This window comes from Caballeronia grimmiae (assembly GCF_022879615.1).
Classification (GTDB): Bacteria; Pseudomonadota; Gammaproteobacteria; order Burkholderiales; family Burkholderiaceae; genus Caballeronia; species Caballeronia grimmiae.
The window spans coordinates 518,832-632,030 of the sequence record NZ_CP084272.1 but is presented as its reverse complement, the minus strand read 5'-3'; the positions used below and the strand labels follow the sequence as shown (position 1 = coordinate 632,030).

Here is a 113,199-nt window from a genome sequence, read left to right as displayed (position 1 = left end):
ATGGGGCCGCGCTGGACCGCAACGCGCTGAACGGCAAGCGCATCGGCCTGTATGGCCCGGGCTGGCGCGCACAGCCGCTCTCCGATGAAGCGGCGGCGCTCTATGAGCGCGTCAAAGGCGAACTGATTGCGCTCGGTGCGACGCTCGTCGACGATCCGTTCGGAGGGTCGGGATTCGCCGAACTGCGCGAGCCGACTCCGCCTTTGAAGAATTTCGATGCGCGCGGTCTCGAATCCATTCCTTACGATCTCGAGAAGTACCTTCAGCGGTTGGGCAAGCACGCTGCGCTCAAGACCTTTGCCGAGTTCGCCGAGGCAACGCAGGACGAAGACGCATTCGCACCGCAAGGCGTGCTGCGCTACATGCATAGCTTGCGGGACTTCGGGGCGGCGCTTGCCAATCCGTCGCTGCCGCCGGAGATGCCCGAGTTCGTGGAACTCAAGGCGCGCTATCTGCGTATCTTCGAGCAGGTGTTCGATGAGCAGCGGCTCGATGCGTTGGTCTTTCCGCAGATGCGGTGCGAGCTTCCGCCGCTGCACGGCAACGACACGATCCAGGAGACGACGGTAGGCGAGATCAACATCGCGGGGCTGCCTGGCATCGCGGTGCCGGCGGGATATTACGAGTCGGGAGCGCCGTTCGGACTGATCTTCGTGGGCCGGCAGTGGGATGAAGCGGCCTTGCTCGGGTTAGCTTTCGCGTATGAATGTGGCGCTGGCAGGCGGAAGGCGCCGGCGCTGGATTGAATCTGGTCTGGAACTCGGGGCTCGTCTCGGAGCAAGTCGTTTGTCGACGAGCGGGGCTGACGTACGCGGGTTGCCGCACGCGATGCGCCCGGCCGCGCGCCGAGGCATTCGCCGTGTTTCGACGAAGGCACGCGTGTGCGTGAAGGATGTCGAGATGGTCGGGAAGAAGCAACTGGTGGACGTTCTCTGCGCCGCCGACGTCTAACAGGAGGCGTCGGCGCGCCGGGATGGCGCAGGCGTTGGCGCTCAATTCCCGCATTATGTTGTCGCCGGCACCTGCTCGAACATGATTTCGATGGCGGTACAAGGACAGAAGCTGGTCTCGTCGTGACGCTGGCTTGGTGCTCTGGTTTGATGTTCGGAATGACGCGGGCAAGCCACGGCAAGGCAGGCGCTATTCGGATCTCAAGCTGAGGTCGTGGGGAGGCGTTGGTCGGGGGCGCAGGTCGAGTAAGTGGTCTTGCGATCGCGTGGAGACGTCTCGTAGTTGACATAACACGGATTAGCGCAGTTTTGATTTGTAGCGGCTGTATCCTAATGTCGTGTTCTGGCTATTTACAGATGTCGGGGTTTGCGCCGGTGGCAAGCTGGCGGCTGACCGTTCAGCGGGAGCGCCGCCATGTCACCGAACCCGACAGTGAGTCTGACCATGCGCGAATGGGATCGATTGAAGGTGATCGAGGCGGTCGTCCAGACGGGTTTGAAGCCCGGACGCGCCGCCGTGCGTCTGGGCCTGACGGTGCGCCAGGTCGAGCGGCTGGTGTGGCGCTATCGTGAGCACGGAGCACTAGGCGTGGCGTCGGGCAAGCGTGGCCGACCGGGCAATCGCAAGCTGGACGACGTTCTGGCGCAGCGCGCCGTGAACATCATTCGGGAGCGCTACGCCGACTTTGGCCCGACCCTGGCCCGCGAGAAGCTCGTCGAGTGTCACGGCATTCGGCTGGCGAAGGAAACGGTGCGCCAGTTGATGATCAACGCGGCACTGTGGGTGCCCAGACGCCAGCGTCCGCCCAAGGTCCATCAGCCCCGCGCGCGCCGCTCGTGCCTGGGCGAGCTGATCCAGATTGACGGCTGCGAGCATCGCTGGTTCGAGGACCGGGCGCCACAATGCACGCTGCTGGTGTATGTGGATGACGCCACGAGCCGTCTGATGCTGCTGCATTTCACGCGCAGCGAGTCGACTTTCAGCTACTTCGAGGCGACGCGCGCGTACATCGAGCGCCATGGCAAGCCGAGTGCGTTCTACAGCGACAAGTTCACGGTGTTTCGCAACGCGACGGCGGGCAAGACCGGCCACAGCACGACACAGTTTGGCCGGGCGATGTACGAACTGAACATCGATACCTTCTGCGCCAACTCGAGCCCGGCCAAGGGTCGCGTGGAGCGCGCGCATCTGACCTTGCAGGATCGGCTCGTGAAGGAGTTGCGCCTGCGCGGCATCAATACGGTGGAGCAAGCCAACGCCTATGCGCCGGTCTTCATGGCCGACTACAACGCGCGCTTTGCCAAGCCCCCGAGAAGCGGCTATGACATGCATCGGCCGCTGCGCGCCGACGAGCGTCTGGAACGGGTGCTGACCTGGCGTGAGGCGCGCCGGGTCACCAAGGCGCTCACGGTGCAGTACGACCGCGTGCTGTATTTGCTGGAGGACACCGACGCGAACCGCGCGCTGATTCATCGGGATATCGAGGTGTGGGAGTACCCAGACGGACGCACGGAGTTGCGGGCCGGTGATCGCGTGCTGGTGTGCCGGCAGTACGACCGGCTCACCGAGGTCGATCAAGGCGCGATCGTCGAGTGCAAGCGTCTGGCGCACGTTCTCGAGTTGGCGCAGGAGGTGCAGGCCGAGCGCGACAACCGCAGTATCGGCACGGCGCCCTCGCGCGCGCATCGGGGCGCGGCGGTACGCACGCCACGACGCGCATTCGGCACGAAGAAACCGCGCGAGCTCACGCAACGGGATCTGGAGGCGACGATGCTGGCGCTGCACGAACGCAAACGCGGCGCAAGGTCAGTAAAGAGCAGTCCGGCGGTCAGCAAGCGGTGACGTCCATGCACCCGCGCCCTGCCCGTTCACGCCTCATGCTGCAACGCTGCGTGAGCGTGAAACCCGAGAACAGAGACGACATCTGTATTTAGCCGGCGCTACGACATTTCTATCTGGCCATGACATTTGTTGTAGGTCCCAAGTTCAAATATCGTGTTTCTGCCAAGTAGAGATGTCGCGCTCGCCGAACCGAATCGTATCTCCCAGGCCGGCGAACGCATCGCCGGCCCGATGCCTCGAACTAAGCCTTCCTCCACGGCCCAGCCGGCGCACGCACCGTGATAACCGGCTGCGGCGCTGGCGCATACGTCTCCTTGCAGACGCTCTCGCACAACGCAATCACTCGCGCAGAACTCGCTGGATTGAACAGCGAATGATCGATATCGCCGAAGGTCATCACACGCACGCTCTTGTAACGCGCGAGCCGCGTGCCGAGCTTGCCGCAATGTGCCGCAAGCACATCCAGACCCGCGTCATAGCTCCCATAGACAAGCACCGTCTTCACCCCTTTAGCGTCCAGCGTTCGGGCGATGCTCTGAGGCGTCGTCGCCTGTTCCGGCGGCGTATGACTCAGACTGTCGAGCCTGAATGCATCAGCGATGCGCGAACGCGCACGCGTCGTCACATAGTTGCCGATAAAGCCAAGCACCCGCAAAAGGTTCTTGTCGCCGCGCAGGATCGCTTTCCATTTATCCAGTTCGAACATCGACGCTGCGTAACCGGCCATTGAGTTGCGCGTCGATTCACGCATCGCTTCAGCCGTCTTGTTTTCTGGCTGCTTGAACGTGGGGATATTCACTGCGACCACACCGGTGATAGCCGTTTCGATCACCGCGGCCTTGAGCGCGTGATATCCGCCCGAGCAGATGCCGAACGAAACGATCGACTTATAGCCCTGACGCGATAACCATCGTGCCGCAGCAGCCGTGTCTTGTGTCGCTACCGAGTTATATATGCGGTGATACGGCGTGTCTGATTGCGCGATGCCCGGCACAGCGGGACTGTCGCCACGGCCGCGCGCATCGAAACGCAACGAAGCGATGCCGCGTCTCGCCAGATCCCGCGCAATACGCACGGACAATCTACTGTCGCCGACTCGCGAGCTCGACGAAGTATTCGCAAGCAAGTACACCGCGTTGCGCGACGCTGCCAGGCGCGGCTCACACAGAATGCCAAAGATGCCCTCCTCGCCGATGCAAACCGGCCGCTCGATCGCTTCGGGCGTTTCAATGCACAAGTCTTCTTCAGGCCACGGCGAAAATGCCTTGACCGGTTGGCGAGGCTGATCTTCCGCGATCCATTCGACGACTTTGGCGAACGCTGCATGCGGCGTAACCGTGAACGCCGATTCCTGAATGAAGCCCGTCACGTCATCGAAGACTTGCGACTGTGCATCGACGCCCGCTTGGACGAGCGCATCGCGCAGCGGATCTTTCGAGCCGATTCGTCCGTGCATCAGCAACGCGCGGCGCGCAGGTGCAACGCGCGCGTATTTGACGCTCGCCGCCAGATCGATGGATTCGAGCGAACGTTTGAGATCGTCGCCGTACGCCTGACCGAGCACATTGAGCGGTCCGTCCTGCGGTTGTATTTCACGAAGCGGCGCCGCGAGCTGGTCGAGCCACGTCTTGCGCGTCACGCTCAACTCGCGCATGTAAGTGCGTCCGCTGACGACAGGCGCAAGCAGCACGAGATCATCGACGGGACGCTTTAGCGCCGCCTCCACCGCGAACGCCGTGCCGACGCGGAAGCCGCATAGCGTGACGTGCTCGATGCCCGTTTGCGCCCTGAGAAAATCGACGGCGGCGCCGATATCTTCGATTGAAGATTCATACTGTCCCGGCTCTGCATCTTCACCGCACGAGTCCCCGGTGCCGCGATAGTCGAAACGCAACACCCAAACGCCACGCGCTGCGAGCGCTTCCGCAAGCACACGCATGCCGCTATAGGTCCATACATATTCGTGGCCGTATGTATTGCACAGCACCACGCCGCGCTTGCTGGCCCCCGCATGCAGCCATCCGAAACGACTGCCGAATACCACCGGTTTCATTGTTATGTCCTCGTCTCTGGCGGCGTACAAAGTAAGGGATGCCCCCGCTCCCTCTGCCTTGACTTTGCGCGCAATCGGGAATGACGCGATGCATTCCCGACGCCTAACCCGCCTTCCGAAATGAAAGCGATCGGCGGGCTATTCCGTGCAATGATAGGAATCGAGACGGCCTTTCAAAGTCGCCTTGCCAACATAGCGGCATAAACGACGATTGAATCGTTAACGAAGCGACTCGTTTTTTCTGGTTGATTCGAGCAAGACCGATACGCAGGCGCGTACTTGCAAGCGCGTATGTGCGCTTGCTAACGCGCCGCGCAGTGAAGCATAAGCGCAATCGTCTCAGGCGAATGCACAGTTCTGATTGAGCAGGACGGAAGTGGCTTCCGCAACGCCGCCGAGGCCCGTCCCAGTCACGCGGCGATGCTTACCGTCGCAGGTTGCTCGTCCGCTGCGCGGGCGTGGGCGTACACACGCGCCCGCTCACTCGCCACGAGCGCCTTCTTTCGGGCGAGCGTCTGTGGTTGATATTTGGGATCGCCCATCGTCTGAACGTATTCGCTGTGACGATAACGAAGATAACGCTGGAAAAACTCTGTGCCGGGTAGTCCGCTATCGAGCGCGAGAAGCACGCCATAATCAATATTGCGCAAATCGCCGAGCGTTTGCACGGCGGTTTCAAGTGCGGCATACCTTTGTACCAGTGGCACGCCTTTGTCACATAATGAATGAAAACGCTGATAGGTCAGCAATTGCCGATGAGACGCACAGCGTCGCAATGCTTTCGCAAGCCGTTGGCTCAGTTCCGTTTGCACGTTTCCTCCGCAAGGTCTCGGATTACAAGCGCAAAGCTTCCTCACGTCATTCGCCGTTCGAATGACGTCACTGTATATGTATGACACCTGCAAGAAGCCAGGAATAACGGCGACCCTGACCGTGCCCGTCGCCTGTGAAGAACCAAGCACGAGGTCAGGATCAGTGGGCGTGTTGTACACAATGCACGCCAGGCGCATTGCATCGGAAAGCGGTTGTTTCGCGCGAAAAGCGAGGTTCGAAACCGTTTGCGCGCCGCTCTTATGAGTACATGCTAGCAAACATACAGCATCAAACCAAGAAATGTTTGCTGTCTGACACTGCCATAGCTTTCAGGCACTTGAACAAGCGGAAGTTATTTCCAGCGGGCAGATCAGTCAAATCAGACGAGCGAGACCGGCGCTGGGAAAGAGAAGAGTAACGTGCCGACGCAGCGTGCTGAAGACGGCTAGACGAAATGGGCGGATATGAATTCCGCATCAATGAATGCGCCGCTTAAGCCTGGTTTAAGTGACAGCATCTAAAACTATACGGAAGGTTATTTCCATTTTGAATGCGTCCACGCGGATGATCAGACCGGGCAACGCCTTTAGCGCACGCAACGGCGTTTGAGGCGCAGGCGACGATCATCCACTTTGGCCCGGCAGTCCTGCCGGGCCTTTTTTCTTTAACGCTAAGCACTGAGAGCCGTCGATGCGCAGGAACTCAGTGCCCAAAATAGACAGATTGATTGCGGTCGTTCATCGGGCGCAATGCACGCATGCCGGCTGCCGAGGTCCCGCCGTTCGCGCCGCCGTATGCGCTTTCGTCGCCTTTCATTGCCCCGTTCTGCTGAGAAGCGCGGCGCTCGGCCGCTTGTACATCGTTCGGGTAAGTGGTGCGGTCTGACTGTGCAGGGTTATAGCCCGCGGCTTCCACCTGCCGCAGGTCCTGCTGCACTTGCGCACGCGTTACCGACGAATTGTCCTGAGCGAAACTCATTGCCGGCGCGAGCAGAATGGCAGCGGCGGCCACAGCTTTCACGAATGACTTCATGGCGAACCTCCGGTTTGCAAGGCAGCACGTCTTAAATACGTGCTTGCCCCAAACTTTCAGCATCGCTCGTGCCCACGCTTAGCATTTCTCGCGTTCGGCTTCCAGTAGCTTAACGAGCACATGCAGCATGCGATTAGCCGGCGTCGGGACGCCTAGCGCCTCTCCGCGACGTACGATCAATCCATTCAAGTGATCAATCTCACTGCGCTTGCCGCGCGCCATGTCCTGTGCAGTCGACGAATACTGATTGGGCATCGTCTGTGCGATCCCGCGCACTGCTGCATCCACGTCGCCGGGAATAATGACGCCATCGGCGTTCGCCACGGCGAGGCATTCGTCGACGACGTCGCGCATCACCCGAGTGACGCCCTCGCCCTGAACCAGGCGTCCATACGGCGTCTGTGCAATCGCTGATAGCGCGTTGTAAGCGCAGTTGAGGACGAGCTTCGCCCAAAGCGCGCCGCGCACATTGCCGGAGATTTCAGTGGGAACCGAGGCGGCCGACAGCGTGCGAGCCACGTCCTCGCTCATGCTCGAAGGCTCGATCACCAGTTCGCCCCTGCCGTGATGCCGGACATGCCCCGGCCCCGCCAGTTCCGTCGCTACATAAACGACGGCCGCGGCGACTTCCTGCGGCAACAGTTCACGCAAGCGTTCCGCGTTCTCGACGCCGTTTTGCAGCGACACCACGAGCGTCCGTTCATTCAGATACGGTTTGAGCGCAAGCGCCGCGCTGTCGGTATCCGTCGACTTCACGCAAAACAGCACGACATGCGCGCCTTCTGCAGCCGAAGGTTCGGTGCTTGCGGACAGACGCACGTGCTCGTCGAATGACTTGGTGTCGAGCCTCAGACCATCACGCTGAATGGCTTCTACATGTTGCGGCCGTGCAATCAGCACGACATCGTGACCCGCGCGAGCCAGCATGCCGCCGTAATAGCAGCCCACCGCGCCCGCACCCATTACCGCGAATTTCATAGCCTGTTCCTCGTAGCATCGTGACTGCATCGGCGGCATCAACAAGCGATGCCTTCATCCATGCGACGAGAAAATAACATAACGCTTGCCTCTGCACGCGTTGCGACGCCTGTCAGGCGCAAACGCTTGCGCAACGGACGATGCCCTTGCTTTGTGGGCGGACGCACGATAGTCAGTCGAATTCGCCGTGAACCATATTGTTAAACCTTAGCGCGGGACGATACGCTTGCTTCAGCGGATCGACGGGTGGTTTCCAACAATGGCCGACCGCTATGGGGCATGTGCTGCGCCGGTCCGATATTGGCAACGATTGTCGAACGGCGATCGCGGCACAGGAGACCAACTCACGACGCACCGAGGCGTCACATCAGGAAAAACAAAATGCGGCGCGGCCTGTCGACGGGCAACGCGCAGCCGAAGCGTGGGCGTTTTCACGAGAACAAAAAATGAACCATGGATATGAAGCATCGCTCGTCAAGCGCGTGGTCAATCAGCTTGTCGCGAGCATCGTCAACGGAGAATACAAAGACAATGTCCTGCCCCCACAAGTAATTCTCTCGAAGAAGCATGGCGTGTCCCGCACCATCATGCGCGAAGCATTGAGCGTCCTCATCTCGCGACGCATGCTCGATGTACGACCCAAGACAGGCACACGAATCAGGCCGGCAAGCGAGTGGCTGATCATCGATGCCGAAGTCGCCGAGTGGCGCCTGCGCGCCCTGCCCGAACCCGACTGCATGCGCCGGCTCATCCACTTCCGTTCACTTGTCGATCCTCCCGCCGCCGAGCTTGCCGCGACGCGTGCGAACCGGCATCAGCGCATCGGCATCAATGCAGCTTTTCAGCGGCTCGTGCATGCCTCGCCGTCCGAGGACTTGCAGTCTCAGGCAGAGGATGCATTGCTGATGACCATCATCGATGCAAGCGGCGATGAGATCTTGCGGCAGATGGGAAGCGTCGTGCGCGTGGGCCTCAGAGCGATGAAAGCGTCTTTGCGCGTGCAGCCGCATGCACTTGCGCGCGTCTCCGAATCGCAACTGAGCGACTATGGCCGCGTCGTGCGTGCAATCGATACAGCCGATGGCGGCGGCGCTCGTCTCGCGATGTCGCAAGTGCTCGGGCGTGCGTCGATGTGGGTGGAAGAACCGGTTTGAGCGCGTCGAGCACGCCAATTAAAATCAATGACTACAATGTTCGAGTGTCCTGACTGGCCGTAACGCGCTTTGCAACGCAATGACGGAGGCAACGATGGCGGAACTCGACAAGGAAGAGGTCGTTGGCGTATTGAACCGGATTCTCGAATCCGAACTCGCTGGCGTCGTGCGCTATACGCATTATTCGTTTCTCGTGTTCGGCTTCGGCCGCATTCCGATCGTGTCATGGCTGCGCGCGCAGGCGGACGAATCGCTGACGCATGCGCATCAGGCGGGCGAATGGATCACGACGCTAGGCGCTTATCCGTCGCTGGAAATCGGCCCGCTTCTCGACAATCACACATTCGACATCGCGACGATTCTGCGCGAATCACTGCAAGCGGAAAACGTTGCGCTCGACCTGTATCGCCAATTGCTCAAGCTCGTTGAGGATCGTTCGGTGGCGCTGGAGGAATACGCGCGGCAAATGATTCAGACCGAAGAAATGCATGCCGGCGAGGTCGACAAGATGCTGCGGCGCCCCGGCGAAGTCGAAACGTCGCCCGAGAGACGAAACGGGCATGTGTAAAAGAAAGCGCGCAGCCCTAGGACGGACAGCGCGCTTTCAGAAACACAACGAGCTTACTTGGGCTGCGCCACCGTGCGCAGATAAGGCTTGAGCGTCTTGAAGCCTTCCGGATACTTCTTCTTTGCGTCTTCGTCGGATACGGACGTCGGAATGATCACGTCTTCGCCCGGCTTCCAGTTCACAGGCGTCGCAACCGTATGCTTCGCGTTCAGTTGCATCGCATCGAGCAGGCGCAGCACTTCGTCGAAATTGCGGCCCGCGCTCATCGGATAAGTGAAGGTCGCCTTGATCTTCTTGTCCGGGCCGATGATGAACACCGCGCGAATGGTTGCATTGTCGACAGCAGTACGCGGGCCGCCGCCGCTCGCGTTCGGATGGATCATGTCGTAAAGCTTGGCCACGTTGAGGTCCGCATCGCCGATCATCGGATAGTTCACGGCTGCGCCCTGCGTTTCCTCGATGTCCTTCGCCCACTTCGAATGGTTATCCACGGGATCGATGGACAGCCCGATGATCTTCGTATTGCGCTTGTCGAACTCCGGCTTCAGCTTCGCCATGTAACCGAGTTCCGTAGTGCAGACCGGCGTGAAGTCCTTCGGGTGCGAGAAAAGAATCGCCCATTGGTCGCCAATCCATTCATGAAACCGGATCTGGCCTTGCGTGGTCTCTGCGGTGAAATCGGGGGCTTCGTCACCAATACGGATGGACATATTTGATCTCCACGTTGAAATGTAATCGGAGAGCGTTCCGCGCCGTTGCGAAACGGATTCCGGCTGTGAGAGCGCAACAGACAAGCCGATTATAGTGCGCCGCGACCGCCCGGCGGACCGGCTTGCGAATTTCCCCGCTGGCGAGAGGGTCAGGGGCATAAGAAATGCTGGCGCGAACGGGCGTTCAGCGCAGACGCCTCGTGTAAGCTCGTATTCCTCGGGGAAATCTGCTATCACGGAACAGCGTTTATCTCGACAGCCAGCGGCTGTCACCTAGGAGGCGATCGTGAGCGTCATGCGAAAAAAATCCGTTGCTGCGCTGCAAAGCGAGGCGGCAGAAACCGATGAGGTGCTTCAGGAAACGCATGGCGGACATGCACTGAAACGTTCGCTGTCTTCGCTCGATGTCACCTTGCTCGGCATCGGATGCATCATCGGCGCGGGGATTTTCGTGCTGACGGGTCACGCGGCGGCGACGAATGCGGGCCCCGCGATCAGCATTTCGTTCGTCCTCGGCGCAATCGTATGCGCGCTCGCCGGGCTCTGCTACGCGGAGATGGCATCGACGGTGCCGGTGTCCGGCAGCGCCTATACCTATGCATATGCCACGATGGGCGAACTGATCGCCTGGCTCATCGGCTGGGATCTGATACTCGAATATGCGGTTGGCGCAACGACGGTCGCGATCGGCTGGTCAGGGTATGTGGTGAGCTTTCTACATTCTTTGCATATCGATATACCCCCGCAATTGTCTCAGGCTCCCTTCGCTTACGAACCGGGCAAGGGATGGAGTCACGCGGGCGCGATTCTCAACGTGCCCGCAATGGTGATCGTCGGGCTCATCACGATGTTGCTTGTCGTCGGCATTCGCGAATCGGCGCGCGTGAACAGCATCATCGTGGTGATCAAAGTGCTGATCGTGCTCGCGTTCATCGCGGCGGGCATCGGATATGTCGATACAAGTCACTGGGTGACGGCGAGCAATCCGACTGGCGCATTCATTCCACCGAATACGGGCGAATCCGGTGTGTTCGGCATGAGCGGCGTCTTGCGCGGCGCGGCGGTGGTTTTCTTCGCGTACATCGGTTTCGATTCCGTTTCTTGCGTGGCGCAGGAAACACGCAATCCAAGACGCGACATGCCTATCGGCCTGCTCGGTTCGCTTACGATCTGCACGATCCTGTATGTGCTCGTCTCGTACGTACTGACCGGCATCGTGTCCTATGACAAGCTGAACGTCGCCGACCCCATCGCTGTTGGTGTCGATGCAATCGGCATGCGCTGGCTTTCGCCCATCGTCAAGCTCGGCGCCATTTTCGGCCTGACTTCGGTGATTCTCGTACTGCTGCTCAGCCAGCCGCGCATCTTTTATTCGATGGCGAGAGACGGCTTGCTCCCGCCGTTCGCTTCCAAGATTCATCCGCGTTTTCATACGCCGTACATCACCACCATCGTGACTGGATTCATCGTAATGATTCTGGCCGGCTTGCTGCCGATCGGTCTCGTCGGTGAACTCGTCAGCATCGGCACGTTGTTCGCATTCGCGGTCGTCTGCATCGGCGTGCTCGTCTTGCGCATCACACAGCCGGAACTCAAGCGCGCATTCAAGACGCCTGCCGTATTCATCGTCGCTCCGCTCGGCGCGCTTTCATCGGTCTTTCTGATGACGGGATTGCCTGCCGATACGTGGATACGTCTTATCGTATGGATGGCCATCGGCATCGTCATTTACTTCGTCTACGGCATCCGCCACAGCAGACTGCGGGACGCGCGACAGACGCCGCGGGGCCACACTGCGAGAAATTGACGATAGCGTTAGCCGGAGCGTCGCGTGCTGTGCTCGCGCGCTTCTTGCGCGCTTTCATAGATGTAGGGCGCGACGCCCCGTTGCTTGAGCGCATCGCCGAGTTTCATGCGCAGAAAACTGCTGGTGGTATAGCGCGTAACACCGTCGTATAGGCCGCTGACGAGTCCCGTGACCATTTCCGAGTAAGCATCGAGCATCTCGGGGCGAATCGAAAAGTTGTCGTAGTTGACGATGACATGCGGCTTCGTCTTCACGTCCGCCAGTTGCTTCTCCACTTCGCGGCGTATGTCTTCCACGTCTTGCAGCGTGGCGACTTCATGCCCTTCGAAGTTGATGAAGAATAGGTTCTTCTCCGCGTCATAACTGAAGCGTTCGGCCAGTCCGAGGCCGAGCAGCACGTCTCGCAGGCCCATCGGCGTATCGTGGAAAATGCGCTCGTTCATCAGGCGCGGCGCCGACTTGATAACGGGCCTGAAGCCCATCTGCGCGACGATATCCCGCTCGATATCGATGCCCGGCGCGACTTCCGTCAACACGAGCCCTTCTCCAGTCAGCTCGAACACACAGCGTTCGGTGACATACAGCACCGTCTGCCCGCGCTCGACAGCATAGCGGCCGCTAAAGGTGCGATGCTCGACGGCATCGACGAACTTGCGGCAATCGCCGTCGCGACGAATGTTCAGCTTGCCGGCGTCGATCGCTATATCGAGCTTGCCCGCGTTGAACGTGCCGACGAATACGACCTTCTTCGCGGACTGACTGATATTGATGAAGCCGCCGGCGCCCGCGAGCTTTGGCCCGAACTTACTGACGTTCAGGTTGCCTTCTCGATCCGCTTGCGCAAGCCCGAGAAAAGCGATGTCGAGGCCGCCGCCATCGTAGAAGTCGAACTGATACGGCTGATCGATGATGGCCTGCGTATTCGTCGCCGCACCGAAATTGAGTCCGCCCGCGGGAATGCCGCCGATCACGCCGGGCTCGGTCGTCATCGTGAACAGGTCGATCACCTGTTCCTCGTTCGCCACACTCGCAATTCCTTCGGGCATGCCGATGCCGAGATTCACGACGCTATTCGCCATCAATTCAAACGCGGCGCGGCGTGCGATCACCTTGCGTTCATTGAGCGGCATCGGCTGCACGGAACTCGCGGCGACACGCAACTCACTGGAAAACGCCGCACTGTATTGTTCGCCGAACGTCTGCCAGTGATTCTCCGGACGCGCGACAACAACGCAATCGACCATCACGCCGGGAACCTTCACTTGTCTTGCACTAAGTGTGTTGGATTCCGCAAGCCGTTCCACTTGCGCAATGACGATGCCGCCTGAATTGCGCGCGGCCATCGCGATGGAAAGTGCTTCGAGCGTAAGCGCCTCCTTTTCCATCGTGACGTTTCCATTGAGGTCGGCGGTCGTGCCTCTCACGATCGCGACATCGATGGGAAAAGCCTTGTAATACAGGTACTCAACGCCGTCGATCTGCATGAGCCGCACGATATCCTCGGTTGTGCGCGCATTGAGTTTGCCGCCGCCATTGCGCGGATCGACGAACGTGCCGAGGCCCACGCTCGATAGTTGTCCGGGCCGATGCGCGGCGATATCGCGAAAGAGTTGCGAAATGACGCCTTGAGGCAGGTTATACGCCTCGATGCGGTTCTCCATCGCGAGCTTTTGTAAGCCCGGCACGAGTCCCCAATGTCCGCCAACGACGCGCTTGACCAGTCCTTCATGCGCGAAGTGGTTCAGCCCTTTGGTGCGGCCGTCGCCCTGCCCTGCGGCATAAACGATCGTGAGATTCTCGACTGGCTCGTGAGAATCGGATGACGCCTTGTCTGTGCTTTCGAGGAACCGTGCTTCGAGCGCAATGGCCACTTCTTCAGCGAAACCGACACCGACGAAGCCGCTCGTCGCGATGGTGTCGCCTGAACGAATCAACCGGACGGCCTCACTCGCGGAAACGATCTTGCCGCGTTCCACGAGGCGCGCCGACGATGGAAACGGATGACGAGGCGTGGCGGTCATGGTGTCTCCTTTATTCGATGCTCGTGATCATCGCGCTCACGATGCTTCGCATCACGGTATCACCAAATTGCAATCAATGGCTCGCGCCGAGATACGCCGCCTTGACTGAAGGATCGTTGCGCAACTGCTCCGCTGGACCATGCGTCGCGACGCGACCGTTTTCGAGCACATAGCCGTAATCGGCGACATTCAGCGCAGCAGCGGCGAACTGTTCGACGAGCAGCATCGTCACGCCGTCCTGCTTGAGGCGCTCGATGATACGAAAGACTTCTTCGACGAGGATCGGCGCAAGACCCATGGATGGCTCATCCAGCAGCACGAGATCGGGATTAAGCATGATGGCGCGCGCCATCGCGAGCATTTGCTGTTCGCCGCCGCTAAGCGTCCCGGCGAGCTGGTGCCGGCGCTCCTTGAGCCGCGGAAACAGCTCGATCGCCCGTTCGAGATCGGCAGCCACGTCGCCTTTGGGACGCGCCCACGTCAGGCGCGGAAATGCGCCCAGCAGCAGATTGTCCGTGACGGACATCGTCGCGAATACGCGTCGTCCTTCCGGCGAATGCGCCAAACCCAGACGCGCGATCTTGTGAGAGTCCAGTGCGTCGATACGCTTCGCCGCATCGCCGACGCCCATGGTTATTTCGCCGTCAGTCGGCTTGATCATGCCGGAGATCGCGCGCATGGTCGTCGTCTTTCCCGCGCCGTTCGAGCCGATCAGCGTGACGACTTTCGCCTTCGGCACGTTGAGCGATATGCCGTGCAGCACTTTGACCTTGCCATAGCCCGCGTGGAGGTTATTGATCGTTAGCATCGGTGATCCTTCTCGTGGCGTTGCTCTGCGATTGTCTGAGCGTATTCATCAAGCCGTTTCCGCGGCCTTGCCGCCCAGATACGCTTCAATCACTTTCTCGTTAGCCTGAATGTCCGCAGGCTTGCCTTCCGCGATCTTTTGTCCGAAGTCGAGCACCGACACGGTATCGCACACGCTCATCACCACATCCATATGATGCTCGATCAGCACCAGCGTAATGCCGTGATTGCGCACCTTGTGAATGATCGCGACGAGCTCGCGAATATCCGGCGCAGTGAGTCCGGCGGCAGGCTCATCGAGCAGAAGCAATTGCGGATCGAGCGCGAGCGCCCGCGCGATCTCGAGCAGACGCTGCTTGCCATAAGGAAGATTGCGCGCCTCTTCGCCCGCGACGTGCTCCAGCCCCACGAAACGCAGCATGTTGAATGCGCGCTCGCGTGCGGCCTGCTCTTCCCGCCGATAACGCGGGCTCATCGCGCCGACATCCGCGAAATTCGAGCGAAACGTATGATGCAGACCCACGAGCACGTTCTCGAGTGCGGTCATCTCGCCGAATAGCTGTACGTTCTGGAAAGTGCGCGCGATGCCCGACAGCGCGATCTTCGATGAAGTACGCCCGCCCAGCGACTCGCCCTGATATTCAATGACGCCCGAGGTCGGCACATAGATGCCCGTCAGGACGTTCATCATCGTGCTCTTGCCCGATCCGTTCGGTCCGATCAGGCCGTGAATCGTGCCGCGCTTCACCGTCAGGCTGACGTTGTTCAGCGCTTTGAGGCCGCTGAACTGCATCAGTACGCCGCGGACATCGAGAATGGCATCCGCGCCTTCGCGTGCGACGGCGGCGACTGCATCGTCTTCGCGTGTATCGTTTGCAAGGGCGCTGGTATCGACCTTGGTGACGCGCACGCGCCCGAGATGCAGTGACTTTCGCACGAAGCCGACGATGCCGTCCTGCAAGTAATAGACGACGAGCAGAATCATCAGGCCGAATATCGTGAGACGCCAGTCGGTCAGCGCATCGATCCAGAAAGAGAATGCGGCAAGGCCCGCCGTGCCGATCACCGGGATCGCCACGCGCTGCGGCGTCGTTGTCTTGCGTGCCAGCGCAAGCGCGGCTCCTGCAACGACGAGCACGGCCAGTGCGGTAGCGACGATCCGGAAGTTCGCTATGTCGTCGAGCAGCTTGGGCAACAACACGATGACTGTCGAACCGATGATCGCGCCCGTGCGAGTCTTGCGCCCGCCCATAATGATGGCGAGCAAGAAGAGAATCGTCAGTTCGAAGTTATAGGTATTCGGCGAAATGTATTGCTCGGAATAGGAATAGAGACAGCCAGCCAGTCCGGCAAAGCCCGCACTGATCACGAACGCATAAACTTTATAGCGATAAACCGACACGCCCATGCAATCCGACGCGATGGGGCTATCGCGCAAGGCTTCGAACGCACGCCCGAGATGCGACTTCAACACGCGATGCACTACGATCAGCGATGCCACCAAAAGCGCGGCAACAAGCCAGTAATACTCGACTTCATCGAGCTTGTGACCCGCCAGCGTAGGCTTGGGAATCTTGAGTCCCATCGGGCCGTTCGTCAGGGAGTCCATCTCGTTGATGAGAATCTGGATGATCGTGCCGAATGCGAGCGTGACCATCGCGAGATAAGGACCGGACACGCGCAGCGCGGGCAACGCGAGTATCGCGCCGAACGCGGCAGTCACGGCGATTGCGAGCGGCGCGGTCACATAGAACGGCAGGCCGAGCTTCGCAAACAGAACGCCCGCCGTATAAGCGCCGACGCCAAAGAGGCCCGCGTGACCGAGCGATACCTGACCGGTGTAGCCCACCACGATATCGAGCCCGAACAGCAGGATCGCGTAAATCATGATGGTTTCGACGAGATGGATGTAATACGGATTTCCCGACACGACCGGGAACGCCGCAAGCGCCGCCAGGCCGATGAGGGCCGCAATCCAGTTCTTCGCTTTGTTCATGGCCGCCTCAGACTTTCTTGATCGCTGTCTTGCCGAACAGACCCGCAGGCTTGACCGCAAGCACGATCAAAAGCAGCACGAGGCCGGGCACATCCTTGTAGCCGGTGGAGATATAAAAGCCCGTTGTAGTCTCTGCGATGCCGAGAATCATGCCGCCGACGATGATGCCCATGCCGCTCGACAAGCCGCCGATAATCGCCACGGCGAAAGCCTTGAGGCCGAGCACCGCGCCCATCGTCGCGCCTGTCAGCGTCAGCGGCGCAATCAGAACGCCTGCAAACGCCGCCGTCAGCGACGACAACGCATACGAGAACGTGATGACGAGTCCCGTATTGATGCCCATGAGCGCAGCGGCATCGCGATCGTTCGCGGTTGCCACGACGGCCTTGCCGAAGATCGTTTTGCGATTGAAGAATTCCACCGCCAGCATCATGACGAGCGCGCCCGCTACGACAAGCAGTTCCATCGGCAATACATTCGCGCCGAACACGTGAAGCGGCGATTCGGGCAGCGGCGAAGGAAAGCGCAGATCGTCACGCCCCCACACGTTTTCCGCGACGTTCTTGAAGATGATGCCAAGCGCAATCGTCGACATGATCCAGCCGAATTCCGACTTGATCTTGATCGCCGGCCGCACACCGATTCGCTCGACCAACGAGCCTTGCAGAAGCCCGAACAGGCACACGAGCGGAATCATCAGCCAGTAGTTGACGCCTGCCGATACGAGCGTCAGGCCCACGAGTGCGCCGAGCATGAGCGCATCGCCCTGACCGAAGTTCAGCGTGCCGGACGTCGCGAAGGTGAGCTGATAGCCGAATGCGATCACCGCGTAGATCATGCCAAGCGCGATGCCGCTATAAATGAGCTGAAGAAGAATCATCGTCTGGACGCCTTTGGATCGGAACACCAAGCGCATGCGTCAAGCCGCGCCCCCCATCTGCGGCGGGCGCGGCTCTTACCCTCGGAATGGAACTCGTGCGTCAGTTCGAAGCGGTCGTCGTCTGCTTGGTGCGCAGCGTGCTGCCGCCTTTCTTGTCCGCGTCGTATGCGTAGACGACCCGCCCGGCCTTCACTTCACCGATCACAGGCACGTTCGGGCTGATTGCCTCGTGGTCCGCCTTGGTGAAGGGCTTGTCGTAGGACATCACCACGCCGTCCACCTTGGTGCTCAGGTTTTCGAGCGCTTCCTTCACCTTCGGGCCATCGGTGGAACCGGCTTGCTTGATGGCCGCCGCGAGCAGATAAACCGAGTCGTAGCCTTGCGCCGCCGACACCGGCGAATCGATGCGATCGTTCTTCGGCTTGAATTCCTTCACGTACGCTTCGATAAAGGCTTTACGCTTCGGCGTATTCGCATCCTGAATGAAGGTCTGCGGCATGCGCGCGCCTTCGCCATTCGCGCCGGCGTTGTCGATATAGTTCGCCATGGAAAGCGTCCAGCTGCCGATCAAAGGCACTTTCCAGCCGAGCTTCGCCATGCCGTTGGCAATCTGCGCAAGCTCGGGTCCGATGCCATAAGTAAGGACAGCTTCCGCGCCCGCCGCCTTTGCCTTGAGCAATTGAGCGGTCATGTCGACGTCCTTGATATTGAATTTCTCGACTGCCACAGGCTTGATGCCCTTCGACGAGAGCGCCTTTTCAAGGTCTTCGCGGCCAAGCTGGCCGTAGTTCGTCGAATCGGCGAGGATCGCGACTTTCTTGAAGCCGCGCTTGGTGATGGCTTCCTCGACGATCATCGGCGCCTGAATGCGGTCGGCTGCGGCGTTGCGGAAGACGTAGTTGTCGGGCTGATCGTCGAACTGTTTGGTGACGACCGAACCCGTCGCGACATTGTTGAAGACAGGGATCTTCGCTTCCTGGAAGAAGCGTTGGGAGGCGAGCGCAACGCCGGTATTGATATAACCGACCACGGCTACGACCTTTTCCTTGTTGATCAGCTCTTGCGCGATCTGCACGCCGCGTTCGTTCTTGGCTTCGTCATCGCGCTCTACGAGCACGATCTGCCGCCCGAGCACGCCGCCCGACTTGTTGATTTCCGCAGTCGCGAGCCGCACGCCATCGCGCATGCTGACGCCCATCGACGACGAGCCTCCCGTGAACGGGCCGTCGACGCCGATCTTGATCGGATCAGCCGCATAGGCCGACGAAAAAACGCCGAACGCGAGCATGCCCGCGATGAGCTTCATCTGCATTCCCATTTCTGTCTCCGTCGCTTTAACCGCTTAGTGAAAGCCTGACCGCCCGATTCTTTTAGCTGTCGCTCTAATTAGGCGCTTGGTGACCGAGTTTAGAAAAATGTAAGGATCAGACCATATTCGGACATACCCGAACGGCACGAGCGTTAGCGCACATCGGGACGCAAAACCGCGGCATTCCGAGGCGGCCGCTTCGGGATGCAAAGGAACAGCGAAGGAAGCGATGCACTCTTTTAGCGCGGCGTGCCCTGCTCGACGGCGTGCGTGAACTGGCGCAAGACCGCGGCGGAAGCATCAGTCACGGCCCAGAACGTCATGCCGTCGCGATTCCAGCGTGCAAGCGCATAGCCATCATCGGACTGAGTGACGACGATCTGTCCATCCTTGAGCGGCGGCTTCTCGGGAAAAACATAAACGTCGATGGGATGCTTCAGATATCGATAAACAACAACAGCGACCGGCCGATGCCCGACGTAATCGAGCCGTCCGCCAACGAGCGCGAAGCCGGGTCCAGCCGGATCGACTACAGGCGGCGCATAGTCGATGCGGCCGTTGAACCACGGCTTGACCGTGTGCTTGTCGCTGGACAATACATCGATGGGCCGATCCGACATCAACGCGCGCACGTGGCTCGACACGATCTCCTGCGCGAGCGGTGCATCGCTCGCAGGACGCGGCGCGGCCTCGAACCACAGCATCGCGCCCAGCACCATCGCGGAGAGCGTCGCGCCCGTGAATGCGCCGCCAAAGAATGGCCCCGGCAAAGCAAGCCCCAGACGCCACGGACGGCGGCCTTGCTCAGGCTTTTGCGAGCGCTGACTTTCCTCGCGCACGCGCGCCAGCACTTGCGCGCGCAAATGCACCGGCGCGTGCTGATAAAGCGAGCCATCGTTGAGCCTCGTATCGAGCGAAGCAGCTTCGTTATTGTCCATTGCCCGACTCCTCGGAATGACCCGGCCCCGACTTGCGCACGAGCCTGACGCTCGGTCTGTCGCATTGCGCCGCGCGCACGGCCCCGGCCAGCATCTTGCGGCCTCGCGCAAGCCGCGACATCACCGTTCCGATCGGCACACCCGTGATGGCGGCGACTTCCTTGTAACTCATGTCTTCCAGTTCACGCAGCACCAGCACCTCGCGAAAAGCGAGCGGCAACGCCTCCAGTGCGCGATGCACGAGGTGGACTTCGTCCTTACGCACTGCAAGCGTCTCGGGGTTCACGCCGGCTGCGTCGGACCAGCCAGGCAAGGCTTCATCCCTGGCGATGTCTTCATCGTAGGGCGTCCCGTCGGCCATGTGCACGCGCTTGCGCCACTCGGTGAACCAGGTGTTGCGCACGATAGCCAGAAGCCATGCACGCGCATTCGCTTCTTCGCCGCCTTCGAAGCCGCTAAAGAAACGGAATGCGCGTAAATAGGCTTCCTGGACGACATCATCCGCGTCGCTCGCGCTGCCGGATAGCCAGCGCGCAAGGTTGTATGCGGCGTCGATATGCGGCATCACGGTCGCCTCGAAGCGCGCATGCGGGGACTTCTCTGCTCTCGACCTGCTGGGCCACATCGCGCGGGTCTCCTCAAGGCGGATCAACACACGCCCGGTGTCGCGCGTGCACATCCTCCTTTACTTGTTGCAGGACCGCTTTATTCCCTTCCCCCGAAGAAATTTTCCAGGAATATCGCGCCGCGTAAGCCGGTTCGATGGACGGATGCCCGCTGCGTCATTCATTGCCTCTTACGTCACTCGCAAAGGAACCATCATGAATACCGAACTGAGGGATTTGCCGCCCGCGTCCGAACTGGACGATCACGGCAAGCGCCGGCGCACCGCTCTGTCCTGCATGGCGTGGGCGGGCGCAGGCGTGTTGTGGACGATCAGCGGCGGCGTGCCGCGCTCGAGCTTGATTTCCGCTGCTCATGCCGAGGAAAGCGCGCATTCCTTCAGCTTCGTGCAGATTAGCGATAGCCATATCGGATTCAACAAGGACCCGAACACGGAACCGGCGAGCACGCTCGAGGCAGCCATCGGCCAGGTGCGAAAAATGCCTCAGCGCCCCGCTTTCATGATTCATACCGGCGACATTACACATCTCTCGACGCCGGCCCAGTTCGATACGGCGACGCAGATCATCGGCAATGCAGGCATGCCGGTGCATTACGTCCCCGGCGAACATGACGTGCTCGTCGATAACGGCGACCCGTTCTTTGCGCGCTTTTCCGTGCAGTATGGACGCGGCAGCACGCGTCACTGGTATAGCTTCGACGAAGGCGGTGTGCATTTCATCGGCTTGACGAATGTGATCGACCTGAAGGGCGGCGGCCTCGGCTTTCTAGGCGATGAGCAACTCCCATGGCTCAAGCAAGACTTGCAGGGAAGGACGAGCAGTACGCCTATCGTCGTATTCGCGCATATACCGTTATGGGCGCTGTATCCCGCATGGGGCTGGGGCACCGACGACAGCGCGCAAGCACTCACCTTGCTGAAGCGCTTCGGTTCGGTGACGGTCCTGAATGGACATGTGCATCAGGTCGCGCAGAAAGTAGAAGGCGACATGTGTTTTTATTCGGCTATGTCGACCGCGTTTCCGCAGCCCGCGCCGGGCGCGGCAACCGGCCCCGGACCGATGAAAGTCGGCGCAGACCGCTTGCGATCGATGCTCGGCTTGCGCGCCGTGACGCACGTTGCGGGACGCGAGCAGTTGGCTATCGTCGATACATCGCTGGCGGAGGCAGGAGCATGAACATCACGCTCATTCGACAATGCGCCCGGCAGTTTGCAATCGCACTCGCCATCAAGGGCCTCGTTGGCGCGATGCCATCCGCTTGCGCCGAAGAACCTGCACAACAAGTGGCGGCTGTGAGCGCGCCCGTCGTGTCCATCGACAATTTCGCGTTCAACAAGGACACGCTGACCGTCCCTGCCGGCACGAAGGTGACATGGACGAATCACGATGACATGTTGCATACCATCGTCGACGAAGCAAAATCATTCAAGTCCGATCCGCTCGACAGTGGCGACAGCTTCTCGCATGTATTCGAAAAGCCGGGAACCTATAAGTATTTCTGTTCGCTGCATCCGCACATGACAGGAACCATCATCGTGCAATGAACGCGCGACGCCACGGCGCGGTCTGTCAGCTTCGCGCTTTGGCGATCGCGTCGAGGTTGCCTTCGCCGAAGCCATGATGTCCGCGCCGCTCGACGATTTCGAAGAACATGTCGCCCGGCTCCCGTTCGATGAAGGTCTGCAAGAAGAGTTGCGGCGTGCCGTCGGGCAGGATCTCGCCATCGACGAGAATTCCGCGCGTGCGCAGCTTGTCGATATCGAGGCCATGACCGGGCAGCCGGGCGTCGATCTCATCGTAATAGCGTTGCGGCGGCATGAGAAAGCGCACGCCCCGCGCGCTGAGGGCATCGACGGAAGCGAAGATATCGGCGGATGCCAGTGCGATGTGCTGCACGCCCTCGCCTTCATGATCGGGCAAATATTGCTGCATCAAGTCCGTGCGATACGTGCCCTTCTCGTAGACCGTAATGCGGATTGAGCCGCATGGCGAGACCGTGACAGCGGAATCCTGCGACACGTGCCAGTCCGGATGCACTTGATGAATTTCGCGGAAATGCAGCACGTCGTCGTAGAAATCGAGCCATTCGCGGATGCGGCCAGCGCCGACCGTCTGCGTGAAGTGATCGACTTCGAGCAGGCCCGCGCCTTTGAGATCTGCATTCGCATCGGGAATCGCGCGGAAATCGATGTCGTATATCGATGTTTCGCCGCTATTCTTGCCCGGCCAGTGATCGACGAAATAGATATGCGAGTCGCCAATGCCTTGAATGGCCGGTATTGCCAGTTCGTTGGGGCCGATCTTCTCGCCTTCGAAATCCCATGCGCCGTAATCGACGGCGCGTTCATGTGCCGTTTGCGCATCCAGCACGCGAATGCCGATGGCCGCGATGCCGACGCCATGCGTTTGGGCGAACCGCGTCGCGAACGAATCCGGCTCGGCATTCAGCAAAAAATTCATGCTGCCCTGCCGATACAGCGTGACCGCCTTGCTGACGTGCTGCGCAACCGGCGTGAAGCCCAGCCGCTCGAATAATGCGGCGAGCCCTTGCGGATCGGGACTCGAAAACTCTACGAACTCCAGCCCCGCAATGCCGAGCGGATTCTCGCCGATCTGAGATTCGGCGGCCGTGCTGGCGGACGGAGAAAAGTCAGCGGAGTCAGGCTGGGTCATCGGCAATACCTCGAATTGTACGAACCGGTTCACGGATGCGAAAACTACCATGACTGCCGCATCGCGTGCCACCATCGCGTTTGCGTGGCACATCTTTGCATCTAGAGTAGCGGCAGCGTGTCGTTCGTGTCAAAGCGGGGCCCGCGCGCGCCTCAGGCGGCCAGCCGCGCGGGGCTCATCGAGAGACGCCTGACCTGCGGCGGAAATACATTCCAGGTGCCATCTTCGTGGCGGAAAAAGATGATCGCAATGGAGCCGCCTGCATGCCACGCCTCGATGCGAACGAAGCGCATGCCTGTGAGATGCGAACGGCACAGTTGCACGACGCGTGCCGGATGCGCCGGCGAAGGTGCGAGCCATTTATCGACGGCCCAGTGAAGTGAATTTTCGGGGGTGTCCATGATGGTCTCCTCACATGGCTAAAGACGTATTCAGTCCGCTATTTGCAAACGCGCTTTCACGGCGGCGCCGTTCGGCCGAAACATAGGCCTTGAGCAGTCCCTTGAGCGCATCGAGCGCGACGCCTGGATGAACGAGGCACGCGCGGACCTGACTGCTGCGCGCTTCACCGAACAGGCACCATGAAACGAAGTGCTCGCAGTTATTGGTCAACAGGCGGTAATGATCCTCGCCGAGCCTGCTGCGCGCGCGCCGCACCGCTTCCATGCCGATGAAACGTGCAGCCGCATGCTGGCGCATCGTCACGCCATAGCCGCCCGCAAACTGCGCGAGCGTCACTTCCTCGATCGGACCGCGATGCAGTGACTTGGCGAAGCCGGCATAGTGGATAACCATGCCGTTACCCGCATATATTCCGTGATGCTCATACCCGGAGCGGCGCGTGACGACTTCGGCGCCGAGGGAAAAGCCGTGCTCGGCGGCTGTTTCATCGAACGATCCGGACGTTTCGCTGCTTGACATGACTCGCTCCGTTATGAGTTCTTCGGGTGGCGCCAGGTGTTTGTGCGACGCCTGGTTGCGATGTCATTCGCAGCTTTCTTGCCAGTTTTTTAGTGCCTTGATTTGATTGAATTTATTAACTTTGTCGACTCGAAATGATGGGATGGTGTTCGCGTCGAACAAACGGCGCTTCCCCGTTTCTGTTGGGATTTGGCCATCTGTCGGTAGGTGCCCCGGGTGTCGGTAGAAAACTGACTGGCGGATCGCGAATGTCGGTGCGCGCCCAACGCCAGGCGACGCAGGCCCGCGTCGAATGGGCCGCGAGCGCCAGCCACGAAGTCGGCATACGACTTGCATTGGCTCACGCGTCCCTCAAAGCGCTTTGCGGAGAATGAATATGAGCGTCCTATCCGTCACCGATCTCGAATGCAGTCGCGAACTCGACGACGCGGCGATGTCGGCCATCAGTGGCGGCGGCGGCGCGCCGTGGGTCTTTGGCTGGATCACGCCGTACATCTCGGGGCGTCAGGAAGGCTTTGGCGGCGTCGTGAATATCTACGACATCACGAACAACTTCACTGCGGACCAGATGATCAATCAGTTCCAGTCGGTCAATGTCCATAATTCCGGCAACGGCGCGAGTCTCAACGTTAGTCCGAACGCAGCGTCGGCAAATAGCGAGGGGTAGCGGCCAGCGCGTTTAGCGCGCGCGCTTTCTGGCGCACAATCGGCGAATTGCGTGCGCGCTCAGGATCAAGGGAGGTTGTCGTGACCTTCACGGCTGAATTTCGATGGACATCGGCTGCCCGCTCCGATGTCGGATGCATTCGGCAAATCAACGAAGACGCCCTGCTCGATTCACCCGAGCGCTGTCTGTGGGCCGTCGCCGATGGCATGGGCGGACACGCTGTCGGCGATCTGGCAAGCCGTATGGTGATCGAGAGCCTGTCGGCTATCTCGTCCAATGGCGGGCTTGCCAGTGTCATCGCGGATGCGCGCGAACGTCTCATCGACGTCAACGGCAAGCTGCGCATGGAGGCCGCCAGACGGCTGGTATCGCGCATCGGCAGCACCGTGGTCGTGCTTGCCGCTCGCAATGGCGCATGCGCTTATCTCTGGGCCGGCGACAGTCGAATCTATCTTTTCAGGAACGGAAGGCTCGTGCAATTGACGCGCGATCATAGCCACGTCGAAGAACTCAAAGCACGCGGGCAGTTGACCGCGGAAGAAGCGCTGCATCATCCCGCGCAGCATCTGATCACACGCGCAGTGGGCGCGCTCGACGTTCTCGATCTCGACGAAAGCACCGTGGCGCTGAACGACGGCGATACCTTTCTCTTGTGCAGCGATGGCCTGTCGAACGAGATCAGCGAAGCGGAAATGGCAAGCGAACTCACAGCGGGCAACTGCGAGCTCGCCGCGCAAAGACTGCTTGAAAAGGCGCTGGAACGCGGCGGGCGAGACAATATCTCATTGGTCGTCGCGCATGCGGAAGACGTGATGGCGATGGACAGGACTCAAGTCAATCCGTCGATCTAGCGTCTCTCGCCTTTTGCGCTGCAAGCCGGAAATCCTTTGAATGAAGCCCATGTTTTTTCAATAGCATTTGCAGGTGTGACCGGTTCATCTCGTAGCGCCGCGCGAGTTCCGCTACCGTGCCGCCCACTTCCTGCAAGCCGCGTTCGAGAAAGGCACGCTCGGCTTCGTCGCTTGCGACGCGCTTGGCTTCGCTCAGGGAACTCGCCGTGGCAATCCCGTCGCCGCTTGCCGATGCTCCGCCAATGGCGAGTGACAGCGACGACTTCGGCCTGATATCCAGCGGAAGATGCTCGATATCCGCCATCTCCCCGGCCAGACATGCAAGCCGGTACACCACGTTGCGCAGCTCGCGGATGTTGCCGGGATAATCGTAGTGGCGCAGAAAATCGCGCAGCCTGGGCGACATCTTCACGGGCCGGCGTTTGAGCGTGGCCGCAGCTTCATCGCCGAAATACGCAAGCAGAAGCGGTATCTCGTCGCGACGCTCACGCAGTGCCGGCAAGGTCACGTGGATCACACTCAGGCGATAGTACAAGTCTTCGCGAAAGCGCCCTTCATCGCAGAAGCGCCGCAAGTTGCGGTTGGTCGCGGCGACGATGCGCGTGTCGACCGCGATGGGTTCGTCGGAACCTACGCGCTGAATCTCATGCGCTTCCAGCACACGCAGTAACTTCACCTGGCCTGAAAGCGGAAGCTCCCCAATCTCGTCGAGAAAGATCGTGCCAGTATGTGCGCTTTCGAATTTGCCTTTGCGGTCGTTCGTTGCGCCGGTGAAAGCGCCTCTGCGATGCCCGAATAACTCCGATTCGAGAAGATTGTCCGGAATCGCGCCGCAGTTGACGGAGATATAAGGCTTGTCCGCACGCGAGCCGTTGGCGTGAATGACCTTGGCCATCAGTTCCTTGCCGGTGCCGCTTTCGCCATCGATCAGAACGGGAAGGTCGGTCGGCGCAGCTTTCTCCGCAATTTCCAGTGCTTCCAGCAATTTCGGGTTGTCGCCGAACGTGCCTTCGAAAACGAAGCTGCGTTCGATCAGCGCCTGCCGCCGGGCCGCAGCCGATAGCTCGCGCTTCGGCTCCGAAGCTGCGGCTTGCACGAAGCGCTCCTTGTGCGAAAGTTGCATGACTTCGTCGCGCAATGCGCTAGCCTGACGCAACAGCTTTTCGATTTCCGGGCGCTCGAGGCGGGAAGTCCATCGCAGCGTCGAGCGCAATATCTCGATCTTCTCGATGATTCCCGCATACGAGATCGCCGATGCGGGCACGCTGTCGCTTTCAGGCTGGTCGAGTATTTTCATGCTGCGCTCAGTTGCTTCTGCACGAGTTGGTAATACATGCCCTTTCTTGCGACGAGTTCGTCATGCTTGCCTTGTTCGACGATGCCGCCTTCATAGAGCACGAGAATCTTGTCGGCGCGCATGATCGTGGAGAGTCGGTGCGCGATGATGACCGCCGTGCGTCCCTTCAATATCTCCTGCATGTTGCCGAGGATATTGCTTTCCGATTGCGTGTCGAGTGCGGACGTAGCCTCGTCGAATACGAGCAGACGCGGATCGTGATAAAGCGCGCGTGCGATGCATAGCCGCTGAATCTGTCCGCCCGACAGCCCGACGCCCCGCTCGCCCACCACCTGCTCATAGCCGAGCGGCATGCGCGTGATGAACGCGTGGGCATCGGCCATCTTGGCGACTTCCTCGATGCGCCTGCGGTCCGGCGCTTCATCGCCGCTCGCGATGTTATCTGCGATGGTTCCCGAGAACAGCAGATTGCTTTGCATCACATAGCCGATCTGCGCACGATAGAAGCCTTTGTCGATCACGTTGATGTCGTAGCCATCCACCGTCATTTTTCCTTCGCCCGGCGCATAGAAGCCGACCAGCAATTTTGCAAGCGTCGTCTTGCCCGATCCGCTTCGGCCAACCACTGCAATCAATTCACCCGGCTTGATATCGAAGCTAATGTTTTCGAGCACATAGGGCGTGTCGCCATCGCCGTAACGGAAGTACACGCCGTTGAAGCTGATATTGCCCTGAAGGTCCGGCAACATCACGCGCTGCTGCATTTCAGAAGGTTTCTGCTCTGGCTCGATGTCGAGTACATCGCCAAGCCGCTCCATTGCGACGCCCGCATCGTTGAGCAGGCTCCATAAGCCGATGAGCCCCATGAGCGGCGACAGCACGCTTCCCATGAACGCGTTGAATGCAATGAGTTGTCCAATGGTCAGTTCGCGTGAAAGCACGAGATTCGCACCGACCCATAACACCGCGATGGTCGTCGCGGCATTCAGCAACTGACTGCACAGTCCCACGACAATGTTGAATCGCTGCGACTTGTACTGCACTTCCAGGGACTTTGCATACTTCTTCTCCCATTTCAGGCGCACCGCCCGTTCGATGCCCATCCCCTTCACCGTTTCGACGCCGCCCAATGCCTCCATCAGATAGGAACGCGCGTCCGTGCTGGAAGAGAACATCTCGCGCGCATTGTGCTTGATGCGCGGCGTCGCCAGCACCGTCAGCGCCATCAGCGGAATCACGAATGCGATGAGCAAGAGCGTGAGCTTCACGTTGTAGAGAAACATGATCGTGAAGTAGATGAACACCATCAGCAGATTGAGCACCGTCGTGACCGTGGACTCGGTGAGAAACGCGCGGATCGTATGGTTTTCCTGAAAGCGCGCGAATACGTCCCCCGTCTTGCGCTTCGCAAAAAAGCTAAACGGCAGCGAGAACGTATGCTTGAAGAACTGCGACATCATCGAGAAGTCCATGTTTCGCACCATGAAGTTCGCGAGATAGGCGCGTATGGTGGACATGAGTTGAGAGAAAACATTGGATACGATGAGTCCCGCAATCAGCACATGCAGCAGCCCGACGTTCTGATGCACGATCACGCCGTCGAGAATGTTCTGGATGATGAGTGGCGGAACGACGCCCAGCATCTGAATGACGAACGTCGCAAGAAAAAGGTGCAACAGTATCTTGCGATAAGGCTTGAGATAACCGACGAAGCGTATCCACGGCGAATTGGACACCGCCTGTTGCACGAGGTCTTGCGCGGGCGTGAAGAGCAGGCACGTGCCGCTCCAGCCACGTTCGAACTCGCCCGCTGTCATCTTTCTGAAGCCGATAGCCGGGTCTGCGACCCAGACGTTCTCGCTCGATATCCCATAGACGATGATGTAGTGATAGCCCTCCCAATGCGCAATGAACGGCAGCTCGAAACCACGCAGCGATTCATAGGTGCACTGCATGCCGCGCGTCGTGAATCCGAGTGCTTCGCCGGCGCGCGCAAGGCTGTCGAGCGTCGCGCCTTGCGTCGTCACGTTTGCGAGTTCACGGAGCTTGCCGAGCGTCATGCCGATGCCGTAATGCCTGCATATCATGGCGAGGCACGCAGCGCCGCAATCCATTTCTTCGGCCTGCTCGACCCATGCAAAGCGCTTGATGACGCGCTCGCCGAATTCCGGCTTCGTCTGAAGATCGAGCATTGCGGGCAGCTTGCGCCGCTCCGCCAGCTTCCTTTGCCGCTGCAATTCACGCTCGATGTACCGGATGCGCTCTTCGAGCACCTCGCGCAGTTTGACATTGCGCTCGATGATGAAATGCACGGTCTTTTCAGGTATGACGAGCAGGCGCGTATCGACGCTCGCAATGGCCGACGCCATCTGCTCCTGACGCATCACGCAAGCCTTCTCGCCAAAGATCTCGCCGGGGCCGAGCGTCGCGATCACATGTTGTTGGCCGCCTTCATCGCGCACGAGGCGCACTTCTCCTTGCCGCACGACATAAAGGCGTCTGTCGTCGCGCGTGTCCTGCTTGAAGATTTCCTTGCCTTCGCCGATGCGCTTGACGCCGACGCTGCGCACGCACTCTTCGAGTTCCGCCTTGTTCAGCTTGCCGCGCAAATCGAATAGCTTCGCGACGAAACCTCCGGCGGAAGCAATGGCGACGTAGCTCGTGACAAACGCAAGCGCGGCGGGATTCCTCGCGATGACCGGCTCGATGACCTTGCGCGGAATGAACAGCAACTCTGTCTTGCCGGAGGAACGCACCGACGATTCATGCCGATACTCGCGCAACATGGCGATATCCGCGAACGTCTCGCGCTCCTTCTTGACTCCCATGCTGATTTCCTTGCCGTGCTCCTCCGTGAAGATGCGCACGGAGCCGGCCCTGACGATGAACAGGCCATCGGCCGGATCGCCCGCATTGCATATGGTCTCGCCGAAAGCATAGCGGCGCGACTCGGCGTGCGCGGCGAGTTGCTCCGTTTCCTCGCGCGAGAACGGAGAGAGTAGCTCGACTGCCGCAAGAAACTCGGCCGTCGAATCGAAGGTGGAAGGGGCGTCCATTGGCGTGGCGGCGGCTTAACGCGCTTCGATCACGTGCTCTTGCGCACGCGCAAGCAGCCATTCTTCGCGCAACAGCCGGCGTATTTCGGCCGTCACGTCCTCGTCGAGCATCGCGGGATACGTGGCTGTCACCGCGAAGATTTCATAAGCGGAGCCATCGGCGGATAGGAACGGGCCAAGAAGATCGCCGGGCGCGGCGTTGAAGACTTTGGCCTCGATATCCGGCTTGAGCTGCCCGCGCATGACACGTCCAATGACACCGCCACTCTCGCGCGTATCGGCCAACGAATGCTCGCGCGCCATGTCTGCGAAGCTATCGGGATCGTCGCTAAGATACGAAATCATCTCTTTGGCGCTGCCCTCTGTGTCGAGCACGATATGACTTACTTCGATGCTGTCGAACTTCGGCGAATTCAGTTGAAAGTACTCTTCGATGGCCAGCTGCGTGCCGACCTTCTCCAGCATCTTTTCCTGATAAAGCGTGTCTGTGATGAAGACTTCGAATTCGTCGAGACTTACATTCAGCGCATCGAGATAGTTATTCATATCCGTCGCGCGATGCAGCCCGCGTATGCGCCGGAACTGATCGGCGCGCGTCTGAATCTCATCGGCCGTCAGTTCGATCCGCGCTTTCCTGGCCGCACGTACAGTGAGCTTGTCGCGTACCAGTTGCTCGATGAGTCCGTCGAACTGACCATTGAGTTTGAGAAGCCGAATGAATTCGCCCACATCGACCAATTCGTCATCGATACGCACAATTGCTGTCATATCGTTCTCCGTTTGGTTTAGCCAGCCACGTTGCGGAATGGATCGAGGCCCATGTCGATGAGCCGCCGTTCACGCACGACGACTTCCGCCGCCGCGGTCATGCCGTAGCGCAGCGGATATCGCGTGCCGCCAATCTGGTAGTAGTCGCGATCCAGCGTGACGCGACCTTCGTACACCGGCTGTTTCGTCGCCGGGCTCGGTTTGGCAGCGGGCGAGATGAACGCGAGCGTGCCGTCGATCACGCCATAGCGCTGATAAGGGAATGCATTGAACTTGATCTTGACGCGCTGCCCTTCTCTCAGGAACGCGCGATCATGCTCTGCAATTTCGATCTTCAAGACAGGACGGGCATTGGCGGGCGCTATGCCGCCAAGCGGCGTATTCGCCTGAATCTTGTCGCCTGGCTGCGTGGAAGTCACATCCGTGACGACGCCCGACACCGGGGCCAGGATCAACAAGAAATTGTCCTTGTCGATGTTCTCGAAGCGAATGCGCGCTGCGGCGTCCGCGACGAGCCGCGCCGTCTGCAATTGAAGACGCAACTTGTCTTCCGTGCTTGCGACTTCCCGCATCGCCGCCTCGTATTGCAGCCTGAGATTCGTCGATTCCTGACCGCTCGTTTCGAGTTGCGCCTTGGCCTGAGTGAATTCATGACTCAAACGGAAGTCCAGTTCCGCGAGCTTCGCCTGCTCGACGCGAAAGGCCCCGTCCGCTTCGAGGTAGACATTGCGCTTGGCATCGACTTGCGATTCGGACACGCCGCCGCCCCCCGGCAACGTGAACAGGCGCGTGAAGCGATCGAGTTCGTTCTTCGCGGCATCCCGTGCGCGCCGGGCATTTTCGAGCGTGCTGCGCTGTTCCTGCAGTTGCGCCTTCTGCCCTTCCGCGAGCTTGCTGGTGCCCTCGGTCACGCGCTGTTGATGCTGATGCTCTTCCACTTCCATCTGATTCCTGAGCGCCACGATCCTGCGTTCCATAAGCAGCTTCTTTTCCGGGAACTGCTTCCATTCACGCTCGGCGTCGTCGAGCTTGAGTTGCGCTTCGAGCGCATTCGTGGCCGCTTCGATGGCGCCGCGCGCGTTGAGACGAGCGACGACATCGTTCTTGCGAACGGGTTGCCCTTCGGCAATGTACAAGTCGGCGAGTTCGCCATCGATCGGCGCATAAAAGCGGCGCACTTCCGACTCGGGCGCGAGCGTGCCTTGCGCCGTCACCATTACATCGGCATGACCGACGAAGGACCACACGAGCGCAGCACCCACGAGCGATACTATCGCGTAGATGAGCGCCCGCGTCAGCTTGATCGGTTCGGCCGTGAGAATGGCGACGCCCTCCGCGCCGTGATCCTCCAGCGCCTCGGAGAAAGACTTAAGGGGCGCGTCGCGCTTCATCGCCTTCTCCTTTGAGCAACGCGAGCTTGCTTTGCAGCAAAGCCGGCTCGAGCACCATACGGAGGTCCTGCAGCGAACGCCGTTGCAGGTCCACTTCGTTGTCGATATCGCCTTTCAGGGCTGTCCATTTCTCAGGATCGCCGTTGACCTGTTTCAGGATTCGCATGCCACGCGCGGCGGTGTCCTGCGCATCCAACAAGAGGCGCGCCTGGCTGCGGAACGTGTCGGATACGCCCGATTCAAGCCGCTGCGATCCGCCAATGCCGCCGTTGGTCCGATAGCGTGTCCATAGTGCTTGCGCCTGATTCATCAACGATTGCGCGCGGGACGCTGCCTTGCTTTTGAGCGCAGCAATGTCAGGCGCGACTGCTTTCGTGAAATAAGCATCGCTCTGCGAATCGAGAGTTTCGTTGAAGGCAAGCACCGAATCTTCATACTGTTTGGAGCCGCGCGCCTTTTGCAAGTCCGCGAACTGCGCGGCCACCGATTGCTTATGCGCGATTTCCTTTTGAACGATTGGCGTCCACGTTCCTTGCCGAAGCCTTTGCAAAGCATCAATGGCGCGTGCGCTATTTCCATTCGTCCATGCGGCGGACACCGCCGCGTATTGCGCAAGCACATCCGCCGGTGGCAACTGGCTTGCGCTCATTTGAGCAAAGCGCGTCTTGAACGGCGGCGTCGAGAAATTCGCTTTGCTCAAGGCCGCAACCACTGGCGCAAGGCTCGGCTCGCTCATTGCGCGCTTGAGGTTCGCGTAGGCGCTCGCATCGGCGCGAACGCGATCGAGGCCGCTGAGGCGTGGATACTTTTCCGCGTATTCCTTGAGAGTCGCGTCGATGGCATCGGGATCGTCATCAGCGAGACTCTTGACGATGCTCGCGTTCAGCCGGTCGATGGCCGCCAGATAAGCTGAATCGTCGCTTTGCAGCTTGCGCAAATGACTCAACGCGAGCGCATACGGATCGCGAAACTCGGGCACGTATCCCGCGATGCGATCGAGATCGCGTTGATGACCCGTCGCGTCCGCTTCCCAATGCTTGAGAATCTGTGCGATGCTTGCTTCATCTACGTACATGCGAATGGGCGCATCGGGTCCGCCGCGCCCAATGACGAAGCGTTCGAGCTTGCGTATCCAGCCGAGCTCATCGAGCATCGAACGCACGTCCGAGTTGTGCGCGCCCAGCGTTTGCATCTGCGCGAGGATGACATCCGCATCGGCGTATTTGCCTGCACGCAAGGCGTCCAGCCAGCGCGGCACGCCAGACTTCAGCACGGCCTCGGTGTTCATCGCAGTGAAGCGTGCGTCATCGGCATGCCCTTTCAGATATCCGTCGCTAAAGACGGCGGCTTGCGCATAGTCACCGCTTGCCATCAACGACTTCGCGCGACGTTCCGACGAACCTCCATAGAAGAGCGCGATTCCAGCCGCGATCAATGCGACGACGATGCACGCAACAACGATGCGTGTTCGTCTGGCGGCGCGCGGGTCGTCGGGGGCGAACGCCTTGCGCAATTCCGCCATGAAAAGCGCGACTTTCGTGCGTTTGCCCGAATGTTTGACTGAGTGCGCGTCTTTGGTGGCGGCGTGTGCGTCCTCGTTGACTTCGTCGTCGGCGGGAGCGGATTGGTCGATGCAGAAGATATCGAGGAACGAGTGCGCCGAGCCGACGAACGTCGTCTTGTCGTTGTCCTGCTCGGCCTCGGCTTTTGCGGCCGCGGATGGCCGGACCATTTCGGTGAGCGTCGATTCGCTCTCGTCGCCATGAAGATGAACGCGATAAGCGAAGTGCGTGCCGCCGAAAGCGACCGTGTCGCCGTTCTTCAACTCGACCGCGTGATCGGCGATTCGCTGTCCATTGACGAACGTGCCATTGGTGCTGCCGAGATCTTCGACGAAAGGCGCACCGCCTTTGACGAACAAATGCGCGTGGCGCCGCGATACGTAGTTCACCTGATGCGGATATGCATCGCGATACCGCGCGAACGTATCATCGCTCTTGCTGAACAGAAACGGAAACCGCACGACTTCGATGGGCAGCAGTCCGCGATCGTCGTGTTGCGGCACGAGCGTGATGCCGAGCGGCTTGGGAACGCGCGTGCGGTGTTTGCGCGGCACGAACTGCACGCGATACGCGAGCCGGTTCCCAAAGGCGATTTCGTCGCCATTTCGCAATTGCACGGGCACGTCGCGCACGGGCGTGCCATTTACCGACGTGCCGTTCTTGCTCGCGAGGTCCGCAATATAGGCGTCGCCGTGTTCAATGAAAATACGCGCATGCCGGCGTGATAGTTGCGCGACAGCGTCGGGCGGAATCTCATCGAAAGGCGGCTCGGCGCGGCCAATGGCGAAGAGATTTTCATCGATGCGTATTTCGCTGAGCGAATCGCCCGGATCGCCGCGCGACACGGGCTTGAGAAGGACGTCGAACGCCTCGCCCACGCTTGGCTGCTGTTCCGCTATCGGATCGCCTGGGGCCATGTTCACGTCGCAAGGTTCGTCCAGCCGCCCTCGGTGCAAAGCGCATGCGGCGGCTGTCTTGAGTTTAAGTCACGCATCGTCGTAGTCAATTAGCAGCGCTTCGCACATCGACTGCGGGCCATCCGCCGCCGAGCGCCTTGTATAACGTCACCGTGTCCGACAGCATCTGTTGATGATTGGCGAGCAACGCAAGCTGCGCGGCCAAAAGCGTACGCTCGGTCTCGAATACCTGGAGCTGTGAAATCACGCCTTCCTTGAGTTGCGCATCGATTTGCGCCGCCACGATGGTCAGATGCGCGACTTCCTGCTGCAACTCGTCGCGCTGCTTCGTGTGCGCATCCAGATTGACGAGCGCATTCTCGACTTCTTCAAAAGCGCCCATCACCGTGCTTCGATATTGCTGTTCAACGACGGTCGTTTGCGCCTGCGTTGTCTTGACGTGAGCGCGCACGCTCGGGTCGAGTATCGGAATGTTGATGCTGGGTAGAAAGCTGAACGTGAAGGACTTCAATAAGTCCGTTAGTGCAAAGCTCGCCGTTCCGCCGCGCCCGGTGAGACTGATGGTCGGCAGTTGCGCGAGCTTCGCCTGGCCGACGAGATCGTACGATTCGAGCACGCGGTATTCAGCGGCGATCAAATCAGGCCGGCGCGATAACAATTGCGACGGCAAGCCGGACGGCACCGGCGGAATCTGCACGCGCTTTTGCAGTTGACCATCGGGGACCTTGAACTCGCCTGCCGGAACGCCGGTAAGCGTTGCCAGCGCGTTGTTCGCAAGATCGCGCGAGCGGCGCAAGTCGAGCAACTCCCGCGTCAGGCGGTTGAGCTCCGCGCGCTGTGTCAGCACCTGCGTATGAGGCACGAGGCCATTCTTCTCCATCCCTTCGAAGATCGTCAGGATCTGCTGATTCGTCGCGATGGTCTGCTTCTGCTGGTCGATCTGATCATCGAACTGAAGAATCTGGAAATAGGTCGTGGATACGCTCGCCACGAGTTGCAGATAGCCCGCGCGCCAGTCGGCCTCGGTCGCGTGGAACTCGGCCTTCTGCGCCTGTACGCCTTTTTCCACCGCGCCCCAGATATCGATGTCCCAGTTGACCTGCGTGCCGAGGTTGTATTGCTTCGAGAACGGCTGACCCGTGGTCTTCTCGAAGCTCGCGCCCGCGCCGACATCCATCGTCGGCAGCGCGCCCGCTCTCGCCTCGCCGATTTGCGCGCCTGCAACTTGTATGCGCGCGGCCAGCACCTTGATATCGAAGTTGCCTTGGATCGCCTTGTCGACGAGCGCATCGAGATAGGGATCGCGAAACTGCTTCCACCAGTCGGGCTGGATAGTGTCGGCGGCGGCGACCTTCGGGGCATCGAACGTCGTAAAGGCGGTCTTTTCAGGCGTATCGGGACGCTTGTAGACCGGCACTTTCACGTCGATACACCCCGCCAGAAGCACCGACGCGCATACACTCGCGCTTCCGATGGTCCGGCACAACGATGACAACAGAGCTGGCACGATCGACTCCGGCGCTCACGTTGGTGATGGGAATTCGCGCGCCAGTGACGCAGCGCGGTCACGATGCGGATCGCTCGCCGTCTCGGGAACGACGAGCGACCCACGCCGCCGTTCAAGGCGGTTCAAGCGACGGAGTTCCCCGTACTCCGCTTACCGAGGCCGCGTCGCTGCGCGGCCTTCTTCTTCCGGCACGATCACAGCACGTACGGCCCGTAGACGTTGATGCTGCTGTCGTTGTGCGCTTTTTGCTGCGGCTCGACTTTCGACTTGATGTCATGGGCGAAAGCGTCGTTCACGCCGTTGACGTTGAACGTCTTCTGCGCCTGATCCGCAAGCTGTTGCGTGTTCGCGCTGAGGCTATAGCTCGAGCTGTAGCTCGGGAAGTACAGGCCCATTCCGCCACGCACGGCGGACATTTGGCCGCCGTTCATTTCGGCGTGATGGACGAGATCGTGGATGCTCAATGTGGACATGATTTCAGGCTCCTGGCCAGGCGTAGGCGGGTATGGAAAGCACGCGCGTCGATCAGCGGACCATGAAGCCCGAACCGATGTTGATGTTGCTGGTGTTATGCGCTTCCTGCTTCGGCTTCACATTCGACGTGATGTCCTCGCCGAACGCGACGTTCACGCCGTTATGGTTTTCAGTGCTCTGCTTCTGGTCGATGAGTTGTTGCGTGTTGAAGGTCAGGTCGTACTTCGACACATAGCCGGGAAAGTAAAACGAACTGCCGCCGCGCACGGCCGACATCGCACGGCGATCGAGTTGTTCGGTAACGGGAAGGTCCAGGATGGTCAGCGTCGTCATGGTGGTTCTCCTTGGGTGCGCATCGCGCGTTTGGGTGGATTCGAGCATCTGTCTGCTCGGGCCACTTAAACGCATGAGGTATGCCCATGTTTCGCGCTTTTGGCCGTCTCCCTTGCTGCACAAGCATGAGAGCGATTCGACAGGTGATTCGCTCGATATCTGACTGACGTCTCGCCACCAACACTTCGCAGTCCAACTGTTGCTTCCTCAGAGACAGCGTTCACTTCACGTAGATCGTGATCTTCTTCGAGTAGATCGGCGGGTTGTGCGGAATATGGCGGTCATCGCCCATGAGCAGCTGAAGCGTGTGCTTGCCCGGCGGAAGTTCGATCATCGCTTCGGTTTCTCCCGCTCCGTAATGCAGATGATTGCGGTCCGACGGAATCTCCTGATCGAGTGGCGGCAAGTCCGTATCGACCAGCAGATGGTGATGGCCTGTGTTCGGAAACTTGACGCCGCGCGGCGCGACGCCCATGAAGCGCAAGCCGAACCACACGCGAAACGGCTTTCCCGCAGGCATCGTCTCTCCGTTGTTCGGATAGCCGATATACGCATAAGCGTTTGCGGGCGCGGGCGTCGGTCCGCCTTGCGCAAAGCTCAAATCGAACGGCGCCGCGAGCAGCGCGACGAGCAGAAGCGAACGGGAGCGCGCAAGCGCGCCAGCCTTATGCAGTTTCATGTCGTTAGCCCTCGGCGTTACGCGTTACGCCCGCCTCACGTCACCGTGATCGTAATCTTCTTAGAATAAACGGGCGGGTCGTGCGGTACGTGGTTGTAATCGCCCATCAGCAATTGCAGCGTATGTTTTCCGGGCGGCAATTCGAGGCGCGCATCGGTTTCGCCTGCGCCGTAGTGCAGATGATTTCTGTCGGACGGAATCTCCTGATCGAGCGGCGGCAAGTCCGTATCGATCAGCAGATGATGATGGCCGACGTTCGGCATGTCGATGCCCTTCGGACAGACGCCCATGTTGCGCAAGCCCATGCGCACCCATAGCTTGCCGCCGCTGATTACAGCGCCGTCGGACGGCCAGATGATGTAGGCCTCCGCATTCGCCGGCGCAGGCGTGCGGCCACGCCCCGCCGAGAAAGACCTATCGGCGGCCAGGGCGGCAAGCGAAGCCAGTGCGCCCAGCACGGTTCTTCTCTGCATGTCGTGGATGCCTCTTCAGAAAGCAACAGGAGATCCGGCAGTCGCGCGTTTTCGCGATGAGACGCACGTCCGTGCTCGACATGCCGCGTGGAGTTCGCTTCCAGATTAGGACGTAACGTTTTAAAAAGATACGTGCGTCGGAAGGGATGCATATGCCGCATCCGCATACCTTCTTTTAGGGGATTAAACGCCGAAAGACAGCGTGCTATCGTTGTTGGGTAGGTCAGCGCAATATGTTGCAAGGTGTTCGCTGCGCTTGCCGCTCACTCCAGCCGGACGTAAAGAATATGAAGATGTGGCGAATTCTATTCATCGCAGGCATGTTCATGATCGGCGTGGCGTTCGCCCGGTCTCCGTCGCCGCCCTCTCCGCCTGCCGTGCATAACGTCGCGATTGTCATCGGTAATGCAGATTATGCGGAACGTGCGTTGCCGGGTGCGCAACATGATGCCGGGGATGTGAGCGCCGCACTCTCGTCGCTGGGCTTTGACGTGACGCAGCTAACGAACGTCGACGCAGACGCAATGCAGCATGCGATCGATGCATTCATCGATCGTCTCGGCCCCCGCGATACCGCGCTCGTTTATTTCGCCGGCCACGGCATTCAGGCTGGCGGCGACGCAATGCTGTTGCCGATCGACGTTCACGAGGATGCGCCGCTTCAGCTGATGACCAAAGGCGTTGCGGTGCGAGATCTAATCGCGAGGCTCGCGCATAAAAGGCCGCTTGCGAACAACATCGTCGTGCTCGATACGTGCCTTAGTGATCCCTTCGGCACAGCGCCCGCACGCACACTGAATTTGCCGCCGCGTACGCTCGTTGCGTTTGCGGCATCGCCGGATACATTCGCATCCGAAGGCGAACACAACGGCGTGTTCACCGCAGCGATTCTGCGGCAACTGCGCGGACAACGGCATGTATCGCCCGCATTGTTCGATGCCGCCGCTCTCGACGTCGCTCGCCAATCGCAAGGTGGTCAGCAACCGTGGGTCGCATCGACTATACGCAACGAAACCTCGCTCGGGCGGCAAGTATCCATCATGCAAACGACGGCCGCCGACGAAACACCGGTGCGCTCGCGCGGCATTCTTCCGAAGGACAGCAACGAGCAATATGAGTTGACCTTCTGGGATTCGATCAAGGACAGCACATATCCCAGCGATTACGAGGCGTATCTGAAGGCGTATCCAAACGGGCGCTTTGCGGCGCTTGCCAAGGCGCGCATCGACCGGTTGCGTGCAAGCGCAACGGCGAAGCCCGCTGCGCCTCCGCCCGGCAAGCCTGCCTCTCCCGCAGTGACGGCAGACAAGCCACGTCAGGATGCCGCCGCCTCTGCAGCGGTCGCGACAAAGCCCGCTACCAACGCGAACACGACCGTCAAGGCCGCCGCCAGCGAAATCAAGGACTGCGCTGCGTGTCCATTGCTGATCGCGATCACGCCCGGCAGCTTCACCATGGGCAGCAACAACGACGATCCCGCCGAGAAGCCGCCGCATCACGTGACGATTGCGCGGCCCTTTGCTATCGGCAAATACGAAGTGACCGTCGAGCAATGGAACGCCTGTGCGGATGCGGGCGCATGCACGCGCATCGCACCGGACAGCAGCGCCGCCCCGCCGGTTGCCAATTCGCCGATGCGCAATGTCAGTTGGGACGACGCCCAGGTCTATGTGAAGTGGCTGAGCAAGGTGGGCGGCAAGCCGTATCGCCTGCCAACGGAAGCCGAATGGGAATACGCCACGCGCGGCGGGACGCAGAGCACTTACTGGTGGGGAGAGCAGATGAAAAAAGGCACCGCCGATTGCAAGGACTGCGGCGAGCCGTATCGCGCCGACGCGCCGACGCCCGCCGGCTCGTTCGCCGCCAATCCGTTCGGTCTATACGACACGAACGGCAGCGTATGGGAATGGGTCGCCGATTGCTGGCATAGCTCGTACAAGAACGCCCCCGCCGATGGCCGTGCATGGGACGACCCTTCCTGCTCGGTGCGCGTGATTCGCGGCGGATCGTGGCGCGAAGGAGCGGCCTATATGCAATCGGCGACGCGCTTCAAATACAGCGCAAGCGTGCGCCAGTCACAGAACGGCTTCCGCGTAGCACGGGATGCGCAGTGAGGTAACTCATCGTACGGATGGCTTAACAATGATCTGCGCTTGCGTATCGCGCTCTATTTTCTTGAAAGCGGGCAATGCGGCCTGAAAATCATCGGGCGAGCAGACCTGCTTGCCAAAGCGCGCATCGAGCGTGCGCGATACCTGAATCACGTTTGTCGACGCATCGAACACATAGCGCGAACGATACTGAAGAAATTCACTCGTCACGTCGACATCGTCGGGGACTTCTACAACTTGCATCGCCCTGGGAAGCGCAATCTGCGCGACTTCGTCGTAAGCGCCGCCGACGCACAAGTACGGCTGCGTGCGCGTGCGTTCGGCAAGCCAGTTGCGCGTTTGCGTTGCGATGCCGCCTGACAGGCTCGTCAGCGCGGGCAGCGCGGTCGTGCCGGTCGGCCATACGATTTCGTCGAGCGTGCCGCGCAGCGTCGTCGCGAACGGGCCGCTCGTGGCGTCGACATCGCTCGTGGTGAGCGCGCCCGCGCCGCGCAGATTCGTGTATCGCAAGCGATCTGCCGCAATCTGGTCGCGCCGCTGGCTACTCGCGAGCCGAAGATTCATGCGCTCGATTTCAGCGCTCCATCCCGCATCCTCGACCCAGTACGCGAAGTTCGCCACGCCCTCCGGCGCGACATCGATCTGTAGCCGCGCCGTGCGCGAAAGCGGCTGCGTCGGTGGCGTGCGCGACAGCACGCCCGATGCGACGAGCACCGTCGGCCTGTCCATATCGGCGAGCGGCAGGAAACCGAACTCGACGCTCGACGCCGTGCTGTCCGCATACATGCCGAGATCCGGCAGGTACGTGATGACGTGGTTGATCGCGCCCGCTCCGTAACCCGGCACCGATGGCAGCGCATACACCGAGCCGAGCCCGATCAGCGCGGCTTCGTTGCGCACGCCGGCGGCATCGAGCAACGCACCGTACAGCGCCACGTGGTCCTTGCAATCGCCATAACGGTTCGCGAGCACTTCCGTCACCCGATGCGGCGCCGCCGGGCTCTGCCCGATGAACATCGCCACGTAGCGGATATTGCGGCGCACCCAGTCGTACAGCGTTTTGGCCTTCGCGCGGGCATCGGCGTCGCTGGCGGTCAGCGATAAGGCGAGCGCGCGTATCGCCGGATCGGTTGCGGTGGCGTCGACGGCCGGCCCGCGATAGCTCGCCGCAAACGCTGCGTAGTCCGCGAACGTCGATACCATCAGCCGGTCGCCGTACTGCGCATAGCCGACCGAGCCGCTCTCGATACGCGCCACGCGCTCGCGGCGATAACCAAACGCATAGCGCGTGCGGCCGTTCGCGGTCACGGGCGGATCGGCGGTAAAGCCGCGAGCATCGGCGTAAAGCGGTTTGGCCGCGGGAAGATCGAACACGAGGCGCTGGTCCAGCACGGGCCGCTGCCCCGGCTCGACGAAATAGTTGAACTGTCCGGGGATGACCGGGCTGGCCTGGCTCTTTCTGAAATGCAGATGCACCGTCGAGCCGACGCCTACCGCCGGAAAAATCACCGCGCGCAGTTTCGCGTCCTGAAACGTCGGCGCGCCCGCCGAACGCGGCTCTTGAATGTCGCGGATCTGATCAGGCGATACATCGTGGCGCGCGCCGTTCGCATCGACGGAATACGCCTCGACGATCTCCACCTTCGACACGCTGCGGTCATACCAGACATATCGCTGCGCGATTTCGTCGATGCCCGCCGGCGTGTTCGCGCGCAGCACGGTTTCGTCGTCCTCAGTGACGGAGCCGTCGTCCGCGACGATGAACTCGTGAACGTCGCTCACGATGGTCGAAGGATCGTCGCCGCCTTGCGCGACGGGCGGCGCGGCGAACGCGGGCAGTGCGGCCATCAGCAACGCCAGTGCATGCGGGAAGCGCTTCATGGCGGATCGCCGAAAGGAAACGGTGCAAGCGTCCATCGTACAGGAGCGGAACCGGCCGCGACAATTTGTATCATGTTGCGATATAATTTCATGCTTTGGCGCGCACCGTCCAGGCTCGCCGTCCAAATCCGACACTTTCAATCTCACGATCAAGCAACGTGACGCGCCCCGTTTTGCTCCGCTGGCTACACGGCTTTCTTCCCGCTCCGGTCACGCTCCGATGGAGCGAGCGCCTGCGCGCCGGCGTTGGCGCACTCATCGGCATTGCGCTGACGGGCGGCATCGCGCATCTGCTGGTCGGCGATGCCTCGGCGATTCCGTTCCTCATCGCGCCGATGGGCGCTTCCGCCGTGCTGCTGTTCGCGGTGCCGGCGAGCCCGCTCGCGCAGCCGTGGTCGATCATCGGCGGCAACCTCGTCTCGGCGATCGTCGGCGTGACATGCGCCGCATTGATCCACGATCCCGTCGATGCCGCGGCCCTCGCCATCGCGCTCGCGATCTGCGCGATGTTCGCGCTGCGCTGCGTGCACCCGCCCTCGGGCGCGGTCGCGTTGACGGCGGTGCTCGGCGGGCCGTCGATCCACGCGCTCGGCTACGGTTTCGTGCTGGCGCCGGTCGCGATCCAGTCGTTTGCGCTGCTGTGCTCGGCGATCGTGTTCCATGCGCTGACGGGCCACCGCTATCCGCACGTCGCGCCGGCCGCGCCGAAATCGCCCGAAGCGGCGTCGTTCCTGCGCGCCGATCTCGAAGCCGTGCTCGCGCGCCGCAGCGAAATGCTCGACATCGCTCCTGACGATCTCGAAGCGCTGCTGCGCGAAACGCAGTTGCAGGCGTACGCGCGCCGCTTCACCGAGTTTTCCTGCGCGGACATCATGTCCCGCGCGGTCGTCGCCGTATCGCCGGACACGAGTGCGCAGGAGGCGCTTGCGCTGCTCGCCAGGCATCGCGTGAAGGCGCTTCCCGTGATCGATGCGACGCGCCGCGTGATCGGCATCGTGACGCGCGCCGATCTCGCGCCGGCGCACCGTGCGACGCCGCGCCATCCGTTCAGACGCGCCGTCGAGCGGTTGATGCGCGGCCCATCGGCGACGCCGCCGCGCATCGCCTCGCTGATGACCACCGACGTGTGCACCGTGAACGCGCGCACGGCCATCGCCGACCTGGTGCCGATGTTCGCGGACTTCGGCCATCACCACATTCCGGTCGTCGATGGCGACGAACGGCTGCTCGGCATGATCACCGAAACCGACCTTATTTCCGGGCTGTATCGCCAGAGCTTTGCGGGCGAGCGCCGGAGCGCCTGATTCAACGATGAAACCGCCCCGCACCCTCGCCAAGCCCGACTTCGAGCAGCTATCCGAATTCCGCTATCAGATGCGGCGATTCGAACGATTCTCCGAGCGCGCGGCGCAGGAGGAAGGCATCACGCCGCTGCAATATCTGCTGCTCTTGCATATCAAGGGCTATCCCGGCCGGGCCTGGGCGACGGTCGGCGAGCTGGCCGAGCGGCTGCAATCGCAGCATCACGGCGTGGTGGCGCTGGTCACGCGCTGCGAGGCGCTCGGGCTCGTGCGGCGCGAACCGGGCGCGGAAGACCGGCGGCAAGTGCTGGTGCACCTGGAGCCGCGCGGCGAGCAAGTGCTCGCGCGGCTGGCGGCGCTGCATCGCGCGGAGCTGAAGTCGCTGGAAGGCGCGTTTCGCGTGCCGCAGATCGACCTCTGAGTCATTCGCATTTTTCTGGTTCGGGAGCGAAGGCATGAATCATCACAAACGCGACTTCTCCGTCAACGACAGGCTGCTGCGCATCTGCGGACTCGCGGCGATCATCGGCGGCATCAGCACGCTCGCGGCGGTCGTGCTGCTCGCGCTCATCCACCTGTTCACCAATCTGTTCTTCTTCGGAACGTTTTCCATCGCGGACCGCTCGCCCGCGGTGAACACGCTGGGCGCGTGGGTCATCGTGATTCCGGTGATCGGCGGGCTGATCGTCGGCATGATGGCGCGCTTCGGCTCCGAGAAGATTCGCGGACACGGCATTCCCGAGGCGATCGAGGCGATTCTCTTCGGCAAGAGCCGCATGTCGCCGAAAGTGGCGGTGCTCAAGCCGCTGTCGTCGGGGATCGTCATCGGCAGCGGCGGACCGTTCGGCGCGGAAGGGCCGATCATCATGACGGGCGGCGCGCTCGGCTCGCTGATTGCGCAATGCATCGACGTGACCGCCGCCGAGCGCAAGACGCTGCTCGTCGCGGGCGCGGCGGCCGGCATGACGGCGGTGTTCGGCACGCCGGTCGCGGCGGTGCTGCTGGCCGTCGAACTGCTGCTGTTCGAATGGCGGCCACGCAGTTTTCTGCCGGTCGCGCTGGCGTGCGCGGTCGCGGGCTTCGCACGCGCGATGGTGTTTGGCGCCGGCGCCCTCTTTCCGATGCAGACCGAGCCGCCGCAGATGCTGTCGCTCTTGTCCTGTCTCGTCGCGGGATTGCTGTCGGGCGCGCTCGCGTCGGGATTGTCCGCGGCGCTCTACAAGCTCGAGGATGCATTCGGCAAACTGCCGCTGCACTGGATGTGGTGGCCGGCGATCGGCGGACTGGTCGTCGGGATTGGCGGATTCATCGAACCGCGCGCCCTCGGCGTCGGCTATGACGTGATCGGCGATCTGCTGCATCAGCACATTGCGATTCAGGTCGCGCTCGCGATTCTCGCCGTGAAAGCGGTGATCTGGGTCGTCGCGCTGGCGTCCGGCACATCGGGCGGCGTGCTCGCGCCGCTCCTGATGCTCGGCGCGGGGCTCGGCACGGTGCTCGGCGCGGTGCTGCCCGGCCACGACGCCGCGCTATGGCCGCTCGTCTGCATGGCCGCGACGCTCGGCGCCACGCTGGGCGCGCCGCTGACCGCCATCGTCTTCGCGTTCGGCCTCACGCACGACAGCAACGCGCTCCTGCCGCTGCTCACGGCGACGCTCGTCGCGCACGGTTTTGCGACGGTCGTCATGCGGCGTTCGATCATGACGGAGAAGATTGCGCGGCGCGGCTATCACATTTATCGCGAATATGGCGTCGATCCGCTGGAGCGTCATCACGTCGATGAAGTCATGACGCGCGACGTCCGCACCATCGACGCCGCCACGCGGATCGACGACGTGCTCGCGCAGTACTTCGGGCCGCAGCAGGCGCACCGGGCGTATCCGGTCGTGCGCGACGGCGCGCTCATCGGCATGCTGGATCGCGCGGCCCTGCTCGATGCGTCCAGTGCGGCGACCGCCGGCGAAGCGCTGTCGCGCCGCGCGGATGCGCCGCCGGTCGTCGCGCTTCCCGGCGAACCGTGCCGCCTCGCCGCGACGCGTCTCGCGGTGCATGAACTGGAGCGCCTGCCTGTTGTGACGGACACGGCGTCGATGCGGCTCGTGGGCATCGTGTCGCGCAGCGATCTGGTGAAGCCGGCGCGCGCGCACTTCGACGAGGAGCATCGGCGGGAACGGTTCAGGACGTTTCGACGCGCTCAGGCGCTGAAAAAGTCCTAGGCGCGCTTTGCCGCGGCGAGTTGCGCGAGTTCCGCGGACATATCGGCGAGCGGAACCGACCAGTCGCCGAGACGTTCCTGGCGATAGAGCCGCATCGACGCGTACCACGGCGTATAGCGCCGGCAGTCGTACCAGCGGTGGTCGCAGGCCTGCGACAGCAGCACCCATACCGGCCGATTCAGCGCGCCCGCGAGATGCGCGGCGCCGGTATCGATCGAAATGAAGAGATCGAGCTGCTCGTACGCGCGGCCGGTGTCGCCGAAGCTATGCAAGTACGGCCCGAGATCGACGACGTTGTGTGCCTGCATCAGCGCGCGCTCGTCATCGCTCAGGTCGCCGACTTGCAGCGAATAGAAGCGGCAATCTTGATTGGCCAGCACTCCGGCGAGTTGCGCCAGTTGCATCGAGCGATAATGGCTCGTGGCGCGCGCCGCTCGTGCTGCGCCACACCAGCCCGACTTTCAGGCGCGACGATTCCTCGGCTAGCAGCGCGCCGGCTTCCGGCGGCAAGGGCCGAACGGCGTCGAGCGAAATGAGCGCGGCGGGGTTTTCTTGCGGGAAGTACGGCGAAGACTGATAGCGCGCCCACAGGTGGAAGGGGCTGGCGACGCGGTCGCACCGCTTTACTTCGTCCGTGCGCGCCTCGGCAGTCACCCCGGCGAGGCGCAAGCCCGGACGCGGACGGATGACATCGGCCCAGAAGTCGAACGCTTCGAGCGTCACTTCTCGCGCGCCCTCGCGGAACAGGGCGTCGACGTATCGCGAGAAGAGGACCATATCGCCAAAACCGCCTTCCGCCAGGAGCAGAATGGACTTGCCGGCGACTGGTTCGTCGATGCCCAGCATCATGGGTTTCAGCAAGTCCACCCAGGGCTGACTGCCGCTAAAAAGCGTGCCGAGAAGCGCCTCGCTGCGCGGCTGATCGCGATTGATGACTTGCAGCGCATGCGCTTCGTGGTGCTTGCCCTGCGAGTACAAGGACATGAAGAGTTCTTCGGTGATCGTATAGCGCACGAAATCGCTCAACGAACCGAGCAAGCCGCGCCTGAGACACCTTTCTGCTTCGGCATGCATACCGAGGTAATTCAGATCGACGCCCAGTTGGCCCGCCCAGATGCCGCCCTGATTCGACGAATTGACGATTTCCCGTAGCATCGTTTGCGCTTCCGCTGCGCGGCCCGAGAGGCGCAAGACGCGAACATTGTCGATGGTGATGGGCAGCGTTGAATTCATGTCGAGCGTTCCGGCCGGAGGCGATGGCCGATATGTTAATTCGACGTATCGGCCCGGATGCAACAAAACGTGAAAAACCGGTTCTGCGATAGTGACTACACGGCCGGCGTTGTTGATCTGGTCGCTGCGCGGTTCAAGCGGTATTTATAAGGGCTTACTCTGCGCTGCATCACTGGAACTGTTTCGCTTTCGCGCTTAACGGCTTTCGGCTTAATCAGTTTTCCTTCAATTAGCTTAATCCGATTGCTCGAATCTCTATGCGGCCGAAAGGAAAATTACAGAGAAGCGGTTGAGAACTCGTGTCGCACTATCTCGGCACTTCGTTGTAGGTATCATCGCGATCATCGCCAGGTAAACGGAGACGCAACTTGCTCGATAACCATAAGGCCGACCGTGCTACAGTCTCGCCCCGCCAGCGACTAGTACCGCCGATTCATGATGGAATACCTGCGTCAACGCGCGCCCATTATCGCGGGCACAGCAGCCCTCTTTCTCGTCACGCTCGTCGCGAACGAACTGCTCTTTCCATCTTCGGAGTATGTGCGAGGCGCAAACTGGATTTATCTGCCCGCAGGCATGCGGCTCTTGTGCACACTGCTTTTCGGTGAAGCGGGTGCACTCGGCATGTTATGCGCCGCGTGGATCAGTTGCATCTTTCTTTATTTTCCAAACGATCCGGTGCGCTCTTTCGCGTACGGCACCATCTCGGCGCTCGCCCCTTACCTGATCTATCTTTTCGCAACGCGCGTGCTCGGCTTGCGTACGTCGCTATCGAATCTCACCGCGCGCAGGCTGCTTTTACTTATCGTGCTCTATGCAATCGCGAGTCCGTTGCTGCATCAGTTGTGGTTGGCGATGCACGGCGAAATCGCCGGGGCGGGCAAGCGCTTTGTCGTGATGGTCGTCGGTGATTTATCCGGCAGCCTGATGGTCATCTATACAATCAAGGTGACCTTGTGGCTGATGGTCAGGCTCGCACCCTTGTGCCGCCGCCCGAGCGATTACTGACCGCATGAAGCCGCAATAGAACGAGCGAGCATGCAAAAAAGACGCCGCCCCGCACGAAGCGAGGCGGCGTCCAGTTCACCACTTTCTCTCTGTTCTCTCAGGTCCTCGCGTAGACGATCATGTGTGAACATCATCGCCAGACGGATCACCGCATGATAACAGTCGCTTATCAGTTTGATAAGTTATTTTGTGTCGGGACGCGAACGAGTATGATGAGCCGCACCCGCAAAGCAACGAAACGCAGCGCCTAAGGAAGCGCAAGATCATGGCGAATAAACACCTTGTCGACGCCTATTTCCGATTCCTGAACCTCGCGCAGGCGGTGCAGGCCTTGCCGTCCGTACCGAAGCTGGATGCCGCCGAAGAACGGCTGCTCGAAGCGCTCAGCGCCGCGTGGCACGCGGGCCGCGCGCTGACCGTGACCGAGACCATGGCGCTCTCGACGGCGGGCGCGCCGGCCACCGTGCATCGCAAGCTCACGCGGCTCAAGGAGCAAGGCCTCGTCACGCTGGACGAAACGGCCGCCGACCTGCGCACCAAGTCCGTCGTGCCGACGCGCAAGGCGCTCGCGTACTTCGAGCAGCTTGCCGCCTGTCTGGAAGAAGCGAAGAAGAAGTAGCGCGCCCGGTCCGGCGTGGCGGGTTATGCTGAGGTTCGACCGCGAACGAACCTGACGCCATGAGCCGCGCCGCGAAACCGACCGCTTGCAACCGAACCCAGGCCGCCCGGCGCGGCTTTCTGCGCGCCGCGACCGGCGCCGCGCTCTATGCGCAATTGCCCCGCCTCTCGCCGGCGGCGTCCTCCGAACCCTCTCCCATGCACAAGCGCCCGATTCCATCGACGGGCGAAGCGTTGCCGATCGTCGGATGCGGCACCTGGCGCACGTTCGACGTCGGCGACGATCCCGCCCGTCGCGCCGAACTCGCCGCCGTGTTGCGCGTGCTGTTCGCGGCTGGCGGTTCGGTCATCGATTCCTCGCCGATGTACGGCACTTCCGAAGCCGTCGCCGGCGCGCTGCTCACGGAGCTTCACGCGCGCGACAGGGCGTTCATCGCCACGAAAGTCTGGACGGAGGGCCGCGACGAAGGCATCGCGCAGATGCGGCAATCGATGCAACGCCTCGCCGCCCCGCGCATCGACCTGATGCAGATTCACAACCTGCTCGACTGGCGCACGCAGCTTGCCACGCTGCGTGACTGGAAGGCGGCGGGACACATCCGTTACATCGGCGTGACGCATTACACGTCGAGTGCCTTTCCGCAGGTCGAAGCGATATTGCGCTCCGAGCGCGTCGACTTCGTGCAGGTCAATTACGCCGCCAACGACCGCGACGCCGAAGCGCGGCTCCTGCCGCTGGCGGCGGAACGCGGCGTCGCAGTCATCGTGAATCAGCCGTTCGGCGGCGGCTCGCTGCTGTCGGGCTTGCGCGGCCGGCGCTTGCCGCCTTTCGCGGCGGAACTCGGCTGCACGAGCTGGGCACAGCTTCTGCTGAAATTCGTGCTGGGCCATCCGTCCGTCACGTGCGTGATTCCGGGCACGGGACGACGGGAATACATGATCGACAACGTGCACGCGGGCATCGGCGTCTATCCGGATGCGGGGCTGCGCGAGCGCATCGCGCAAGCGGTCGCGTGAACGAACGCACGCATGACGGGAGACATACGATGAGCGATCCGTTCAACCTGCAACGCTTCGTCGATGCACAAGTCAGCGTCATCGACGACGTGCGCGCCGAGCTCCGGGCCGGCCGCAAACGCACGCACTGGATGTGGTTCGTGTTTCCGCAGATCGCGGGGCTCGGGCATAGCCAGATGGCGCAGCATTACGCGATACAGTCGCGCGCGGAAGCCGAGGCCTATCTCGCGCATCCGGTGCTGGGCGCGCGCCTCGTCGAGCTGACTGGCATCGTCAATGGCGTGCGTGACCGCAGCGTCGACCAGATTTTCGGGTATCCCGACGACATGAAGTTTCATTCGTCGATGACGCTCTTTGCCCGCTGCGCGCCCGACCCCGCCCCATTCGACGAAGCCCTGCGCCGATACTTCGGCGGCCGCCCGGACGAAGCGACGCTCGCGCGGCTGCGCTGACGGGCACGGCCGTTGCGCTAGCTGCAGCGTCACGATCATTCCGGGAAAACGTCATGAGTCACAGCCTCAAGCTGCACGATCACGTGAGCTGGAACACGCCACAGGGCGAAACGACCGGCCGCATCGTGCGCGTAATTTCCGAGCGCACCAAGGTCGACGGCCACACGATCAACGCATCGCACGACGATCCGCACTACGAAGTGGAAAGCGACAAAAGCGGCAAGCACGCGGTGCACAAGGGCGACGCGCTGAAGCGAATCTCGCACTGAGCCTCGCCGCCGCGCCCGGTGCGGTGCGTCACATTTCCTGCAAAAGCCACGGTAAACGGTCACACTGCTACCGCGCTACAGGCTTGCTCACCGATGAAGCGTGGGCGAGCACCGTGCGCGTCAAGTCGAGAACCGTCTGCCAAATCTTTTGAGGAACAACAGATGAACTTGAAACTCGTGGCATCGCTCGTCGCATCGTCGGCCATTGGCCTCGTTTCCACACCCTCCTTGGCTCAAGTTGCAGGCGCACAGCCGCTCGGCGTGTCGGTCGAAGTATCGACCGCGATTATCGACGGATGGAGCGTCAGGAAGTCCATTCTCAACAAGCCCGTTGTCAACGATCAGGGCGCGCGCGTCGGCGTGATTCACGACATCATCGTGGCGCCTGACCGTTCGGTCTCTTTCGCGATTATCGCGGCAAACCAGTTCCTCGGCGTGTCGCGCCACGATGTCGCGATTCCGGTCGAGCAACTCGACTTCAGGAACGGCAAGCTCGTGCTCGCGGGCGCGACGAAGGACGCCATCAAGGCGCTGCCGGAATTCGAGTACACGAAGGTCAAGGCAACGCCGGTCGCGCGCGCGCAATTCGAGCATCATTGATACGCTCGCGATGTGTCCGGGCAGCGGCGCGGGTCGCCGCTGCTTTCGCATCGCCGTCCTTCAATCGCCAACCGGAATCTGTTCATGTTCAACGCACTCTTGCTCGACAAACAAGAAGACCGCACGGTCGCGTCCATGCAGTCGATCGACGAATCGCGGCTGGGTTCGGGCGACGTGCTCGTGCGCGTCGAGTATTCGACGCTCAATTACAAGGACGCGCTCGCGATCACCGGCCAAGCGCCGGTCGTCCGCACCTTTCCGATGGTGCCGGGCATCGACTTCGCGGGCATCGTTGAGGAAAGCACGCACGCGGATTACCAGCCGGGCGACGCGGTGGTGCTAAACGGCTGGGGCGCGGGCGAAACGCATTGGGGCGGACTCGCGCAGAAGGCGCGCGTGCCGGGCGATCATCTGATTCCGCTGCCCGCCGGCATCACGACACAACAGGCGATGGCCGTCGGCACGGCCGGCTATACGGCGATGTTGTGCGTGCAGGCGCTGGAGAAGCACGGCGTCGCGCCGCAAGATGGCGACGTGCTCGTGACGGGCGCAAACGGCGGCGTCGGCAGCTTCGCGGTGGCGATTCTGGCGAAGCGCGGGTATCGCGTGATCGCGTCGACGGGACGGCCGGAGGAAGCCGTGCGGCTGCGTGAACTCGGCGCGGCGGATATCGTCGATCGGGCGACGCTCTCCAAGCCCGGAAAGCCGCTACAGAAGGAGCGTTTCGCGGCAGCGGTCGATTGCGTCGGCAGTCACACGCTGGCGAACGTGTGCGCGAGCTTGCGTTATGGCGGCGCGGTTGCCGCGTGCGGACTCGCGCAAGGGATGGATTTTCCGGCGATGGTCGCGCCTTTCATTCTTCGCGGCGTCGCGCTGCTGGGAGTGGATAGCGTTTATGTGCCGCGCGCCCGGCGCATGGCGGCCTGGAATGCGATTGCGAATGAGCTGCCGGCGGCGGTGATCGAAGGCGTCGCTGCGACGATCGGGCTTTCTCACGCCGTGGAAGTCGCTGGACAGTTGTTGCGCGGGGAGATCAAGGGGCGCGTCGTCGTCGACGTGAATCGTTGATCGGTTTCGGGCTTCGGGCGGCGAATCGCGCTTCCAGCAACGCGGCGCGGAGACCTCATGTGCGGAGGCCGGTTAAAGGTCTCAGCTTATGTCAGCGGAGCCGGGAGGAATCTAGTGTGCCAAGGCCGGTCTAAAAACCCAGCTTATGGCGTTGGTAAATCGCTCGTCAAACACAATGGCGAACTGATTGACGCCTTGCCGCCTGCTGACAGGCTCGCTTCGGGCGAATGGGCCGCCAACGAGCCTGTTCGCGTAGCTGCCTGTTCTCAAAACGCGGCGCGGACAAGAAATCGTCCGCGCCGTGTCTCGCAGGCCGTTCCCGCGCGCGCTCAAACCACGAACACCTTCACCACCTCGTTCAGCTTGCGCCCCTGATCCTCCAGCGCCTGCGAGGCCGCCGCTGCCTCTTCCACCAGCGCCGCGTTTTGCTGCGTCACCTCGTCCATCTGGGTGATCGCCTGATTGATCTGCTCGATGCCGCGCCCCTGCTCCGCCGACGCCGCCGCGATCTCCTCCATGATGTCCGTCACACGTGCGATTGCCTTCGTGACTTCGCTCATCGTGTTGCCCGCTTCGCCCGCCAGCGTCGATCCGCCGCGCACCTGATCCACCGAGTTAGCGATCAGTTCGCGAATCTCCTTCGCCGCCGTCGATGAACGCTGCGCCAGACTGCGCACCTCGCTCGCAACGACCGCAAAGCCGCGTCCCTGTTCGCCCGCCCGCGCCGCTTCCACGGCCGCGTTGAGCGCCAGAATGTTCGTCTGGAACGCGATGCCCTCGATCATTCCCGTGATCTCCGCGATCTTCGTCGAGCTGGCGCTGATTCCCTGCATCGTCGATACCACGCGGTCCACGACATCGCTGCCCTTTCTCGCCACCTCCGACGCATTCGACGCCAGCGCGCTCGCCTGCTGCGCGTTCTCGGCGTTCTGACGCACCGTCGACGTCAATTCTTCCATGCTCGCCGCCGTCTGCTCGAGCGATGCCGCCTGCTCTTCCGTGCGCTGGCTCAGGTTCGTGTTGCCGCTCGCCAGTTCCTTCGCGGCACCGCCGACCGCACCGCTGCTCTCACGCACGCGGCCGACGGTCTCGGTCAGGCGCGCGTTCATCTCGGCCAGCGCGCGCAACAGGTCGCCGGTTTCGTCCTTTCTGCGTGCATCGATGCAGCTGCGCAAATCGCCGCGCGCCACCGTCTGCGCGATGTCGACGGCAACGCCGATCGGCGCCGTGATGGAACGCGTAATCGCCATTCCCGCGAGCACGGCGAAGAGCGCGCCGAGCGTGCAGAGCGCGATCAGCATGTTGCGCTGGGTCCGAAAGTTCGCCTCGTAAGCGCGGACCATCTCGTCGCGGCGGTGGTCCGTGTAGGTCAGGTAATCGTCCGTGGCCTTCACCAGTTGCGCGAGCAGCGGCCGGCAGGCTTCGTCGAGCTTGACGATGGCTTCCTCGCGATGCCCGGAGAGCGCGAGATTCGCGATGTCCGTCGCGACCGGCCCGTAGAGCGCCTCGACGCGCATCATTTCGGCGACCATACTGCGCGCCTGCTGGCCCGCGTCGGGCGCGGCCGCGATCATGTCGTCCAGTTGCTTCAGGCGCGTTTTGACGTCGTCGTGCGCGCGGAGCGCTTCGGCCTCTTCCATGTCGATATCGGCGGGCTTCGTGACGAGCACGAGATTACGCGCCGCAATCGCGCGACGGTCGACGGCCGTGCGCACCTGGACCGCCATATTCGCCCGCGCGGTGATGCCGTGGACATAGTGCGAGAAATTGTCGGTGGCGACGGACAGCGCGTGCAGGGACATGCCTGCGACCGCCATGACGAGGACGGCGAGCACGCCGAAGCCGGCAATCAGCTTGTTCTTGATCGTAACGTTCTGCAGATTCACTTGTGGCCTTTTCCCTGGATGGGTCGGAATGGACTGGCGCCGGTCGTCCCCGGACGCGCGCAACCGCATGCGGTAACGTTTGCCTGTACGGGAACGCGGGACGCTCTTCTTTTCCCTATTACGGCGCGTTCGCGTCGCTCTTGATGCCTCACCGCGCGAAAGAACAGAATTTGTCCAACCTTCGCTTCTGCGCATCGGCGCTTCGGAGTTTCGGCGATACTGAGCGACTTCCTCTTCCAGACAACAGCACATGTCCGATTTGCTCGACATCCGCACCCCGGAATTCGAAGCCGCCATCGCCACGCTTCCCGCGGCACCCGCGCTCGCCGGCGACGAATCCTATTGGGACGCCGTGCGCGGCCTGTATCGACAGTCGGATGCGCTCGTCAATCTCGAAAACGGCTACTGGGGCGCGATGACCGAGCCGGTCAAGTCGGTGTTCCGTTACTGGACCGACCGTGTGAACTACGAAACGACGACGCTGGTGCGCCGGCACTGGTCCGCCATCCACGATGGCCTGCGCGAGCGCGCAGCCGCGGCGATGGGCTGCGGCGTCGACGAGATCGAGCTGACGCGCAACGCAACCGAGGCGCTGCTCGCGCTCATCAGCGGCTACAACCGCCTCGCGCCCGGCGACACGGTGCTCTATAGCGACCTCGATTACCCCTGCGGCAAGGACGCGATGGAATGGTTGCGCGAGCGGCGCGGCGTCACGCCGGTGCGGATCACGATCCCCGAACCGGGCGCGTCGCAGGACGAATTCCATCGACGCGTGATCGACACTTACGCCGCGGCGCTGCGCGCGCATCCGCGCACCCGGCTCGTGCTGCTGTCGCATGTCTGCTTTGCGACGGGGCTCGTCACGCCCGTGGCCAATATCGCGGCGATGGCGAAGAATGCGGGCGCGGACGTCATCGCGGACGCCGCGCATTCCTGGGGCATGCTCGATTTCGACGTGCCGTCGCTCGATGCGCCGTTCGCCGCGCTGAATCTGCACAAGTGGATCGGCGCGCCGCTCGGCTGTGGCGCGATGTATATCCGCCGGGGCCATGTCGACGCCATCGATCCTTATCTGGGCGACCGCACCTGGCCCGCCGGCGACATCCGCGCGCGCGTGCATACCGGCTCGCCGAACTTCGCGGCGTGGCTCACACTGCCGGCGGCGCTGGAATTGCATGAGCGAATCGGCGCGCCTGCGAAGGAAGCGCGTCTGCGCGCGCTGCGCGATGCGTGGGTCGAACCTGCGCGCGCGCTGCCGGGGGTGCAAATCCTGACACCGGACGGCCCTGCGATGACAGCAGGAATAAGCGCGTTCCGGCTGCACGGCCAGTCGCCGAAAGCCACGTGCGATGCGTTACGCGAGCGCTTCGGCGTGTTCACGGTGACGCGGCCGGGGCCGGACGCGGGCGAAGTCGTGCGTGTCACGCCGGCGCTGTTCACGCGCGTCTCCGATGTCGAGAAACTCGTCGAAGCGCTGACTATGCTTGCACGCGAAGCGGGTTAGCGGACCGCTGCGGCCCGCGCGTCGAGACGCTCGATCAGTTCGCCCAGCGCCTCCGAGCAAGGCGCTTCGACCTTCAGCGCGAGCAGCGAATCGGCGCGCGTCTTGCCGATGTTGATCGCCGCGATCGGCTTGCCGCGCTTTGCCGCCCATTCGCAGAAACGAAAGCCCGAATACACCATCAGCGACGAGCCGATGACGAGCATCGCGTCCGCCGCGTCGAGCGCGCTCGCGGCGTCGTGGACCAGTTCGCGCGGCACGCTCTCGCCGAAGAACACGACATCGGGCTTCAGCATGCCGCCGCAATGCGCGCAGCCTGGGACATCGAAGGCGGCGAAGTCGAGGTCTTCGATCAGCGCGTCGCCATCCGGAACCGCGGGCGCCGTGTAGCCGGCGAAATCCGGATTCGCCGCTTCGAGCCGACGCTGCACCGCCGCGCGCTCGTGCCGCGCGCCGCACGCCATGCAGCGCACCCGGCCGATGTTGCCGTGCAGCTCGATCACGTCGGGATTGCCGGCGCGCGTGTGCAGTCCATCGACATTTTGCGTCACCAGGCGATGCACCCGCGAGCGCGCCGCGAGCGCCCGCACCGCATGATGCGCGGCGTTCGGCTGCGCATTCGCCACCACCGGCCAGCCGATCATGCTGCGCGCCCAGTATCGCCGGCGCGCGTAGTCGGAATCGAGAAAGTCCTTGAGCATGATCGGCGCGCGGCCGGTGCGCTGGCCCTCGCGATCGCGATAACACGGAATGCCGGATTCGGTGCTGATGCCAGCGCCGGAAAGCACGAAGAGCCGCGGATGGCGCTCGACGAAGTCATGAAGTGAAAGCACGTGCGGTCCCTGAGGCCGAAGTATCGTGAAAATATACGGTCAAATGCGCGGGCGCGCTCGGCGGAGGGTCGCCCCCTAAGTGGCCTTACCAGTTGCATCAGGGGAATAACTGGCTTGACCAAACTCCGTCACACCGATAGATTGATACGCTTCCCCGCCCTCACACAGAAACGAGACCCACGATGCTGACCGTCATCTGCGAAACCCCCGGAACCCTGAAGGCCGAACAGCGCGACAAACCGCAGCGCGGCGAAAACGAAGTGCTGCTGCGCGTGAAGCGCGTCGGCGTGTGCGGCACGGACCTGCACATTTTCACCGGCAATCAGCCGTTCTTGTCGTATCCGCGCGTGATGGGCCACGAGTTGTCCGGCGTGATCGAGGAAGCGGATGCATCGAGCGGTCTCAAGGCGGGCGACACCGTCTACGTGATGCCCTATCTCTCGTGCGGCAAGTGCGTCGCGTGCCGTCAGGGCAAGACCAATTGCTGCGTGAACATCCAGGTGCTCGGCGTGCATCGCGACGGCGCGTTCACCGAATATCTGAACCTGCCCGCGCAATTCGTCCACAAGGCGGAAGGCGTCACGCTCGATCAGGCCGCGATGATCGAATTTCTGGCGATCGGCGCGCACGCGGTGCGCCGCGCGGACGTGCAGCCGGGCCAGCGCGTGCTGGTCGTCGGCACCGGGCCGATCGGCATGGCGGCGATCACCTTCTCGCGGCTGCGGGGCGCGAACGTCACGGCGCTCGACACGCGCGAAGACCGGCTGGCGTTCTGCCGTCGCGAACTGGGTGTCGATGCCACGGTGCAGATCGGCGAGCGCGACAAGGAAGAGCTGTCGCAACTGACGAACGGCGAGTTCTTCGATGTCGTCTTCGATGCGACCGGCAATCCGCGCGCGATGGAGCGCGGCTTCGAGTTCATCGCGCATGGCGGGAAGTACGTTCTGGTGTCGATCGTGCCGGATCGTCTCTCGTTCGCCGATCCCGAATTCCACAAGCGCGAAGCGACCTTGCTCGCGAGCCGCAACGCGACGCCCGAGGACTTCGAAACCGTGCTCGCCGCGATGCGCGCGGGCAAGGTCCCGACCGATGCGCTGAACACGCACCGCCTCACGCTCAACGACGTGCCCGAGAAGTTCTCGACGCTGCTCGATCCGAAGGCGGGAGTGGTGAAGGCGATCGTCGAATGCTGAAGTCCCGCGGCTGAACGGCGTTAGTCAGGGCGGCTGTGCGGATAGCGTGGCCGTCCCTGAGCGTCGTGCCACGGCTCGGCCGTCTTGCACCAGATTTCATAAGCGGGCGGATAGAGCCCGACTTCTTCGAAGATGCCAGCCGGCACTTCGATCTCAGGCACGCCGTCGAAGACGAGATAGATGGGCGAACCGCAGGCCGCGCAATGATGGCGCCTGCCTGTCGGCGAGCTTGCCCAGGCGATGGTGTCGCCACTGACTTCCACCGCATCGCGTTCGAAGATGGCATAGACGGCGAACGGCGCGCCGTGGATGCGGCGGCACGTCATGCAGTGGCAGAGATTCACGTCCTTCGGCTCCGCGAGGACGCTCACGGTGACTGCGCCGCATGCGCAGTGTCCCTGGTGAATCGGCGTTCGGTTCATGCGGGGCTCCCGATGTTGCCGCCCTCGCAGGATAACCCGCCCTTAGCGCACGAAATACCCTCTGCCCTGCATGCAGTCGCCATAGGCGCGCCAGTAGCGGACCATGGGCGGTTCGGGCGGCGGCAGCGGCGGCATCTTCATGTCGCCGCCGAGCATGGCATCCGATGCACCCGAAGGCATCGCCACATCCGACGACGGCATCGCCGCCGATGCGCCGTGCGGCGCGGATGCGCCCGCAGCCACCGCGGCCGAAGCGCCCGACGCCGCGACGGCAGCCGAAGCGCCGGATGCGGCGAGCGCGCCTGACGGAACCGCTGGCAGCGGCGGCTCGACCGGACGCGGCGAAGCCAGCGTGCGCGTTTCCGTCGCGCTGTGCTTCGGCGGCGTCTGCGATTCGCGCGCTACGTTGACCTTCGTCGTCTGATTGGCAAAGGCGTAGCAGGCGGCCGTGTCGACAGACTGTTGCCAGGTGCTCTGACTGCGGCCGGGCAAGGTCAACGGCTGCTGTGCGAGCGCGGTGCAGGACACCGCAAGCAACGCGAATCCCGCGTAGATGGAAGGTTTCATTGGCGTGCGTTTCCCCGATGCGGTGTTTTTAGTCGTTGCAGTCCCGCCCGCCGTTCGCCATTCAGCGAACGGCCGCGAACCTGCGCCGGGCCTGCTTTCAAGGATACCGTGCTCGCCGTTGCGCGCGCCACGCCAGAAGCACCGGCTTCTTCCGCCAAATTCGTCTTACCGGGAAAAGCGCCGCGTCAGAACTTCATGCCGACGCCCAGACCGAGCACCCAGGGATCGATCTTGAGCGATCCGAGATCGGCCCCACCCGCCGACGCGCTCGTGCGCATCCAGATCTTCTTGAGGTCCGCGTTGACGAAGAGCGCCTTCGTCACCTGCACGTCGACGCCCGCCTGCAGCGCGGGGCCGAAGCTGCTGCGCTTGATCGATACGGGCGTATCGCCGGCCTTGAGCTTGTCGTTATAGAAGTACGTGTAGTTGAGGCCCGCGCCGACGTAGGGCCGCACGCGTCCCTGATGATTGAAGTGATACTGCAGCAGCAGCGTCGGCGGCAGCACCCCGACGCCGCCCAGCCCGCCGATATTCGACGTCACCTGATGCCGCGACGTCCCGAGGATGAGTTCGACGCCGATGTCATCGCGGATCATGTACGTGAAGTCGAGCTCGGGAACGATCGCGTTGTTCACATCGACGCCCAGCGAGCCGAGCGCGCCGCCCGCGCTGACTTGCGGCTGAATGCTGATGGCGCGCAATCGCACGAGGACATCGCCGGCGTGGATGCCGCCCGTCGTATCGACACTGGATAGGCCATTGTCCGCATGCGCCGTACCGGCGAAGAGTGCCGCGCAGGCCAGAAACATTGCTCCGAGACTTCTTCTCATTTGCTTTCCCCGTTGAAAGCCTGATTGTCCGGGGGGCAAGCGAACCAGCTTTTGATGGCCGACAAAACACCGTTTCAGCCGATAGACGCACAACGCGCAACATTGCGCTACGACAAACAATGTGCGCGGCAGGACCGGTGTTTGCTTCGAAACAACAAACCGCAGAACATAGGGAGGACGAGATGAGACCCATATCGACAATGCTCGGCGGCATCGCGGCGATGGTCGTCGCCGGTACTTTCGCGATGACCGCGAGCGCACAGAATCCGACGGCCACGCCGACGCCGAAGCCGTCCGGGCAGCAGCAAACGCAACCGAATTCACCGAAGCCAAGCCGGCTCGATACCGACAGCACGCCGGCTTATCAGGAACGCAACGTCACGCCGCCGGGCCATGCGGCTACTGCCGCAAGCGGTGCATTGAAAACGGACCCGGGAACGACATCGGCGGGAAAAGAGCCGCCGCCGAAGCGGCCCAATGGCATCGGCTTCGACACCGATGCGGGGAGCATGGGCAAGAAGCCCTGAGCCTTGATCGATGCAAGCGGCGCGTTGCCGCTTGCGCTTACTTCTTGTCCGGCCAGGGCCACGTCGCGTAGCGCGACGGCTCCGTCTTCGCGTTCACTTCCTTCTTGACGCTCGGCTCAACGGGCTTGCGCTTAGGCGCAGTCGCCTCCGTCTTCGCTTCGGCCGATGGCGCTGGCGCGGGCGTTGAAGATGGCGATGGCGATGCCGTCGATTCAAGCACCGCCGGATGCGCAGGGGCGGCACTCTCGGCGACTTCCGGCACGTCCTCGCCGAACCACGGCACTTCCGCGCGCCGCTCTTCGACGTAAGAGCGCCAGCCCGCCGCGTTGTCAGCGAAGAGATCGGATTTGACCGTGCTCGCGAGCATCGGGCGATTGAGCGTTTCGTCGAGCAGCGCCTTCGGCCAGATGAAGAACGCACCCGATGCGCGCCGGATGAAATCGCGCGGCGTCATGCGCTGATCGACGAAGCCGAGCAGCGTGAAGCTCGCGAGCGCGTCGTTGCCGCGAACCGCATCGCCGATGCTCGCGTAATCGTCGGCGCATTGGCTCAGGCAGAAGACCGTCTCCAGCACATCGCCGAGATGCAGCAGCAGTGCGCGGCGTTCGTAGGGTTCTTGCGTGGCGGCCTCTTTCGTCATTCGCTCTTCCGTTTCGTAAAGGGTGAACAAGGGCGAGCGCCGGTCATGCTCGAGCGCCGCATTCATGACGATTCTAGCGAACCTGAAGCCGCGCGCCACGTGACGCGTTTCATCGGCAGATTCGATACGGTCCCATGTCCACGTGAAAGTGCGTTCGGTGCAGCGCGTTGTAGTCGGGACCGAGCGTCGTATCGAACGAACGGCACGCGCCTTCGTGGACGCGGCGCAGAAAGTCCGCGTCGAGCGAGCCTGCGTCGTTCCAGTCGTTGAGCGTGATGCGCCGGCCATCCGCGAGCACGAAGCCCGTCAGGTCGATAGCGTTCGCGCTCGCGTGCTGGCTTCGCGCCGCGTCTTTCTGATGATTCACGTTGCGGCACGCATAGCTGCCGACATGCTCGATGCGCGCGACGCGGTTGCCGAACACTTCGATCGCTGCGGGCTGAAGATACTGACGCTCGAAGAACGCCATGCCGACCGCGAGCGGACACGTCGCGAGAAAAGGCGCGCTGAAGCGCACGTCTTCCGACTGCGAGACGCGCACCACGTCTTTCAGTTCACAGCCGCCTGCGCCGGTCGTATCGGCCATCGGCCGATAGGCGAAGCTGGATTGCGCGAGCGCGGCATCGCACAGTTGCGCGTCATGCGTCGTGCGCCAGAGCTTGTACGCGGTGAGCGGGCCGCGCGGGGCGCGCACATCGAGCGGAGCGAACGGATCGTATCGCTCGGGAACGGCGATGCGCCGCGAATACACCGCATAGCCGAAGCCCAGCGCCGCGACGAACGCCAGCAACAACAGCCATCCGGCGATTCGCGCGATCATCGCCGGCACCGTGTTTTATCCGGCTGCACTGGCCTGCACGCGTTCGGCGAGTTTGGCGTCGTAACTCGAATGGACATGCATGCGCTTCTTGTCGGGATACGCATACGTATAAGCCTTGCGCAACGCAAGCGACGCCTCGTGGAACCCCGACAGAATCAGCTTCTGCTTGTTCGGATACTGCGCGATATCGCCGACCGCGAAGATGCCCGGACGCGACGATTCGTAGTTCGAAGTATCAACTTCGATGCGCCCGCCGCGTATATCGAGGTTCCACTCGCCGATCGGCCCGAGATCCGCGACCAGCCCGTACAGCACGAGCAGCTTGTCGGCGGGGATGTCCGTCGTCCCGTCGATGTGCTTGATGCGCACGGCGCGCAGCGCGTCTTCAGGGGCGTCGAGCGAATCGATCATGCCGACGACGAAGTCCATCTCGCCCGCTTCGACCTTGCTCTTCATCGCCGCCACCGATGCCGCCGCCGCTGAGAATCCGTTGCGCCGATGCACGAGCGTCAGCTTGCGCGCGACGCCGCATAGCGCGAGCGCCCAGTCGAGCGCCGAATCGCCGCCGCCCGCGATCACGACGTCGCGATCGCGGAAGTCATCGATGCGCGGCACGCTGTAATGCACGTCGCGGTCTTCGAGCGCATCAGCCTGCGGCACCAGCAGGCGCTGCGGCACGAACGCACCGTTGCCCGCCGCAATCAGAATGGCAGCCACGTCGAATACGAGGCCCTGCTCGGTGTACACGGTCCAGCGATGATCTTCGCGCTGAACCACCGTCTGCACGCGCTGCGAAAGATGGATCGGCACATCGAACGGCCGGATTTGCGTCATCAAACGATCGACGAGTTCGCGCGCCGTGCATGATGGAATAGCGGGAATGTCGTAGATAGGCTTGTCAGGATACAGCTCGATGCATTGCCCGCCGATACGCCCGAGCGCATCGACGATATGGCACGAAAGCCCGATGACGCCCGCCTCGAACGCCGCAAAAAGGCCCACGGGGCCCGCGCCTATGATCAGTACGTCGGTGCGAATGAGGCTGCTTTGTGGTTCCATGTGATCGTTTTCCGTAAATGCGGCTGTGCATGCCGTTTCGCTTTTGCACAGCATTCTTCGGTCACGATACAGAAAGCGTTCGCACCGGGCAACGAAGCCCCTGCCCGCCAAGCGGCAATTGCTTGCTCGCTTTAGCTAGCGGCGTTCAATGCGGCGTCGAAAGCGACGATGCCAGAGGGCGTCGCGCCGTGGAATCGGTGCGCCCGGAAGTACGGCGCGGGAAGGTCGGGCAGGATCAGCGCCCTCCTTCGGTGCGAAAGCCGAAGCGCGCGTAATACGCGGGATCGCCGAGGACGACGCATCCCGCCGCGCCCGACGCCCGCAACCGCGCGAGCGCGCCTCGTGCCAGCGCGCTGCCGGTGCCTGCCGCTGACGCATCGGCGCGACCGAAAGCGGCCCGAGTCCGAACCATCGTTCATCGCGGCCGTCGATCAGCACCGGCGACCGCGCCATCATCGACGGACAAGCACCCGGCTGCACGAAGCGCATCGACGATCAAGTGCTCGTTACGGCTCGAATGCGGCGCATCGAGAAAAGCGGCCTCCGTCACCGCCGCAGCGACGGCCGCCCGCATCGGATAACGAACGCCATGCTCACTGCTTCGTCAACTCTCGCGCATAGTAGTTCGAAGCCGCGTCGATTTCTTCGGGCGTCATGTTGCGCGCGACGTTGCGCATGACTTCGTTGATGTCGTTCGTGCGCGTGCCGTTGGCGAACGCGATTAATTGCGACTTGGTGTAAGCCGCCGGCAGGCCATCGATCCACGGACTGCCCGCCTTGTTGTCGATGCCGCCGTGACACGCCGCGCACGGCGCGATGTTGCGCATCGGCGCACCGTGCGAAACGATCGTCGGCGCGAGCGCATCGCTCACCTTGCGCTGCGCGGGTGGCCTCGGCAGGCTCGCGTAATAGGCGGCAAGATCGCGCATGTCCTGATCGCTCAGGTTGACGGACATCGGCGACATCACCGCGTTGTTGCGCGCGCCCGTCTGAAAATCGATCAGTTGCTTGTAGATGACCGATGCATACTGCCCCGCGAGATTCGGCGAATTTGCCTCGCTCATGCCGCGTTCGCCGTGACACATCGTGCATCGCAGGGCGAGCGTCGCACCGCGCCCGATCGAATTCGCGCTCGCGTTCACGAGCAGTTGCGGCGTCACTTCGACAGCACTGAGCTTGCGTTTCGGCTCGACGTTCGTATCGCCCGAATACCAGTTGCGCGGCACGCCCGCGGCGCTGCAGATCGCGTTCCAGATGCCGGTGAACGACGCATCGCGCTGAACGGACGGCAGCCACACGAACCCGATCACCGCCGATACCGCCGCGATGCCGATCGTCCCGAGCACGCTGGTCGCGAACCAGCGATTGCGGAAGGTGAAGAGGCGCTCGTCGCTCATCGCTGCGCTCCGATCGGAACGGCCGGCACCGATGTATCCGAGCGTGCGAGAAGCTGCGCGATCGGATAGCCGTAATTGACGAGCGTGAGGCCGATCATCAGCGCAAGCCACAGCGCGAAGCTGTTCAGCGCGACCGGTATCGTGCGCGGCTCGTGCACCGCGCGGCTGAACGTGTACTGCTCGACGCTCACCTGCGGCGCCCGATGTCCGCGTATCAGCACGACGAAGAACAGCACCGCCGACACGACGAGAATGAAGCCGCCGATCACCGACATGATGACCGATGCCGCCTGATGCGCAATCTGCGGATCGCCGTAGTCATAGAACGCCATGCGGCGCGGCATGCCGAGAATGCCGGTGTAATGCCAGGGGAACGTCAGCACGATCATGCCGATGAACCACAGCCACAGTTGCCAGCGCATCAGGCGGATGCTTTGCAGCGCGCGCCCGGTGAGATGCGGCCACAGATCGTAGGCGATCGCGAAGTACATGATGACGATCGCGCCCGCGAAAATCAGGTGGAAGTGCCCGGTGACCCATTGCGTGTTGTGCACGGTCGAATCGAGCTGATAGCTCATGTTGATAAGGCCGCCGGCCCCGCCGAAGCCCAGCATCACGAACGAGAACGCGACGGCGAGCATCATCGGATTGCTCCACGGCAGCGCCTTGACCCAGCCGAACGCGCCCTTGCCGCCGCGCAGCCGCGCCGCGATCTCCACTGATGCGCAGATGGTGAACACGGTCAGAAGCGTCGGCACGGCGACGAGCGCGGTGAACACCGAATGCATGAACTTGAAGCCCGAGCCCACTTGCGGATCGGCGAACAGGTGGTGAATGCCGATCGGCATCGAGACCACGAGGAAGAGAATGAACGAGATGCGCGCCATCGCGTCGCTATAGAGGCGTCCGCCGATGGCGCGCGGGATGATCGTGTAATACGCGATATACGCGGGCATCAGCCAGAAATAGACGATCGCGTGCAGGGTCCAGGAGAAGAACACGCGCGCGAGGCCGGCGTCGATCGTGGACTTCCAGCCGAGCGCGACCGGCAAGATCATGAACAGCACTTCGATCGCCGCACCCACCGCCGTCCAGCCCCACAAATAAGCGCCCGCGACGGTGGCGAACATCGGCAGCGGCACGGTCCTGCCGCGATTGTCGCGCTTCCATGCGTGCAGGTTCACCGACATCAGCGCGACCCAGATCCACGATCCGACCACGACGAGCACCACGCCGAGGTAATAGAACGCGCTGCCGATCATCGGCGGATAGAACGTGTAGAGCACAGAGGCGAGGCCCATCGCCACTGGGATCATCGCCATGACGGAGCCTACCGCGACGAGCCAGAAGCCGATCCATGCCCAGCGCAAGCCCACGAGCGCGCGCTTGAGCGACAGTTCCGTCACCGCGTAGCCGAAGCCCATCGCGATGAGCGTCGGGAAGACGTAGCCCATCGCGGAACCATGAGCCGTCACCGAGCGATAGTAGATCTCGGGATTCTGCAGCCCCGCGAAAAGCGGGCTGCGCGCGAACATTTGCCACGCGCCGAGCAGGAGCGCGACGCCGAACGCGATGAACGCAAGCCAGAAGTGCGCGAGGATGAGGCGCTTGCTATTTAACACAGGACAGTCTCCGCGAATCGGCCGGCAGCTTGTCGGCCATCTGCATGAACTCGGTGCGATCGATCACCTTCACATGCGCCCACATGCCGTGATGTCCGACGCCGCAGAACTCGTGGCACGGCATCAGGTGGTCGCCGGGTTGGTCGAACGTGGTCTTGAAGGTCGACACATACCCCGGCTCCAGCATCGAATTGATGTTCGTCTTCGTGATGAGGAAGCCATGCACGACATCGGAACTCGTCGCGCGGAACGTGACCGGGACACCGGCGGGCACGAGCAGGCATTGCGGCGTGAACGAGTACTGCTGCGCCACGACACGCACCGTCACCGAGCCGTCCGCTTCTGGAGCCGTGCCGAGATTGCTTTCGATGAATTCGCCCGACACGTGCAGCGTTTCGGGCCGCACGGTTTCGACGCGCGACGGCGGCATCATCGCCCAGTGCAGGCCCGTGTAGACCACCATGGCCACGAGCACGACGACGATCGCGATGACGAGCATCGCCCAGCGTTTTTCGACGCGCTCAGCGACTTCGTGTGAATGCGGATTGATGGCCATAAATTCACTGAATGACGCCGCGCGGCAGGAACACGGCGAAGTAAAAGACGAACCAGCTTCCGATGACGATGGCCGTCGCGACGGCCGCGACCGCGAGCGCCCCGCCGGGGCCGCTTCTCACGATTTCGTCGACTGCGTCTTCGTTGGGATCTTCATTCATGGTGTCGTCGATGCTCAATAAAGTGGTGCGGAGCGCAACTCGTTCACTTCCTTAACCGATACCGGCGCGCCCCGGTTGCCCCACGCCGTGCGGATATACGTCACGACCGCCGCGACCTCCACATCCGACAGCGATTGCGCGAACGGCGGCATGCCGTAAGGCTTCGGGTTCTTGAACGTGCCCGGCGGATAGCCGCCGTTGAGCACCATGCGGATCGGGTTCACGGCGGAACTCATCACGATCGACTGATTGTTCGCAAGCGGCGGGAAATCGGGCGGCTTGCCCTGTCCCTGCGCGGCATGGCATTCGGCGCATTGCGCGTCGTAGATCTTCTTGCCGAGCGGCGAGAGACTCGTGCGCTGCTCGGCGACGGCCTGGCTCGGCGGCTCGGACTTGTCGCCGGCGCGTGCGGGCAGCGCCTTCAGATAGACCGCCATCGCGCGCACGTCTTCTTCGCTCAGATATTGCAGGCTGTCATAGACGACTTCAGCCATCGGCCCATACACCGCGCCGCGATTGCTCACGCCCGCATGCAACAGGCCGACGATTTCGTCGATGCTCCAGTCGCCGAGGCCCGCTTCACGGTTCGACGTGAGCGAAGGCGCGTACCAGTTCTGAATCGGGATCAGCCCGCCTTCGAACGCCTTTGACGACACGTTGCCGCCCAGCGCGTTGATCGCGGTATGGCACATCGAGCAATGCCCGAGTCCTTCGACGAGATACGCGCCCCGGTTCCATTCGACGGACTGCTTCGGGTCCGGCTCGTACTCGCCCTGCTTGAAGAACAGCGACCGCCAGCCGAGCAGTAATTCGCGCCGGTTGAACGGAAAGCGCAGTTCATGCTGGCGGTTCGGCTGATGCACGGGCGGCGTGGACATCAGAAAGGCGTAGATGGCGTCGGAGTCGGCGCGCGTGACCTTCGTATAGGACGTGAAGGGCATCGCCGGGTACAGCAGCGAGCCGTCGCGCGAGCGGCCCGTGTGCATCATCTTGTAGAACTCGTCGGCGGTCCATTGGCCCAGTCCCGTCTCCTTGTCAGATGAGATGTTCGGCGTGAAGAGCGTGCCGAACGGCGTCTCCATCGGGCGGCCGCCGCCGAAGGTCTTGCCCGCAGGCAAGGTGTGGCACGCGATGCAATCGCCCGCGCGCGCCAGATATTCGCCGCGCTTGACGGTCGCCGCGTCGTAGGTCTTCGCTTGCGCTGCCGCGTCCCGGACAGGCCCGCACAAAGCTGCCACGAAAGCCGCGAGGACCGTTAGGGCAAGCGCCCCAAGTTGTCGGAAACGAAGCACGTCGGGTCCTCTTCAGTTGTGAACGCTGCCGCATGCGAGCGGCATCTTGAATGAGCCGGCCGCAACGGGCGTCGGATTCGCCGGCGCGGGGAGCGAAGCGAGATAGGCTGAAATCGCGGTGATGTCACGCTCGCTCAGAAGCTGGGAGACCTGGCGCATGCAGTCGGGCGCGACCGTCGTGCGCGTGCCGTAGCGCCAGGCGCCCAGTTGCGCGCTGATGTAGTCCGCATGCAGGCCGAGCAAGCCGGGAATCGCGGGCTCCATGCCGGTCATCGACGCGCCATGACAACTGACGCACGCGGGCACCTTGCGCGACGGATCGCCCTTCATGACGAGCGTCTTGCCGAGATCGAGCGTCCTGGCGTCGACGGTAACGGGGCCCGGCTGCGGGAACGGCGGACGTTCGGCGGCGAAGTAATCGGCGATCTGCTTCAGATAGGCGTCGGGCAGATACGCGAGCAGGTAGTTCATCGGCGGGTACTTGCGGCGCCCGTCGCGAAACGCGAGCAACTGGTTGTAGAGGTAGCCTGCCGGCTTGCCGGAAAGACGCGGGAAGTAGTCGTTGCCGGTGCCCTCGCCGTGCGCGCCGTGACACGTGGCGCATCCCATCACACGGGCTTGCATCGTGTCCGGTGCGCGTTCGAGGGGCGCGCCGGCGGCAGTGGCCGGCGGAGCGTCCGCGGCGAACGCCGCGATGCTGCAAAACGCGAGAAGCGCGGAGTACGCGATCCTGGCGCTGCGTTGAGCCACGTATCCCACGTTTCCCACGTATCCCCCGTGCCGCGTTGCCGTTTTTGACTCGCCGCGCACGGTTCGATCTCACGTTCGATCCATGCGGGTGCGATTGTTGAGAGCACTGCAATGGTTTTGCCGATGACGGGTGGTGCCTGGCTTCTCGAATGTTAGGAGGAAGTCCCCGTTTTCTCCAGCCCGGAGATTGTCTCAATACCTGCTATCGATACGCGTGACAAGACGGCACGTTTCTTTGCGTTTAGACAAAGAAACGCATTATTTTGAGATGCTCAACTGAGCAGTTGATCGCGCGACTGCCGCGCCGGTGTTGTGCGGCGGACTCGGTGTTGGCTTTATCGAGACAAGGCGGAGCGCGTCACTTGAGACCGAGCCGCCGTGCGAGCCGATTCAGATTGGCCCGGTCGATGCCCAGCTCCCGCGCGGTCGACGCCCAGTTCTGACCGTTGCGCGCGAGGGCGTCGAGGATCAGCGTGCGCTCGTAGGCGGTCACGGCTTCGCGGAAATCGGCGCCCGGCGCGGCTGCTTCGGGCGCGGTTGCAGACGCGGCGTTCGGGGTATCGGCGATACCGAAATCGGCGGCTGTCAGCGTAAGAATGCGCGGCCGCTCGCGATGCGCCGCGAGCGCCTTCAGCGCGCTGCGTCCGATCAGATGTTCGAGTTCGCGCACGTTGCCGGGCCACCGGTAGGCGAGCAGCGCGGACTGCGCATCCGCCGACAGCCGCAGGCTCAGCAGCCCGAGCCGCGAGCGATTCTCCTCGAGGAAATAACCGGCGAGCAGCAGCACGTCGCGGCCCCGCTCGCGCAGGGGCGGCACGACGAGCGGATACACCGACAGCCGGTGATACAAGTCCGCGCGGAACCGTCCGGCGCGCACTTCATCGGCGAGATCGCGATTGGTCGCGGCGATCAGCCGCACATCGACGCGATGCTCGCTATCCGATCCGATCCGCTGCAGTTGGCCGTTCTGCAGCACGCGCAGGAGCTTGGCCTGAATGGCGAGCGGCAATTCGCCGACTTCGTCGAGAAACAGCGTGCCGCCGTCGGCCAGCTCGAACTTCCCGCGCCGGTCCGCCGATGCACCGGAGAACGCACCGCGCACATGCCCGAAGAGTTCGCTTTCGACGAGCGTGTCCGGCAGCGCCGCGCAGTTGAGGCTCACGAGTGGCTTGTCGGCGCGCGGCGACAGCGCGTGTATCTCGGACGCCACCAGTTCCTTGCCGACGCCCGTTTCGCCGGTCACGAGCACGGTGAGATCGCTCGACGCGACGATCGCGATCTCGTCCATCAAATGCTTGTGGCTCGCGCTGCTGCCGATCATCTCGCGCCGGCGCGGCCCGCTCGCCTGCCGGAACACCTCGGCGCGCTGTCGTTCCGCCTCGCTCGTCTGCGCCAGTCTGTCGATGCGTTCCGCGACGCTCACGGTCGCCGCCGCGAGACTGAGAAACGCCTGCAACGACGCCATGTCGATGCCATCGAAACGCGCGGGATCGAGCGCATCGAGAGTCAGCAAGCCCCAGGGCCGGCCATCGACGAACAGCGGACTGCCAAGGCAGTCGTGTACTTCGAGGTGCGCGCCCGCGTGTTTGACGAGGCCATCGTAGGGATCGGGGAGATCGGAGTTCGCCGGAAAACGCGTCGGTTCGGGACGGGCGAGGATGCGGGCGAATCGCGGATGCTCGCTCACGCGGAAGCGCCGGCCCAGCGTATCGCTCGACAAGCCGTCGATGGCGAGCGGCACCAGCGTCTCGCCGTCGAGACGCAGGAGCGCGGCGGCATCGCCGGGGAAGAGCGCGCGCAGCGTGCTTAGCAAGCGCCGGTAGCGTTCGGTGTCCGGCATGTCGCGGGACAAGTCTTCGATGAGCGGTACAAGCGCATCGAGCAGGACGCGTGAAGTCATCGCGACTACATCGGCAGTCCGTTTGACTAGAGTCGAATCGACCATAATTTCGAGTAAATCATTGATTATTAGACGATTCTACACTGGCACGGAAACTGAATAGGAATAGGCGAGCGCGAAGCACACGTTTCGCCATTGTCACGAGGACTACACCATGCTGTCAGCAGAACACCGCGCCATCATCAAAGCAACCGTTCCCCTACTCGAAAGCGGCGGCGAGGCGCTTACCCGCCACTTCTACGCAATGATGCTCAACGAGTATCCGGTCGTGCGGCCGATGTTCAACCAGGCGCATCAGGCGAGTGGCGCGCAACAACGCGCGCTGGCTAACGGCGTGTTGATGTACGCGCGGCATATCGACGAACTCGAAACGCTCGGTGGCCTCGTCGGGCAGATCATCAACAAGCACGTCGCGCTCAACATTCAGGCGGAGCATTACCCGATCGTCGGAGCGTGCCTGCTGCGCTCGATTCGCGAAGTGCTCGGCGAAGAGATCGCCACCGATGCCGTGATCGAAGCATGGGCTGCCGCGTATCAGCAATTGGCCGACTTGCTGATCGGCCTTGAAGAAGGCATCTACAGCGAGCGCGAGAAAGCGCCGGGCGGATGGCGCGGCACGCGGCGTTTCGTCGTCGCGCGCAAGGTCGCGGAGAGCGAGGAAATCACGTCGTTCTATCTCGTGCCCGAGGATGGCGGCGCCCTGCTCGACTTCCATCCGGGCCAGTACATCGGCTTGCGCATGGTCATCGACGGCGAGGAAGTGCGCCGCAATTATTCGCTGTCGGCCGCACCGAACGGCCGTGAATACCGCATCAGCGTGAAGCGTGAGCCCGAGGGCAAGGTCTCCGGCTTCCTGCACGATCAGGTGCACGAGCGCGACACGCTCGACCTCTATCCGCCCGCCGGCGACTTCAAGCTCGACCACAGCGAAAAGCCGCTCGTGCTGATCAGCGGCGGCGTGGGCATCACCCCGACGCTCGCGATGCTGCAGGCCGCGCTCACCGCGACCACGCGTCCGATCCACTTCATCCACGCGGCGCGGCATGGCGGCGTGCATGCGTTCCACGCGGTCATCGAGGATCTGGCGGCGCGTCATCCGCAGCTCAAGCACTTCTACTGCTACGAGCAACAGCGCGAAGGCGATCGCGACGCGCACGGCTTCGGTTTTGTCACCGAGGCGCTGCTCGACAAGTGGCTGCCGAAGAGCCGCGACGTGGATGCGTACTTCCTCGGTCCGAAGTCGTTCATGAAGGCGGTGAAGAAGCATCTGAAGGCGCTGGGCGTGCCGGAGTCGCAGAGCCGCTATGAGTTTTTCGGGCCGGCTTCGTCGCTGGAATAAGCCGCGTAGGCTTGTTGAGAATAGCGGCAAGCCGTGGCGCGTGCGCTATCGCTCGGCGCCCGGTTCGCCGCAAGAAGGACAGTGCCACTGGTCACCTGAAACGATCCCGAATCGGTCATTGGATCACGCCACCTGCACGCCTAATCTGTCGATGTGCCAACGCAGTTCGCACAGTCCCTCAACCGATAAAGGAGCTATCCATGCAACCCCGTCTCGACTTCTATAAAGCCAGCCCCGCCGCGATCAAGGCCATGATTGGCGTCGAAGAGCGCATCGGCAAGTCATCGATCGAAAAGTCGCTGGCCGAACTGGTCCGGCTGCGCGCATCGCAGATCAATGGCTGCGCGTTCTGCGTCGACATGCACACGACCGACGCGCGCAAGGGTGGCGAAACGGACCGGCGTCTCGCGACGGTGGTCACCTGGCGCGAAACGCCCTTCTTCACCGACCGCGAACGCGCCGCGCTCGAATGGACGGAGGCGCTCACGCTGATCGCGCAGGATCATGTGCCGGATGCCGTGTGGGAAGCCGTCAAGCCGCATTTCAGCGACGAGGAAATCGCCGATTTGACCTTGCTCATCTCCGCGATCAATAGCTGGAACCGCTTTTCGATTGCGTTTCGCAAGATGCCCGAGTGAGGAGCGCGCGCCATGAACATCCGTCGATGTGGGGCAGTGATGGCGGCGCTCGTCGTTGGCGCGTCCGGCGCGTCCGGCGCGTGGGCGCACGGCGGCGATGAGGAAACAGTCACGCCCTTGATGAAGCAAGCCTTGCCCGAAGCGCCCGGCAAGAACATATTGATGGCGACGGTCGCATTCAAGCCGGGGCAGGCTTCGGAGGCGCATAAGCATCCGGGGTCGATCTTCGCGTATGTGCTCGAGGGGCACGTCGTGTCGCAGTTGGAAGGATCGGCGGCGAAGACGTACGGGCCGGGCGAATCGTGGTACGAACCGCCGGGCGCGCATCACGTCGTCGCGAAGAACGCGAGCGGGACGGAGAAGGCGGTGCTGCTCGTGTTTGCGATCGCCGGCGAAGGCGATGCGGTCAAGTCGCCGATTCCGCGTTGACCGCACGAGCACGTTTCATCGCTGATTGAGGGACAACATGAAGAGTCCCGTCATCGGCGGCGCGGTCATCGCGATGTTCACGCGGACCGCACGCGGTCATACCGGCTTGCGGGTCGTGGCGGACAGATGGGACGTCGCCTGCTGTGCACTCGTGATGTCAGCGGGTGCGTTGCGGGTGTTCGGGATCGTACTGGATTCTCGCCTTCGCGATCTACCTCGCGGCTTACGCGCGACGGCTCATCCGGCCGCGTGCCGATGGAAAGCCGGGCTGAGGACGGTTTTTGACAGTCACGCGCGCCGCGTCGGGGACAATGCGCGCCATCGTCAGAAACCTGCGTATTGCCATGAAACGCCTCCGCGCTGTCGCCCTCCTTATCGTTGCAACGCTCATGCTCGGCGGATGCGGTCTCTTCGGCTGCGCGGGCTGGGCCACCAACGGCGGCAGTTTCGGCGGATGCAGCGTCGGCACGCGGTTCTGACTTTTTTCGTTGAAGCGACGGCGTGATGCGACGCAGATTATCGACGTGCATGAGTTCAGCGGACGCGGACCACGCGCTGACGCCGACAGGACGATGATTCGACATCCGAGGCAACAAAACAGAAACCGGTCCGCGCGACGCACGCCGCGCGGACCGGCTTTACATTCCCATTCGCGGGAACCCCAAAAAACCCCCGATCATTCCTTTACGGCTGGTGAATACCCCATCTCCACGCCCGTATCGCGTGCATGCTTCTGCGTATGCGCGCTGCGCATCGGCTTCAGCACGAAAAGCGCCAGCAGCGCGGCAATCGCGGCCATTCCCGCTGCCAGCATGAAGACCGCATGCCAGCTTCCGGTCGCCTTCGTGAGCACGCTCGAGAACGGCACCAGCAACGCAGCCGTGCCCTTCGCGGTGTACAGCAGCCCCGCGTTGGTCGCCGCGAACTTCGGGCCGAAGGTGTCGCCGCACGTCGCCGGGAACAGGCTGTAGATTTCGCCCCAGGCGAAGAACACGATGCCCGTCAGCACGACGAACGCCACCGGGTTGTGCCCGAACTTCGATAGCGCGACGATCCCCACCGCCTCGATCGCGAACGCGATGAACATCGTGTTTTCGCGTCCGATCCTGTCGGACACCCAGCCGAAGAACGGCCGCGTCAGCCCATTCAGCACGCGGTCGATGGTCAGCGCGAACGTGAGCGCGGGCAGCGTCAGGCCGAGTATCGACACGGGCGAATCATGCAAGCCGAAGTCCTTCGCGATGGGGCCCAGCTGCGCCGTCGCCATCAGGCCGCCGGCGGCCATCATCACGAACATCAGGTACATCACCCAGAAGATCGGCGATGCCAGCACCTGCTTCGGACTCGCGTTGTAGACCGCGCGCTTCAAAGTGGTCTTGACGGCCGCGAGCATGTGCGCTGGCGGCGCGTAGAGCGCCATGCCGAGCAGGAACACGACGAGGCCCTGTCCAAGCCCGAACCACAGGAAGGTCGCCTCGTAGCCGCTCGACTTGATCATGTGCGCGATCGGCACGACGGTAGCCGCCGAGCCCATGCCGAAGCCCGCCGCCGTGATGCCCGCTGCGAGGCCGCGCCGCGAGGGGAACCACTTCAGCGCATTGCCGACGCACGTCCCGTACACCGCACCCGCGCCGACGCCGCCGATCGCTGCCGCGAGATACAAGAGCGGCAAGGACGACGCGACCGAGTTCATCGCCCATGCAATCGCGCAGAGCAAGCCGCCGCCGACGACTACCGGACGCGGCCCGTACTTGTCGACCAGATAGCCTTCCACCGGCACGAGCCATGTTTCGGTGACGACGAAGATCGTAAACGCCACCTGAATCGCGGCGCGGCCCCAGTGATATTTCTCGTCGATCGGATTGACGAAGAGCGTCCATCCGTACTGCATGTTGGCGATCATCGCCATACAGATCACGCCGAACACCAATTGCACCCACGGCGACGCTAGACGCGACGCCCCCTCCTGGCGATTCATCTGGTCCATGCCTGTCTCCTTGGCACTGCTGCCTTTGTGTAATCGGACGTCGAGCGACGCCTCTTACGATGCCGCCGCCGAAGCGTCATCGCATATACACAGTATGTGATATATCAAGTAAGTCAAGCGAAAGAAACGGCGGGGTTTTCACTTAGGACAGTGCTTTTCGTAAGGCACTGAAAGGCGTGCTGGGCGGCGATACAGGCAAAAAAAAGCCCGGCAGGAATAAAGCCTGCCGGGCGATGAGCGTGGGCGAGACATGGCAATCCGCTACACGCACTCACGTTATAGATGAAAGTCAAACGTAATGTAAAGGTGAGAATTTGTAGGGTTTACACGATGCGCCAATGGCGAGATTCGCCGTCAGAACACGTTGAAAGGCACGTTCACCATCAGCCGATAGACGTTGCTCGTTCCGTCCGGATAAAACTCGCTGCCGTGATGATGCATGTAGTAGAACTTGACCGACGTGTTCTTGAACTTGCCGTCCGGCACGGTGTATCCGGGGATGACGCCGAACTCGTAATGCGAGCCGTGCAGAGGACGGCCGTTCACGATGTAACTGCCCGCGTTCGCGGTGCCGCTATTGGCCATTGCGCTGCCGTCGGCGCCCCAGCCGTATGCGGTCCACATCGTCACCTTGAGGCCCGGCACGCCGTAGTCCTTCATGTTGAGCGAGTACGACAGGCTGACGGACTTTTCATGCGGCTGGTTGTAGTCCACGTCGAGCGAGTTCGACAGGTAATCGCCGCCGGACTGGCCCATGTAGTCGAACATCTGGTCGCCGAGAATCTGCTGGAACGCGAACTGGAGCGTATGCGCGCCATGCGTGCCGGCCAGCGCGAGGCTGTATGCGTTGTTGTTGATCGGCCCCTGCCGTTTGTCGCCGATTGCGCCCGTGTAGTAGTAGTTCAGTGCGCCGGTCCAGCGAACCGTCTTGGGATCGCCGATGCTCTGCGTCGCCGACAGGTAGTACTGCTGCCACACGTTGTTCGCGACGCTGCCGTAGAGCGACACCGCGGTATCGTCGCCGTGCGTCCAGTCGCCGCCGAAGTACGTGAACTGCGAGACGTGCGTGCCGCCGTATTCCGTCTTCAGGCCCGATACCGTCGTCATGCCGCGCGCGATCACGCCATCCACCGTGCCGGCTTTCAGCGTGAGGTTCTTGAACTCTTCGCTCGCGAGCGAGAAGCCGCGATACGTCGGCGGCAGCGCGCGGTTGTCGTGCGGCACGAGAAACGGGTTATCGAAGAGTTGCTGGCCGTACTTGAGCACCGTGTTCGACGCGCGCGCCTTCACGTCCCACACGCCCGGATACGCCCAGGCAAGCTGATGCGAACCGCCGCCGTCCGTGCCGACGTGCACGCGATTGCCCGCGCCGTCGCCGCCGTTCAGTTTGAACGCGCCGAAAAGCGATACGTCCGCGCCCAGCCCAATCAGGCCGCGCGTGTAGCCTGACTCGAAGACCGCCTGCGCCCCGAGCACCCAGGCGTCCTTCTTGCCAGCGCCCTTGAATTCGTCGTGCTCGGTGAAAGACCGTCCGAGCAGGTTCAAATGCGCGTACTCGATAAAGCCTTTTGCCTTGGCCTGATTGCTCACCGGCGCATCGGCTTCGGTATTGGGCGGCGAACTCGGCACGGCTTCGGTGTGGCGCGAGGGCGCCTCGGTATCGGTCTCCTGGCCGTAGGCGGCAACGTTCGCAGCCATGAAGCCGCTGAACAGCAGAATCGAAAGGGCAACTGATGTTTTTTGTTTTTTCATGAAACGTATCTCCAAACTCCTGACTCAACCTGCTAACGACAAAACAACAACTCACGACTCAATGGACGCAACCAGCCGCGCCCGGCGACCCGAAAGGTCGGCGGACGGCTTGTTTGACTCTGATGAAGACGGGCGATGCGTGGACCTATCGTTCTTTCAAGCGGCTTCGCGACTCCAATTTCGAATAGTTAGCAAAACGATGCATCAAGCAAAATGGCATGCAGCCGAAACACCCTGCGCCAGCGTCCGCAATTCGGGCACTTCCTGCGAGCAGCGCGCCTGCGCCATCGGGCAGCGTGTATGAAACACGCATCCGGCGGGCGGATCGATGGGACTCGGGATATCGCCGGAAAGGATCTGGACGACCTTGCCTCGCTCGATCGCCGGATCGGGCACCGGCACCGCCGACAGCAACGCGCGCGTGTACGGATGGCGCGGCGTTTCATAGAGCGCGTGCTTGTCCGCAAGCTCCATCACGCGGCCGAGGTACATCACCATCACGCGGTCCGAGATATGCCTAACCACGGCCAGATCGTGCGCGATGAAGATCAGCGACAGCTTCATCTCCGCCTGCAATGCCTTCAGCAGATTGACGATCTGCGCCTGAATGGACACATCGAGCGCGGAGACCGGCTCATCGCAAACGACGAGCTTCGGCTCGACAATCAGGGCCCGCGCAATGCCGACGCGCTGACACTGCCCGCCCGAAAACTCGTGCGGATAACGGTTGATCATCTGCTCGCGCAAGCCGACTTTCGTCATCATCGCGCGCACGCGGGCGCCGATGTCCTGGCGGCTCATGCCGGGTCGATGTTCCGTCAACGGCTCCGCGATGATCTGCCCGATCGTCATGCGCGGATCGAGCGATGCGAGCGGGTCCTGGAAGATCATCTGCACATCGGCGCGCACCGCATGCCACTCGCGGGCCGGTGCTTGCGTCAGCTTGGCGCCCATCCATACGATTTCACCGTGCGTCGCGGGGATGAGATTGAGGATGGCGCGCGAGAGCGTGGACTTGCCGCAGCCCGATTCGCCGACGACGCCGAGCGTCTCGCCCGCGCGCAGGTCGAAGCTCACGCCGTCGACCGCCTTCAGCGTGCGCGACGGCGCCCACGGCAGGCGGCTTTTTGCCTTCACCTGAAAATGCACGCGCATGTCGCGCACGGAAAGGATCGTCGCGTCAGACATGGCTCGACTCCTGATAGCGCGTCGTCATCGCATCGACGGGCCGATGGCACGCGCGCAGCCAGTGCGTAGCGTGGGTACCGGACGTGCGGACCGTTTCGAGCGCAGGCTCCCGCTCCGCGCATTCGGCGGTGGCGTCGGCGCAGCGTTCGTGGAATGGACATCCCGCCGGCGGATGCGCCATGTTCGGCGGATTGCCGGGGATGCCCGCCAGTTCGCCGCCCTGCTGGTCGAGCCGCGGCAACGCGCGCAGCAAGCCGATGGTGTACGGATGCGACGGCTTCGCGAAGAGCGTGGCGGCATCGCACTGCTCCATCACGCGGCCGCCGTACATCACCATGACCTTCTCGCACAGCCCGGCGACGACGCCCAGATCGTGCGTGATCAACACGATGGACGTGCCGAAGTCGCGCTGCAGATCACGCAGCAGTTGCAGCACTTGCGCCTGCACGGTCACGTCGAGCGCGGTGGTCGGCTCGTCGGCGAAGAGCACTTCGGGCTCGCACAGCAGCGCCATCGCGATCATCACGCGCTGGCGCATGCCGCCCGACAACTCGTGCGGATACTGTCCGATGCGATGCGCTGCCTCGGGAATCCGCACGGCTTCGAGCATGGCGATCGCGCGCTTCTTTGCTTCGCGGCGCGTCAGGTTCTTGTGCAGTTCGAGCACTTCCGTCATCTGCCGCTCGATGGTCAGATACGGATTGAGCGAGCTCATCGGGTCCTGAAAGATCATCGAGAGACGATTGCCGCGAATGCGATTGAGCGTCCGGGCCGGCATGCCCAGCAGGTTCTCGCCGCGGTACCGCGCCTCGCCCGTCGCGCGTCCGTTCGATGCGAGCAGCCCCAGCATGGCCAGCACGCTCTGACTCTTGCCCGAGCCGGACTCGCCGACGATGCCGAGCGTCTCGCCCTCTTCCAGCGTGAAGCTCACGCCGTTGACGGCGCGCACGGCGGCATCATGCGTCTTGAATTCGACCTGCAGGCCGTTAACTTCGAGTAGCGGCATGACTCACCTGTCCTTCGGATCGAGCGCGTCGCGCAGCCCGTCGCCGACAAAGTTGATGCAGTAAAGCGTGATGGAGAGCAGCGCTGCCGGGAACAGCAAAATCCACGGCGCGGATTCCATGACGCCGACGCCGTCCTGAATCAGCACGCCCCAGCTCGTCATCGGTTCCTGCACGCCGAGGCCAAGAAACGACAGCACCGATTCCGTGAGAATCACGCCCGGCACGGTGACGGTCGTATAGATCGCGACGATGCCCAGCAGATTCGGCACGACATGCCGCACGATGATGCGCCGCGTCGGCACGCCGATGGCCCGCGCCGCTTCGACGTACTCCTTCGAGCGGATCGCGAGCGTCTGGCCGCGCACCACGCGCGCCATGTCCATCCACGAGAACACGGTGATGGTCAGCACGACGAGATAGAACTCGCGGCCGAGCAGCGTCACCATCAGAATGGCGATGAGCAGGTACGGAATGGCGTACATCATGTCGACGAAGCGCATCATTGCGTTGTCGACGCGGCCGCCGATGAACCCCGCCACCGCGCCCCACACGATGCCGAGCGTGACCGACGTGAGCGTGGCAAGCGCGCCGATCATGAGCGAGACGCGGCCGCCGATCAGACAGCGCACGAAGAGATCGCGGCCGGTTTCGTCAGTGCCGAACAGATGCCAGTGAGCGAACGTGGGCGGCACGCTCATCGCGTTCCAGTCGGCGGAATCGAACTGATTCGGCAACAGCCACGGACCAACGATGCACGCAAGCGTGATGATCGCGAGCAGCGCGAGACTCACGACCGCCGCCTTGTTGCGCAGAAAGCGCGCGCGGGCGTCCTGCCACGGACTGCGGCCCGCGACCGCTTGTTCGAGCGTGGCGCTCAGAGATGCTGATTTCATCGCGCGCCCTCTTAGTAGCGAATCTTCGGATCGAGCCACGCGTAAGCGAGATCGACCAGCAGGTTGAGCAGCACGGCCACGACCGTGACGAGCACGACGAGGCCGAGCACCAGCGTGTAATCGCGATTGGCCGCGCCATTCACGATCAGCTTGCCGATGCCCGGCAGCGAGAACACCGACTCCGTGACGACCGCCGCCGTAATCGACTGGATCGCGAGCGGGCCGATCACCGAGACGACCGGAATCAGCGTCGGCTTCAGCGCATGACGCAGCACGATGGTGTGCATCGCCAGACCCTTCGCGCGCGCGGTGCGGATATACGGCGTGTTCATCACTTCGATGAGACTCGCACGCGTGACGCGCCCGACCGTCGCGACGTTGATCATCACCAGCAGCGCGACGGGCAGCGCCATGTAACGCGGGTCGAAGTCGTTCCAGCCGCCCGCCGGAAGCCACTTCAGCGCGATGGCGAACACGAGGATCAGCACCGGCCCGATCACGAACGACGGAAACGCGTTGCCCGCATTGCTGACGAGCATCAGCGCGTAATCGGCGATGCTGTTGCGGCGCAGCGCCGCCGCGACGCCGAGCAGCACGCCGATGACGATCGCCAGCGCCATCGACACCCCGCCGATGACGAGCGACACCGGCAGCGCGCGCAGCACGAGCTCGTTGACGCTCCAGTCGGCGTACCGGAACGACGCGCCGAGATCGCCATGCAAGAGGCCGTCGAGATAGAGCAGGTATTGCTTCCACAACGGTTCGCCGAGGTGATACTTGGCCTGCAGATTCGCGAGCACTTCGGCGGACACCTTGCGCTCGCCGTCGAACGGGCCGCCCGGCGTAGCGTGCAGAAGCAGATAGCAGACCGTGACGACGATCAGCAATGTCGGCAGCGTGAGCAACACGCGCCGCAGCGTATAGGACCACATGCGAACGGCTCCTGTGCGTCAGTGCTTGACGATGTAGAGATCCTTGCTGCCGTAATGATCCATCGGGTTCTTCAGCGAATAGCCGCCCACGTAGCTTTTGACGAGTCGCGGCAGGCCATATTGCAGCAGCGGCAGCATCGGATAGTCGTCCATCACGAGCTTCGCGGCTTCGGTCAGCAGTTGCTTGCGCTTCGCCTGATCGGTTGTTTCGCTGGCCTGAGCGATCAGCGCGTCGGCCTTTGCATTGCAGTTGAAGTTGTCGTTTTGCGTCGACTTGCACTGCACGAGTTGCAGGAAGGTCGTCGCGTCGTTGTAGTCGGCCACCCAGCCGTTGCGCGCGATCTGATAGTCGCCGTCATGGCGCTTCTTGAGCAGCACCTTGAATCCCATCGATTCGATGTCGGTGGCGAGGCCCAGCTTCGTCTTCCATTCGGATGCCGCGAAGATCGCCATCTTCTTGTTGTAGTCGCTCGTATTCATCGCGAAACGCAGCTTCGTGCCCGGCTTCACGCCCGCCTGCTCCAGCAGCTTCTTCGCTTCCGCGACACGCTTGTCCATCGGCCACGACGCCCACTCGTATTTCGACACGTCCGCGCCGCTCACGCCCTTCGGCATCAGGCCGTACATCGGCGTCTGGCCGTCGGCGGTCACGCGCTGCGCGAGCAGATCGCGGTCGATGACCATCGACAGCGCCTTGCGCACGCGCACGTCCTTCAGCAGCGGATCGCGGTTGTTGAAGCTGTAATAGCGCGTGCCGAGAATCAGCGAATTGCGCGTGTCATTCGGAAACTGCTGTCGATACTTCGCATAGCTGCCGGTAGGCATCTGATACGTCATGTCGTTGTCGCCCGACTGGAAGAGCTTGACGTCGGTGTTCTCGTCCTCGACCGGGAGATACGTCACCTGCGTCAGTTGCACGTGATCCTTGTCCCAGTAGTTCGGGTTCCTCGCCAGCACGAGCTTGCTGTTGACCTGCCAGTCCTTCAACTGGAACGGACCGTTGCTGACGAGATTGCCCGGCTTCGTCCAGTCGCGGCCGTACTTCTCGACCGTCGCGCGATGCACCGGCCCGAGATTGGGATTCGACATCAGTTCCGGCAGGAACGGCACCGGGCCGGCGGTCCTGACTTCGAGCGTGAGCGCGTCGATGGCGCGCACGCCGAGCGCGCTCGCCGGCTTCTTGCCCGCGACGATATCCGCGCCGTTCAGCAGGAACGGCCCGAACACGTTGCCGTAGGGCGACGCCATTTTCGGATCGATGAAACGCTGGCAGCCGTACACGAAGTCGCTCGCCGTCACGTTCTGGCCGTTCGACCAGCGCGCGTACTTGCGCAGGTGGAAGATCCACGTCGTCGGGTCTTTCTGCTCCCATTTCTCCGCGACGCCCGGCGTCACTGCCCCGTCGCCATTCGTGACCGTCAGGCCCTCGAAGAGATCGCGCCCGAGATTCGCCGCGCCGACGGATTCGACGAGCGCCGGATCGAGCGTCTCGACTTCCGAGCCGTTGTTGCGCACGAGTTCCTGCTTCGCGGCAAGCGTGACGCCCTGCGGCACGATGGCGGCCACGGCCGGCAGCGACAGCGCGCCCACTGCGAGCGTCATGCTGGCGGCGGCCAGCGCCGTGCGGTTGAAGGGCGTGAGAGCGGCGAATGACTTCATCGGGTTCCTCCTGATTGTCTCGTTCTATTACTTGTTGTGGATGCTTCGCGTGCCGCCTGACTTATCGCATTCAGGCGAAACGGACGACAGCCGGCTGTTTGGCTGCCTAACGACCTATGCCTGCGAATGGCCGTCCGGAAGTTATCGTGGCGGCTTTGAAGCGTCTCGCGGCTGGGCGCGAGTATTTCGCATGAACAAGGCGGATGCCACCTACCCCAACCGAAACATGACCAAATTTTTCGAATATTCGTCCGGTCAGGCGATAACGATGGCTGACTTCGCGCAGAAGGCCGGCGCACGGGGTCATTGCGCCGGCCAAATGCAGTCGATGACGACGCGTCACGCCCCGTTGCCGAACAGCCGCTCGGCGCGCGCGCGCAGTTCCTCGGGTGACACGTCTTCCTTGTGCGTTGCAATCCACCACATATGCCCGAACGGATCGCGCAGCTTGCCGCCACGGTCACCATAGAACTGGTCTTCGACCGCACGAATGATGGTCGCGCCTTCATCGAGTGCGCGCTGCACGACGGCATCGACATCGTCGACGTACAGATGCAGCATCACCGGCGTGCCGCCGACAGCGAGCGGCCCTTTCACGCCCATCTCGGGATATTCGTCGCTCAGATAGAAAGGACTGCCGCCGATCAGCAATTCCGCGTGCCCGATGCGTCCGCCCGGGTCCTGCATGCTGAACACTTCGGTGGCGCCGAACGCCTTCTTGTAAAAGTCGATGGCCGCGACGCCGCCCGCCACCGCGATATACGGAATGACGCCGTGACGTCCTTCGGGGATGGGATCGACTTGTGCATTCATGTGTGCCTCCTGATTCGGCAAGGGTTGAGCGTGCGGACAGGGCTGCGTCGCGCCGCTGCCGTCATGTTGCCGCTTTTGGCGGGGCGCGGCAAAGTGCCGGTTTGCCTCATACTGCGGGTTCGCAGCACCCATTTACATCCTTCAACACGGAGCACACATGCACGATCTGAAAGGTAAATCGGTTCTCATCACCGGCGCGAGCACGGGCATCGGCGCGGCGGCGGCACGCGCGTTCGGGCAGTACGGCGCGAATGTCGCAGTGCACTACAACAACTCGAAGGACAAGGCCGAGGAAGTCGCGAAGGACGTGCGCGCGCTCGGGGTCTCGGCGATTACGGTCGGCGCGGACGTGCGCGATTCGAAAGCCATCGACGCGGCTGTCGCGGCCACTGTCGAGGCTTTCGGCAAGATCGACGTGCTCATCAACAACGCGGGCAGCCTCGTGAAGCGCGAGCCGATCGCGTCCGTCACCGACGAGCTTTTCGACGAGATCATGCACATCAACGCGCGTTCGGTCGTGGCGTTCACGCGCGCCGCGCTGCCGTCGCTGCGCGAGGGCGGCGGCGGCTCGATCATCAACGTGACGTCTGTTGCGGCGCGCAACGGCGGCGGGCCGGGCGCGCTGCTTTACGCCGCATCGAAGGGTTTCGTCAGCACGATCACGAAGGGCATGGCGAAGGAACTCGTCGCGGACCGCATCCGCGTGAACGCCGTCGCACCCGGCGTCATCGAGACGCCGTTTCACGAGCGCTTTACCACGCCGGAGCAACTGGACGCGTTCCGCAAAGCCATTCCGATGGGTTTCGTCGGCGAGCCGGACGATTGCAGCGGCGCGTTCCTCTATCTCGCGTCGGAGGCGATGTCGCGCTACGTGACAGGCCAGATCATCGACGTGAACGGCGGGCAATTGATGCCGTGATCGTGGTATAAGCGCTAACCCATTGTCGAGGAAGGAGAACGCAGGAGATGCCGTTGAATCAGCAACATCGCTTTCGATCCCTCGCGCTGACGGCCATGGCCGCCGCCGCGTTCAGCGTGGCCGGCTTCGTCGAAAGCACGCCCGCTCATGCCAAGGCGCCGCAGGCGCAGCCCCAGGTACTGACCGCCTCGGCGGTCGCCGTCGCCGACAAGTACGCCGCCGACACCGCCGCGCAGATCTTCAAGCAAGGCGGCAACGCCGTCGATGCCGCCGTGGCCATCGCGTTCTCCCTGGCGGTCACGTATCCGGAAGCAGGCAATATCGGCGGGGGCGGATTCATGACTCTGTACGTGGACCATCGCCCGTACTTCCTCGACTATCGCGAACGCGCGCCGATGACCGCGACGCGCAACATGTATCTCGACGACAAGGGCGAAGTCATCAAGGGCATGAGCCTTTACGGGCATCGCGCGGTGGGCGTGCCGGGCACCGTCGACGGCATGTGGGAAGCGCAGAAGCGCTTCGGCAAGCTCAAGTGGAAGCAGGTGCTCGCGCCGGCGATCAAGTACGCGGCGGAGGGCTTCGTCGTCGACGATCAGCTCATCGAGCGGCGCGACCGCGCATCGAAGGAATTCGCCGGCAAGACGAATTTCGATCTCTACTTCGGCAGCATGAAGGCGGGTCAGGTCTTCAAGCAGCCCGACCTCGCGGACACCTTGCAGCGCATTGCCGACAAGGGCTCGAAGGGCTTCTATGAAGGCAAGACCGCTGAACTGATCGCCACGTCGATGACCGGTCACGGGCTCATCACCGCACGCGATCTGAAGGAATACAAGGCCGTCTGGCGGCAACCGGTCGTGGCGAGCTGGAACGGCTATCGCGTGATCACCGCGCCGCCGCCGAGTTCGGGCGGCATCGGCCTCGTGCAGTTGCTGAAGATGAAAGCGGACCTGAAGGACAAGTTCGAAGGCGTGCCGCTCGACTCCGCGCAGTACATCCATCTCGTCGCGGAAATCGAAAAGCGCGTGTTCGCCGACCGTGCGCAATATCTCGGCGATCCGGACTTCTACAAGGTGCCGGTCGCGCAACTGACCGACGACGACTACATCCTCAAGCGCGCGCAGGAGGTCAACCCGGATGCGCCGTCGGACACGAAGAGCGTGCAGCCGGGCCTCGGCACGTCGATGCCGGAGAAGGCCGAGACGACGCACTTTTCGGTGGTCGACAAGTGGGGCAACGCCGTGTCGAACACGTACACGATCAACGGCTACTTCGGTTCGGGCGTGGTCGCGGAAGGCACGGGCGTCGTGCTGAACGACGAGATGGACGACTTCTCCGCGAAGCCGGGCGTCGCGAACATGTTCGGCGTGGTGGGCAGCGATGCGAACGCCATCGCGCCGCGCAAACGCCCCCTCTCGTCAATGACGCCAACGATCCTCACCAGGGACGACAAGGTCGCGATGGTGATCGGCACGCCGGGCGGCTCGCGCATCTTCACGTCGATTTTCCAGGTGCTGTCGAACGTCTACGACTTCAAGATGCCGCTCGCCGATGCCGTGGGCGCCACGCGCTTTCACCATCAATTGCTGCCGCCGAACACGATTTACCAGGAGCCGTATCATCAGCTCGACGCGGAAGTCGTGAAGGAACTGGAAGCAAAGGGCTATACGTTCTCGATGCAAGGCTTCAATGGCGATATCCAGGCCATTCGCATCGACGATACGACGCCCGAGCCGATGTCCGATCCGCGTGGACGCGGCGTATCGCAAGTCATCCGCTAAACCGCCTTGCCGGACTAGGCGTTTGCCCTAGTCCGGTGCTCGCTTCGATTGCACACACGTCCGCCCTGCGTGGCTTCTCAGAAATATAAGAATGCTCGCATGGGCGGAATGTTTTTCACGGGATTGGACCGCGTATCCCGTTCACCTAGTCTTTGCCTGACCGAGTGCAGCCTTTCTGGCGATGCATGCGGCCCACATCAAGAAAATCATACGAGACGACCCTGACGACGGACCCGCCGTGCGCGCACGGCTATCCGTTTCAGCGTGCTGATAAAGGAGCAGCTCATCATGTTGGAATCCCCCGCCCGGCAGCTTGGCGATATCTCTTCCACTGATCAGGCAGACGCGGTTCAGCCGGCGCACGACGGCTTTATCGACCGTTATTTCGGCATTTCGCAATCCGGCAGCACGCAGAAGCGCGAAGTCGTCGCCGGCGTGACGACGTTCCTCGCGATGGTCTATTCCGTGTTCGTCGTGCCGGGCATGCTCGGCAAGGCGGGTTTCGATACGAGCGCCGTGTTCGTCGCTGTGTGCCTGACGACCGCGTTCGGCTCGCTGCTGATGGGCGTGTGGGCGCGCTTGCCGATCGCGATTGGCTGCGCGATCTCGCTGACCGCGTTCACGGCGTTCGGCCTCGTGCTCGGCAAGGGACTGTCGCCCGCTGTCGCGCTGGGCGCGGTGTTCCTGATGGGCGTCGTCTTCACCGCGATCTCCGTGACCGGCGTGCGCTCGTGGATTCTTCGCAACCTGCCGACGGGCGTCGCGCATGGGACGGGCATCGGCATCGGCTTGTTCCTGCTGCTGATCGCATCGAACGATGTGGGGCTGATCGTGAAGAATCCCGCGCCCGGCATGCCGGTGTCGCTCGGGCACATCACGGCATTTCCGGTGCTGATGTCCGTGCTCGGCCTCGCCGCGATCTTCGGTCTCGAGCGCCGGCGCGTGCCGGGCGGCATTCTGCTCGTGGTGGTCGGCTTGTCGGCCATCGGACTCGCGTTCGATCCGTCGGTGCGCTTTCATGGCGTGTTCGCGCTGCCGTCGCTGTCCGCGCCGGGGCATGCGTCGCTGATCGGCGCGATGGACATCAAGGGCGCGCTGTCGATGGCGGTCCTGCCGAGCGTCCTCGCGCTGGTGATGACCGCCGTGTTCGACGCGACCGGCACGATCCGCGCCGTCGCGGGCCAGGCCGGGCAGATCGACGGGAACGGGCGCATCGTGAACGGCGGCCGCGCGCTGACCGCGGATTCGCTCAGTTCGATTTTCTCGGCTTGCTTCGGCGGTGCGCCGGCGGCGGCGTATATCGAATCGTCGGTCGGCGTGGCGGCGGGCGCGAAGACGGGCCTGGCGGCCAGTGTCGTCGGCGCGCTGTTTCTCGCGGTGATGTTCCTGTCGCCGCTCGCGAGCCTCGTGCCTTCCTACGCGACGGCGCCCGCGCTAATGTACGTCGGGCTGCTGATGCTCGGCAACGTCGCCAAGCTGCATATGGACGATACCGTCGACACGATGTCCGGGCTCGTATGCGCGGTGTTCATCGTGCTGACGGCGAATATCGTCACCGGGATCATGCTCGGCTTTTGCACGCTGGTCATTGGGCGGCTCGTTGCGGGCGAATTCCGGAAGCTGAATGTGGGGACTGTGGCGATCGCGGTGGTGCTGGCAGTGTTTTATCTGGGCGGGTGGGCAATTTGACGGGCTTGCATCTGCAAACGGCGCGCTTTTGCGAAAGCGCGCCGTTTGTGGTCCTAGTGACTCGGCCTCAAACCTCTCCGGTCGAATAGCAAAGCTGCGCATACTCAATCGACATTCAAAAGCATTCGCCAAACAACAATGTATGGTCAGCCTAGTTTCTGCAACCTCGATCTGTGACCTAAGATAAAAGGGCTTGCGCAAATGTATCCGGGCTCGAAATGGGCGCGGATCAGAGCGCCCGGCCCTCGATGAGAAGCCGCACCCAACTGTCCTTAAAAAGCCCTCAGTCTGCAGGACTGGATTGTTTTTCAGATTTTCAGTCGGGGCCGTGAGCCGTTTATCTTTATCACGGGTCAGTGGTCGCAAAAGCAGGCGGGAAAGCTCTCAGGCGATGGCCGGTTGTGCCCGGTACACGCCACCCTTGGCCAGAATCGCCCAAACGATTCTGGCCATTTTGTTGGCGAGTGCGCAGGCAACGACATTGCTGTGACGACGTAGCAGCAACGCTTGCAGCCAGCGACCCAGCGCATCGGTTCGTCTATCGGCATAACGCATCACCGCGCGCGCGCCTTGCACGAGCAGGCAGCGCAACTGCTTGTTGCCGCGCTTCGAGATGCCCAGCAGGGTCGCTCGGCCGCCAGTCGAATGTTGGCGCGGAACCAGCCCCAAAGACGCCGCGAAGTCTCGGCCACATTTGAACGCGCGTGCGTCGCCGGCCATGGCGAGCAAGCTGCTGGCGGTGATCGGGCCGATTCCAGGAATGGTGAGCAGGCGTTGGCCGGCTTCGTCTTCGCTCGTCTGCCGCTTGATCTGGGTCTCCAACTCGGCGATCTCGCCACCCAACTGTGCGTAACGTTGATGCAGGCGAAGCAACAAGGCCACCAGCACGGGCGGCAGTGCATGCACAGGATCATCGAGTAGGACCGGCAAGCGCGTGATGGCCAGTGCGCCGACAGGCAGATCGATCCCGAATTCGAGCAGGAAAGCGTGGATTTGATTGCTGGTTGCCGTGCGTTCAGCGACAAGCGATTCGCGCACGCGATGCAGCGCAAGCAGAGTCTGTTGCTCGGCGGTCTTGATTGCGACAAAACGCATGGAAGGACGCGAGGCAGCTTCGCAGATCGCTTCAGCATCGTCAAAGTCGGTCTTGCTGCCTTTGACGAATGGCCTGACGAACTGCGGTGCGATCAAGCGAACCTGATGTCCATATGACTGACATTTGCGTGCCAGCCAATGCGCGCCCGCGCAAGCTTCCATTGCCAAGACGGCGACCGGACAGGTCGCCAGGCACCCGTAGAGTTGCTTGCGCGTCATCTTCTTGCGCCAAACCTGCGTGCCGCGTGCGTCCTGCGCATGCAAAAAGAAGCAGTGCTTGCCCAGATCAATGCCGATAAGCGTAGTGTTCGCCATGATGGCCTCCAAAAAAGGAAATGGCCCGATCAGCGTATGCCAATCGGGCCATCTCGGTCAGGCTGACCATCTCATTAAGCCCCCGAAAGCATCAGCTTCCGGGGGCTTTGTCCAATACTGCTTGAAACTGCTAAACCGCCTGACCGGGCGTATGACGCAGCTTACTTGCGGCGATACGATTCAACGAGAATTTCGCAGTTTTGCAGGTGCAGTTGAAGCGCACGGTTCCACTCGCGAAGCACTGCAGCCTTGGCTGCGCGCACCCACGAACCGAACGAAACGAGGACGGATTGTTGAGCGGTGGTTTTCATGAGCGTGTCTCAGGGTAAGTAGCTAGGGGATAACCCTAACTATACGCTTTTCATGCTGCATTGCAACCAGTTGTCAAAAAAGCTACAGCGTTTGCTGAAAAGACACCGGTCAGTTTTGCCGCCGCTCACGGCACGAGCAAGTCTCCCTTGCGCGCCGCGCCCTCGCCTGCGATCCGCGCGACCAGCATTCCTGCCGTGGCAAAGCGCGTCCAGTGCCGCGCGTAAAGCACACCGTCCGTCTTGGCGATGAGCGGCACGAGCCGGTCGTCGAACGGATCGAGGACTTCAGCGATGGTCTCGCCCGCGCGGACGCTGTCGCCCACGTCGCGGAGATGCAAAATCACGCCCGACGATGGCGATTCCACGTAATCGCATCCGGCGAGCGGCGTCGCGGGATGGCGCAACGGAGGCGGCTCGGGCGCATCGCCGGAGATGAAGCCCGCGTGGGTCAGGTAATCGACGATCGCCTGCGCGTCGCGACTTGCCGTTTCGTGCGATACGTCGCGCACGCCGCGCAATTCGAGCGTGACGGGCGTGAGCCCCAGCGGAATCGGGAAGCGCCCGTTGAACGCGCAGCGCAGATAGCGCCACGCCGACGCGCACGCTTCGTCGAACGGCTCGCCGCCCGAAACGTCCGCGAGCAATTGCGCCTCGCTACCGAGATAACGCGCGAGCGGCTCGATCGACGGCCACGCTTGCGGCGTCGTGTAGAGATGCGGCACGGCTTCCCAGTCGCAATGCAGGTCGATGACGAGGTCCGCGTCGCAGGCAAGCCGCATCAGCGCGATGCGTTGCGATTCGAGTTCCGTCGTGCCTTCGTATGCCGCGAGATGATTCCGCAGCGCGGCGCGGATGAGGCTGGCGTTGTGCGCGGCGTCGGCGGTGAGACGGCCATCGAGCTGCATCGCGAGTGCCGGGCCGGGATTGGGAAAGCGGCGATTGAAGTCGTGTCCGGAGCGCATGTCGAAACGCCCCATGTGCGTGCCGAACCAATGCTGATTGAGACCGGCCGGATTCGCGACCGGCACGAGCACGATGCGCGCGTTCAGCCTGCCCGCCGCTTCGAGTTCCGCGAACCGCCGCTTGAGCAGCCACGCGACGACGATGCCCGGCAGTTCGTCCGCGTGCAGCGATGCCTGGATAGTGACCTTCGGCGCGGCGTCGTCGTCCGGTCCGAACCGATAGCTCGTGATCGCCCGCTCGGTGCCGAGCGACGCACCGACGAGCGGATGGCTGTGTACCTGCATCGGCGAAAATCCCCATGAAACTCGCGTGAGAAACAAGAAAGGCACCGCAAGCGATGCCTTTCCGTGATTGCGTCGGTGCGCTGCGCAGCGATTACTGGATGGAGACGTCCGTCTCGAAGTACTTCGCCATGATGCGCTTGAACGTGCCGTTCTTCTTCAACTCGCCGAAGGCATCGTTCAAGCCCTTCTGCAAGTCCGCGTCGCCCTTGCGCAGGCCGATGGCCGTGCCTGGACCGATGATCGCCTTGTCTTCGACGATCGGCCCGACGAGCGCGAACGGCTTTCCTTGCGGCTTCTTCAGAAAGCCGATGGCGGCTTGCGCGGCGTCGGTGAACATCGCGTCGATACGGCCCGCGACGAGGTCCGACTCCACCTGCTCCTGATCGCCATACGCGACCACCTGCACGCCCTGCGCTTCCCACTTTGCCTTCGCGTAGCGTTCCTGCACCGTGCCCTGCTCGACGCCGACGCGCTTGCCCTTCAGCGCCTGCGCCGTCGGCAGGATGCCGGAGCCGGCGCGAGCGACGAGTTGCGCGTGGGTATCGTAGAGCGGGACCGTGAAATCGATCTGCTTCAGACGCTCTTCGGTGATGCCCATGTCGGACAGCACGGCGTCGAACTTGCGGGCCTTGAGGCCAGGAATCATGCCGTCGAAATTGTTCTCGACCCACACGCACTTGACTTTCATCTGCGCGCACAGCGCATTGCCCAGGTCGATATCGAAACCGACCAGCTTGCCGTCCGCCTGCTTCGATTCGAACGGCGGATACGACGGATCGACGGCAAAGCGGATCTGCGTGATTTCCCTGGCATGCGCGGCGAACGACGTGGCGGCGACGGCGGCGAGCATCGCGCGCACGGCGAACGATGCAGTCTTGCTGACGAACTTCTGTTGCGACATTCCGATCCTTCGATACTTGCTGTTAATGCTGGCGCGCCGAGCCGGCAGCGGGCGCGCAGTGGAGCCCTTGCGGGAAAACCCTGAAGTGTAACAAAACGGCACGCCGGCGAGCGGGCGTCAAAGCGCGTCAAGGGACCACGGAGAGGAACAGGAACGCCGCGAAAATCACCAGATGCACGACGCCCTGAAGCACCGTCGATCTCCCGGTGCCGAGCGTGATGACCGACAGGAGCAGCGTGAGCGCGAGCAGCGTGATTTCCTTCGGCTCGAGGCCAAGCGAAATGGGCTGGCCGATGGCGATCGACACGACGGCCACCGCCGGTATCGTCAGGCCGATGCTCGCCAGCGCGGAGCCGAGCGCGAGATTCAGGCTCGTCTGGATGCGGTCGAGCCGAGCCGCCCGCACCGCCGCGAGTCCCTCGGGCAGCAGCACCAGCGCCGCGATCACCACGCCGACCACCGCCTCCGGCGCGCCCGCCGCCTCGACGGCCGCCTCGACCGCCGGGGACAGCAGCTTCGCCAGCCCGACGACCGCCACGAGCGAGACCACCAGCAAGGCGAGCGCGAACCACGCTTCGCCGCTCGTCGGCGGCGGCGCGTGCGAGGCCTCGTCCTCGTCGACGATGGTTTTGGCGGCGGCGGGCAGGAAGTAATCGCGATGCCGGATCGTCTGCACGAACACGTAGACCACGTACAGCACGAGCGAAATGACGCCCACGAAAACCAGTTGCGAAGTCGACAGCGCCGGACCCACGACCGTGCTCGTGAAGTTCGGCAGCACGAGCGTCAGCACCGACAGCGCGCAGAGATTTGCGAGCGCCGCGCTTGCGCCCTGCAACTGAAAGTCCTGCACGTGATGCCGCAGGCCGCCGACGAGCAGGCACATTCCGACGATTCCGCAACAGCAAATCATGATCGCGGCGAACACGGTGTCGCGCGGCAGGGCGGCTTTCTCCGGGCCGCCGGAAAGCATCACGGAGACGATCAGCGCGACTTCGATCACCGTCACGGCGATCGCCAGCACCAGCGTGCCGAACGGCTCCCCGACGCGATGCGCGACCACTTCGGCGTGATGCACCGCTGCGAACACCGCGAGCGCGAGTGCAATCGCGGACAGGCCGGTCGCCAGCGCGTTATGGACAAACGCTGCGCCGGCGAGCACGACGATCGCGGCGATCGGCGCGAGGGTGGTCCAGTTGAGCTTGTTTTTCATCGGCGTTCCGGGGGAATCGGTGGAGGGGATGGTCGGTACATGACCCGGGGCGAGCCGGTGAAACAATCCGACCCGCCCGCGCTGTGAGCGTGCGATGAAAGCGCTGCGGCAAAGGCCCGCCTGCCATCGGCATAATAGCCGCCGGATGCGGCCGGCGCGGTTGCGCGGTTGAATTTCCCGTCTTCCAACCGCAGATTCCGCATTTGCCGGACAATACGTCCGCTTGCATCGCTCGACGCACCAATCCTGCAGGAGGAACCGAGACTTCATGCTCGTCGCCCCGAAACCCGAGAACGAATCGACCCGCCTCGCCACGCTCCGTACGCTGCGTATTCTCGACACGCCGCCTGAAGAACGCTTCGACCGGCTCACCCGCCTCGCGCGGCATCTGTTCGACGTGCCCATCGCGCTCGTGAGCCTGATCGACGAGAACCGCCAGTGGTTCAAGTCGTGTACCGGCCTGGAAGCACGCGAGACACCGCGCGATGTTTCGTTCTGCTCGCACGCCATCCTGCAGGACGACCTGCTGATGATTCCCGACGCCCGCGCCGACAGCCGCTTTTGCGACAATCCGCTGGTCGTCGGCGAGCCGAATATCCGCTTCTATGCGGGCCAGCCGCTCACGGTGCCCAACGGCGCGCGGCTCGGCACGCTATGCCTGATCGATCGACGCCCGCGCACGCTCGACGCGGAGCAGCGCGGACTGCTGCTCGACCTCGCGCGCATCGCGGAACAGGAACTGGCGGCGATCGAACTCGCCACCGTCGACGACCTCACGCTGATTCCGAACCGTCGCGGCTTCGAGGCGCTCGCGCAACATGCGCTCAACGTCTGCAAGCGCATGGGGCATCGCGCATCGCTGCTGTTCTTCGATCTCGACGGCTTCAAGCAGATCAACGACAGCTACGGCCACGCCGAAGGCGACCGCGCGCTCGCGACTTTCGCCGCCGCGCTGCGCAACTCGTTTCGCCAGACCGATGTGATCGGCCGGCTCGGCGGCGACGAATTCGTCGCGCTCCTGACCGATGCCGGCGACGACGAAACGAGCAGCGCGCTCGATCGCCTGCGCGCGACGCTCGCCGGTCACGAAGCGGCGGCGGAGCGTGGCTACGACATCCGCTTCAGCGTCGGACAGACGCAGTACGATCCCGCGCGGCATGCGACGGTCATCGATCTGCTCGCGGCGAGCGACAGTCAGATGTACGCGCACAAGATGGCGCAGAAAAAAGGCCTGCGGCATTGATGCGCGCAGGCCGGCGATGAGACGCGGACAGTACGGGCCCGGTCAGGACTCCAGTTGCGCGTTCAGCGTGATTTGGGCGTTGCCGGCGAACAGTTTCGAAACCGGGCAGCCTTCCTTGGCGGCTTGCGCGGCCTTGTCGAACGCGGCTTTGTCGGCGCCGGGAATCTTCGCCTTCAGATCGAGCTGACACGATGTGATCGTGAAGCCTTCGCCGTCTTTCTCGAGCGTGACCGTCGACTTCGTTTCCAGGCTTTCGGCTTTCATGCCCGCCTGCTCGAGTTGCAGCGAGAGCGCCATCGTGAAGCAGCCGGCATGCGCCGCGCCGATCAGTTCTTCGGGATTGGTGCCCGGCCCTTCTTCGAAGCGCGACTTGAACCCGTACGGCGCGTCATTCAGCACGCCGGTCTGTGTCGAGATGAATCCCTTGCCGTCCTTGATGCCGCCGCTCCATTTTGCCGATGCAGTCTTTTGCACGAGAGTTCTCCATGAGAGATGAGATTGCGATGACCGGCCTTGCCGGCCGAGCTACTGCGTCAGCAGCGCGGACTCATTGCACGCACCGTGCCCGGCGCCGATGACGCGATGCCTCGCGTTCATCGTAGCGGATCGCACCCGCCGATGCAGCGCCCGCGTCGCGGACCCGGTGCCTGAGATTTTTGCGCCGATGGTCAAAGCCCGCCGATTCCCTTAGCATCCTCGCCGGATGTTCGACCGCAAACGAAGGAACACATGACACGCACTGCACGCAAAGAGGCCGCGTAGGATGGGGCCGCCAACCGAACGCATCGCGGAAGACAAGGCGTTGCCCGAAAGCGTCGACGTGGTCGTCGTCGGGGGCGGCATCATCGGAATCAGCACGGCGCGCTTTCTCGCGGAGAAGGGCTTGTCGGTCGCCGTCTGCGAGAAAGGACATATCGCCGGCGAGCAGTCGAGCCGCAACTGGGGCTGGTGCCGCGCGACGCATCGCGATTTGCGCGAACTCGAACTGAGCCTCGAAAGCCTGAAGCTGTGGCGACGCATGGACGCCGATCTCGGCATCGACAGTGGCTATCGCGAATGCGGCATCCTCTACGCCGCCGACGACGCCCGCGCCCTCGCCGGTCACGAAGCCTGGCTGGCCCGCGCCGTCGCCAAAGTGGGCCGCGACGGTATCGATTCGCGCATCGTGTCGCCCGACGAAACCGCCGCGCTGATGCCCGGCGCGGCGCGCCGATTCGCGGGCGGCATCTACACGCCGAGCGATGGCCGCGCCGAACCGCAACGCGCCGTGCCCGCGATGGCCGCGGCGCTGCGCCAGCGCGGCGTCAAGATCGCGATGCCGTGCGCGGTGCGCGGCGTCGAAACAAGCGGCGGTGCGGTAAGCGCGGTGGTGACCGAACACGGCCGGATTCGCTGCCAGAGCGTGGTCGTCGCGGGCGGAGCATGGACGCGTCTCTTCGCAGGCAATCTTGGCGTGGACGTGCCGCAACTGATGGTGCGCTCGTCGGTCATGCGCACCGCTCCGCTTCCCGGCGGGCCCGAAGTCAGCGCGTGCAATCAGGCGCTGGGGTATCGCAAGCGGATGGATGGCGGATACACCCTCGCCAATGCCTTTCGGAGTTATAGCGACATCACGCCCGACAGTTTCCGGCTCTTTACCAAATTCCTTCCCGCGCTCAAAAGCCAGTTCGGCTCGATCAAGCTCAGTTTCAACGCGCGCTTTTTCGAAGAACTGCGGCGTCCGCGCCGCTGGCCGCTCGATCAGCCGACGGTCTTCGAAACCGTCCGCACGCTCGATCCCGCGCCTGTCGAAGCGTTCAACGACACCGCGCTTGCCGAGTTCCGCGCGATCTTCCCATCGCTCGCGCCGGTCGCGGTGGAGCAGGCTTGGGCAGGCTATATCGACGTGACGCCCGACGCGGTGCCCGTCATTTCCGGCGTCGAGCGCACGCACGGGCTGTTCATCGCAACGGGATTCTCAGGGCATGGCTTCGGCATCGGGCCGGGCGCGGGCAAGCTGATGGCCGACCTCGTCGCCAACGATGCGCCCTTCGTGGATCCGCATGCGTTCCGCCTGTCGCGCTTCTTCGACGGCAGCCGCATCGAACTGGACGGCGGCTTCTGAGCGCATCGGACGATGCGGCGCGGCGCCAGGCGGCGCGCTAACATACCGGTTTTGCGGCCAGCGCATGCGCGCTGGCTGCCGCAATCATCGCTAGAGGCTTTCATGGCATCCACGCCGCTGTTGTATGTCGACGTCTGGTCGGACTTCGTGTGTCCTTTCTGCTATCTGGAAACGCCGGTGCTCGACCAGTTGCGCAACGCCTACGGCGACGCCGTCGAGGTTCGCTGGCATGCGTTCGAGCTGCGCCCCGAACCCGCGCCGCTGCTCGATCCGAACAGCGACACGATTCACGAGGCATGGGAAAAATCGGTGCGTCCGCTCGCCGAAGAACGCGGGCTGTTGATGCGCCTGCCGTCCGTCGCGCCGCGCAGCCGCAAGGCGTTCGAAACGGTTTTGTTCGCGCGTGAGTCCGGCCGATACGACCTCGTGCATCGCGCCATCTTCAAGGCTTACTTCGAGGAAGGCATCGATATCGGCGATCAGGATGCACTCATCGACATCGCCGCGACCTGCGGCATCGACCCGGAACTGCTGGAAGAATCGCTCGACGACGGCACCTACACCGATCTCGTCATCGAAGACGAAGAGTTCGCGAAGCAACTCGGCATCAGCGGCGTGCCGTTCGCCGTGCTGTCGCGCGAACCGGCGCCGGGCCAGGAACCGCCGCCGCCGATCGCACTGCGCGGCGCCGCGCCGATTCAGCACTACGAAGCCGCAATCGAGCGGCTGTTCCCGGACGGTTTCCCGGGAAGCTGACATCGGCGCGCGCAGCCGTCTAGCTGTGCTCCGCCATGAACGACTTCAGCGCGATGCGCTGCGAAGCATCCAGCGCTTCGAACTCGAGCCCGTAGGCCGCGCCCGGCGCGCCTGACTCCGCCGGGCCGACGTGACGCACGATCGCGGTCGTATCGATTTCGACATCGACGCCATCGGTGCAGAACCGGAACGAAAGTTTCAGGCGGTCCCCGGCGCGCGCAGTCGCGGTTGGCACCGACAGCGACATGCCGTACGGGCTGATATCGGCGACGCGGCCGAGTTGCGGCACCGCGCTCGCTACCGCTTCCGTCGAAAAGCGCGCACCGAGGCAGGTCGGAAGCCGCGCGAACTTGCGCGCCCGCAAGCGGCGGATCGCGCCCGGCGCCGATAACACCACGTAGTTGAAGGGCTCGCGGCTGGTTGCATCGACGGTGCAGGCGAAGCGGAACACGCCCCGTCCGGTCAGCGCGACGAGATCGACCTGTTCGCCGCGCGTCAGTTCGAGCGGATCGGAACCAGCCATGACCGGCTGCGTGACGAAAAGCGACCGTTCGCCGTTGCGACGCGGATTCGAGAAGCCGATTACGCGGCTCGCGTACATCGCGGACCCGGAGATGCTGGCGCCGCGCAAGCCGACGCGTCCGCCAATGGCGAGACTCATGTCCTCGAGTGTCGGCGCTCCATCGGCGGCTGTTTCAATGGCGGCGGAAGCGCGCGTCACTTCAAGCGACGGACGATGCGGCTCGAAATGACGATAAAGGAAAGCGCGCACGGCTTCGTCCGGGACGACGGTGCCGCTATCGAACAGCACCGCGCCATCGGGCGCGAGGATCGGCCATTCGAGCGGCGCTTTCAGCGGGATATCGGCTGCATTCAGACGGACGAGAGCCGGTCGTTTCTCAGAGACGGAGTCCGCGAGCATTTGGTCAGAATATTCTTAAGTGTTTGGTGCAATCCTCTTAGTTGCTCGCTCGCCCGTCAAGTGTTTTCGGAAATCATTACATATCGGGACGGAACGTCTTCGAATTTCGGTTATTGATACCGCGCTCCCGGTTGCGCGGCGCAATGTTATGCGCATAAAAGCTAAAGGGTCTGCGCCGAGTATGTGTCGCACTGGCGAACGTCGCCGGACGACAGTCCGCGCTTTAACCATCGCTGTCGCTGCGCGCTCGTCCCGTGCGTGAACGCCTCCGGCACGACGCGCCCCTGCGTCTGTTGCTGCAAGCGGTCATCGCCGATTGCAGCCGCCGCATTCAGGCCTTGCTCGAAATCGCCCGGCTCGATCAGCTTCGCGTTCTGCTGCTGCGCGACCGCCGCCCAAACGCCCGCAAAGCAATCCGCCTGTAACTCGACTCGCACCGACAACGCATTCGCCTGCTCACGCGACATCCGGGAGCGAGCGCGATCGACCTTGTCGGAGACGCCGAGCACGTTTTGCACGTGATGCCCCACTTCATGCGCGATCACGTACGCCTGCGCGAAGTCTCCGCTCGCGCCGAAGCGGTCGCGCAGTTCGCGATAGAAAGAAAGATCGATGTACACGTTGCGGTCCGCCGGACAGTAGAACGGGCCCATGGCGGCCTGCCCTGTTCCGCAGGCGGTCTGCGTGCCGCCCGAGAAGAGCACGAGCTTCGGCGCCGGATAGTCCTGATTGAACTCCGTGCGGAAGATGTGCTGCCAGGTGCGCTCCGTATTGCCGAGCACGCGGCGCACGAACACAGCGCCGGCATCGTGAGCCGGTTCCGCATTGCTTGGCGCGGCCTGACGTTGCGGCGCATTGCCTTGAAGCACTTGCGCGCCGTTGATGATCGTCATCGGGTTGATGCCGAAAAAGTACGACGCGGCCAGCGCCAGCACGATGGTGCCGATCCCTATCGTTCCCCCGCCGACGCCGAAGCCGCCCGAGCCCCGCCGGTCTTCGACGTTCTGACTTTCACTTTCATCATCGAGGCGCATGTAGGTTCTCCTTGTGTTCGCGCGTCATGCGTTTCTGGAAAGCCAGTATCGTACCCGCGCGCTGCACGGATTCTGCACCGCACGCAGGTGAAACTTCGTCCCCCCATTCCGCTTCAGTGCGTCTGATGCAGTGCGGTCGATTGTCGCGAGAAGCACGTCGCGCACCCGGCGACGCAACGCCGGCCGTCATCTCGAAAACGCATAAATATCAATCGGATAACGCCGCCAACTCGTTGAAACTGCGGCATTTCCGCACAATGCGGCATCTCTGACGCAACGCAACAGTCGTGCATTTTCGGCGCTAAGCTCCGGCCGTGATCAGACGCAATCGTCGCGACACACAACCGGCCAGACCTTTACGAACGGCCGCGTGAATTTCAAAAAGACAAGTCATCATGCACTCGACTCCCGAAGCAATCGATCTGGCGCGGATACAGTTCGCGTTCACCGTATCGTTTCACATCATCTTTCCTGCCCTGAGCATCGGGCTCGCGAGTTTCATCGCCGTGCTCGAAGGCGCGTGGCTCAAAACAGGCAAGCCCGTCTACAAGGAACTCTGCCTGTTCTGGTCGAAGATTTTCGCCGTGGCATTCGGCATGGGCGTGGTGTCGGGCGTCGTCATGGCGTATGAATTCGGCACCAACTGGGGCGGCTTCTCCACCTTCGCCGGTCCCATCACAGGGCCGCTGCTGACCTACGAAGTGATGACCGCGTTCTTCCTCGAAGCGGGCTTTCTCGGCATCATGCTGTTCGGCTGGAACAAGGTCGGCCCGAAGGCGCACTTCGGCGCGACGCTGATGGTCGCCATCGGCACGCTCATTTCGACGTTCTGGATCCTCGCATCCAATAGCTGGATGCAGACGCCGCAAGGCTTTCGCATAGAAGGCGATCATGTCGTGCCGGTCGACTGGTTCGCGATCGTCTTCAATCCGTCGTTCCCGTACCGGCTCGCGCATATGGCGATTGCCGCGTTCATCGTCGCGGCGCTCGTGGTGGCGGCGACGGGCGCATGGCACCTGTTGAAAGGGCGGCGCGACCCGGCGATCAAGAAGACTTTCTCGATGGCGCTGTGGCTGCTGCTCGCGCTGACGCCGCTTCAGGCGCTGGTCGGCGACGCGCACGGCATCAACACGCGGGAGCATCAGCCGGCAAAGATCGCGGCGATCGAAGGCATCTGGGAAACCGAGAAAGGCGGCACCGCGCTGAACCTGTTCGGCATCCCCGACATGGAAGCCGAGACCACGAAGTACGCCGTGCAGATCCCGCATCTCGGCAGCCTGATCCTCACGCATAGCTGGGATGGCGAGATTCGCGGTCTCAAGTCATTTCCGAAGGACGAGCGCCCGAACTCGACGATCGTGTTCTGGAGCTTTCGCGTGATGGCTGGCCTCGGTGTGTTGATGATCGTGATGTCGGTGGCGTCCTGGCTGCTGCATCGCAAGCGCCGGTTGTTCGAGGCACGCTGGTTTCATCGCTTCGTGTTGCTGATGGGCCCGAGCGGTTTCATCACGCTGCTTGCGGGCTGGGTGACGACGGAAGCCGGGCGTCAGCCGTGGGTCGTGTACGGCGTGATGCGCACGGCCGATGCCGTCTCGCCCGTCACCGCGCAGCAAGTGGGCGTGTCGCTGCTGGCGTTCGTGATCGTGTACACGATCGTGTTCGGCACGGGCATCTACTACTTGTTGAAGCTGCTGCGTCAGGGCCCCGCGCTGCCGGGACAGACGCCGCACGAGCCGTCATCGGAAGGCACCGCGCGCCGGCCGCTTTCCTTGCCTACCCAGTCCATCGAAGGAGCGTAACAACATGGACCTGACAGTTGCCTGGGCCGCGATCATCGCATTGGGCCTCTTCATGTACGTGGTGCTCGACGGTTTCGACCTGGGCATCGGCATTCTCTTTCCGTTCTTCCCGGACCAGCACGACCGCGACGTGATGATGAACACCGTCGCGCCCGTCTGGGACGGCAACGAAACGTGGCTCGTGCTCGGCGGCGCAGGGCTTTTTGCCGCCTTTCCGATGGTCTACTCGACTGTCTTGTCGGCGCTCTATCTGCCGCTCGTGCTGATGCTCGTATGCCTGATCTTCCGGGGCGTGTCGTTCGAGATCCGGTCCAAGGCCACCCGCACCCGGCATCTGTGGGACCTTGCGTTCATCGGCGGATCGGCGGGCGCGACGTTCTTTCAGGGCGTGGCGCTCGGCGCGTTCCTCGAAGGCATCCCCGTTGCGGACGGACGCTTCTCCGGCGATGCCTTCGGCTGGTTTACGCCCTTTGCGATGTTCACCGGCGGCGCGCTCGTCGTCACGTACGCGCTGCTCGGCGCTTGCTGGCTGATCGCGAAGACCGAAGGCGAGTTGCAGCGGCGGATGTATCGCGTCGTGTGGCCGCTGACGCTGCTGCAGCTCGCGACGATCGCTGTCGTCAGCGTGTGGACGCCCCTGCTCGATGCGGGCATTGCGTCGCGCTGGTTCGACTCGCCGCTGTTCTACCGGATGCTGCCGGTTCCGGTGCTCGTCGCGGCGTGCGCGTGGGCGATGCGCCGGTCGATCGATTCGCGTCACGAGAAGCGGCCGTTCGCGATGGCGCTCGGCTTCGTGCTGCTCGGTTATGCGGGACTGGTGGCGAGCATTTCGCCGCACGACATCTTTCCGGGCGTGTCGATCTGGGATGCGGCGTCGCCGCGTTCGAGCCAGCTATTTACGATCGTTGGCGCGGCGGTGATCTTGCCGGTGATCGTCGCCTATACGACGCTGGGGTATTGGGTATTCAGAGGAAAGGTGCGCCATGGCGAACATCACTATCACTAAGCGGATGCGCGGCGTTTTCTGGTTCTTTGCGCTTTGGGCCGCTGGCGTCGGCGCAACGATGTTGCTCGCGCTGCCGTTCAAGTTGCTGATTCGGTGGGGGACTGCTGCGGGGTTTTGAGTTGTCGCTGCGAGGGGACGGGCTACCTACGTGTTAATGCAGTAGCCGCGTTCCCGGCGGTGTCGACCAGCGTTTCTGACGCTTTGGCTCCTGCTCCGGTTCGATGCTTTGAACCGCCCACAAATACCGTTGAGTAGAACGAGCCTGACGCAGCCCTGAATCGCCTTCAACGTCAGTCGAGCCGCTTTGCCCAGTAAGAACCGACGCAAAGCAGCACGAAGCGCGACATCATCGACGTGAGCGGGTCGGCCAATCGGACCCTTGCTCACTCATCGCCTAAAACAACCACCCCGCCACCACCCCGCCGATCACACCAAACGCGACCACCGACGCCGCCACGAACGCCAGTACCTTCGGCGGAAACGACCGCCCGAGCATCACCAGCGACGGCACGCTCACCGGCGGCAGCGTCATCAAAAGCGCGCCCGCCGGACCCGTCGCCATGCCGAGCGACAGCATCGCCTGAATGATGGGCACTTCGCCCGCCGTCGGGATCACGAACAGCGTGCCCGCCACCGCGAACGCGATGATCCACAGCGCAGCATTGCCGATATCCGGCCCGATATGCGGAAAGAGCCACGCCCGCGCCGCGCCCAGCAGCAGCACCAGCACGATGTACTCCGGCACGAGCCGCAGCGTCATGCGGCCGAGAATCTTCAGCCAGCGCGTGAATGCCGTGCCCGGATCGTCCTCCTGAACCAGCTTCGACAACGCCTCGCGCGATGCCGCCGCCTGCGCCGGCGTCACCATGCGATTCACCGCGTAGCCAAGGCCGAACACCATCAGCACGCCCAGCACGAGACGCAAACCCGTCCACTGCCAGCCGAGCACGAAGCCCATGAACACCAGCGCCGCCGGGTTCAGCACCGTGTTGCCGAGCCAGAACGCGATGGCCGCGCCAGGGGCCGCCTGCCGCGCCCGCAAGCCCGCGACCACCGGCGCCGCGCAGCACGTGCACATCATGCCCGGCAGAGACATCAGCCCGCCATTCACGACGCTGCCGAAGTTATGCTCGCCGAGCGCACGCGCCACCCAGCGCGGCGGAATCAACGCCTGCACCGCCGATCCGAGCAGCAGACCGAGCACCATCGCCTGCCAGATGGCCTTGCCGTAGGCCATCGCGTAATCGAGCGCAGCCTGCCATGACGGCCCGGGCGCGCTTGCCGACGTGCCCATCAGGATCGACTTGCCGATCGAATGCTGGCTCGCCGCGACGAACGCGCGGTTGTAGTAGGGAAACCATTTGACGTAGCAGAGGCCCGCGACGGCGATCAGCAGGAACACCATCCAGCCGAGCGCGACGCGAGGTTGTCGGAGCGTGGTCATATTTGTTATTTCTGAGTGGAACAAAAAGATTAGCCGAGCACGACGGACGTCTCGGACAACTGCGCGAGCAGCGCCTTCGCCTGGTCGAGGCTGTCGGCGTCGTTCGGACGGAAAAGCATATGCGCCGCCTGGGGCAGTTGCGTGTAGAGCGCGCGGCTGCTGCGGCCATAGGCGGGATCATAGTGCCGGTCGATCAGTTCGGCGAAAAGCTCGGCGCGCGCGCCTTCATCGATCAGCCGATGCCAGTGCCCGACCCGCTCCCGGCTATGCAGCGCGACGAGCTTCGACAACTGCGCCTTGAAAAACTCCGGATCGTCGAAGAGATGCGCGTAGTCCTGCAACAGGAACGCGATACGGTCCTCGCGGCGCGCTTCGACTTCGACACACGCGGCTGCGTGCAGGCTGTCGAGCAGCGAGTCGGGCATCGTGACCGCGCCGATGCGCCGCCCTTCCGCCTCGATGAACACGGGCCGCGCCGGATCGAAGCCGCGCAGCGTCGCGACGAGCGCCGAATCGAATGCTTTCTGCGACGGCTGGTCGTGTCCCGGGAGCGCGCCGAGCAGCGAACCGCGATGCGCCGCCAGTCCTTCGAGGTCCAGCACTTGCGCCCCGGCGTGCCCGAGCGCCTGCAACAGCCGCGTCTTGCCGCTGCCCGTGTGGCCGATCAGCGCGACATAACGAAATCGCGCCGGCAATGTCGTCAGGCGATCCAGCACGTCACGCCGATAGCTCTTGTAGCCGCCTTCGAGCTGACGCGCCTGCCAGCCGATCATGTTGAACCACGTCGTCATCGAGCCGGAACGCTTGCCGCCGCGCCAGCAATAGATCAGCGGGCGCCAGTTGCGCGGGCGGTCGGCGAAGAGCGTATCGAGATGACGCGCGATATTGCGCGCGACCATCGCCGCGCCCACGCGCGTTGCCTCGAACGGCGAGACCTGCTTGTACATCGTGCCGACGATCACCCGCTCCTCGTTCTCGAGCACGGGTGCATTGATAGCGCCGGGAATGTGGTCCTCGGCGAATTCGAGCGGCGTGCGGACATCGACGATTTCGTCGAAGTCGCGGAGGCGATCGATGGAAACGAGCAGGTTTTTCACTGGAAAATCAATGCGAAAGAAGCGGCGGCGAAGCCTGAAATTATCGCACGGCTCACGGTTTCGCTTCAGCGCGCGATTTTGGTCACGCTTTTTGCACGCGATGCAATGCGGTTAAAGTGACAGGATCATCGGTCCAGGGACAAGCGATGAGCTACTACGAGACGATCGGCGCGCGCCGCTACCGCTTCGACGATCTGAAGACGCTGCTCGCCCGCGCAAGTCCGCGGCGTTCCGGCGACGAACTTGCGGGCGTCGCGGCCGCGTCGGAAGAAGAGCGCGTCGCCGCAAAAATGGCGCTCGCGCGGGTGCCGTTGCGCACGTTTCTCGACGAACCGCTGATTCCGTACGAGGACGACGAAGTCACGCGCCTGATCGTCGATACCCACGACGCCGATGCCTTCGCGCCCATCGCGCACCTGACCGTGGGCGAGTTCCGCGAGTGGCTGCTCTCCGATAGCGTCGATACCGCCGCGCTCGAACGCATCAAGATGGGCGTCACGCCGGAAATGGCCGCCGCCGTTTCCAAGCTCATGCGCAATCAGGACCTGATCCTCGCCGCGAAGAAGCGCCCGGTCGTCACGCGCTTTCGCACGACGATCGGCCTGCCGGGGCGGCTTTCGGTGCGCCTGCAGCCGAATCATCCGACCGACGATCCAAAAGGCATCGCGGCTTCCATGCTCGACGGCCTCTTTTACGGCTGCGGCGACGCCGTCATCGGCGTGAATCCGGCCTCCGATTCGCCCGCCGCCATCACCGCGCTGCTCACGATGATGGACGACTTTCGCCAGCGCTACGACGCGCCGATCCAGTCGTGCGTGCTGACCCACGTGACCAATACGATTGCCGCGATCGAGCACGGCGCACCCGTCGATCTCGTGTTTCAGTCGGTCGCGGGCACCGAGCGCGCGAACGCGAGCTTCGGCGTATCGCTCGCGCTGTTGCAGGAAGCGCACGAGGCGGCGAAGTCGCTCGGGCGCGGGACCGTCGGCGACAACGTCATGTACTTCGAAACCGGTCAGGGCAGCGCGTTGTCGGCAAACGCGCATCACGGCGTCGATCAGCAAACCTGCGAGGCGCGCGCCTACGCGGTCGCGCGCCGCTTCGAGCCACTTCTGACGAACACGGTCGTCGGCTTCATTGGCCCGGAATATCTTTACGATGGACGGCAGATCATCCGCGCCGGCCTGGAAGATCACTTCTGCGGCAAGCTGCTCGGCGTGCCGATGGGCTGCGACATCTGTTACACGAATCACGCCGAGGCCGATCAGGACGACATGGACACGCTGCTGACGCTGCTCGGCGTCGCGGGCGTGAACTTCATCATGGGCGTGCCCGGCGCCGACGACGTAATGCTCAACTATCAAAGCACCTCGTTCCACGACGCGCTCTTTATCCGCCGCGCGCTCGATCTCAAGCGCGCGCCTGAATTCGAAGCGTGGCTCGCGCAAATGCGCGTCACCGATACGTGCGGTGAACTGCTTTCCGCGCCAGGCCAACCGCTGCTCGACTGGATCGACACATGATGATCGAAGCGAATCCGTGGGATGCGCTGCGCCGGTTCACGAACGCCCGCATTGCGCTCGGGCGCGCGGGCAGCAGCCTGCCGACCGCGCCGCTGCTCGCCTTCCAGCTCGCCCATGCACAGGCGCGCGACGCGGTGCATCATCCGCTCGATACGGCCGCCCTCGCCGAGGCGATTCGCGCCGCCGGCTTCGATACGCTCGACGCCGCGAGCGCCGCGCCGGATCGCGATCACTACCTGCGCCGGCCGGACCTGGGCCGCGTGCTCGACGATGCCAGCGCAGCACGCCTCGCCGCCCGCGCGTCGCGCTGCGACATTGTGTTCGTCGCCGCCGACGGCCTCTCGGCAATCGCGACGCAGCGCCACGCCGCACCGCTGCTGTCGGCGCTGCGCGCGATGCTCGACGGCTGGTCCATCGGTCCGGTGGTGATCGCGACACAGGCGCGCGTCGCGATTGGCGATGCTATCGGTGAGCTTTTACGGGCGACGATCGTCGTCGTGATGATCGGCGAGCGGCCGGGCCTCAGTTCGCCCGACAGCCTTGGCCTCTACGTTACCTACGCGCCGCACGCCGGACGAAGCGACGCCGAGCGCAACTGCATATCGAACGTGCGGCCCGAGGGACTTGGCTACGACGCCGCCGCGTTCAAGCTGCACTGGCTGTTGCACGAGGCGCGCAGGCTCGAACTGACGGGCGTCGCGCTGAAAGATCACAGCAGCGCGCTGCCGCCGCCCTCTTCCGCGAACGCAAGACGGCTCGACAACGACGCTTAAGTCCGCAGCTTCCGATACACCGTCGTACGCGATACCCCCAACGCACGCGCCGCCGCCGATACGTTGCCGCCGTGCTTGTCGAGCGCCGCCGTGACCGCGCTCACGGCGATATCGGCGAGACGCGCATCGCTTGCGGGCGGCGTCGGCGCATCGTCCAGTTCTTCGAGGAAGTCGCGCGGAAGATGGCCGACGCGAATCTGCGTGTCGTGTTCGTCGAGCATCGCGCAGGCCGTGCGCAGCACGTTGCTCAACTGCCGCAAGTTGCCCGGCCAGCGATGCCGCGCGAACAGCGTGAGCACGTCGTCCGCGATGCCGACGGTGCGGCCCGCGCAGTCATCGCCGGCCAGCAGCCGACCGATGATCGCGCGAAGGTCGGTCCGCTCGCGAAGCGGCGGCAGCGTCACCGATAGCCCGTTGACCCGGTAATAAAGATCTTCGCGAAACGCGCCCGCCGCGACCTGCTCCCGCAGTTTGCGGTTGCTCGCGCAGATCAGCATGAAATCGACCGGCGTTGCGCGCGCCGCGCCGAGCGGTTCGACGACACGCTCCTGCAGGACACGCAGCAGACGGCTTTGCAGCGTGAGCGGCATGTCGCCGATTTCATCGAGAAACAGTGTGCCGCCGTTCGCCTGCGCAATTTTGCCCGTCGCGCCGCGCTTCGCCGCGCCGGTGAATGCGCCCTGCGCGTAGCCGAACAGTTCGGATTCAATCAGAGTCTCCGGCAGCGACGCGCAATTGACCGCGACGAACGGGCCATCGCGACGCGGCGAATCGCGATGAATGGCGCGCGCGAGCATTTCCTTGCCCGCGCCGGTCTCGCCGCCGATGAGTATCGGTATGGGCTTGCCGATCACCTTGCTGACGCGCTCGACGATATCGCGCATGGCCGGATCGCCGGTGCAGAGGTCGAGCAGATGCGACGGCGGCGCAGGCTGCGTGCTGCGCCGAGGCGTGGATGGCGCGCGGCGCGCATCGAACCGCACGCTCGCGAACACGCCGACGCCATTGTGCAATTCGAGCCGGCATGTTTCGCCTGCCCGCGCGGCCAATGCGTCCGCAGTCGCGCCGAACAGCGAGGTCAGCGTCTCCCTACGCAGCCGTCCGAGTTCGACGCCCAGCTGAAACTGCGCGCTGCGGTTCGCACTGAGCAGGCGGCCGCCGGAATCGAAAACGGCGATGCCTTCCATCAACGTGCCGATGAACTCAGGGCGGCTGTGGAAATGGATACGCCAGCCATCGTCGAACGCGCTCCCGATGAGCCGGTTTTCGATCATCTGCCCGGACATCCTGACGAGCGCCATCGTGTGCTGGTGATAGCCGCGCCTGTCGCCGGTCACGTCGAGCACGCCGCTCAGGTTGCCGAGCGGATCGAGAATCGGCACGCTCGAACACGTCAGGAAGTGATTGGCGCGCAGATAGTGCTGGTCGCCGTGCACGGTGATGGCTTCGCGCGCCGCGATGGTCGTGCCGATCGCGTTCGTGCCCTGCAGCGCCTCGCTCCATACCGCGCCCGCCCGCAGCGAGACTTTCTGCGCGCGGGCGAGGAAATCGTCGTCGCCGAGAGAATGGAGGATAAGCCCGCTCGCGTCCGTCAGCGCGATCATGCTGTGCGTATTGGCGATCTGTGCGTACAGCGTTTCCATGACCGGCAACGCATGGGCGAAGAGCGTGTGGCTTTCGTCCAGCCGGAACGCGAGTTCGGGCGTGGACAGCACGGCGTAGTCGGGTCGCATGTCGGCGATGAGGCCGAACGTGGCGGAACGCTCGTGTGCGTGACGGATGACGTCCTGCTGCACGACGTCATGATGCGCCGGCCGCAAAGCCGCGCCGAAGGCATGCATGGCTTCCTCCTTTCGATCCATCGCGCGCCTGACCGATGTGGCCGGCGCGGCCGGTCGAATGTCTCCTCGACGGAATCTAACATTCTCCCGGCTCTCGGGTCGATGCGAGGAAGCGCTACTGCCCGGCTTCCACGGTCGACGTCACAGCACGAGCGACCCCGCCGAAATCGCGACGATAAGGAAGATCACGAACAGTACGAGGAAGATGAAGAAGCAGATTTTTGCGATGCCTGCCGCGCCGGACGACACACGCCCGAAGCCGAAGAAGCCGGCAATAACGGAAATCACCGCGAAGAGGATGGCGAGCTTGAGCATGACAGCGAGTCCTTTCTGGTGATGGATGCGTCGCTATCTGCAAGTGTCGTGCCGGGGTTGTTTAAGGCACCGGAAGGATCGACGGTTAGTTGCCTTCGGAGCACTGGAAAAAGGGCAGCACACTCTCGTGCTGCCCTTCTCGTGGAGTTAGCGCACTGCCCGATTGTCCGCTGCAGCAACCGCCGCACTCGCCGGCACGGGCCGCCGCGCACGCAACCACTCCGCGACCGGCTGATGCAATCGCGGCACCGCCAGCAGCGCGGTAATCGCGATTGCATCGGCGGCGAGACCGGCAGGCACGTTGATGAAACCGTCGGTCATCGTGAAGAGAATCGAATCGACGACGAGCGATATCACCGTTCCCGCGACGAAGCAGACCATGCCGTCGCGCCCGATCGCCCCGACCCACGGCAAACGCCGTGCAATCGCCTTAACGACGCCGTAGCGTGCGAGATCCGACGCGATCCATGCAATTGCCAGGAAGTTGACGACGCGCGCCCCCGCCAGATCACGCTTGAACGCGCTGTCGAGCACGGGCGGCAACACGAGCAGCTTGTAGTACGCCATGCCGGCGATGAGCGCGAACGCCGCGGCGCTGATCGTCCAGCCGAAGCGATGCGACGCGATCCGCTGATACACCGGCTGGCAGCGCGCCAGCACGCCGAGCATGAACATCAGCTGCCAGGCGGCGGGGTTGAAGTCCCAGAGGGTGTCGTCGACGGAAGGCATGTATTCGCCGATCTGCGGCGCGCACGCCCACAGCGCGAGGCTCAGGCCGAGCAGCAGCCACGGCTTGCTGCGTGCCAGCGGCAGCGCGAGCGGCACGGAAAGCGCGAACAGCGCGTACATCGGCAGGACGGCGGCGAGATACGGCTGGCGCTCGAACGTCAGAATCTGGGCGATGGACGACAACGGCGCGGACATCAGGCTGTCCAGGTCATGCAGCGCGAGGTTCGGCGCGTGACCGTAGAACGGCCGCAGCAGGAACGTGGCGACCAGCATCAGCACCGCCGTGACGACGAAGGCGCGGTAAATCTCGAACGCGCGCTTGATGAAGCGCATGCGCGCCGCGCTTTCGGAGCGGCGTTCCGCGAGCGACACATACGCCGTCGCGGTGGCGAAACCGCCGAGAAAGACGAAGACTTCGGCGGCGTCGTTCAGCGCGAACGCATGCAGCGTGAAACGCGACAGCATGCTTCCGCCGATATGATCGACCACGATAATCAGCAGGACGAGTCCACGAAAGAAATCCAGCTCGACGAGGCGTTGCGATTTTCCGGACATGCGGCGTATGGTGGGTTCCTGCGCGGCTCGCAGGCAGGTTCAAAAGCGGGGCCGCGTCACGCGGCATCGAAGCATAGGAGTTTACCCGTAAATGCGGCAGCGCATCATCGGAACAGACGGAGTTTTCTGTTTCAAATCCGATCTTTGTCGCTTTTTAGGATATGTGAGAACTTTCTACCCCCGTTCGTCTCGAAAAGTTTTCATCTTGCTTTCAAGCTATGGGCGGACAGGCTAAGATCACGCCCTCTTTCTCACATCAACCACACGCTCGCATGGACTATTTCGCCGCCCTCGTCACCGATCCCGCCGCCTGGGCCGCCCTCGCGACTCTCGTCGTGATGGAGGTCGTGCTCGGCATCGACAACCTGATCTTCATCTCGATCCTCACCAACAAGCTGCCCCTCGCCCATCGGGAGCGCACGCAGCGCATCGGCATCGGACTTGCGCTGGTGATGCGGCTCGGCCTGCTCGGCACCGTCGCGCTGATCGTGCGGCTCACGGCGCCGATCTTCGAGGCATTTGGTCACGGCTTCTCATGGCGCGACCTGATCCTCATTGCGGGCGGCGTCTTCCTCGTCTGGAAGGCGACGACGGAAATCCACCATCACGTTTCGCACGACGATAACGACGCCGGCCCCGCGACAGGCGGCACGCTCACGCCGTTGTCCGCGATCGGCCAGATTCTCGTCCTCGACCTCGTGTTTTCCATCGACAGCATCGTGACGGCGGTGGGCATGACCGAGCACATTCCGATCATGTTCATCGCGGTGATTGCGGCGGTGACGGTGATGCTGTTCGCGGCGGGGCCGCTGTCGCGGTTCATCGAGCGCAATCCGACCATCGTGATGCTCGCACTGGGCTTCCTGCTCGTGATCGGGATGACGCTGATCGCCGAAGGTTTCGGCTCGCACGTGCCGAAGGGCTACATCTATGCGGCGATGGCCTTCTCCGCGCTGGTCGAAGGGCTGAACATGCTGGCGCGCAAGGCGAACAGCAAGCGCCGGAGTCAGGCCCCGCACGAAGCGAAGCATTGAGCGCGTCGCGGGCGATGCGGCTAGAACGGCAATTCGCGCTGCGGGTTGTCGTTCGCGGCCGCTTCGGGCGTAAGCGGTAAGGGCTGCGCACGCAACCATCGCCCGATTGCGTCGACGACATGACGGCGCTCGGCTTCGTCGAGCGCCTTGCCCGCCGCGATGCCATGCCACTTCGCGAGACACGTCCTGCAGCACGTCGCGGTTGCGTGCTGCGCGATGAACACCGGATGCCCGCGAAACGGCGTCTGCTTGCCGTCGTTCGGCGGCGCTTGCGGCGCAAGACGCTTGCCGATCAACTCGTCCGCCTGCGCGAGCACCGTTTCGATTCCGCGCTCGCGCAAGTACCGCCCTTCCCGCACGCCCAGCGCAAAACGCCGGCGAAACGCCGATTTCCCGAGTGCTTCGAACACGGCGTCGAGGTCGCGCATTCGATTCAGTCCTTCCCGTACAACGTGGAATCGGCAAAACCTTCTGCGTCCAGCACGCGCCCGACGATGATCATTGCAGTGCGCTCCATGCCTGCTGCGCGCACCTTCTGCGCGATATCCGCAAGCGTGCCCTTCACGCGCTCCTCGTCCGGCCAACTCGCGCGGAACACGACAGCGACTGGACAATCCTCGCCATAGTGCGGCACGAGATCGGCGACGATCCGCTCGATATAACGCACGCCCAAATGAATCGCGAGCGTTGCGCGATGACGCGCGAGGTCCGCGAGCGATTCTCCCGGCGGCATCGACGTCTTCGTGGCATAGCGCGTCAGGATGACGGTCTGCGAGATACCGGGCAGCGTGAGTTCGCAACCGAGCGCCGCCGCCGATGCCGCCGTCGCCGTCACGCCGGGCACGATTTCATAAGGAATCCCGATCTGTTCGATACGTCGAATCTGTTCGCCGATTGCGCCGTAAAGCGATGGATCGCCGGAATGCACGCGCGCCACGTCTTGGCCGTTGTCGTGCGCCTGCTTCAGAAGCGCGACGATTGCATCGAGGTCGAGTTCGGCCGTATTGACGATACGTGTCGCGCGATGCCCCGACAACACGGCGTCAGGCACCAGCGATCCGGCATAGAGAATCACCGGGCACGTGCGAATCAGCCTTTGCCCTTTGACGGTGATGAGTTCGGGATCGCCCGGTCCTGCGCCGATGAAGTAGACGGTCATTGGGTGTTCGTGTCGAAAGCGAGCAGCGCATCCAGCGCGCTCGCGGGGTCGTCGAATTCGCGCTCGACCGCGGGCAGCGAGGGACGCGCGAGCATCACGACGGGCAGCCCTCTTTCGCGCGCCACGGCGAGCTTGGCTTCCGTCGCCTTGCCGCCGCTGTTCTTGCTGACGATCACGTCGATGCGCGCCGCATCGAAGAGCGCACGTTCGCCGGCGATATCGAACGGGCCGCGTGCGTCGATGATATCGGCGCGCGCGTTGCCTTCGTGCGGATCGAGACAGCGGATGGTCCAGTGCTGCGACGCGGGAATCTCATCGAGATGCGCAAGCGGCTCGCGGCCGAGCGTGAACAGTGGCCGATGAAACGCCGCGATTCCTTCGACGATGCCGCGCCAGTTCGCCGCCTCACGCCAGTCGTCGCCGGGTTGGCACTGCCATGCGGGACGCCGCACGGCCCAGAGCGGAATGCCGGCAGCCGTGCACGCCTCGCGCGCATGACGGCTCATTTGCGCGGCATAGGGATGCGTCGCATCGACGACGAGCGCGATATCGTTTGCGTGCAGATAGCCGATCAGTCCCGCCACGCCGCCGAATCCGCCGACGCGCACTTCGCACGCCAGATCGGCAGGCACGCGCGCGAGGCCCGCGATGCTGTAGACATGCGGTTTCGTTAGCCGGCGCGCGATGGCGAGCGCATCGCCCGTTCCGCCCAGCATCAAGACACGCTTCATACTGCGCTTCCCACGATCACCCCTTGCCTGTCGATGGCGAACGTCTCCACGACGATGCCTTGCGGCACCACAGCACGCGCAACGTCACGCGCCCGCGCGCAGACGACATCGCCGAGTTCGATGCTCTCGGCGCGTGCCAGCTTTAACGCTTCCTGACTCGTATTCGCCGCGCGAATCGCGGATTGCAGCGCATCACTTGCACCGGCATCGGCGGCCCACACCGCGAGCAGGGTCAAGTCGATACTCGAACTGCGGCTATGCAGGTCCATGTGTCCCGCCGCGAGCTTGCTCAGCTTCCCAAAGCCACCGCATAAACTGAGCTTCTCGACCGGCGCGCGTCGCAAGTGCTTCAACACCGCGCCCGCGAAATCGCCCATTTCGATCAGCGCGATATCGGGCATGCCGTAGCGCGCGCGCATCGCGTCTTCGCTCTGGTTGCCCGTGCATCCCGCGATATGCCGCACACCGTTGGCCCGCGCGACGTCGATGCCCTGATGAATCGACGCGATATACGCCGAACACGAAAACGGCCTGACGATGCCGGTCGTGCCGAGTATCGACAAGCCGCCGACGATACCGAGCCGCGGGTTCATGGTTTTCTGCGCGAGCGCCGCGCCATTTTCGACACCGATGGTCACGTCGAAGCCACCCGCATAGCCTGCGATGGCCGCGAGTCGTTCGAGGTGCCCGGTCATCATCTGACGAGGAACGGGGTTGATCGCCGGTTCGCCGATCGCGAGCGCAAGTCCCGCGCGCGTCACGGTGCCGACGCCCGGCCCGGCATGAAAGCGCACGCCCGCATCCGCCGACAGTCGCACGCGCGCGAACACCAGCGCGCCGTGCGTGACGTCGGGATCGTCGCCGGCATCCTTGATGACGCCGGCTTCCGCTTCATCGCGCTGGCCCTCGATCAGGCGGCAGAATTCGAGCTTCATCGTGACGTGCTGGCCCCGTGGCAACACGATCGCGGCGCGTTCGCTTGCTTCGCCCGTCAACAAGAGACGCGCAGCCGCGAGACTCGTGACGGTCGCGCAGCTTCCGGTGGTATAGCCGCTTCTCAGCGGCGCGGGGGCGTCGGGCGTTTCGTCGCGCATGCGTCGAATGGAACGATATAGTTAGGAACGCTCACGACTTGGAAACATGCAGCAAGGTGATCGGCAACGCTTGCCGCCACGTATCGAAGTTGCCGAGCGGCTCGGCGTGCGCGACGCTCACGCGCGTCAGTTCGCCACCGTGCCGCGCG

Annotated in this window: 107 protein-coding genes and 1 pseudogene (2 of these 108 running past the window's edge); 39 read left to right on the top strand and 69 right to left on the bottom strand. The window is 62.9% G+C overall.

The genetic code is table 11. The features are described 5' to 3' along the window. Together LDZ21_RS16520 and LDZ21_RS16515 are read left to right on the top strand one after the other, a co-directional pair. A protein-coding gene (locus tag LDZ21_RS16520) for an amidase (protein WP_244794880.1) crosses the window boundary here: on the top strand, positions 1-746 show its final stretch. Its footprint begins 796 nt before the window's first position; the window shows 746 of its 1,542 coding nt (coding positions 797-1,542); the start codon falls outside the window, past its left edge; the stop codon is at positions 744-746. A 619-nt stretch (positions 747-1,365) separates the two neighbouring features. Next, positions 1,366-2,793: an ISNCY family transposase gene (locus LDZ21_RS16515; RefSeq protein ID WP_244794879.1), complete on the top strand. Its 1,428-nt coding sequence runs from the start codon at positions 1,366-1,368 to the stop codon at positions 2,791-2,793. 241 nt (positions 2,794-3,034) lie between these two features. Here LDZ21_RS16515 and LDZ21_RS16510 read toward each other — a convergent pair whose 3' ends face one another. From LDZ21_RS16510 to LDZ21_RS16495, 4 genes are all read right to left on the bottom strand, one after another. Then, complete coding sequence (locus LDZ21_RS16510) at positions 3,035-4,846, bottom strand: alpha/beta hydrolase (protein WP_244794878.1); 1,812 nt, start codon at positions 4,844-4,846, stop codon at positions 3,035-3,037. 410 nt (positions 4,847-5,256) lie between these two features. Beyond that, positions 5,257-5,658 (bottom strand): hypothetical protein, encoded by a 402-nt coding sequence (locus LDZ21_RS16505; RefSeq protein WP_244794877.1) that lies wholly within the window; start codon positions 5,656-5,658, stop codon positions 5,257-5,259. A gap of 703 nt (positions 5,659-6,361) precedes the next feature. Beyond that, positions 6,362-6,754, bottom strand: a complete 393-nt coding sequence (locus LDZ21_RS16500; protein ID WP_309775481.1) for a DUF4148 domain-containing protein — start codon at positions 6,752-6,754, stop codon at positions 6,362-6,364. A gap of 15 nt (positions 6,755-6,769) precedes the next feature. Then, positions 6,770-7,669, bottom strand: a complete 900-nt coding sequence (locus LDZ21_RS16495; RefSeq protein WP_244794876.1) for a ketopantoate reductase family protein — start codon at positions 7,667-7,669, stop codon at positions 6,770-6,772. Between the two features lie 446 nt (positions 7,670-8,115). On the opposite strand from LDZ21_RS16495, the gene LDZ21_RS16490 reads away from it, so the two are divergent. Together LDZ21_RS16490 and LDZ21_RS16485 are read left to right on the top strand one after the other, a co-directional pair. Then, positions 8,116-8,823: a FadR/GntR family transcriptional regulator gene (locus LDZ21_RS16490; protein WP_244794875.1), complete on the top strand. Its 708-nt coding sequence runs from the start codon at positions 8,116-8,118 to the stop codon at positions 8,821-8,823. A gap of 94 nt (positions 8,824-8,917) precedes the next feature. Beyond that, the gene (locus LDZ21_RS16485) at positions 8,918-9,391 is read left to right on the top strand and encodes a ferritin-like domain-containing protein (protein WP_244794874.1); all 474 of its coding nucleotides are present in this window, start codon (positions 8,918-8,920) and stop codon (positions 9,389-9,391) included. Between the two features lie 53 nt (positions 9,392-9,444). On the opposite strand, the gene LDZ21_RS16480 is transcribed toward LDZ21_RS16485, so the two are convergent. Continuing rightward, the gene (locus tag LDZ21_RS16480) at positions 9,445-10,101 is read right to left on the bottom strand and encodes a peroxiredoxin (RefSeq protein ID WP_244794873.1); all 657 of its coding nucleotides are present in this window, start codon (positions 10,099-10,101) and stop codon (positions 9,445-9,447) included. A 295-nt stretch (positions 10,102-10,396) separates the two neighbouring features. Here LDZ21_RS16480 and LDZ21_RS16475 point away from each other — a divergent pair, with 295 nt between their 5' ends. Then, on the top strand, positions 10,397-11,908 hold the full coding sequence (locus LDZ21_RS16475; protein ID WP_244795883.1) for an amino acid permease: 1,512 nt from the start codon (positions 10,397-10,399) through the stop codon (positions 11,906-11,908). 8 nt (positions 11,909-11,916) lie between these two features. Here the strand turns inward: LDZ21_RS16475 and LDZ21_RS16470 are convergent, their stop codons facing one another. The 7 genes from LDZ21_RS16470 to LDZ21_RS16440 all read right to left on the bottom strand — a co-directional run bounded on the left by LDZ21_RS16470 (position 11,917) and on the right by LDZ21_RS16440 (position 20,484). Continuing rightward, entirely contained in the window at positions 11,917-13,929 is a 2,013-nt protein-coding gene (locus tag LDZ21_RS16470; RefSeq protein ID WP_244794872.1) for an acyl CoA:acetate/3-ketoacid CoA transferase, read from the bottom strand. 73 nt (positions 13,930-14,002) lie between these two features. Beyond that, positions 14,003-14,737 (bottom strand): ABC transporter ATP-binding protein, encoded by a 735-nt coding sequence (locus tag LDZ21_RS16465; RefSeq protein WP_244794871.1) that lies wholly within the window; start codon positions 14,735-14,737, stop codon positions 14,003-14,005. 48 nt (positions 14,738-14,785) lie between these two features. Further along, positions 14,786-16,732, bottom strand: a complete 1,947-nt coding sequence (locus LDZ21_RS16460; RefSeq protein ID WP_244794870.1) for a branched-chain amino acid ABC transporter ATP-binding protein/permease — start codon at positions 16,730-16,732, stop codon at positions 14,786-14,788. A 7-nt stretch (positions 16,733-16,739) separates the two neighbouring features. Further along, positions 16,740-17,612: a branched-chain amino acid ABC transporter permease gene (locus tag LDZ21_RS16455; RefSeq protein WP_035963688.1), complete on the bottom strand. Its 873-nt coding sequence runs from the start codon at positions 17,610-17,612 to the stop codon at positions 16,740-16,742. Positions 17,613-17,712: 100 nt separating this feature from the next. Continuing rightward, complete coding sequence (locus LDZ21_RS16450) at positions 17,713-18,924, bottom strand: ABC transporter substrate-binding protein (protein ID WP_404981086.1); 1,212 nt, start codon at positions 18,922-18,924, stop codon at positions 17,713-17,715. Between the two features lie 236 nt (positions 18,925-19,160). Next, the gene (locus tag LDZ21_RS16445; protein ID WP_244795852.1) at positions 19,161-19,859 is read right to left on the bottom strand and encodes an anti-sigma factor family protein; all 699 of its coding nucleotides are present in this window, start codon (positions 19,857-19,859) and stop codon (positions 19,161-19,163) included. Continuing rightward, complete coding sequence (locus LDZ21_RS16440) at positions 19,849-20,484, bottom strand: RNA polymerase sigma factor (RefSeq protein WP_244795851.1); 636 nt, start codon at positions 20,482-20,484, stop codon at positions 19,849-19,851. Before LDZ21_RS16440 ends, LDZ21_RS16445 begins: the two co-directional genes overlap by 11 nt. A gap of 196 nt (positions 20,485-20,680) precedes the next feature. Here LDZ21_RS16440 and LDZ21_RS16435 point away from each other — a divergent pair, with 196 nt between their 5' ends. Together LDZ21_RS16435 and LDZ21_RS16430 are read left to right on the top strand one after the other, a co-directional pair. Next, the gene (locus tag LDZ21_RS16435) at positions 20,681-21,661 is read left to right on the top strand and encodes a metallophosphoesterase family protein (protein WP_244795850.1); all 981 of its coding nucleotides are present in this window, start codon (positions 20,681-20,683) and stop codon (positions 21,659-21,661) included. Then, positions 21,658-22,029, top strand: a complete 372-nt coding sequence (locus LDZ21_RS16430; RefSeq protein WP_244795849.1) for a cupredoxin domain-containing protein — start codon at positions 21,658-21,660, stop codon at positions 22,027-22,029. Before LDZ21_RS16435 ends, LDZ21_RS16430 begins: the two co-directional genes overlap by 4 nt. A 25-nt stretch (positions 22,030-22,054) precedes the next feature. Here LDZ21_RS16430 and LDZ21_RS16425 read toward each other — a convergent pair whose 3' ends face one another. The 3 genes from LDZ21_RS16425 to LDZ21_RS16415 all read right to left on the bottom strand — a co-directional run bounded on the left by LDZ21_RS16425 (position 22,055) and on the right by LDZ21_RS16415 (position 24,079). After that, positions 22,055-23,158: a 4-hydroxyphenylpyruvate dioxygenase family protein gene (locus LDZ21_RS16425; protein WP_244795848.1), complete on the bottom strand. Its 1,104-nt coding sequence runs from the start codon at positions 23,156-23,158 to the stop codon at positions 22,055-22,057. A gap of 152 nt (positions 23,159-23,310) precedes the next feature. Continuing rightward, positions 23,311-23,559, bottom strand: a complete 249-nt coding sequence (locus LDZ21_RS16420; protein WP_035963682.1) for a hypothetical protein — start codon at positions 23,557-23,559, stop codon at positions 23,311-23,313. A gap of 10 nt (positions 23,560-23,569) precedes the next feature. Then, entirely contained in the window at positions 23,570-24,079 is a 510-nt protein-coding gene (locus tag LDZ21_RS16415; protein ID WP_244795847.1) for a lecithin retinol acyltransferase family protein, read from the bottom strand. Between the two features lie 376 nt (positions 24,080-24,455). On the opposite strand from LDZ21_RS16415, the gene LDZ21_RS16410 reads away from it, so the two are divergent. Both LDZ21_RS16410 and LDZ21_RS16405 read left to right on the top strand, forming a co-directional pair. After that, entirely contained in the window at positions 24,456-24,746 is a 291-nt protein-coding gene (locus LDZ21_RS16410; protein WP_244795846.1) for a hypothetical protein, read from the top strand. Positions 24,747-24,826: 80 nt separating this feature from the next. Next, entirely contained in the window at positions 24,827-25,597 is a 771-nt protein-coding gene (locus LDZ21_RS16405) for a PP2C family protein-serine/threonine phosphatase (RefSeq protein WP_244795845.1), read from the top strand. Here LDZ21_RS16405 and LDZ21_RS16400 read toward each other — a convergent pair. From LDZ21_RS16400 to LDZ21_RS16355, 10 genes are all read right to left on the bottom strand, one after another. Then, positions 25,581-26,894, bottom strand: coding sequence for a sigma-54 interaction domain-containing protein (locus tag LDZ21_RS16400; RefSeq protein WP_244795844.1), 1,314 nt, complete (start codon positions 26,892-26,894; stop codon positions 25,581-25,583). The genes LDZ21_RS16405 and LDZ21_RS16400 overlap by 17 nt on opposite strands. After that, a complete protein-coding gene (locus LDZ21_RS16395) occupies positions 26,891-29,950 on the bottom strand; it encodes a peptidase domain-containing ABC transporter (RefSeq protein ID WP_244795843.1) in 3,060 nt (1,019 codons plus the stop codon). Before LDZ21_RS16395 ends, LDZ21_RS16400 begins: the two co-directional genes overlap by 4 nt. Before the next feature lie 15 nt (positions 29,951-29,965). Continuing rightward, entirely contained in the window at positions 29,966-30,718 is a 753-nt protein-coding gene (locus tag LDZ21_RS16390; RefSeq protein WP_244795842.1) for a peptidylprolyl isomerase, read from the bottom strand. A 17-nt stretch (positions 30,719-30,735) separates the two neighbouring features. Next, positions 30,736-32,109: a beta-barrel domain-containing protein gene (locus LDZ21_RS16385; protein ID WP_244795841.1), complete on the bottom strand. Its 1,374-nt coding sequence runs from the start codon at positions 32,107-32,109 to the stop codon at positions 30,736-30,738. Continuing rightward, a complete protein-coding gene (locus tag LDZ21_RS16380) occupies positions 32,087-34,588 on the bottom strand; it encodes an FHA domain-containing protein (RefSeq protein ID WP_244795882.1) in 2,502 nt (833 codons plus the stop codon). Before LDZ21_RS16380 ends, LDZ21_RS16385 begins: the two co-directional genes overlap by 23 nt. 85 nt (positions 34,589-34,673) lie before the next feature. Further along, positions 34,674-36,086 carry an efflux transporter outer membrane subunit gene (locus LDZ21_RS16375; RefSeq protein WP_244795881.1) on the bottom strand — a complete coding sequence of 471 codons (1,413 nt, stop codon included), beginning with the start codon at positions 36,084-36,086 and terminating at the stop codon, positions 34,674-34,676. 203 nt (positions 36,087-36,289) lie between these two features. Beyond that, positions 36,290-36,568, bottom strand: coding sequence for a hypothetical protein (locus tag LDZ21_RS16370; protein ID WP_244795840.1), 279 nt, complete (start codon positions 36,566-36,568; stop codon positions 36,290-36,292). 52 nt (positions 36,569-36,620) lie between these two features. Beyond that, positions 36,621-36,902 carry a hypothetical protein gene (locus LDZ21_RS16365; protein ID WP_035963663.1) on the bottom strand — a complete coding sequence of 94 codons (282 nt, stop codon included), beginning with the start codon at positions 36,900-36,902 and terminating at the stop codon, positions 36,621-36,623. A gap of 220 nt (positions 36,903-37,122) precedes the next feature. Beyond that, on the bottom strand, positions 37,123-37,581 hold the full coding sequence (locus LDZ21_RS16360) for a DUF4399 domain-containing protein (RefSeq protein ID WP_404980911.1): 459 nt from the start codon (positions 37,579-37,581) through the stop codon (positions 37,123-37,125). A 35-nt stretch (positions 37,582-37,616) separates the two neighbouring features. Beyond that, a complete protein-coding gene (locus LDZ21_RS16355) occupies positions 37,617-38,054 on the bottom strand; it encodes a DUF4399 domain-containing protein (protein ID WP_244795839.1) in 438 nt (145 codons plus the stop codon). Between the two features lie 293 nt (positions 38,055-38,347). Here LDZ21_RS16355 and LDZ21_RS16350 point away from each other — a divergent pair, with 293 nt between their 5' ends. Continuing rightward, positions 38,348-40,168 (top strand): SUMF1/EgtB/PvdO family nonheme iron enzyme, encoded by a 1,821-nt coding sequence (locus tag LDZ21_RS16350; RefSeq protein ID WP_244795838.1) that lies wholly within the window; start codon positions 38,348-38,350, stop codon positions 40,166-40,168. Positions 40,169-40,174: 6 nt separating this feature from the next. Here LDZ21_RS16350 and LDZ21_RS16345 read toward each other — a convergent pair whose 3' ends face one another. Beyond that, complete coding sequence (locus tag LDZ21_RS16345; protein ID WP_404980914.1) at positions 40,175-42,046, bottom strand: DUF3857 domain-containing transglutaminase family protein; 1,872 nt, start codon at positions 42,044-42,046, stop codon at positions 40,175-40,177. Between the two features lie 158 nt (positions 42,047-42,204). On the opposite strand from LDZ21_RS16345, the gene LDZ21_RS16340 reads away from it, so the two are divergent. From LDZ21_RS16340 to LDZ21_RS16330, 3 genes are read left to right on the top strand one after another with little or no spacing between them, the layout of a single operon-like run. Beyond that, a complete protein-coding gene (locus LDZ21_RS16340) occupies positions 42,205-43,350 on the top strand; it encodes an HPP family protein (protein ID WP_244795837.1) in 1,146 nt (381 codons plus the stop codon). Between the two features lie 7 nt (positions 43,351-43,357). Then, complete coding sequence (locus tag LDZ21_RS16335) at positions 43,358-43,768, top strand: MarR family winged helix-turn-helix transcriptional regulator (protein ID WP_244795836.1); 411 nt, start codon at positions 43,358-43,360, stop codon at positions 43,766-43,768. Between the two features lie 34 nt (positions 43,769-43,802). Next, positions 43,803-45,563: a chloride channel protein gene (locus LDZ21_RS16330; protein WP_244795835.1), complete on the top strand. Its 1,761-nt coding sequence runs from the start codon at positions 43,803-43,805 to the stop codon at positions 45,561-45,563. Here LDZ21_RS16330 and LDZ21_RS16325 read toward each other — a convergent pair. Further along, positions 45,560-45,871: a glycosyltransferase family 9 protein gene (locus tag LDZ21_RS16325; RefSeq protein ID WP_244795834.1), complete on the bottom strand. Its 312-nt coding sequence runs from the start codon at positions 45,869-45,871 to the stop codon at positions 45,560-45,562. The genes LDZ21_RS16330 and LDZ21_RS16325 overlap by 4 nt on opposite strands. Before the next feature lie 13 nt (positions 45,872-45,884). Then, positions 45,885-46,796 carry a hypothetical protein gene (locus LDZ21_RS16320; protein ID WP_244795833.1) on the bottom strand — a complete coding sequence of 304 codons (912 nt, stop codon included), beginning with the start codon at positions 46,794-46,796 and terminating at the stop codon, positions 45,885-45,887. A gap of 435 nt (positions 46,797-47,231) precedes the next feature. On the opposite strand from LDZ21_RS16320, the gene LDZ21_RS16315 reads away from it, so the two are divergent. The 7 genes from LDZ21_RS16315 to acuI all read left to right on the top strand — a co-directional run bounded on the left by LDZ21_RS16315 (position 47,232) and on the right by acuI (position 51,828). Continuing rightward, positions 47,232-47,804: a hypothetical protein gene (locus tag LDZ21_RS16315; protein ID WP_244795832.1), complete on the top strand. Its 573-nt coding sequence runs from the start codon at positions 47,232-47,234 to the stop codon at positions 47,802-47,804. Positions 47,805-48,069: 265 nt separating this feature from the next. Continuing rightward, a complete protein-coding gene (locus tag LDZ21_RS16310; RefSeq protein WP_244795831.1) occupies positions 48,070-48,423 on the top strand; it encodes a winged helix-turn-helix domain-containing protein in 354 nt (117 codons plus the stop codon). 59 nt (positions 48,424-48,482) lie between these two features. Then, a complete protein-coding gene (locus tag LDZ21_RS16305; protein WP_244795830.1) occupies positions 48,483-49,439 on the top strand; it encodes an aldo/keto reductase in 957 nt (318 codons plus the stop codon). A gap of 29 nt (positions 49,440-49,468) precedes the next feature. Beyond that, positions 49,469-49,891 (top strand): DUF1810 domain-containing protein, encoded by a 423-nt coding sequence (locus LDZ21_RS16300; protein ID WP_244795829.1) that lies wholly within the window; start codon positions 49,469-49,471, stop codon positions 49,889-49,891. A 53-nt stretch (positions 49,892-49,944) separates the two neighbouring features. Then, positions 49,945-50,160, top strand: coding sequence for a hypervirulence associated TUDOR domain-containing protein (locus LDZ21_RS16295; RefSeq protein WP_244795828.1), 216 nt, complete (start codon positions 49,945-49,947; stop codon positions 50,158-50,160). 162 nt (positions 50,161-50,322) lie between these two features. Then, positions 50,323-50,760 carry a PRC-barrel domain-containing protein gene (locus LDZ21_RS16290; RefSeq protein WP_244795827.1) on the top strand — a complete coding sequence of 146 codons (438 nt, stop codon included), beginning with the start codon at positions 50,323-50,325 and terminating at the stop codon, positions 50,758-50,760. Between the two features lie 84 nt (positions 50,761-50,844). After that, positions 50,845-51,828, top strand: coding sequence for an acrylyl-CoA reductase (NADPH) (gene acuI / locus LDZ21_RS16285; RefSeq protein ID WP_244795826.1), 984 nt, complete (start codon positions 50,845-50,847; stop codon positions 51,826-51,828). Positions 51,829-52,157: 329 nt separating this feature from the next. On the opposite strand, the gene LDZ21_RS16280 is transcribed toward acuI, so the two are convergent. After that, entirely contained in the window at positions 52,158-53,714 is a 1,557-nt protein-coding gene (locus tag LDZ21_RS16280) for a methyl-accepting chemotaxis protein (protein WP_244795825.1), read from the bottom strand. 250 nt (positions 53,715-53,964) lie between these two features. Here LDZ21_RS16280 and LDZ21_RS16275 point away from each other — a divergent pair, with 250 nt between their 5' ends. Continuing rightward, complete coding sequence (locus LDZ21_RS16275) at positions 53,965-55,218, top strand: aminotransferase class V-fold PLP-dependent enzyme (RefSeq protein WP_244795824.1); 1,254 nt, start codon at positions 53,965-53,967, stop codon at positions 55,216-55,218. On the opposite strand, the gene LDZ21_RS16270 is transcribed toward LDZ21_RS16275, so the two are convergent. Then, positions 55,215-56,048: an NAD-dependent protein deacetylase gene (locus tag LDZ21_RS16270; protein WP_244795823.1), complete on the bottom strand. Its 834-nt coding sequence runs from the start codon at positions 56,046-56,048 to the stop codon at positions 55,215-55,217. The genes LDZ21_RS16275 and LDZ21_RS16270 overlap by 4 nt on opposite strands. Positions 56,049-56,230: 182 nt before the next feature. Here LDZ21_RS16270 and LDZ21_RS16265 point away from each other — a divergent pair, with 182 nt between their 5' ends. Beyond that, positions 56,231-57,241: a zinc-binding alcohol dehydrogenase family protein gene (locus LDZ21_RS16265; protein WP_244795822.1), complete on the top strand. Its 1,011-nt coding sequence runs from the start codon at positions 56,231-56,233 to the stop codon at positions 57,239-57,241. Positions 57,242-57,261: 20 nt separating this feature from the next. Here the strand turns inward: LDZ21_RS16265 and LDZ21_RS16260 are convergent, their stop codons facing one another. The 3 genes from LDZ21_RS16260 to LDZ21_RS16250 all read right to left on the bottom strand — a co-directional run bounded on the left by LDZ21_RS16260 (position 57,262) and on the right by LDZ21_RS16250 (position 59,039). Continuing rightward, positions 57,262-57,663, bottom strand: a complete 402-nt coding sequence (locus LDZ21_RS16260; RefSeq protein ID WP_244795821.1) for a GFA family protein — start codon at positions 57,661-57,663, stop codon at positions 57,262-57,264. Between the two features lie 42 nt (positions 57,664-57,705). Next, positions 57,706-58,230, bottom strand: coding sequence for a hypothetical protein (locus LDZ21_RS16255; RefSeq protein ID WP_244795820.1), 525 nt, complete (start codon positions 58,228-58,230; stop codon positions 57,706-57,708). 185 nt (positions 58,231-58,415) lie between these two features. Then, on the bottom strand, positions 58,416-59,039 hold the full coding sequence (locus LDZ21_RS16250) for an OmpW/AlkL family protein (RefSeq protein WP_404980920.1): 624 nt from the start codon (positions 59,037-59,039) through the stop codon (positions 58,416-58,418). 203 nt (positions 59,040-59,242) lie between these two features. Here LDZ21_RS16250 and LDZ21_RS16245 point away from each other — a divergent pair, with 203 nt between their 5' ends. Next, positions 59,243-59,587, top strand: coding sequence for a hypothetical protein (locus LDZ21_RS16245; RefSeq protein ID WP_244795819.1), 345 nt, complete (start codon positions 59,243-59,245; stop codon positions 59,585-59,587). 37 nt (positions 59,588-59,624) lie between these two features. On the opposite strand, the gene LDZ21_RS16240 is transcribed toward LDZ21_RS16245, so the two are convergent. From LDZ21_RS16240 to norR, 11 genes are all read right to left on the bottom strand, one after another. Next, complete coding sequence (locus LDZ21_RS16240; protein ID WP_244795818.1) at positions 59,625-60,227, bottom strand: hypothetical protein; 603 nt, start codon at positions 60,225-60,227, stop codon at positions 59,625-59,627. Between the two features lie 109 nt (positions 60,228-60,336). After that, positions 60,337-61,047: an extensin-like domain-containing protein gene (locus LDZ21_RS16235; RefSeq protein ID WP_244795817.1), complete on the bottom strand. Its 711-nt coding sequence runs from the start codon at positions 61,045-61,047 to the stop codon at positions 60,337-60,339. Positions 61,048-61,062: 15 nt separating this feature from the next. Continuing rightward, complete coding sequence (locus LDZ21_RS16230) at positions 61,063-62,106, bottom strand: NAD(P)/FAD-dependent oxidoreductase (protein WP_244795816.1); 1,044 nt, start codon at positions 62,104-62,106, stop codon at positions 61,063-61,065. Between the two features lie 235 nt (positions 62,107-62,341). Next, positions 62,342-62,518: a GNAT family N-acetyltransferase gene (locus LDZ21_RS31315; RefSeq protein ID WP_309775504.1), complete on the bottom strand. Its 177-nt coding sequence runs from the start codon at positions 62,516-62,518 to the stop codon at positions 62,342-62,344. Positions 62,519-62,699: 181 nt separating this feature from the next. Continuing rightward, complete coding sequence (locus LDZ21_RS16220; protein ID WP_244795815.1) at positions 62,700-63,503, bottom strand: c-type cytochrome; 804 nt, start codon at positions 63,501-63,503, stop codon at positions 62,700-62,702. Further along, positions 63,500-65,125 carry a b(o/a)3-type cytochrome-c oxidase subunit 1 gene (locus tag LDZ21_RS16215; protein ID WP_244795814.1) on the bottom strand — a complete coding sequence of 542 codons (1,626 nt, stop codon included), beginning with the start codon at positions 65,123-65,125 and terminating at the stop codon, positions 63,500-63,502. The genes LDZ21_RS16220 and LDZ21_RS16215 overlap by 4 nt, the downstream gene beginning before the upstream one ends. Beyond that, positions 65,115-65,681, bottom strand: coding sequence for a cupredoxin domain-containing protein (locus LDZ21_RS16210; RefSeq protein ID WP_244795813.1), 567 nt, complete (start codon positions 65,679-65,681; stop codon positions 65,115-65,117). Before LDZ21_RS16210 ends, LDZ21_RS16215 begins: the two co-directional genes overlap by 11 nt. Before the next feature lie 4 nt (positions 65,682-65,685). Continuing rightward, positions 65,686-65,841 (bottom strand): cytochrome c oxidase subunit 2A, encoded by a 156-nt coding sequence (locus tag LDZ21_RS16205; RefSeq protein ID WP_035964189.1) that lies wholly within the window; start codon positions 65,839-65,841, stop codon positions 65,686-65,688. Between the two features lie 14 nt (positions 65,842-65,855). Continuing rightward, a complete protein-coding gene (locus LDZ21_RS16200) occupies positions 65,856-67,133 on the bottom strand; it encodes a c-type cytochrome (protein ID WP_244795812.1) in 1,278 nt (425 codons plus the stop codon). 12 nt (positions 67,134-67,145) lie between these two features. Next, complete coding sequence (locus LDZ21_RS16195; protein WP_244795877.1) at positions 67,146-67,757, bottom strand: c-type cytochrome; 612 nt, start codon at positions 67,755-67,757, stop codon at positions 67,146-67,148. A gap of 484 nt (positions 67,758-68,241) precedes the next feature. Further along, positions 68,242-69,828: a nitric oxide reductase transcriptional regulator NorR gene (norR, locus tag LDZ21_RS16190; protein WP_244795811.1), complete on the bottom strand. Its 1,587-nt coding sequence runs from the start codon at positions 69,826-69,828 to the stop codon at positions 68,242-68,244. A 109-nt stretch (positions 69,829-69,937) separates the two neighbouring features. On the opposite strand from norR, the gene hmpA reads away from it, so the two are divergent. The 5 genes and pseudogenes from hmpA to LDZ21_RS31175 all read left to right on the top strand — a co-directional run bounded on the left by hmpA (position 69,938) and on the right by LDZ21_RS31175 (position 72,668). Next, entirely contained in the window at positions 69,938-71,122 is a 1,185-nt protein-coding gene (gene hmpA / locus LDZ21_RS16185; RefSeq protein ID WP_244795810.1) for an NO-inducible flavohemoprotein, read from the top strand. A gap of 200 nt (positions 71,123-71,322) precedes the next feature. Beyond that, complete coding sequence (locus LDZ21_RS16180; RefSeq protein ID WP_244795809.1) at positions 71,323-71,760, top strand: carboxymuconolactone decarboxylase family protein; 438 nt, start codon at positions 71,323-71,325, stop codon at positions 71,758-71,760. Between the two features lie 12 nt (positions 71,761-71,772). Next, the gene (locus tag LDZ21_RS16175) at positions 71,773-72,189 is read left to right on the top strand and encodes a cupin domain-containing protein (protein ID WP_244795808.1); all 417 of its coding nucleotides are present in this window, start codon (positions 71,773-71,775) and stop codon (positions 72,187-72,189) included. A gap of 37 nt (positions 72,190-72,226) precedes the next feature. After that, positions 72,227-72,325 (top strand): annotated as a pseudogene (locus LDZ21_RS31310) (hypothetical protein); the annotation flags it as partial. A 208-nt stretch (positions 72,326-72,533) separates the two neighbouring features. Further along, complete coding sequence (locus LDZ21_RS31175; RefSeq protein WP_280519426.1) at positions 72,534-72,668, top strand: hypothetical protein; 135 nt, start codon at positions 72,534-72,536, stop codon at positions 72,666-72,668. 197 nt (positions 72,669-72,865) lie between these two features. Here the strand turns inward: LDZ21_RS31175 and oxlT are convergent, their stop codons facing one another. The 8 genes from oxlT to LDZ21_RS16130 all read right to left on the bottom strand — a co-directional run bounded on the left by oxlT (position 72,866) and on the right by LDZ21_RS16130 (position 82,420). Continuing rightward, positions 72,866-74,176, bottom strand: coding sequence for an oxalate/formate MFS antiporter (gene oxlT, locus LDZ21_RS16165; protein WP_244795807.1), 1,311 nt, complete (start codon positions 74,174-74,176; stop codon positions 72,866-72,868). Positions 74,177-74,530: 354 nt separating this feature from the next. Continuing rightward, positions 74,531-75,928, bottom strand: a complete 1,398-nt coding sequence (locus tag LDZ21_RS16160; protein ID WP_244795806.1) for an OprD family outer membrane porin — start codon at positions 75,926-75,928, stop codon at positions 74,531-74,533. A 204-nt stretch (positions 75,929-76,132) separates the two neighbouring features. Then, positions 76,133-77,116, bottom strand: a complete 984-nt coding sequence (gene oppF, locus LDZ21_RS16155; protein ID WP_244795805.1) for a murein tripeptide/oligopeptide ABC transporter ATP binding protein OppF — start codon at positions 77,114-77,116, stop codon at positions 76,133-76,135. Continuing rightward, complete coding sequence (locus LDZ21_RS16150; protein WP_244795804.1) at positions 77,109-78,122, bottom strand: ABC transporter ATP-binding protein; 1,014 nt, start codon at positions 78,120-78,122, stop codon at positions 77,109-77,111. The genes oppF and LDZ21_RS16150 overlap by 8 nt, the downstream gene beginning before the upstream one ends. A gap of 3 nt (positions 78,123-78,125) precedes the next feature. Beyond that, the gene (locus tag LDZ21_RS16145) at positions 78,126-79,016 is read right to left on the bottom strand and encodes an ABC transporter permease (RefSeq protein ID WP_244795803.1); all 891 of its coding nucleotides are present in this window, start codon (positions 79,014-79,016) and stop codon (positions 78,126-78,128) included. An 11-nt stretch (positions 79,017-79,027) separates the two neighbouring features. Beyond that, positions 79,028-79,948, bottom strand: a complete 921-nt coding sequence (locus LDZ21_RS16140; protein ID WP_244795802.1) for an ABC transporter permease subunit — start codon at positions 79,946-79,948, stop codon at positions 79,028-79,030. A gap of 18 nt (positions 79,949-79,966) precedes the next feature. Beyond that, complete coding sequence (locus tag LDZ21_RS16135) at positions 79,967-81,607, bottom strand: peptide ABC transporter substrate-binding protein (protein ID WP_244795801.1); 1,641 nt, start codon at positions 81,605-81,607, stop codon at positions 79,967-79,969. 339 nt (positions 81,608-81,946) lie between these two features. Further along, positions 81,947-82,420, bottom strand: coding sequence for a VOC family protein (locus LDZ21_RS16130; RefSeq protein ID WP_244795800.1), 474 nt, complete (start codon positions 82,418-82,420; stop codon positions 81,947-81,949). Between the two features lie 157 nt (positions 82,421-82,577). Between LDZ21_RS16130 and LDZ21_RS16125 the strand changes: the two genes are divergently transcribed. The 3 genes from LDZ21_RS16125 to LDZ21_RS16115 all read left to right on the top strand — a co-directional run bounded on the left by LDZ21_RS16125 (position 82,578) and on the right by LDZ21_RS16115 (position 86,809). After that, positions 82,578-83,339, top strand: a complete 762-nt coding sequence (locus tag LDZ21_RS16125; protein WP_244795799.1) for an SDR family NAD(P)-dependent oxidoreductase — start codon at positions 82,578-82,580, stop codon at positions 83,337-83,339. A 53-nt stretch (positions 83,340-83,392) separates the two neighbouring features. After that, on the top strand, positions 83,393-85,120 hold the full coding sequence (ggt, locus tag LDZ21_RS16120; RefSeq protein ID WP_244795798.1) for a gamma-glutamyltransferase: 1,728 nt from the start codon (positions 83,393-83,395) through the stop codon (positions 85,118-85,120). Between the two features lie 288 nt (positions 85,121-85,408). After that, on the top strand, positions 85,409-86,809 hold the full coding sequence (locus LDZ21_RS16115; protein ID WP_244795797.1) for an NCS2 family permease: 1,401 nt from the start codon (positions 85,409-85,411) through the stop codon (positions 86,807-86,809). 384 nt (positions 86,810-87,193) lie between these two features. On the opposite strand, the gene LDZ21_RS16110 is transcribed toward LDZ21_RS16115, so the two are convergent. From LDZ21_RS16110 to LDZ21_RS16095, 4 genes are all read right to left on the bottom strand, one after another. Then, entirely contained in the window at positions 87,194-88,219 is a 1,026-nt protein-coding gene (locus LDZ21_RS16110) for an IS110 family RNA-guided transposase (protein WP_244795796.1), read from the bottom strand. Positions 88,220-88,655: 436 nt separating this feature from the next. Beyond that, positions 88,656-89,777, bottom strand: a complete 1,122-nt coding sequence (locus LDZ21_RS16105; RefSeq protein WP_244795795.1) for a succinylglutamate desuccinylase/aspartoacylase family protein — start codon at positions 89,775-89,777, stop codon at positions 88,656-88,658. 91 nt (positions 89,778-89,868) lie between these two features. Further along, positions 89,869-90,678: an ABC transporter substrate-binding protein gene (locus LDZ21_RS16100; protein WP_404980931.1), complete on the bottom strand. Its 810-nt coding sequence runs from the start codon at positions 90,676-90,678 to the stop codon at positions 89,869-89,871. 127 nt (positions 90,679-90,805) lie between these two features. After that, positions 90,806-91,891, bottom strand: coding sequence for a calcium:cation antiporter (locus LDZ21_RS16095; RefSeq protein WP_244795794.1), 1,086 nt, complete (start codon positions 91,889-91,891; stop codon positions 90,806-90,808). A gap of 268 nt (positions 91,892-92,159) precedes the next feature. On the opposite strand from LDZ21_RS16095, the gene LDZ21_RS16090 reads away from it, so the two are divergent. After that, entirely contained in the window at positions 92,160-93,134 is a 975-nt protein-coding gene (locus LDZ21_RS16090) for a GGDEF domain-containing protein (protein WP_244795793.1), read from the top strand. Between the two features lie 42 nt (positions 93,135-93,176). Here LDZ21_RS16090 and LDZ21_RS16085 read toward each other — a convergent pair whose 3' ends face one another. Further along, a complete protein-coding gene (locus LDZ21_RS16085) occupies positions 93,177-93,608 on the bottom strand; it encodes an OsmC family protein (RefSeq protein WP_035964282.1) in 432 nt (143 codons plus the stop codon). 289 nt (positions 93,609-93,897) lie between these two features. Here LDZ21_RS16085 and LDZ21_RS16080 point away from each other — a divergent pair, with 289 nt between their 5' ends. Next, on the top strand, positions 93,898-95,238 hold the full coding sequence (locus tag LDZ21_RS16080) for an NAD(P)/FAD-dependent oxidoreductase (RefSeq protein ID WP_244795792.1): 1,341 nt from the start codon (positions 93,898-93,900) through the stop codon (positions 95,236-95,238). 102 nt (positions 95,239-95,340) lie between these two features. Further along, on the top strand, positions 95,341-95,994 hold the full coding sequence (locus tag LDZ21_RS16075) for a DsbA family oxidoreductase (RefSeq protein ID WP_244795791.1): 654 nt from the start codon (positions 95,341-95,343) through the stop codon (positions 95,992-95,994). Positions 95,995-96,013: 19 nt separating this feature from the next. Here the strand turns inward: LDZ21_RS16075 and LDZ21_RS16070 are convergent, their stop codons facing one another. Beyond that, positions 96,014-96,916, bottom strand: coding sequence for a flagellar brake protein (locus LDZ21_RS16070; RefSeq protein ID WP_244795790.1), 903 nt, complete (start codon positions 96,914-96,916; stop codon positions 96,014-96,016). Between the two features lie 161 nt (positions 96,917-97,077). After that, the gene (ypfJ, locus tag LDZ21_RS16065; RefSeq protein ID WP_244795789.1) at positions 97,078-97,950 is read right to left on the bottom strand and encodes a KPN_02809 family neutral zinc metallopeptidase; all 873 of its coding nucleotides are present in this window, start codon (positions 97,948-97,950) and stop codon (positions 97,078-97,080) included. Positions 97,951-98,345: 395 nt separating this feature from the next. Here ypfJ and LDZ21_RS16060 point away from each other — a divergent pair, with 395 nt between their 5' ends. Together LDZ21_RS16060 and cydB are read left to right on the top strand one after the other, a co-directional pair. Then, positions 98,346-99,749 (top strand): cytochrome ubiquinol oxidase subunit I, encoded by a 1,404-nt coding sequence (locus tag LDZ21_RS16060; RefSeq protein ID WP_244795788.1) that lies wholly within the window; start codon positions 98,346-98,348, stop codon positions 99,747-99,749. A 4-nt stretch (positions 99,750-99,753) separates the two neighbouring features. After that, a complete protein-coding gene (cydB, locus tag LDZ21_RS16055) occupies positions 99,754-100,755 on the top strand; it encodes a cytochrome d ubiquinol oxidase subunit II (RefSeq protein ID WP_244795787.1) in 1,002 nt (333 codons plus the stop codon). A 394-nt stretch (positions 100,756-101,149) separates the two neighbouring features. On the opposite strand, the gene LDZ21_RS16050 is transcribed toward cydB, so the two are convergent. Together LDZ21_RS16050 and mnmH are read right to left on the bottom strand one after the other, a co-directional pair. Further along, positions 101,150-102,199, bottom strand: coding sequence for a permease (locus LDZ21_RS16050; protein ID WP_244795786.1), 1,050 nt, complete (start codon positions 102,197-102,199; stop codon positions 101,150-101,152). A gap of 29 nt (positions 102,200-102,228) precedes the next feature. Continuing rightward, a complete protein-coding gene (gene mnmH / locus LDZ21_RS16045) occupies positions 102,229-103,296 on the bottom strand; it encodes a tRNA 2-selenouridine(34) synthase MnmH (protein ID WP_244795785.1) in 1,068 nt (355 codons plus the stop codon). A 146-nt stretch (positions 103,297-103,442) separates the two neighbouring features. On the opposite strand from mnmH, the gene LDZ21_RS16040 reads away from it, so the two are divergent. Both LDZ21_RS16040 and eutC read left to right on the top strand, forming a co-directional pair. Next, positions 103,443-104,819 (top strand): ethanolamine ammonia-lyase subunit EutB, encoded by a 1,377-nt coding sequence (locus LDZ21_RS16040; RefSeq protein ID WP_244795784.1) that lies wholly within the window; start codon positions 103,443-103,445, stop codon positions 104,817-104,819. Next, the gene (gene eutC, locus LDZ21_RS16035; protein ID WP_244795875.1) at positions 104,819-105,592 is read left to right on the top strand and encodes an ethanolamine ammonia-lyase subunit EutC; all 774 of its coding nucleotides are present in this window, start codon (positions 104,819-104,821) and stop codon (positions 105,590-105,592) included. Before LDZ21_RS16040 ends, eutC begins: the two co-directional genes overlap by 1 nt. On the opposite strand, the gene LDZ21_RS16030 is transcribed toward eutC, so the two are convergent. From LDZ21_RS16030 to LDZ21_RS16020, 3 genes are all read right to left on the bottom strand, one after another. Continuing rightward, positions 105,589-107,433, bottom strand: coding sequence for a sigma-54-dependent Fis family transcriptional regulator (locus LDZ21_RS16030; protein WP_244795783.1), 1,845 nt, complete (start codon positions 107,431-107,433; stop codon positions 105,589-105,591). The two genes, eutC and LDZ21_RS16030, sit on opposite strands and share 4 nt — an antisense overlap. Positions 107,434-107,574: 141 nt before the next feature. Then, complete coding sequence (locus LDZ21_RS16025; RefSeq protein WP_035964337.1) at positions 107,575-107,748, bottom strand: DUF1328 domain-containing protein; 174 nt, start codon at positions 107,746-107,748, stop codon at positions 107,575-107,577. Between the two features lie 147 nt (positions 107,749-107,895). After that, on the bottom strand, positions 107,896-109,032 hold the full coding sequence (locus LDZ21_RS16020; protein ID WP_244795782.1) for an OpgC domain-containing protein: 1,137 nt from the start codon (positions 109,030-109,032) through the stop codon (positions 107,896-107,898). A 272-nt stretch (positions 109,033-109,304) separates the two neighbouring features. On the opposite strand from LDZ21_RS16020, the gene LDZ21_RS16015 reads away from it, so the two are divergent. Next, positions 109,305-110,066: a TerC family protein gene (locus LDZ21_RS16015; RefSeq protein WP_244795781.1), complete on the top strand. Its 762-nt coding sequence runs from the start codon at positions 109,305-109,307 to the stop codon at positions 110,064-110,066. A 20-nt stretch (positions 110,067-110,086) separates the two neighbouring features. Here the strand turns inward: LDZ21_RS16015 and LDZ21_RS16010 are convergent, their stop codons facing one another. The 5 genes in view from LDZ21_RS16010 to cbiE are tightly spaced (at most 31 nt apart) and all read right to left on the bottom strand, a layout consistent with a single transcriptional unit that may run on beyond the window. Further along, positions 110,087-110,494 carry a DUF4186 domain-containing protein gene (locus LDZ21_RS16010; RefSeq protein WP_244795780.1) on the bottom strand — a complete coding sequence of 136 codons (408 nt, stop codon included), beginning with the start codon at positions 110,492-110,494 and terminating at the stop codon, positions 110,087-110,089. A 5-nt stretch (positions 110,495-110,499) separates the two neighbouring features. Beyond that, a complete protein-coding gene (cobM, locus tag LDZ21_RS16005) occupies positions 110,500-111,225 on the bottom strand; it encodes a precorrin-4 C(11)-methyltransferase (RefSeq protein WP_244795779.1) in 726 nt (241 codons plus the stop codon). Continuing rightward, on the bottom strand, positions 111,222-111,956 hold the full coding sequence (locus tag LDZ21_RS16000; RefSeq protein ID WP_244795778.1) for a cobalt-precorrin-6A reductase: 735 nt from the start codon (positions 111,954-111,956) through the stop codon (positions 111,222-111,224). Before LDZ21_RS16000 ends, cobM begins: the two co-directional genes overlap by 4 nt. After that, on the bottom strand, positions 111,953-113,050 hold the full coding sequence (locus tag LDZ21_RS15995; protein ID WP_244795777.1) for a cobalt-precorrin-5B (C(1))-methyltransferase: 1,098 nt from the start codon (positions 113,048-113,050) through the stop codon (positions 111,953-111,955). Before LDZ21_RS15995 ends, LDZ21_RS16000 begins: the two co-directional genes overlap by 4 nt. A gap of 31 nt (positions 113,051-113,081) precedes the next feature. Continuing rightward, positions 113,082-113,199: the final stretch of a precorrin-6y C5,15-methyltransferase (decarboxylating) subunit CbiE gene (gene cbiE / locus LDZ21_RS15990; RefSeq protein ID WP_244795776.1), read on the bottom strand. The gene runs 1,091 nt beyond the window's last position; the window shows 118 of its 1,209 coding nt (coding positions 1,092-1,209); its start codon lies beyond the right edge, outside the window; it ends in the stop codon at positions 113,082-113,084.

Bases quoted from the DNA above. Each gene is read 5' to 3' on its own strand.
- LDZ21_RS16175 (WP_244795808.1), top strand. From the start codon at position 71,773: ATGAACATCCGTCGATGTGGGGCAGTGATGGCGGCGCTCGTCGTTGGC.
- LDZ21_RS16235 (WP_244795817.1), bottom strand. From the start codon at position 61,047: ATGATCGCGCGAATCGCCGGATGGCTGTTGTTGCTGGCGTTCGTCGCG.
- LDZ21_RS16330 (WP_244795835.1), top strand. From the start codon at position 43,803: ATGAATCATCACAAACGCGACTTCTCCGTCAACGACAGGCTGCTGCGC.
- LDZ21_RS16315 (WP_244795832.1), top strand. From the start codon at position 47,232: ATGATGGAATACCTGCGTCAACGCGCGCCCATTATCGCGGGCACAGCA.
- LDZ21_RS16135 (WP_244795801.1), bottom strand. From the start codon at position 81,607: ATGAAGTCATTCGCCGCTCTCACGCCCTTCAACCGCACGGCGCTGGCC.
- LDZ21_RS16255 (WP_244795820.1), bottom strand. From the start codon at position 58,230: ATGAAACCTTCCATCTACGCGGGATTCGCGTTGCTTGCGGTGTCCTGC.
- LDZ21_RS16230 (WP_244795816.1), bottom strand. From the start codon at position 62,106: ATGGAACCACAAAGCAGCCTCATTCGCACCGACGTACTGATCATAGGC.
- LDZ21_RS16455 (WP_035963688.1), bottom strand. From the start codon at position 17,612: ATGATTCTTCTTCAGCTCATTTATAGCGGCATCGCGCTTGGCATGATC.
- LDZ21_RS16100 (WP_404980931.1), bottom strand. From the start codon at position 90,678: ATGTCGCAACAGAAGTTCGTCAGCAAGACTGCATCGTTCGCCGTGCGC.
- eutC (WP_244795875.1), top strand. From the start codon at position 104,819: ATGATCGAAGCGAATCCGTGGGATGCGCTGCGCCGGTTCACGAACGCC.
- LDZ21_RS16515 (WP_244794879.1), top strand. From the start codon at position 1,366: ATGTCACCGAACCCGACAGTGAGTCTGACCATGCGCGAATGGGATCGA.
- LDZ21_RS16020 (WP_244795782.1), bottom strand. From the start codon at position 109,032: ATGTCCGGAAAATCGCAACGCCTCGTCGAGCTGGATTTCTTTCGTGGA.
- LDZ21_RS16380 (WP_244795882.1), bottom strand. From the start codon at position 34,588: ATGGCCCCAGGCGATCCGATAGCGGAACAGCAGCCAAGCGTGGGCGAG.
- LDZ21_RS16140 (WP_244795802.1), bottom strand. From the start codon at position 79,948: ATGTGGTCCTATACGCTGCGGCGCGTGTTGCTCACGCTGCCGACATTG.
- LDZ21_RS16510 (WP_244794878.1), bottom strand. From the start codon at position 4,846: ATGAAACCGGTGGTATTCGGCAGTCGTTTCGGATGGCTGCATGCGGGG.
- LDZ21_RS16105 (WP_244795795.1), bottom strand. From the start codon at position 89,777: ATGCAGGTACACAGCCATCCGCTCGTCGGTGCGTCGCTCGGCACCGAG.
- LDZ21_RS16040 (WP_244795784.1), top strand. From the start codon at position 103,443: ATGAGCTACTACGAGACGATCGGCGCGCGCCGCTACCGCTTCGACGAT.
- LDZ21_RS16435 (WP_244795850.1), top strand. From the start codon at position 20,681: ATGAATACCGAACTGAGGGATTTGCCGCCCGCGTCCGAACTGGACGAT.
- oppF (WP_244795805.1), bottom strand. From the start codon at position 77,116: ATGTCTGACGCGACGATCCTTTCCGTGCGCGACATGCGCGTGCATTTT.
- LDZ21_RS16030 (WP_244795783.1), bottom strand. From the start codon at position 107,433: ATGCATGCCTTCGGCGCGGCTTTGCGGCCGGCGCATCATGACGTCGTG.
- LDZ21_RS16010 (WP_244795780.1), bottom strand. From the start codon at position 110,494: ATGCGCGACCTCGACGCCGTGTTCGAAGCACTCGGGAAATCGGCGTTT.
- LDZ21_RS16460 (WP_244794870.1), bottom strand. From the start codon at position 16,732: ATGAACAAAGCGAAGAACTGGATTGCGGCCCTCATCGGCCTGGCGGCG.
- LDZ21_RS16080 (WP_244795792.1), top strand. From the start codon at position 93,898: ATGGGGCCGCCAACCGAACGCATCGCGGAAGACAAGGCGTTGCCCGAA.
- LDZ21_RS16300 (WP_244795829.1), top strand. From the start codon at position 49,469: ATGAGCGATCCGTTCAACCTGCAACGCTTCGTCGATGCACAAGTCAGC.
- LDZ21_RS16320 (WP_244795833.1), bottom strand. From the start codon at position 46,796: ATGAATTCAACGCTGCCCATCACCATCGACAATGTTCGCGTCTTGCGC.
- LDZ21_RS16150 (WP_244795804.1), bottom strand. From the start codon at position 78,122: ATGCCGCTACTCGAAGTTAACGGCCTGCAGGTCGAATTCAAGACGCAT.
- LDZ21_RS16205 (WP_035964189.1), bottom strand. From the start codon at position 65,841: ATGAATGAAGATCCCAACGAAGACGCAGTCGACGAAATCGTGAGAAGC.
- norR (WP_244795811.1), bottom strand. From the start codon at position 69,828: ATGGTCGATTCGACTCTAGTCAAACGGACTGCCGATGTAGTCGCGATG.
- LDZ21_RS16325 (WP_244795834.1), bottom strand. From the start codon at position 45,871: ATGCAGGCACACAACGTCGTCGATCTCGGGCCGTACTTGCATAGCTTC.
- LDZ21_RS16440 (WP_244795851.1), bottom strand. From the start codon at position 20,484: ATGTGGCCCAGCAGGTCGAGAGCAGAGAAGTCCCCGCATGCGCGCTTC.
- LDZ21_RS16110 (WP_244795796.1), bottom strand. From the start codon at position 88,219: ATGGCGAACACTACGCTTATCGGCATTGATCTGGGCAAGCACTGCTTC.
- LDZ21_RS16015 (WP_244795781.1), top strand. From the start codon at position 109,305: ATGGACTATTTCGCCGCCCTCGTCACCGATCCCGCCGCCTGGGCCGCC.
- LDZ21_RS16490 (WP_244794875.1), top strand. From the start codon at position 8,116: ATGAACCATGGATATGAAGCATCGCTCGTCAAGCGCGTGGTCAATCAG.
- LDZ21_RS16470 (WP_244794872.1), bottom strand. From the start codon at position 13,929: ATGACCGCCACGCCTCGTCATCCGTTTCCATCGTCGGCGCGCCTCGTG.
- LDZ21_RS16310 (WP_244795831.1), top strand. From the start codon at position 48,070: ATGGCGAATAAACACCTTGTCGACGCCTATTTCCGATTCCTGAACCTC.
- LDZ21_RS16445 (WP_244795852.1), bottom strand. From the start codon at position 19,859: ATGGACAATAACGAAGCTGCTTCGCTCGATACGAGGCTCAACGATGGC.
- LDZ21_RS16275 (WP_244795824.1), top strand. From the start codon at position 53,965: ATGTCCGATTTGCTCGACATCCGCACCCCGGAATTCGAAGCCGCCATC.
- LDZ21_RS16355 (WP_244795839.1), bottom strand. From the start codon at position 38,054: ATGCAGAGAAGAACCGTGCTGGGCGCACTGGCTTCGCTTGCCGCCCTG.
- LDZ21_RS16430 (WP_244795849.1), top strand. From the start codon at position 21,658: ATGAACATCACGCTCATTCGACAATGCGCCCGGCAGTTTGCAATCGCA.
- LDZ21_RS16360 (WP_404980911.1), bottom strand. From the start codon at position 37,581: ATGAAACTGCATAAGGCTGGCGCGCTTGCGCGCTCCCGTTCGCTTCTG.
- LDZ21_RS16400 (WP_244795844.1), bottom strand. From the start codon at position 26,894: ATGAAAATACTCGACCAGCCTGAAAGCGACAGCGTGCCCGCATCGGCG.
- cobM (WP_244795779.1), bottom strand. From the start codon at position 111,225: ATGACCGTCTACTTCATCGGCGCAGGACCGGGCGATCCCGAACTCATC.
- LDZ21_RS16000 (WP_244795778.1), bottom strand. From the start codon at position 111,956: ATGAAGCGTGTCTTGATGCTGGGCGGAACGGGCGATGCGCTCGCCATC.
- LDZ21_RS16485 (WP_244794874.1), top strand. From the start codon at position 8,918: ATGGCGGAACTCGACAAGGAAGAGGTCGTTGGCGTATTGAACCGGATT.
- hmpA (WP_244795810.1), top strand. From the start codon at position 69,938: ATGCTGTCAGCAGAACACCGCGCCATCATCAAAGCAACCGTTCCCCTA.
- oxlT (WP_244795807.1), bottom strand. From the start codon at position 74,176: ATGGACCAGATGAATCGCCAGGAGGGGGCGTCGCGTCTAGCGTCGCCG.
- LDZ21_RS16220 (WP_244795815.1), bottom strand. From the start codon at position 63,503: ATGAGCGACGAGCGCCTCTTCACCTTCCGCAATCGCTGGTTCGCGACC.
- LDZ21_RS16345 (WP_404980914.1), bottom strand. From the start codon at position 42,046: ATGAAGCGCTTCCCGCATGCACTGGCGTTGCTGATGGCCGCACTGCCC.
- LDZ21_RS16475 (WP_244795883.1), top strand. From the start codon at position 10,397: ATGCGAAAAAAATCCGTTGCTGCGCTGCAAAGCGAGGCGGCAGAAACC.
- LDZ21_RS16240 (WP_244795818.1), bottom strand. From the start codon at position 60,227: ATGACGAAAGAGGCCGCCACGCAAGAACCCTACGAACGCCGCGCACTG.
- cydB (WP_244795787.1), top strand. From the start codon at position 99,754: ATGGACCTGACAGTTGCCTGGGCCGCGATCATCGCATTGGGCCTCTTC.
- LDZ21_RS16115 (WP_244795797.1), top strand. From the start codon at position 85,409: ATGTTGGAATCCCCCGCCCGGCAGCTTGGCGATATCTCTTCCACTGAT.
- LDZ21_RS16390 (WP_244795842.1), bottom strand. From the start codon at position 30,718: ATGACAGCAATTGTGCGTATCGATGACGAATTGGTCGATGTGGGCGAA.
- LDZ21_RS16365 (WP_035963663.1), bottom strand. From the start codon at position 36,902: ATGACGACGCTGACCATCCTGGACCTTCCCGTTACCGAACAACTCGAT.
- LDZ21_RS16350 (WP_244795838.1), top strand. From the start codon at position 38,348: ATGTGGCGAATTCTATTCATCGCAGGCATGTTCATGATCGGCGTGGCG.
- LDZ21_RS31315 (WP_309775504.1), bottom strand. From the start codon at position 62,518: ATGGTTCGGACTCGGGCCGCTTTCGGTCGCGCCGATGCGTCAGCGGCA.
- LDZ21_RS16050 (WP_244795786.1), bottom strand. From the start codon at position 102,199: ATGACCACGCTCCGACAACCTCGCGTCGCGCTCGGCTGGATGGTGTTC.
- LDZ21_RS16500 (WP_309775481.1), bottom strand. From the start codon at position 6,754: ATGCTGAAAGTTTGGGGCAAGCACGTATTTAAGACGTGCTGCCTTGCA.
- acuI (WP_244795826.1), top strand. From the start codon at position 50,845: ATGTTCAACGCACTCTTGCTCGACAAACAAGAAGACCGCACGGTCGCG.
- LDZ21_RS16385 (WP_244795841.1), bottom strand. From the start codon at position 32,109: ATGAAGCGCGACGCGCCCCTTAAGTCTTTCTCCGAGGCGCTGGAGGAT.
- LDZ21_RS16395 (WP_244795843.1), bottom strand. From the start codon at position 29,950: ATGGACGCCCCTTCCACCTTCGATTCGACGGCCGAGTTTCTTGCGGCA.
- LDZ21_RS16290 (WP_244795827.1), top strand. From the start codon at position 50,323: ATGAACTTGAAACTCGTGGCATCGCTCGTCGCATCGTCGGCCATTGGC.
- LDZ21_RS16465 (WP_244794871.1), bottom strand. From the start codon at position 14,737: ATGCTAACGATCAATAACCTCCACGCGGGCTATGGCAAGGTCAAAGTG.
- LDZ21_RS16145 (WP_244795803.1), bottom strand. From the start codon at position 79,016: ATGAAATCAGCATCTCTGAGCGCCACGCTCGAACAAGCGGTCGCGGGC.
- LDZ21_RS16025 (WP_035964337.1), bottom strand. From the start codon at position 107,748: ATGCTCAAGCTCGCCATCCTCTTCGCGGTGATTTCCGTTATTGCCGGC.
- LDZ21_RS16160 (WP_244795806.1), bottom strand. From the start codon at position 75,928: ATGAAAAAACAAAAAACATCAGTTGCCCTTTCGATTCTGCTGTTCAGC.
- LDZ21_RS16210 (WP_244795813.1), bottom strand. From the start codon at position 65,681: ATGGCCATCAATCCGCATTCACACGAAGTCGCTGAGCGCGTCGAAAAA.
- LDZ21_RS16090 (WP_244795793.1), top strand. From the start codon at position 92,160: ATGCTCGTCGCCCCGAAACCCGAGAACGAATCGACCCGCCTCGCCACG.
- LDZ21_RS16410 (WP_244795846.1), top strand. From the start codon at position 24,456: ATGAGCGTCCTATCCGTCACCGATCTCGAATGCAGTCGCGAACTCGAC.
- LDZ21_RS16295 (WP_244795828.1), top strand. From the start codon at position 49,945: ATGAGTCACAGCCTCAAGCTGCACGATCACGTGAGCTGGAACACGCCA.
- LDZ21_RS16060 (WP_244795788.1), top strand. From the start codon at position 98,346: ATGCACTCGACTCCCGAAGCAATCGATCTGGCGCGGATACAGTTCGCG.
- LDZ21_RS16095 (WP_244795794.1), bottom strand. From the start codon at position 91,891: ATGAAAAACAAGCTCAACTGGACCACCCTCGCGCCGATCGCCGCGATC.
- LDZ21_RS16495 (WP_244794876.1), bottom strand. From the start codon at position 7,669: ATGAAATTCGCGGTAATGGGTGCGGGCGCGGTGGGCTGCTATTACGGC.
- LDZ21_RS31175 (WP_280519426.1), top strand. From the start codon at position 72,534: ATGAAACGCCTCCGCGCTGTCGCCCTCCTTATCGTTGCAACGCTCATG.
- LDZ21_RS16130 (WP_244795800.1), bottom strand. From the start codon at position 82,420: ATGAATGCACAAGTCGATCCCATCCCCGAAGGACGTCACGGCGTCATT.
- LDZ21_RS15995 (WP_244795777.1), bottom strand. From the start codon at position 113,050: ATGCGCGACGAAACGCCCGACGCCCCCGCGCCGCTGAGAAGCGGCTAT.
- LDZ21_RS16195 (WP_244795877.1), bottom strand. From the start codon at position 67,757: ATGCAAGCCCGTGTGATGGGATGCGCCACGTGTCACGGCGCGCACGGC.
- LDZ21_RS16480 (WP_244794873.1), bottom strand. From the start codon at position 10,101: ATGTCCATCCGTATTGGTGACGAAGCCCCCGATTTCACCGCAGAGACC.
- LDZ21_RS16125 (WP_244795799.1), top strand. From the start codon at position 82,578: ATGCACGATCTGAAAGGTAAATCGGTTCTCATCACCGGCGCGAGCACG.
- LDZ21_RS16245 (WP_244795819.1), top strand. From the start codon at position 59,243: ATGAGACCCATATCGACAATGCTCGGCGGCATCGCGGCGATGGTCGTC.
- LDZ21_RS16305 (WP_244795830.1), top strand. From the start codon at position 48,483: ATGAGCCGCGCCGCGAAACCGACCGCTTGCAACCGAACCCAGGCCGCC.
- LDZ21_RS16265 (WP_244795822.1), top strand. From the start codon at position 56,231: ATGCTGACCGTCATCTGCGAAACCCCCGGAACCCTGAAGGCCGAACAG.
- LDZ21_RS16260 (WP_244795821.1), bottom strand. From the start codon at position 57,663: ATGAACCGAACGCCGATTCACCAGGGACACTGCGCATGCGGCGCAGTC.
- LDZ21_RS16415 (WP_244795847.1), bottom strand. From the start codon at position 24,079: ATGTCAAGCAGCGAAACGTCCGGATCGTTCGATGAAACAGCCGCCGAG.
- LDZ21_RS16070 (WP_244795790.1), bottom strand. From the start codon at position 96,916: ATGCTCGCGGACTCCGTCTCTGAGAAACGACCGGCTCTCGTCCGTCTG.
- LDZ21_RS16180 (WP_244795809.1), top strand. From the start codon at position 71,323: ATGCAACCCCGTCTCGACTTCTATAAAGCCAGCCCCGCCGCGATCAAG.
- LDZ21_RS16450 (WP_404981086.1), bottom strand. From the start codon at position 18,924: ATGCAGATGAAGCTCATCGCGGGCATGCTCGCGTTCGGCGTTTTTTCG.
- ypfJ (WP_244795789.1), bottom strand. From the start codon at position 97,950: ATGCGCCTCGATGATGAAAGTGAAAGTCAGAACGTCGAAGACCGGCGG.
- LDZ21_RS16420 (WP_035963682.1), bottom strand. From the start codon at position 23,559: ATGGACACCCCCGAAAATTCACTTCACTGGGCCGTCGATAAATGGCTC.
- LDZ21_RS16425 (WP_244795848.1), bottom strand. From the start codon at position 23,158: ATGACCCAGCCTGACTCCGCTGACTTTTCTCCGTCCGCCAGCACGGCC.
- LDZ21_RS16250 (WP_404980920.1), bottom strand. From the start codon at position 59,039: ATGTTTCTGGCCTGCGCGGCACTCTTCGCCGGTACGGCGCATGCGGAC.
- LDZ21_RS16075 (WP_244795791.1), top strand. From the start codon at position 95,341: ATGGCATCCACGCCGCTGTTGTATGTCGACGTCTGGTCGGACTTCGTG.
- LDZ21_RS16335 (WP_244795836.1), top strand. From the start codon at position 43,358: ATGAAACCGCCCCGCACCCTCGCCAAGCCCGACTTCGAGCAGCTATCC.
- LDZ21_RS16370 (WP_244795840.1), bottom strand. From the start codon at position 36,568: ATGTCCACATTGAGCATCCACGATCTCGTCCATCACGCCGAAATGAAC.